The organism is Kitasatospora sp. NPDC058162 (assembly GCF_042884005.1).
GTDB lineage: Bacteria > Actinomycetota > Actinomycetes > Streptomycetales > Streptomycetaceae > Kitasatospora.
In genome coordinates, this window is record NZ_JBHVUS010000029.1 from 1 (window position 1) to 112,797 (window position 112,797).

Genomic DNA, 112,797 nt, shown 5'->3' on the forward strand with positions numbered 1-112,797 from the left:
GTGGGTGGGTGGGTGGGTGGGTGGGTGGGTGGGTGGGTGGGTGGGTTTTGGCGGCGGCCTCCTCATCGGAGGAGGCCGCCGCACTTGTTTTCAGTAGCTGGTTTTGTTTTTTTGCTGCCCACCTCGCCACCTAGGCGAGGCGGGCGATCGATTCCCCAAGACCCCCCTCTGCTGATATCGGGCTATTTGATCGGGCTTTTCTTGCGGTGCCCCTCGGTCTGCCGAGGGGCACCGCAATCAATTCAAGGAAACCCTCAACGATCCAGCGGTAGCCCGAAGACGACTTTCCCCCATTTCGGCAGCTGGGCGCAAGTGGATACCTTCTTCATCCGGTCCCGTGACCGGGTTTCCGTGGTGTGGCCCATCGGCTCGCCGAGGGGCCACACCGCAATCCCCTCTTCTCCAATTTTCTATAATTATTTCTATTGAAGTCCGAGAAGAGAGTCCTGCTCCCGCCGAGGTGGGGTGGGGGCTCCGGTGGGGCCGGTAACGCTTCGGCATCCGGGGGTGCGGGGGGCATTGACACTGTGCTGACGGGGACCGTACGGTCCTGTGCCAAGCAACTGGAAAGTTTCCTAACAGTTCACGTGGGGCGGGCGGAAGGGGAGGATCCCGGCATGACCAAGAGCACCGCCAAGGCTCCTCTCGCCGGTACGCCGAGCCTGTTGCGCGCCATCAACGACCGTGCCGCGCTGGAACTGCTGCTGGAGAACGGGCCGTTGTCCCGCACCCAGATCGGCGCGCTGACCGGGCTGTCGAAGCCGACCGCCTCGCAGTTGCTGTCCCGGCTGGAGGCGGCCGGGCTGGTGGTGCCGGTCGGGACGACGGAGGGTGGGCCGGGGCCCAACGCGCAGCTGTACCAGGTGAATCCGTCCGCCGGGTACGTCGCCGGGCTGGACGTCACCAACAGCGGGATCCGGGTCGCCGTCGCCGACATCACCGGCAACACGCTGAGCGAGCACCACGTAACGACCAAGGGCGTCCCGGCCGCCGAGACGGTGCCGCGGGTGGCCGCGGCCGTCGCCGAGGCGGTGCGCGCCGCCGGGGTGCCGGCGGGGGGACTGCGGACGGTCGCGATCGGGGTCGGCGGCGCGCCCGACCCGGGCACCGGCAAGCTGCGCTACGCCTCCCACCTGCCGGGCTGGCACTCGCCCCGGCTGGTGGAGGAGCTGACCGCGGCGATCGGCGCGCCGGTGTCGATCGAGAACGACGTGAACCTGGCCGCGGTCGCCGAGCAGGTCTCGGGCGCGGCGGCCGGCTTCGAGGACATCGTCCTGCTCTGGGCCGGGGCGGGTGTCGGCGCCGCGGTCGTGATCGCCGGACGGCTGCACCGCGGCTTCACCGGCGGCGCCGGGGAGGTCGGCTACATGCCGGTGCCCGGCTCACCGGTCCAGTGGGACTCCCGCCGCCGCAAGTTCGGCGGCTTCCAGGACCAGGTCGGCGCACCCGCCGTCCGAACCCTGGCCCGGGAGCACGGGCTCGGTGCGCCCACCGCGGAGGAGTCGATCGCCAAGGCCCTGGAGACCCCGGGCGCCGGTGACGCCTTCCTCACCGAACTGGCCGGGCGGCTCGCCGTCGGGCTGTCCGTGATCGTCGCCGTGGTCGACCCCCAGCTGGTGGTCCTCTCCGGCGCGGTGCCGAGCGCCGGCGGCGAACGCCTGCGCGCGCTCGTCGAGGACGAACTGGCCCGGGTCTGCCTCGCCCGGCCGGAGATCCGCAGCAGTGCCCTGCCCGGTTCGCCCGTCCTGCTCGGCGCCCTGCAGCGCGCCCTCACGGACGCCCGCGAGGCGGTCTTCTCCACCCACTGACGCCACCCACTGACGCCACCCACCAGCGCTCCCCCGCTCCCCAAGACGCCCTGCACCCACCTCTCCCCCAACCCCTACGCGGGCCCCGTGGCAATGACGCCTGCCCGCGCACCCCCAGGAGGACCTCGAAGTGCACGCCACCACCTCCCGCAGAGACCGCCGCACGATCGCCGCCGTCGCCGGCAGCGCCGTCCTGGCCCTGCTCGCCTCCGCCTGCACCGGTTCCAGCGAGTCGGGAAGCACCGACGACTCCGCCAGCGGCAAGGACGTCACCATCACCTTCTGGCACGGCTGGAGCCAGGACAACGAGGTGAAGGCGATCAACGACACCATCGCCGCCTTCGAGAAGGCCCACCCCAACATCCACGTCAAGGCGGTCGGCAACGTCGCGGACGACAAGGTCAACCAGGCGCTGCGGGCCGGCGGCGACGGCGCACCGGACGTGGTGTCCTCCTTCACCACCAACAACGTCGGCATGTTCTGCTCCACCAAGGCGTTCATCGACCTCAAGCCCCAGCTGGAGAAGAGCGGCATCGACGCGGCCAAGACCTTCCCGGCCGCGATGCTCGACTACAGCCGGTTCCAGGGCAACCAGTGCTCGCTGCCGCTGCTCGGCGACGCCTACGGCCTCTACTACAACAAGAAGGCCTTCGCCGCGGCCGGCATCACCGCCCCGCCCAAGACCTTCAGCGAGTTCGCCGCGGACGCCAAGACGCTGACGGTCGCCGACGGCGACTCGTACAAGCAGCTCGGCTTCATGCCGCTGTACCACGGCTACGAGTCCACCACCGAGCACTTCCTCGGCCAGTACGGCCCCACCTACTTCGGCGCCGACGGCAAGTCGAACCTCGCCGCCGACCCGAAGGTCGCCGCGATGCTCGACTGGCAGAAGGGCATGGTCGACCAGCTCGGCGGCTACGCCAAGCTGGAGAAGTACCGGGCCACCTTCGGCGAGGAGTTCAGCGCCAAGAACCCCTTCCACACCGGCCAGGTCGCGATGGCCATCGACGGTGAGTGGCGCACCGCCTCGCTCGCCGAGAACAAGCCCGACTTCGACTGGGCCACCGCGCCGTTCCCGGTGCCGGACGACCAGGCCGCCACGTACGGCCGCGGCTACCAGACCGGCACCATCGTCGGCATCGCGAGCACCAGCAAGAAGCAGACCGCGGCCTGGGAGTTCGTCAAGTTCCTGACCACCGACACCGACGCGGTGGTGAACTTCGCCAACGCGATCCACAACGTGCCCAGCACCTTCGCCGCGCTCGACTCGCCGAAGCTGGTCAGCGACCCCAACTTCAAGACCTTCCTGGACGTCGCCAAGAACCCGAACTCGGGCACCACCCCGGCCAGCGTCAACGGCGGCGGCTACATCGTCTCGCTGCAGAACCTCGGCTACGACTACGAGTCCGGCAAGCAGACCGACCTCAAGGCCGGCCTCGCCGCCACCGCCAAGCAGATCGACACCGACATCGCCCAGGCGAAGTAGCGGGAACGGTCCACGGAGCTCCCCATGTCACTCGCGTTCGGCACCCGCAAGAGCGCCGGGACGACCGATCCGGCGGCGCCCTCCACGCAGCACCTGCTGCGCCGGAAGCGCCGCCGGGAGGCGGCCCGCACCCTCGCCTTCCTCTCCCCCTGGCTGATCGGCTTCAGCCTCTTCTTCGTCTACCCGCTGGTCTCCACCGCCTACTTCTCCTTCACCAAGTACAACGGCATCGGCGCGGCGACCTTCAACGGCCTCAAGAACTGGGACTACGTCCTCAACCAGCTGCCGACCTTCTGGCAGGGCCTGCGCAACACCCTGTGGCTGGTGCTGGTCATGGTGACCCTGCGGGTCGCCTTCGGCCTCGGCATCGGGCTGCTGATCACCAAGGTCAAGAACGGGGCGGGCTTCTTCCGCACCGTCTTCTACCTGCCGTACCTGGCCCCGCCGGTGGCCGCCACCGTGGCCTTCGCCTTCCTGCTCAACCCCGGTACCGGCCCGCTCAACCACCTGCTCGGCGAGCTCGGCCTGCCGCAGCCCGGCTGGTTCTCCGACCCGGACTGGTCGAAGCCCGCGCTCACCCTGCTCGCCATGTGGGGCATCGGCGACCTGATGGTCATCTTCATGGCCTCGCTGCTGGACGTCCCCAAGGAGCAGTACGAGGCGGCCGAACTGGACGGCGCCGGACCGTTCCAGAGGTTCCGGTACGTCACGCTGCCGAACATCTCCCCGATCATCATGTTCGCGGTGGTCACCGGGGTCATCCAGACCATGCAGTACTACACCCAGGCGATCGTGGCCGGGAAGGTCGCCAGCGGCATCGCCGGCAACTCCGGCCAGCAGTTCGAGCCCGGCTACCCGCAGGGCTCCACCTGGACCCTGCCGCAGATGGTCTACAACCTCGGCTTCCAGCACTTCAACTACGGCGCGGCCTGCGTCGTCGCCCTGGTGCTGTTCGCCATCTCGATGGCCGTCACCTCGATCCTGCTCCGCCGCAAGTCCGGCTTCATGGCGAGCGACGACTAGCGGACGGATGAGGACTCCGACATGACTCTCAGCCCCACCCTGACCAAGCCGCCCACCCGCACCGGCACCGCCGCCGCCCGGGCCGCCCGGCGCCGCGCCCTGCTCAACTGGGTGGCCGTGCACTCGCTGGCGATCGCCGCCGCGCTGTTCTTCCTGCTGCCCTTCGTCTTCGTCTTCCTCACCTCGGTGATGAACGACCAGCAGGCGCTCACCACCGACTACTGGCCCACCTCCTGGAACTGGGGCAACTACGCCCAGGTCTGGGACACCCCGGGCTTCCTCACCTGGTGGCGCAACACCCTGGTGTACGCCGGCCTCGGCACCCTGCTGACCGTCGTCTCCAGCCTGCCGGTCGCCTACGCACTCGCCAAGTTCCGCTTCCGCGGCCGCAACCTGGCACTGATGGCGGTCATCGCGATGATGATGCTGCCGCCGCAGGTCACCGTCATCCCGATGTACCTGTTCTGGACCAAGCAGATGGGCCTCGGCGGCTCGCTCTGGCCGCTGATCATCCCGATGGCCTTCGGTGACGCGTTCTCGATCTTCCTGCTGCGCCAGTTCCTGCTGACCATCCCCAAGGAGTACATCGAGGCCGCCCGGATCGACGGCTGCGGCGACCTGCGCACCCTGCTGCGGGTCGTCCTGCCGATGGCCAAGCCGGCCATCGCCGCCGTCGCCCTGTTCCAGTTCTTCTACTGCTGGAACGACTACTTCGGCCCGCAGATCTACGCCAGCGACAACCACGAGTCCTGGACGCTCAGTTACGGCCTGGAGTCGTTCAAGGCCGCCCATCACACCAATTGGAACCTCACCATGGCCGCCACCCTGCTGGTGATGGCACCGGTGATCGTCCTCTTCTTCTTCGCCCAGAAGGCCTTCATCGAAGGCGTGACACTGACAGGGGTCAAGGGCTGATGTCCTCCGTTACCAGTCTCAAGCTGGCCATCGTCGGCGGCGGGTCGACGTACACCCCGGAGCTGATCGACGGCTTCGCCCGGCTGCGCGACACCCTGCCGATCGGCGAACTGGTGCTGATCGACCCGGCCGCCGAGCGGCTGGAGCTGATCGGCGGCCTGGCCCGGCGGATCTTCGCCAAGCAGGGGCACCCCGCGGCGGTCACCGTGACCACCGACCTGGCCGCGGGCGTCGCCGACGCCGACGCCGTCCTGCTCCAACTGCGGGTCGGCGGCCAGGCCGCGCGCAACCGGGACGAGACCTGGCCGCTGGAGTGCGGCTGCGTCGGCCAGGAGACCACCGGCGCGGGCGGGCTCGCCAAGGCGCTGCGCACCGTCCCGGTCGTCCTCGACATCGCCGAGCAGGTCCGCCGCACCAACCCGGACGCCTGGATCGTCGACTTCACCAACCCGGTCGGCATCGTCACCCGGGCGCTGCAGAGCGCCGGCCACAAGGCCGTCGGGCTGTGCAACGTCGCCATCGGCTTCCAGCGCAAGTTCGCCGCCCACCTGGGGGTGGACCCGGAGCTGGTCCGACTGGACCACGTCGGGCTCAACCACCTCACCTGGGAACGCGGGGTCACCCTGCTGGACGGGCCCGGCGCCGCCGGCGGCCGCGAGGTGCTCCCGGAACTGCTGCGGGACTTCGGCAAGGAGATCGCCGAGGACCTCCACCTGCCGCAGGCCTTCGTGCAGCGGCTCGGCGTGGTGCCCTCCTACTACCTGCGGTACTTCTACCAGCACGACGCGGTGGTCGAGGAGCTCAAGGCGCAGGGCTCGCGGGCCGCGCAGGTCGCCGAGATCGAACGGCAGCTGCTGGAGCTGTACGCCGACCCCACCCTCGACACCAAGCCGGAGCTGCTCGGCAAGCGCGGCGGGGCCTTCTACTCGGAGGCCGCCGTCCAGCTGATCTCCGCGCTGCTCGGCACCGGCGGCGGCACGTCCGTCCAGGTCGTCAACACCCGCAACGACGGGGTACTGCCGTTCCTGCCGGACGACGCCGTCATCGAGGTGCCCGCCGAGGTGGACGCCCGCGGCGTACGGCCGCTGCCGCAGCGGCCCGTCGAGCCGCTGTTCGCCGGCCTCGTCGCCGCCGTCACCTCGTACGAGCACCTCGCGCTCGACGCCGCCCTGCGGGGCGGACGCGACCGGGTCTTCGACGCCCTGCTCGCCCACCCGCTGGTCGGCCAGATCGAACTCGCCGACCGACTCACGGATCGGCTGCTCGCCCACAACCGCGAGCACCTCCCCTGGGCCTGAGCGCCCTCGCCGGGCCCTCCGGGAGGGCCCGGCGGTGAGGAGAACCCCCGGCCGGGGCTTGCGGCCGGGCCACGTACGAGCCGCGGGGACCTGATGACCCACCAGCCCGAACCACTCCTGCCCGGCGTCCTCGCCATCGACGCCGGCAACTCGAAGACCGACGTCGCCCTGATCGGCGCCGACGGCACCGTCCGCGGCACCGCCCGCGGCGGCGGCTTCGCCCCGCAGAAGATCGGCGGCGCCGCGGCGGTGGCCGGCCTCGCCCCGCTGGTCGAGGAGGCCGCCGCGGCGGCCGGATTCCCCTCCTTCGGCGGCGTGCTGACCAGCCACGTCAGCGCCTGCCTGGCCAACGCCGACCTGCCGGTGGAGGAGGAGGCGCTGCGCGCCGCCCTCGAATCGCACCCGTGGGGCCTCAGCAACACCGTCGTCAACGACACCTTCGGCCTGCTCCGGGCGGGCACCGAGGGGCCGCGCGGGGTCGCGGTGGTCTGCGGCGCCGGGATCAACTGCGTCGGCCTGCTGCCGGACGGACGCACCGCCCGCTTCCCCGCGCTCGGCGAACTCACCGGCGACTGGGGCGGCGGCTCCGGGCTGGCCATCAGCAGCATGTGGCACGCGGTCCGTGCGGAGGACGGGCGCGGCGGGCCCACCGGGCTGGCCCGGGCGATCGCCGAGCACTTCGGCCTGCCCAGCGCCGGGGCCGTCGCCGAGGCCGTCCACCTCGGGCACCTGCCGGGCACCCGGCTGCACGAGATCGTCCGGGTGCTGTTCGCGGTCGCGGGCGACGGGGACGCCGTCGCCCTGGAACTGATCGACCGGCAGGCCGACGAGATCGTCCGGCTGGCCGTCGTCGCCCTCCGCCGGCTGGACCTGCTGGACTCCCCCGCCCCGGTGGTGCTCGGCGGCGGGGTGCTCGCCTCCCGGCAGCCGCTGCTGCTCGACAACCTCACCCGGCGGCTGTCCCGGGCCGCGCCGCTGGCCGAGCCGCGGGTGGTCGTCGCGCCGCCGGTGCTGGGCGCGGCGCTGCTCGGGCTCGACCACCTGGGTGTGGACCCGGCGGCGCAGGCCCGGGTGCGCGGGGTGTACGAGGCGCAGCGGGCGGTGGCGGTCTGACGACGCCCCCGCTTCCCTGATACCTCCCGCCCCCGCCGGATCCGCACATCCGGCGGGGGCGGGAACCGTGCGGCGCGCGCCGCTCGTGTACCCGGGTACCGACCACCAGCGACGCCCGGGGAGACTTGTGCCATGGCCGTGCCCCGCATCCTCCTCGCCGCCGCCGCCCTGACCGCAGCCGCCCTCGCCGGGCTCACCGGCTGCACCCCCGCGGACTCCCGCCCGACGGTGGCCGCCGCCTCCTCGGCCGCGGCCCTCGCCGACGAGGGCCTGGACGACCCGCTGCTGGACGACGATGACGACGTCACCGACGACGGCGGCTACCCCACCGCCGGCACCATCGCCGCCCCCGAGGCCCCCGCCGCCCCCGCCCCGGAGTGCACAGCTCCGGTACCGGCCCCCGGCCACCAGGTCATGGTCGTGGTCGCCGCCGGCCCCGCCGAACTCACCGCCCAGCCCGCCCGGTTCGCCTGCACCCCGGCCCGCTACGAAGCCACCGGCTCGCCCGTCCACTACGGCTTCGCCGCGTCCGGCGTCACGGCCACCCTGGTCGACCGCGCGCACGAGGAGACGGCGAAGCCCGTCCAGCTGGACGAACTGGTCACCCACCTCAACGACTGCCTCGCCGAACGCGACCCGGCCGACCCGTACGGCTGTTTCGGCAACGCCTACGACGTCGTCCTGGACTCGCACGGCCGGATCATGCGCATCGCCGAGGTCGAGGCCGCGGAGGAGTGAGCCGGGACTGAACCAGAGCTGAGTCGGCTCCGGGGCCGGGTCGTGGTCCGGTGGGTGGGCGGCTCTGCCGAACCCACGGTTCATCTGATGAGCTGCCCGGCATGGATGCTGAGCAGGGGGACCCGCGGCGGTGGGTGGCACTGGCCGTCGGGATGGTCGCGATGGTGTCGGGGTGTGCGTTCCAGTTCGGACTGCCGTACCTGATACCGGCGTTGCGGGCCGAGGGGTTGTCGCTGTCGCAGGCCGGCGTGGTGGCGGCGTGTCCCACGGCGGGGCTGGTGCTGACGCTGGTGCTCTGGGGGGCGGCGGCCGACCGGTGGGGCGAGCGGTGGGTGATGGCCGCCGGACTGGGCACGGCCGGGCTGGTGTTGTGGGGGGCCACCACCGTGCACGGCACGCTCGGGCTGGCGGGGTGCTTCCTGCTGGCGGGCGCCGCCGGGGCGTCGGTGCACGCGTCGAGCGGGCGGCTGATCATGGGGTGGTTCCCGGCCCGGCAGCGGGGCGTCGCGATGGGACTGCGGCAGACCGCGCTGCCCCTGGGGATGGCGCTGGCGGCGCTGATGCTCCCGCCGCTGGCCGGGCGGGGGCGACCGCTGGCGCTGGCGGTGCTGGGCACCCTGAGCGTGGCCTCGGCGGTGCTGGTGGCGGTGCTGGTCCGTGATCCGGCGCGGCCCGCGCGGGCGGCGGGCGGGCGGAGCGCGAACCCGTACCGGACCGCGGTGCTGTGGCGGCTGCACGGGGCGGCGACGCTGCTGGTGGTGCCGCAGTTCACGGTGTCGGTGTTCGCGCTGGTCTTCCTGGTGGACGAGCGCGGCTGGTCACCCTCGGCGGCGGGCCCGCTGCTGGCCTGCGTGCAGGTGGCCGGGGCGGGGGCGCGGCTGGCGGCGGGGCGCTGGTCGGACCTGGCGGGCAGTCGGACCGGGCCGATGCGGCGGCTCGCGTTCACCGCCGCCGCGGTGGTGGCGGCGCTGGCGGTCGGGGCCTTCGCGCACTCGGCCGCGGCGACGGTGGCGCTGATGGCGGCGGGGGTGGTGACGGTCTCCACCAACGGGCTGTCGTTCACGGCGGTCGCCGAGTACGCGGGCGGGGCCTGGGCGGGGCGGGCGCTGGGGGTGCACACCACGGTGCAGAACGCGATCGCGGCCGGGGTCGCCCCGGTGGCGGGGGCCCTGATCGGGGTGGCGGGGTTCGGGTGGGCGTACGCGGTGGCGGCGCTGTTCCCGCTGGTGGCGGTGGCCGTGGTGCCGACACCGTAGGGCAGGGGGCGGGGAGGGGGGAAGGGGGGCGGGGTGGGCGGTTCGTGTGGGTCGTGGGGAGGGGCAATACGGTGTAGAAGCTCCCCTCAACTGTTGAGATTCGCTGTCGCTACGCGCATCAACGAGCCGCCAGCTGGGAGCTTTTGACGTTCTATACGTTTCTCGGGGCCGCGCTTGGGGTTCGTCTTACTCTTGCCGTCGTTGACCCGGTTTCGGCGGCGGTGCTTTGCTTCGGGCCTCGACGGTGAACCGGTCCCCCATCCCCGCTTCGCTGACTGTTCATGACGAACGGTCGGTGACACCCGGCGTGCCGTCGTCGCTCCTCCCCATTTGTCCCCCACGGTGTCGCCGCGCCCTACCGGTGTGCGGTCGGCATGAGAGAGGAACCCTCACGATGGGCATGTCCCCCACCTCCCGCCGGGCGCGAGTCCGGGCCCTGACCGGGCTCAGCGCGCTGGCGCTGGCCGCCACCGGTTTCGCCGCCGCCCCGGCCGCCCAGGCGGACCAGCCGGGCAGCGAGTTCGCCGGGCAGTCCCACCCGTACCGGCACGGCGCCGTCCCCACCAAGGAGGCCGCCGCGCACGCCAACGCCGCCTCCGCGGCCGCGAGCCGCACCTCGAACCTGCGCTACGGCGGCGCGGTCGACGGCATCGGCGTCACCACCGGCGCGCCGAAGGTGTACGTCGTCATCTGGGGCTCCCAGTGGGGCACCCAGGGCACCGACGCCAACGGGTACACCACGATGTCCGGCGACCCGTCCGGCGAGGCCGTCCGCGCGCAGCAGCTGTACAAGGGCCTGGGCACCAACAGCGAGCTGTGGTCCGGCGTGCTGACCCAGTACTGCGAGGGCGTCGCCAAGGGCGCCACCACCTGCGGGTCCACCGCCGCGCACGTCGGCTACCCGACCGGCGGCGCGCTGGCCGGCGTCTGGGTGGACGAGTCCGCCGCCGCCCCGGGCCAGGCCACCGGCAACCAGATCGCGGCCGAGGCCGTGAAGGCCGCCGGGCACTTCGGGAACACCACCGCGGCCTCCAACCGCAACGCGCAGTACGTGGTGCTCTCGCCGACCGGGACCCACCCGGACGGCTTCAACACCTCCACCGGCAGCTTCTGCGCCTGGCACGACTGGAACGGCGACACCACGCTGAGCGGCGGCGCGGCCCCCTCGCCGTACGGTGACATCGCGTTCAGCAACGACCCGTACGTGACGGACATGGGCAGCTCCTGCGGCCAGAACTACGTCAACAGCGGCAGCGCCGGCACCCTGGACGGCGTGACCATCGTGTACGGACACGAGTACGCGGAGACCGTCACCGACCAGAACCCGGCCGGTGGTTGGACCGACTCCACCGGCGCCGAGAACGGCGACAAGTGCGCCTGGAAGGGCACCGGCGGCACCGGCGGTGCGCAGAACGTGGCCTTCTCGACCGGCTCGTTCGCGATGCAGTCGACCTGGTCGAACGTGAACAGCTCCTGCCAGATCTCGCACGCGATCGTCCCCTGAGGACGGTCGCCCGAGCGCGGTCGTTCGAGCGCGGTCGTTCGAGCTCCGTCTCCTGAGCGGCGTGGGGCAGCTCCGGAACTGACGGGACCGACGGATCGGACGGACCGGAGGGGTCTTGTGTCCTGACGATCCGGCATGTGGGAAACAGGCGCCGGAGCGGGCTGTGCGGGCCCGCTCCGGCGCTTCGCGCTGTCCCGGGGCCGGACTACGAGGTCGTGACCAGGCCGAACTCGTAGGCGTGGATGACCAGGTGGACCCGGTCGCGGGCGTCCAGCTTGGTGAACAGCCGGGCGACGTGCGCCTTGGCGGTGGCCACGCTGATGGTGAGCTCCTCGGCGATCTCCGTGTTGGACAGGCCGCGGCCGACCAGGGTGAGCACCTCGCGCTCGCGCCCGGTGATGCCCTCGGCGGACTTCCGGGGCCGGGCGGCGGCGTCCGGGCGGGCGGCGAACTCGCCGATCAGGCGGCGGGTGATGCCCGGGGCGATCAGGGCGTCCCCGGCGGCGACGACCCGGACGCCGTCCAGGATGGTCTCCAGGGCGAGGTCCTTGACCAGGAAGCCGCTCGCCCCGGCGCGCAGCGCGCCGTACACGTAGTCGTCGTCGTCGAAGGTGGTGAGGACGAGCACGTGGGTGGGCAGGTCCGGGTCGGCGAGGATCCGGCGGGTGGCCTCGATGCCGTCCATGCCGGGCATCCGGATGTCCATCACGGCGACGTCCGGGCGCAGCCGGGCGACCAGTTCGACGGCCTCGGCGCCGTTGCCGGCCTCGCCGACCACCTCCAGGTCGGGGGCGTCGGCGATCAGTACGCGCAGGCCGGTGCGGATGAGCGGCTGGTCGTCGACCAGGACGACGCGGATCACGGTCCCACCTCCAGGGGGGTCGGTTCGGGGTTCTCCGCGGGTGCCGCGGGTGCTTCGGGCGTCGCAGGTGCCTCGAGCGGCGCGGGGATCGGCAGCAGGGCGGCGACGCGGAAGCCGCCCTCCCGGCGCGGGCCGGCGCTGAACTCGCCGTCCAGCAGGGCGACCCGCTCGCGCATGCCGGCCAGGCCGTAGCCGGTGCCGGGGGTGGACGTGGGCGTACCGGCGCCCAGGTCGACGACGGTGACGGCGAGCGTCTCGGGCCCGTACTCGACGGTGACGTGGCAGTCCCGGGTGCCGGAGTGCTTCACCACGTTGGTGACGGACTCCTGGACGATCCGGAAGGCGGCGAGGTCCACCTCCGGCGGCAGCGCCCGGGCTTCGCCGCCGCGGGAGAGCGCGACCCGCACCCCGGCGCCCGCCGCCTTCTCCACCAGCCGGTCCAACTCGCCCAGCCCGGGCGCCACTTCCATCGGCGCCGACTCCCCCTCGCCCTGCCGCAGCGCGCCCAGCATCCGGCGCAGCCCGGCCAGGGTCTCCCGGCTGGTCTCCTCGATGGCGTTCAGCGCGTTGCGGGTCTCGGCGGGCTGGGTGTCCATGACCCGGCTGCCCATGCCCGCCTGGATCGCGATGATGCCGATGTTGTGGGCCACCATGTCGTGCAACTCGCGGGCGATCCGCAGCCGTTCGGCGGTGACGGCCTGCTCGGCGGCACGGCCGCGCAGCGCCTCGGTGTGGGCGCGGCCCTGGCGGACGGTGTTGCCGATCAGCCAGGCGATCAGGACGGTCGAGGCGAGGCCCAGGTAGGCGTACGGGTTCACGACTTGGCCGTTGAAGGTACCCCAGGCGTACAGCGTGGCGAGCACGGCCAGCGGCATCGACACCGCGGTCGTCGAGAGCAGGCGGGAACGGGTGGCCACGCAGTAGCCGACCACCACCTCGGCAATCAGGAACTGCACCGGCGCGGTCGCCGTGACCGTCCACATCCCGAGCGAGAAGACGCCGCCCGCCAGCGCGGCCGCGACGGCCGCCAGCGGCAGCCGGACCAGCAGGAAGGCGACCAGGGTGGTGACCACGGCGGTGACCACCAGGGGCATGTCCTCGGGATTGCCGTTGTAGTCGAAGAGGTGGCTCAACTCGTTGTCCCGGGTGAAGAACCGGAACACCACGATGGCCGTCCACAACGCCCCCACCCACACGCCCGCGGGCAGGCGCCTGAGCAGGGGCGGGCGGGGTTCGGTGATCATGACGCGATGGTAGCGGCGGGCGGTGGCGCGGCGCATTGGCCCGCGGGCGTAATCCCGGGGGCGGGGACGGCCGCCCCCGGTTGTGGCCCGCCGCCCGATGCCCGATGACGCCCCCGACCGGCAACGTTGTCCCCGTGATCGAGATCGAGCGACTGACCAAGCGGTACGGCGCCACCACGGCCGTCGACCAGTTGACCTTCACCGTCCAGCCGGGCACCGTCACCGGCTTCCTCGGCCCCAACGGCGCGGGCAAGTCCACCACGCTGCGGATGATCCTGGGCCTCAACACCCCCACCGGGGGCACCGTCACCGTCGACGGCGTGCCCTTCGCCGGCCGGCCGCGCGGCCTGCGGCACGTCGGCGCCCTGCTGGACGCGAGCGACGTGCACGGCGGGCGCAGCGCCCGGGCCCACCTCTCGGCGCTCGCCCGCAGCAACCGGATCCCGCTCGGGCGGGTCGACGAGGTGCTCGCCGAGGTCGGCCTCGGCAAGGCCGCCGGGCGCCGGATCGGCGGCTACTCGCTGGGCATGAAGCAGCGGCTGGGCATCGCCGGAGCGCTGCTCGGCGACCCGCCCGTGCTGCTCTTCGACGAGCCGCTGAACGGGCTCGACCCGGAGGGCGTGCTCTGGGTGCGCGGACTGTTCCGCCGCCTCGCGGACCAGGGCCGGACGGTCTTCGTCTCCAGCCACATGATGGCCGAGATGGAGCACACCGCCGACCGGCTGGTGGTGATCGGCCGCGGCCGGCTGATCGCCGACGAGAGCCTGGCCGAGTTCTCGGCCCGCTACGCGGAGTCCAGCGTGGCCGTGCGGGCGCCCGAACTCCCGAAGCTGGCCGACGCCTTGCGCACCGAGGGCGCCGAAGTCGCGGTGGTCGAGCCGCAGTTGGGCATCGTCACCGGGATGACCGCGGAGCGGATCGGTGAACTCGCGGTGCGCCACGGCGTGGTGGTGCACGAGCTGGCCACCCGGACGTCGTCCCTGGAGTCGGCGTTCATGTCCCTGACCGCCGACAGCGTCGAGTACCTGGCAGGAGAGCCCCGATGAGCACCATGACCACCATGACCGCGATCCGCGCCGAGAGCACCCGCCCGGCGGAGCCCGCACCCCGGTTCACCGACCTGCTCGCCGCCGAGTGGATCAAACTGCGCTCGCTGCGGTCGACGTACTGGGTGCTGGCCCTGGCCTCGCTGGTGGCGATCGGGATCAACCTGAACGCGGTGCACAGCGACCTGACGTACATCGACCACCCGCCGCGGCCGATCCCCGGCTTCCCGCCGTTCCGGTACGACGCGCTGTACCACAGCCTCAGCAGCATCGCCTGCTACCTGATGGCGATCGCGGCCGGCAGCCTCGGGGCGATCACCGTCTTCGGCGAGTACACCACCGGCATGATCCGCACCACCTTCGCCGCCGTGCCCGACCGGCGCGGGGTGATCGCCGCCAAGGTGCTGCTGATCGGCGGGATCACCGGGCTGGCCGGGGCGGTGGTGTCCACGGCGTCCTTCTTCGGCGGCAACGCCATGCTGGCCTCCCGGCACGTCGGGCTCTCCATCACCCAAGGGGTCAGCCTCCAGGCCGTCATCGCCTACGCGGCGATCGTGCCGGTCTGCGCGCTGATCGGGATGGCCCTGGGCGCGCTGCTACGGCACGCCACCGCGTCGATCGTCTCCCTGGTGCTGCTGTTCTTCATCCTGCCGATGATGTTCGGCGGGGACCGCTACCGCTGGCTGCACGAGATCGGCGCCCACCTGCCGATGGACACCGTCAACCTGCTCACCTACAACCCCGACTCCTCGACCACGATCAGCAAGTGGGCACCGAGCGTGCTGGACTCGTGGATCACCATGGGCGTGTGGGCGGTCGCCTCGGTGGTGGTGACGATGGTCGTGGTGCGGCGGCGGGACGTGTGACGTCCCGGCCGGTCGGGGGAGGCCGCCGGGGCGGGACTACGGGATGAGCTGGGCGCCGATGATGCCGCGGCCGGCCGCCGCGGTGGCACGCCACATGGGGACGACGGCGTCGAACAGTCCGGAGACGTCGTCGGTGCCCCGCAGGACCTCCAGGGCCCGTGCCCGCGCCGCCGCGCGTTCGGTGTCGTCCAGGGCGAACACCGCCTCCACGGCGGGCAGCGCCGCCCGCACCTCGGCGGGGGTGAGGACCATGTCCCCGAACCAGCCGGGCAGTCCGGCGAGCCGCTCGGGGCCGAGCGCGTGGGCCAGGCCGAGCACCGGGTAGCGGTTGCGGGCGGAGACGCAGACGTACGGGCCGATGTCCGTACCGCAGTCGTTCCAGGCGTCGTACAGCCCGTTCACGTCCTCCCCCAACGGGCCGGACGCCAGGGCCTCCAGCTCGTCCACGCCCAGTTCCTCGCCCCGCTCCCAACGGCCGCGCAGGCCGACGGCGCCCGGATCCGCGGCGTGCTCGGCGAGCAGCGCCCGCAGCCTCGGGCCGTGCCGCTCGACGGCCTCGGCGGGCGCGGGGACGAGGAACCACATGCCGGAGTAGCTCATGGCGCCTCAGGCTAGGGCCGAGGAAGACTCACTGCCAGAACAGCTCGTACACCACGATCTGCGGCTCGGTCTCCCGCCGGATGAAGTTGAACTCGAACCAGCCCCGGCCGTCATCGAAGTGCGCCGAGTGGTCGCCCTTCGGGTCGCTCGACCGCAGCGGCTCGGAGAACTCGTTGACGTACGGATTGCGGGCCGTCAGGACCTCCACCAGCACGTCCAGGCACAACGCCCGGACGTGCGGCGGCAGCGCATCCCGGTCCCGGGCGGCCCGCTCCGTCCACTCGACCGCCCACGGCGGGCCCATGAACGGCTCACCGCTCACTCCCCCGGCTCCAGGTCGCGGAGCGAGTACTTGATCTCCGAGGCCTGTTCCATCAGGGCCATCGCCTCCGCCTGCGACTCGGCACCGGCCGCACGCTCCAACAGGTCCCGGACGTGCGCGCTCAACTCGGGGTCACGCGCGAGCGCGAACCGCTCCCACCAGCGCGTCACGAAGGCGGGCACCGCGGCGACGTTGTAGGTGTCGGCGACGAACCGCTTCCACTCGTCCTCGAACCCCGGCAGCAACTCGGGCGTGTGCGTGGCGATCGCCTCGCGCAGCCCGCGCGGCGTGCGGCCCGGCATCGGTGGCGGGGTCCGCCGGATGGGCGCGGCGCTCATGCTGCGACTCCCTCCTGTTCGGCCGCGCGAACGCGTCGGCGCAGGGTGTCCCGGTTCATGCCGGTGATCCGCGTCGCCGTCTGCTGCGAGCCGTGCGGCCCGTTCCGGAGCAGGTCCAGAAGCGCGGCGTCGAACTCGGTCTCAGCGTTGACGAGGCGCTTCATGGCGCGCTCCAGTCGCTTGACGCGGGGGTCGCTGTCGGTGGCCACGGGGACAGGATGCCGAAGGATCCGCCCGAGGGCAAAGCGCGACCTCCGGTCGAACGGGATGCCGAATGCTTCGGCATGGTTCGTGGCCTCGGGAACGACGACGGCGCAGTTCGGTCAGGGTGCCGGGGCCACGGTCGCCGCCGCCTTGGCGCGGAAGGCGCCGAGGGTCGCGGCCGGGACGCCGCAGGCGGGGAGGAAGGCCTCGGCGCCGCCGTGGCGGGTGCGGACGTGGCCGAGGAAGACGGACATCGCCTCGGCCGGGGCCTGGAGCAGTGGGGCGGGGATGGTGAGGGCGCGGCCCTCGGAGTCGGTGACGCGGGTGGCGCCCTGGTCGTTGAGGGCGGTGCGGTGGCGCTCGGCGAGGTTGGCGAAGATCTGCGGGAGGGCGTCGGCGGTGCGGGCGTAGTCCTCGACGATCCGCTCGGCGGGGACGCCGAGGAGGTCGAGCAGCAGGGCGGTGAGCAGGCCGGTGCGGTCCTTGCCGGCGGCGCAGTGCAGCAGGACGGCGCCGGGGCGGGTGGCGGCCTCGACGGCGGCGGCGACGGCCTCGGGGGCGGATTCGGCGAGCAGCAGGTAGAACTCGCCGAGGTCGGCGGCGGTGGCCATGGTCGCCATGTGGGCGGTGAGGGCGTCGGTGGCGGGGTTCACCGGGGCGGCGACCACGGTGATCCCGGCGGCCTCGGCGGCGGCCCAGTCGGCGGGCCGGGTCTCCCGCGGGTCGCGCAGGTCGACGACGGTGCGGATGTCGCAGGCGCGCAGCTGGGCGACGACGGCCTCGTCGGCGGCCGGGAAGGGCTGGGCGGAGCGGTACAGCACACCGGGGCGGATCCGCAGGCCCTCGGGGTCGCTGAGGACGGCGGGGTCGCGGAAGTTGACCAGGGACATGCGGGAGGCCTTTCGGGTGAAGCCGCACACGGGAGGGGCTGAACGTCCAGTAGGACATCTAGACGTCTAGATGTCCAATCCCTCAGCTGTCCGAATTCCCTCACCGCCTGCGGGGCACCTCTCCATCCCACCGCCGTCGGCCCGCCACGGCGACCCGGGGCGGCGCCGTCGGCTTCGTAGGATCGGGTCCGTGGCGACGAACCCCCCGAGCAACCCCCCGAGCACCCCTTCCAACACTCCCCCGGGCACCCCCTCGAACACCCCGAACACCCCGAACACCCCGGTGTACCGCCGGCTGGCCCGCCGGCTCCAGGAGCGGATCGACGCCGGCGGCTACCCGGCGGGCGTCCGGCTGCCGAGCGAGCCGGAGCTGAGCGCCGAGTTCGGCGTGAACCGGCTGACCGTACGGCAGGCCGTCGCGGAGCTGGAGCGGGCGGCCGTGGTGGAGATCCGCCGCGGCGTGGGCACCTTCGTCCGCCCGCCCGCCGTCCGGGTCTCGATCGCGGTGGACCCGCGCAGCCAGCGCTTCGACCTGGGCAGCGTGCACGAGGCCGTGCCGGAGGGGGACCACGGCGACGGCGAGTTCGTCGTCGCCGCCCCGCCGGCGACCGGCTCGGCCGAGGACGAGGAGGCGGCCCGCCAGCTGGGCCGGGCGCCGGGCGAGCTGCACCGGCTGGACTCGGTGATCCGCCTCGGCGGCCGGGCCCGGGCGGCGTGCAGCTACTGGGTGCCGTTCGGGCCGCTGCCCACCGAGCTGGTGCGGCCCGGCCACACCGGGAACCTGGTGCTGGACCTGGCCCGCGCGGCCGGGGTGGAGCTGGAGTACGACTGGCGGGCCTTCGGCGCGATCGGCGCGGACCTCGCGGACGCCGAGCTGCTGGGCGTCCCGGCGGGCACCCCGCTGCTGGTCCGCGAGGGGGTCAGCTGCACCCCGGACGGCGCCCCGACGCTGTACGTCCGGCGCCGGATCGACGGCACCAGCGCGCGCTTCGTGCTGCACTTCCGGGAGCGGTAGCGCGCGCTCCGTACCGCACTTCCCCGAGCGGTGCCGCGGACCGTTCCCCGGCGTATGGATCCTGATAACGTTCAGCGCCGAAAACGCAGGCCACACGGGGGTTGGCGGTAGACGGTGAACGAGACGGACGAGTGCGACATACCCACCGAGCTGGCCGAGGTGTACCTCGCCCTGCTCGCCGACGCCTCCCGCACCGGGCGCCTGTTGCGCCGGGACGAGCTGGAGGGGCTGCGCCGGCTCGGTGAGCAGTGCGCCGAGGCCGGTTACGGGCTGCGCGAGGTGGTCTCGCACTGCCTGGCGGCGGCCCGGCGGGCCTGGCAGACGCTGCCGGGGACGACCGCAGCCACCGGCGTCGGCGAGCTGCGCCGGATCGGTGACGCGGTGCTGGCCGCGACCGAGGCCGCGCTGGCCGCACTGGGCGAGGGGCACGAGCGGTCCCAGCGGCTGGCGGTCCGTCAGGAGGAGGCCGCCAGGCGGGAGTTCATCGACGACCTGCTGCACGGCCGCAGCGACCTCGGGCTGCTCGCCGAGCGCGCGGAGCGGTTCGGGCTGCGGCTGGCGGGCGCGTACACGGTGGCGGTGGCGGTGGGCGACGAGCGCTTCGTGGACGTCCATCCGATGCTGCACCGGGTCGAGCGGGAGCTGGCCGGGCGGTTCGGCGAGCGGGACGTCCTGCTGGCCAGCAAGGACGGCCGGCTGGTGTGCATCGCCCCGGACTCCGAGCGGGCCGTGCTGGAGGCCTTCGCGGAGCTGACGCTGCGCCCCGGGCCCGGCTACCGGCCGGTGCTGCGGGTGGCGACCGGCCGCCGGCACTCGGGGGCGAGCGGGGTGCTGCGCAGCTACGACGAGGCCCTGGACGCGCTGGACTACGCGCAGCGACTGGGCCTGCCGGCCTGCCAGTTGAAGGCCGAGGAGCTGCTGGTCTTCCCGGTGCTGATGCGCGACCGGGCGGCGATGGCCGACCTGGTGCGCAGCGTGCTCGGGCCGCTGACCGAGGCGCGCGGCGGCGCCCGTCCGCTGCTGGACACCATCGCGGTGCAGGCGGAGGCGGCGTACGTGAACGCGGAGGCGGCGCGCCGGCTGGGGCTGAGCGTGCGCACCCTCGGCTACCGGCTGGAGCGGATCAAGGCGCTCACGGGGTACGACCCGGCGGACGCGCTGCAGCGCTTCACCCTGGAGACGGCGGCCATGGGCGCGCGGCTGCTGAACTGGCCGGAGCAGCCGCTGTAAGGCGCGCGCCGAGGGCCGCCGAAACCCCGGGTGACCTGCTCGGAGCCGTTCTGTTGCCCGATTGTCGAAGTGTCACCGGGAGCGCGCGTACCAGGGTGTCAAAGGGCCGTAAAGATTGCCGGATCCTGGCAATGTGCGGGCACCTCCCCCGCTGCCATGATCTCCCACGGCGCCGATGCTCGGTGCCGGGGGAAGGGCGGGGGGAATGGCCGGGACGGGGGAGTTCTTCGCGGCCGCGCTGGCCTTTCCGACGGCGCTGTTCAGTTTCGCGCTGGTGGTGGTCGTCGGGTACTGGCTGCTGATGCTGATCGGCGGCCTGGGGTTCGACGCCTTGCACGGGGGGCATGGCGTCGGGCACCAGCTGGGTGCCGGGCACGCCGGGCATGTGGGCCCGGTGGGTCACGTCGGACACGGTGCCGGGGGGCACGGTGTCGGGGGGAGCGTGGCCCACGGGGCGTCCGGCGGGCACGGTGCCGGCGGGGGGACCGCCCACGGCGGCCACGGCGCGGACGGTGCCCACGGGGGGCACCGCACCGGCCACCACGGGGGCGTGCTGGACGCGCTGGGGCTGGGCGGGGTGCCCGCGACGGTGGCGGTGTCGCTGCTGGTCGCGCTCGCCTGGTTCGTCAGCCTGGCCGGCACCGTCCTCACGACGGGGGCACCGGCGCGCGGCGGCGTGTTCGCCGTCGCGCTGGTCGCCTCCTGGGCGGGCACCCGGGTGCTCGTCCGGCCGCTGCGGCGGCTGTTCCCGGAGGACCGTCCGGTCACCCGGGGGGACTTCGTCGGCCGGGTCTGCGTGATCCGCACCGGCCGGGTGACGGCCGACTTCGGGCAGGCCGAGGTGACGGCCGGGGACGGCTCCACCGCGACCGTGCAGGTCCGCGCCACGGAGGCCGATCCGGACCTCACCGCCGGGCGCACGGCGCTCATCTACGACTACGCCGCGGACGGCGAGCACTTCCTCGTTGCGCCGTTCGACCCACCCCCATCGAGTCTCTGACGTCACGTCAGTTCCGTTCTCCCGTCAACCACTTCGCTCCACCCTTCTCGTCAAAGGACTCCGTGATGGACACCATCGCCGTGGGTTTCGGCGTACTCATCGCCGTCGTACTGCTCATCCTGCTCGCCGCGCTGCTCTTCGTGGGCCGCCTGTTCCAGAAGGTCGAGCAGGGCAAGGCGCTGATCGTCTCCCGGACCAAGAGCGTGGACGTCACGTTCACCGGGGCGATCGTCCTGCCGGTCCTGCACAAGGCCGAGCTGATGGACATCACGGCGAAGACGGTGGAGATCCACCGGGCCGGCCGGGACGGTCTGATCTGCCGGGACAACATCCGGGCGGACATCCGGATCTCCTTCTTCGTCCGGGTGAACAAGACCGTCGAGGACGTCGTCAAGGTGGCGCAGTCGATCGGCACCGCCCGGGCCAGCGACCCGCAGGCGATCCAGGACTTCTTCGCCGCGAAGTTCGCCGAGGCGCTCAAGACCGTCGGCAAGCAACTGGACTTCACCGACCTGTACACCCACCGGCACGAGTTCCGGGACCAGATCATCGCGGTCATCGGCACCGACCTCAACGGCTACACCCTCGAGGACGCGGCCATCGACCACCTCGAGCAGACCCCGATGAGCCAGCTGGACGGCGACAACATCCTGGACGCCCAGGGCATCCGCAAGATCACCGAGCTGACCGCGATCGAGCACGTGCGCACCAACGAGTACCAGCGCAACGAGGAGAAGGAGATCACCCGGCAGAACGTGGACGCCCGGGAGACCGTCCTGGAGCTGGAGCGCCGCCAGGCCGACGCCGAGATCCGCCAGCGCCGCGAGATCGAGACCCTGCGGGCCAAGGAGGACGCGGTGATCGCCCGGGTGCAGGAGGAGGAGCGGCTCACCGCCCAGACCGCCTTCCTGCGCACCGAGGAGGTGCTCGGGGTGCAGCGCGAGAACCAGGCCCGCGAGGTCGCGGTGGCGCAGAAGAACCGCGAGCGGGTCATCGCGGTGGAGAACGAGCGGATCGAGAAGGACCGCCTGCTGGAGGTCGTCGGCCGCGAGCGGGAGACCGAACTCGCCGTGATGGCCAAGCAGAAGGAGGTCGAGTCCCGCCGCCGGGAGGTCGCCGACGTGGTCCGCGAGCGGGTCGCGGTCGAGCGCACCGTCGCCGAGCAGGAGGAGGCCGTCAAGACCCTGCGGGCCGTCGAGGAGGCCGAGCGGGTGCGCAAGGCCGTCATCATCCAGGCCGAGGCGGAGGCGCAGGAGAAGCTCGTCAAGGACATCAAGGCCGCCGAGGCCGCCGAGCAGGCCGCCTCGCACAAGGCCCGCGAGTCGCTGGTGCTGGCCGAGGCGCGGCAGCAGGCGGCCGAGCTGGACGCGGCCGCCAAGGTCAAGCTGGCCGAGGGCGTCCGGGCGGAGGCCGCCGCCGAGGGGCTGGCCCGGGTGCAGGTGCGGGAGCAGGAGGCCGCGGCGGTGGAGAAGGTCGGCCGCGCCGAGGCCGTCGTGCAGACCGAGAAGGCCAAGGCGACCGCACTGGAGGTCGGCGCAAAGCTCAAGGCGGAGGCCGAGGGCCTGACCGAGAAGGCCGCGGCGATGGCCAAGCTGGACGAGGCCTCGCGCGGACACGAGGAGTACCGGCTGCGGCTGGCCGCCGAGAAGGACGTCCGGCTCGCCGGGCTGGAGACCCAGCGGCAGATCGCCGAGGCGCAGGCCGCGCTGGTCGCGGCCGGGCTGGAGAAGGCCAAGATCGACATCGTCGGCGGGGACTCGGTGTTCTTCGACCGGCTGGTGCAGTCGGTGACGGCCGGCAAGAGCGTGGACGCCTTCGTCGGCCACTCGCAGACCGCCCAGGCCCTGGCCGGTCCCTGGCTGGACGGGCGGGCCGACTTCACCCAGGACCTCACCCGGGTGCTGTCCTCGGTGTCCACCGCGGACGTGCAGAACCTGACGGTGTCCGCGCTGCTGCTCAAGCTGATCGGCGGCGGCGGCGAGCAGGCCGGTCAGCTGCGCCAACTGCTCGACTCGGCGAAGAAGCTGGGGATCGCGGAGACCCCGATCGGGGCGCTGACCGGCGCCGCCGTCAACGGCTCCAAGTGACCACCCCGCCGACCACCTGAGGAATGACCGTGGAAGCCCTCGACGACGCCCGGCCCGACGCCGGCACCTACGAGGTCCTGCGCGACCGGCTCGCCCGGGCCGCCGCCGAACTCGCCGACCGCGCGCGGGTGTTGAACACCCGCCGGGTCGAGGAGTTCGGCGGCGGGGAACTGCGGCTGACCGGCACCGGGCGGCTCACCACCGCCCGGACCTGCCTGCCGCAGGACCTCACCGCCGTCGGCGGGCTGCTGCTGCTCGGCACCCGCCCGGTCGAGACGGTGGCGGGCGCCGAGGACTTCACCGACCTCCTCGCCCTCTACCGGCCCGAGGACCTCTCCCCCACCGGGGGCGCCCTGCTGGCCGATCCCCGGCTGCGCCAGGACCTCACCGACCTGCGCCGCTACTTCCGAGACGCCCGGCTGGAGCGGCTGCGCCCGGTCGGCGGCCGGCTGCTCGCCGTCTTCCGCACCGGCCCGGCCGCCACCGACGTCCGGGTGCTGCGCTGGCACCTCGACGACGACCGGGTGAGCTACCAGGACGGCCGCGGCGAACGCGACCACACCCCCGCCGACGGCCAGCAGCTCGACTGGACGCCGCTCACCCGCGACGACCAACTGCCCGCCGTCCCCGGCACCGCGCCGCGCGCCGACCTCGCCGGGGAACTCCACCTCGGCGTGGACGGCGGCCGGCTCACCCTCACCACCCCCGACGGCCGCGACCTGCACCACGAGCCGCTCGCCGAGGCCCTGCAGACCCTCGCCGACGCCCAGATCGCCCACGCCCGGCTCGCCACCCTGCTGCTGGTGCGGGTGCGCCCCTACCAGGAGGAGACCGTCCGGCACCTGGTGGTCCACCTGCCCACCGGCCGGGTCACCCGGATCGACGCACTCGGCCAGGCCTGCCTGCGGCTGCCCGCCGACCAGGGCGTGGCCTTCCCCGGCGGCTGCCACCTCGCCGACGGCACCGTGCGCGTCTTCGACCAGCCGGTCGACGGACTGGCGTACGAGCGCACCGTCCTCTCCCCCAACGGCGAGGACGTGCTGTACGAGTTCCGCTCCGCCACCGACGGCCGGGCGCTGCTCCAGCCGTACAACTCCGTCCGCCAGGAGGCCGCCGCCCCGCTCGCCTGCCAGGGCTACGCGCTGCTCGACGACGGCACCCTCATCGCCCTGCGCCCGGCCGAGGACGGCCCCACCCGGCTGCACCCCGTCCAGCTCTGGCAGAGCCCCTTCACCAGCGAGCGCCACGCCGCCGAACAGCCGCCCGGCACCGGCCCGTTGGCCCGGATCGGCAACGCCGACCTGGTCCGCGGCCTGGCCGACTGCCTCGCCCTCGCCCGGCTGGCCGCGGCCGGCGCCGACACCCCGGCCGGGCACCACGCCGTGCTCGCCGCCTGCACCCGCACCGCCGACCGGCACCACTGGCTCGGCCAGAGCGGCCTCGGCGACCTCGCCGCGCCGCTCGCCGGGATCCGTGACACCGCCCGGCAGGTGATCGCCGAGTACGAGGCGGTCGCCCAGCTCACCGCGCACGCCGCGGCCCGCACCGAGGAGACCGCCGAACACGTCGAGGGCCTGCTGCGCACCGCGCGCGGCGAGACCCTCGCCGACGCCGCCGAGTGGGTCGACCGGCTGGCCGCGCTGCGCCGCGCCCAGGGCCGGGTCGAGGCGCTGCGCGACCTGCCGCGCGCCCGCCCGGAGCGGATCGACGCGCTCGCCGAGCATCTCGCCGAGGGGCTGGCCGAGGCCGCCGACCGAGCAGTGATTCAGCTCGCCGAACCCACCGCCTTCGAGCCGCACCGGCGCCGGGCGGGCGAGCTGGCCGAGCGCTGCGCCACGCTGGCGACGGCCGCCGAGGCCGAACCGCTGGGCCTCGAACTCACCGCGCAGAGCGAGGCGTTGCAGACCGTCTCGGAGCTGGTCGGCACCCTCGACCTGGCCGACGCCACCACCCGCACCGCGATCCTGGACCGGCTCGCCGACGTGCTCGGGCTGCTCAACCGGGCCCGCAGCACGCTGACCGTCCGCCGCCGGGAGCTGCGCACCCGCGAGGCCGCCGCCGAGTTCGCCGCCGAGACGGCACTGCTCGCCCAGGCCGTCACCGCGGCGCTGGCCGCCGCCGACACCCCGGAGGCCTGCGACGACCGGCTCGGCCGGCTGCTGCTGCGGATCGAGCAGCTGGAGACCCGCTTCGCCGACGCCGACCCGGCGCTCGGCGAACAGCTCGCCGACCGGCGCACCGAGATCCACGACGCGCTCACCGCCCGCCGCCAGCACCTGCTGGAGGAGCGGGCCGGCCGGGCCGACCGGCTGGCCGCCTCCGCCGAGCGGATCCTCGACACCCTGCACCGGCGGCTGGCCGCCCTGGGCACCGCCGCCGAGATCGACGCCGCCCTGGCCGCCGACCCGACGGCCGTCAAACTCCGCGACCTCGCCGGGCAGTTGACCGCGCTCGGCGACCGGGTCCGGGCCGAGGAGCTGACCGGACGGCTGCGCGCCGCCCGCGGCCGCGCCCACCGGGCGCTGCGCGACCGCGCCGAGCTCGCCGGGGACGGCCCCGGCACCCTGCGGCTGGGCCGCCACCTGTTCGCGGTCACCACCCAGCGCCCCGAACTCACCCTGCTGCCCTGGCGGGGCCGCCCCGCCTTCACCCTCACCGGCACCGACTACCGCGCCCCGGTCACCGACCCGGCCTTCGCCGCCACCGAGCGGTACTGGTCCCGGCCGCTGCCCTCCGAGACGCCCGCGCTGTACCGCGCCGAGTACCTGGCCGCGAGCCTGCTGCTGGCCGCCGAACCGGACTCGCTGCCCGACGGCGACCTGCTGGCGTATGTCCGGCGGGCCGCCGAGGGGCGCCCGGACGAGGGCTACCAGCGCGGGGTGCACGACCACGACGCCGCCCTGGTGCTCCGCGCCCTGCTCGAACTCCGCTCCGAGGCAGGCCTGTTGCGGCACCCGGCGGCGGCCCGGGCGGCCGCCCAGCTGTACTGGGCGCACGGCACGGACGAGCGGCAGCGGCTGGTCTGGCACACCCGGGCCCGCTCGCTCGGCCTCGCCCGGCAGGCGTACGGCGGCACCGCCCCGGCACTCGTCGACCTGGCCGCCGAACTGTCCGCCGCCGTGGCCGGGTTCGTCCCCGACGCGACCGGCACCGGGGACTACCTGGTCGCCGAACTCGCCGCCGCCGCACCGACCTTCGCCCACTCGGCCGGGGCCCACACGCTGCTGGAGAAGTTCCACGCCACCCCCGAGTCGGCCGGGCTGACCGAGGCCCTGGCCGCGCTGCCCGAGGACCCCGCACTGCTGCCCGCCCGGCGCCAACTGGCCACCGCCTGGCTGGAGTCGGCCGCCGCCGACGCCGACCCGGGTGACCGCGCCGAGGCCGCCGCCGTACTGCTCTGCCCGACCCTGCCGCGCCGCCCCGCCGAGGGTGCCGTCGCCACCCGGCTGACCGGACTGCTCGGCGACCACCCCCGACTGAAGGGCGGCGCACTGGACCTGCGACTGGACGAACTGCTGTCCCGGGTACGGGAGTTCGAGGAGGTCGACGCCCCCGGCCAGCGCGCCTACCAGCGGCTGCGCGGCGAGCTGCTGGCCGCCGAGCACGCCCGGCTGCGGCTCGACCAGTACCGGCCCGCGCCGCTCAACGGCTTCGTCCGCAACCGGCTGATCGACCAGGTGTACCTGCCGCTGATCGGCGACAACCTCGCCAAGCAGCTCGGCACCGCGGGCCCCGGCGGGCCGGTGGACCGCAGCGGCCTGCTGCTGCTCGTCTCCCCGCCCGGCTACGGCAAGACCACCCTGGTCGAGTACCTGGCCGAGCGGCTCGGCCTGCTGCTGGTCTCGGTCAGCGGCCCGGCGCTCGGCCACAAGGTCACCTCGCTGGACCCGGCCGAGGCCCCCGACGCCGCCGCCCGGCGCGAGCTGGAGAAGCTCAACTTCGCGCTGCACGCGGGCGACAACGTGCTGCTCCACCTCGACGACGTCCAGCACACCTCGCCCGAGTTCCTGCAACGCTTCATCCCGCTGTGCGACGCCCAGCGCCGGATCGACGGCGTCGCGGACGGCGAGGCCCGCGAGTGGGACCTGCGCGGCAAGCGCTTCGCCGTCGTGATGGCCGCCAACCCGTACACCGAGTCCGGGCGGCTGTTCCGGCTGCCTGACATGCTCGCCAACCGGGCCGACGTCTGGAACCTCGGCGACACCGTCGCCGGCCGCGAGGACCTCTTCGCGCTCAGCTTCGTCGAGAACGCCCTGCCCGCCAGCCCCCACCTGGCCCCGCTGGCCACCGCCGAACGGGCCGACCTGGACACCCTGCTCGCCCGCGCCGCCGGCACCCCGGGCGGCACCCTGGCCGGCGCCTGGCCGGCCGCCGAGGTCGAGCGGATGACCGCCGTCCTGGCCGGGCTGCTCCACCTGCGCGGCACCGTCCTGGCCGTCAACCGCGCCTACCTCGCCTCCGCCGCCCAGGACGACCGCGCCCGCACCGAGCCGCCGTTCCTGCTCCAGGGCTCCTACCGCAACATGGCCAAGCTCGCCCAGCGCCTCGACCCGGCCCTCACCCGCCCCGAACTCGACGCCCTGCTCACCGACCACTACCGCGCCGAGGCCCAGCCGCTCGGCGCCGACGCCGAGGCCCAGCTCCTCAAGCTCGCCGAACTGCGCGGCACCCTGACCCCGGAGCAGGCCGGGCGCTGGGAGCAGCTGAAGCGCCGGTGGTGCGAGGGGGCGTAGCCGAAGGGGTGGCCGGTGGGGGGTGTAGCTGGCTACACCCCCGGAAGTGAACCCCTGGTCATTGAGCCACCCCCGCCCCGGACGGTGGGATGGGGATCATGAACGCCACCGACCTCGCCGTCGAACTCCGCTCCGTCCGCCGGACCTACCGGCGCGGGCCCGAACCCGTCGTCGGGCTCGACGACGTGACCGTCGGGTTCCCCTTCGGCACCTTCACCGCCGTCATGGGACCCTCCGGGTCCGGCAAGTCGACGCTGCTGCGCGCCGCCGCCGGGCTGGAGGCCGTCGACGGGGGCGAGGTGCGGGTGGACGGCACCGTCCTGGGCGGGCTGCGGGACAAGGAGTTGACGATCCTGCGCCGGGAGCGGATCGGCTTCGTCTTCCAGTCCTTCAACCTGCTGCCCGCCCTGACTTCGGCGCAGAACGTGGCGCTCCCGGCCAAGCTGTCGGGCCGCCGCCCCGCGCCGGCCGAGGTGGCCGCGGCGCTGGCCGCCGTCGGCCTCGCCGACCGGGCCGGGCACCGGCCGGGCGAGCTGTCCGGCGGCCAGCAGCAGCGGGTCGCCATCGCCCGGGCGCTGATCACCCGCCCGGCGGTGCTGCTCGCCGACGAGCCGACCGGCGCCCTGGACACCCGCAGCGGCCGCGAGGTGCTCACCCTGCTGCGCGGGATGGCCGACGACCCCGGCCGGGCGGTGGTCATGGTCACCCACGACCCGGTCGCCGCCGGGTACGCGGACCGGGTGCTCTTCCTCCGGGACGGCCGGCTGGCCGGCTCGCTGGAGCGGCCCACGGCCGAGCAGGTCGCCGCCCGGATGACCGCGCTGGAGGCCGACTCGCTGGAGGCCCGTACCCCGGAGGCCGTCGCATGCTGAGCCTCGCCCTCGCCTCCGTCCGGCTCCGCTGGGCCTCCTTCGTCGGCAGCTTCATCGCGCTGGCCTGCGGCGTCGCCCTGCTGGCCACCTCGATCCTGGTCATCGCCGCCACCGTCGGCGTCCCCGACCAGGGGCGCCAGCGCTTTTCCGAGGCCCCGGTGCTGCTGGTCGCCGACCGGAACGTGGACTTCACCCCCGCGGGCGGCGGCGACGTCCAGCCGACCCAGGTCCCCGCCCAACCCGGGCTGCCCGCCGGGCTGTTGGCCGCCGTCGCCGCGACCGGCCGCACGGTCGAGGACCACACCTTCTACGCCCAGCTGGCGGACGGCCCGCGCGGTCAGGTCGGCCGCGCCTGGTCGAGCGCCGCCCTGGGCGGCTACCGGCTCACCGCCGGGACCGCCCCCGCCTCCGACGACCAGGTCGTCATCGGCGGCGGCCGCCCGGAGCAGGTCGGCCGGCCGGTCCGGTTCGTCACCGCCGACGGCCCGCACACCGCGACGGTCTCCGGCGTCACCGAGGCGGAGTCCTTCGAGCACGCCGTCTTCTTCACCGACGCCCGGGCCGCCCGGTTCAGCCCCGCCGTCGGCGCGCTGGCCGCCTTCGGCCCCGCCGACGCGGTGCGCCGCGCCGTGGACGCCAACGGCGGGGCGGGCGTGGCCCGGGTGCTGACCGGCGCCGAGCGCAGCCAGGCCGACCCGCACCACGCCGAGGTCGCCGCCCGGCTGGACGGCGTGCAGACCCCGCTCGGCCTGTCCGCCGCGGTCTCCGGCGGCACCGCGGTGTTCGTGGTGGGCGGCACCTTCGCACTGTCGATCGCCCAGCGCCGCCGCGAACTCGCCCTGCTGCGGCTGATCGGCGCCACCCGCCGCCAACTGCGGGCCCTGGTCAACCGGGAGGCGCTGGTGGTCGGCGTGCTGGCCTCCGCCGCCGGGTGCGCGCTGGGCGCGGCCGGGGCGGCTCCGGCCGCCCGCTGGCTGGTCGACCGCGACCTGGTGCCGGCCGAGTTCACCGTCCCGGTCACCTGGTGGGGGCTGCTGGCGGCGGGCGCGATCGGGCTGCTGACCGCGGCCACCGGCGTGGTGTTCTCCTCCGTCAAGGCCGGGCTGATCAGCCCGGGCGAGGCGCTCGCCGAGGCGGACGCCGAGCGGACCTCGCGCGCCGTGCTGGCGTTCCGCTGGGTCAGCGGGCTGCTGGTGCTCGGCGGAGCCGTCGCGGCCCTCGCCCTGACCGCCCGCAGCTGGCCGGACGCGGCGGCGAGCGTCGCCGACTCGCTCGCCCTGCTGCTGCCGGTCGTGGCCGGCTGCGTACTGCTGGCGGCCGTACTGGCCGGTCCGGCGATCCGGCTGCTGACGGCGCTGCCCGCGCTGGCGGCCCGGCTGCGCGGCCGGGCCGCCGAGGACGGCGGCGGCATCGTCTGGGCGACCGCCCGGCAGAGCGCGCTGTCCGCCTTCCGGCGCACCGCCGCGACCACCACCCCGGTGGTGCTGATCATCGCCTTCGCCGGTTGCCTGGTCGGCAGCATCGACACCATCAACCGCGCCCAGGTCACCGAGGCCCGCGCCCAGCTGTCCGCCGCCGACCTGGTGGTCAGCCCGGCCGGCACCCCCGGGCTGAGCCGGGCCGTGGCGGACCGCGTCCGGGCGGTGCCCGGGGTCGAGGCCGCGGTGATCACCCCGACCTCCCTGATGGCCCCGGTCTCCGACGGCCAGGCCCTGGTGCCGTTCCGGGCCGCGGTGGCGGACCCCGCCGCGCTGGCCGCGGTCGACCGGCTCCCGGTGGTCGCGGGCTCGCTCGCCGACCTGGGCCCGGGCTCGGTCGCGCTCAGCCGCACCTGGCCGGGCTCGCCCGCGGTCGGCAGCCAGGTGTCCGTCCGGCTGGCCGACGGCACCCCGCGGGAGCTGCGGGTCGCCGCCGTGCTGGGCACCGGCGCCGAGGCCGTCCAGGCCTGGGTGACCGGCCCCGACGCCGTCACCGACGGGGTCGGCGGCCCGGCCCTGGCCGACCGGATCGACGTACGGCTGCTGCCCGGCACCGACCGCGCCCGGGCCACCGCCGCGCTGCGGACGGCCGTGGACGGGCTGGGCGCCCGGCTCGCCACGCCGGAGCAGGTCTGGTCGGCCGCCACCGACAGCACCGCGGAGCAGTCCTGGAACGCCCTGCTGATGATCCTCGGCCTGGCCATCGGCTACGCGGCGATCACCCTGGCCAACTCGCTGGTGATGACGGTCAGCGACCGCCGCCGGGAGCTGTCCCTGCTGCGGCTGGCCGGCGCCACCCGGGGCCAGGTGCTGCGCGCCGTCGCCGTCGAGACGCTGCTGTGCGTGGCGGCCGGCACCCTGCTGGGCGGGCTCGGCACGGCGATCAGCCTCGGCGGCTCCTGGGCGGCGCTGACCGCCCTGGTCGGCCCGACGCCCGTCCTGGTGCCCTGGACGATCCTGGGCGTCCTCGCGGCCTGCTGCGCGGCCATCGCCCTGACCGCGGCCGTCCTCCCGGCCGCCCTGGCCCTGCGCGGCCGGGACGGCCAGGGCATCCTCCGCGGCGCGGCGGGCGCGGCCTGAGCCCGTCGCCACGCGAGCGGCCGGTGACTCCCGGGGAGTCACCGGCCGCTCGCAGGTGCGCGCAGCTCCGACGGCGCGCTGGTCAGCCGATCATCCCGTCCGACGAGCGTACGAACCCTCCTGGCGGCGCAACCGCCCGTGGCGCCGCCGGGAGGGGGCGCCGGGGCGCGGCTAGCGTGGCGGCATGGTCGCCCAGGAGCTGGATCTCGCCGCGCTGCGCCGGGTGTACGGACGCCCCGGGAGCCGGTGGTTCTACGCCCGGGTGGCGCGCAACGCCCGGCACTGGGGGTGGACCGAGCCCGGGCAGTCGAAGTGGCGGCTGTGGCGGGCGCAGCGGCAGTTGCAGGACGTGCTCGGGCGCAAGCTGGCCCTGCCCGCCGGGTCGAGGGTGCTGGACGCGGGCTGCGGGGCCGGGGTGGTGGCCCGGGCGATGGCGACCCGGTTCGGGCTGCTGGTCACCGGGGTCGACGTACTGGACTTCCACCTCGCCGAGGCCCGGCGGCTCAGCGCCCGCGCCGCACTGGCCGACCGGACCGACTTCCGCTGGGGCGACTTCCACGAACTCCCCTTCCCGGACGAGGAGTTCGACGGCGCCTACTCGATGGAGACGCTCGTCCACTCCTACCACCCGGCCCGCGCCATGGCCGAGTTCCACCGGGTGCTGCGCCCGGGCGGGCGGCTGGTGCTGCTCGGCCCGATGAGCACCCGCCCGGTGGACGAACTCCCGCCGCCCGCCCGGGCGTTGCTCGAACCGTTCCTGGCCGCGATGGCGATGACCGGCGCCCGGCTCTACCACGCCGGCAACCTGCCGGAGCTGCTCGCCGGGGCCGGCTTCGAGGTCGAGGAGTCCCTGGACGCGACGCCGCGCTACCTGCCGACCACCGAGGCGGTGCACGCGTACTTCCGACTGCCGTGGGAGCTGGTGCGCCGCTTCGGCGACCCGGCGCGCTGGCTCAATCTCCGCTCCACGGTGGAGATGTACGCGGTGCGCGAGCACGTCGCCTGGTACGTTCACACCGCCGTCAAGCCACCGAGGTGACCGCCATGGACGAGCACTCCGCCCCGCTGCCGTACCCGAGCGGCTGGTTCTGCGTGGGCCGCGCGCGTGATCTGCCGCCCGGCCGGGTGCGGACGGCCCGGCTGATGGGCGAGGACGTGGTGCTGTACCGGACGGCCCGGGGCGCGGTGCGCGCGATCGGGCCGCACTGTCCGCACCTGGGCGCCCACTTCGGCGCGGGCGGGCGGGTCCGGGGCGAGGAGCTGGTCTGCCCGTTCCACGGCTTCGCCTTCGGCCCGGACGGCTCCTGTACGGGCTCTCCGGACGGCACCCGGTTCCGCGGTGAGCTGACGCGACGCCGACTGGTCGAGCGGGACGGCGCGCTGTTCGTCTGGCGGGGCGGGCCGGAGGGCGCCGCGCCCGCCTGGGAGCTGCCGCCCGCGGTCGGGGTGCGGCCGCTGGCCTGGTGGAGCGGGGAGGTGCTGTCCCATCCGCAGGAGGTGCTGGAGAACAGCGTGGACTTCCGGCACGCGGCCGTGCTGCACGGTCTGGACATGCGGGAGACCGCCCCGCCGGAGGTGGACGGCCCGCTGTTCACCGTCCACCAGCGGACCGTCACCCGGTTCCCGGGCCTGGGCACGGTGCAGTTGGAGCAGCCGGTGACGCTGGCCGGCCTGGGGATGATCCGGATGGTCGCCGAACTACCGGAACTGGGAAGCAAGTTGCAGGTGTGGGTGCTGCCGACTCCGTTGGCGCCGTGGCGCACCCTGGTGCGCTTCGCGGTGACCGTCACCGTGCCGGTGCCGGGGGTCGGGGCGGCGCGGACGGTGGACCGGGCGGCGTCCTGGCTGGCCTTGCAGGCCTCGGTGCGGATCATCAAGCAGGACCGGCCGGTGCTGGCCCACAAGCGGTACCTGGCGCAGCCGCGGCTGGTGCCCGGGGAGCGTTCGATCGGGCTGTTCCGGCGCTGGGCCCGGCAGTTCTACCCGGAGGGCGCCGCAGTCCCGGAGGGGTCCGGAGTTCCGGAGAGTTCCGGGGTCGACGACGCGGTGGAGGCGGAGGGCCCGGGCATCCACCCCGCGCGGGCCCTCCCTTCCGAACGCCCTACGTCCTGACGTCCTGACGTCCTGACGCCCTACCGCCGCCGCCCCGCCGCCAGCAGCTCCGCCACCGTCGCCAGCTTCACCCGCGGCCGCCCCTGCGCCGCCCCCCGCTCGCGCTCCGCCCGGTCCACCGCGCGCAGCTCCCGCAGCCCCACCGCGTCCGGCCGGCGCCGCCGCACCAGCCGCTCGAACTCCGCCCGCCCCGCCGAGGGCTCCGGCAGCACCCGGGCCACCGCGTCGTCCAGCAGCGCGTCCACCGTCTCCCGCGCACAGGCCCGGTTGGCGCCGATCCCGCCGGACGGCCCGCGCTTGGCCCAGCCGACCAGGTACGCGCCCGGCAGCGCCCGCCCGGTGGCCGGGTCGACGACCCGGCCGCCCTGCCGGGCGACCGTCCCGGTCCGCTCGTCGAAGGGCAGCCCCGGCACCGGCACGCCGCGGTGCCCGATGGAGCGCACCACCAGCCCGGCCCGCAGGGTCTCGCGCTCGCCCGTCGGGCCGCCGGGCTCGCCGTCCGCGGTCAGCACCGTCCGTTCGACGGTCAGCCCGGAGACCCGGCCGTCCGCCCCGGTCAGCTCCACCGGGGCGGACAGGAAGCGCAGCACGATCCGCCGGCCCGGCCCCGACTCCGACTCTGGCCCCGGCTCCACACCCTCGCCCGTGGGCACCAGCGGCAGGCCGGCCAGCAGCGCGGCCCGCGAGTCCGGCGCGGCCGACTCGATCGCCGCCCGCACCTGCGGGTGGTCCTCGACCACCAGCTCGACGCCGGGCAGCCGGCGCAGCGCCAGGAACTCCGGGGTGGTCCAGGCGGCCTGCTCGGGCCCGCGCCGGGCCAGCAGCACGACCTCCCGGACCCGGCTGCGGCGCAGCGCGGCCAGGGCGTGGTCGGCGATGTCGGTGACGGCGAGCCGGTCGGGGTCGGTGAGCAGGATCCGGGCGATGTCCACCGCGACGTTGCCGTTGCCGACCACCACGACCCGCTCGGCGGACAGCTCGACCGTGTCGGCCGGCACCGTCGGGTCGGCGTTGTACCAGCCGACGAAGGAGGTCGCGGGCAGGCTGCCCGGCAGGTCCTCGCCGGGCACGCCGAGCCGCCGGTCGGCGGCCGCGCCGACCGCGTACACCACCGCGTGGTGGTGCGCGGCCAGTTCCTCGTGGGTGACGTCGGTGCCGACCTCCAGGTTGAGGTGCATCCGCAGCCGGGGGTCGTGGAAGACGCTCGCGAAGCTCTCCGCGATCCGCTTGGTGGACTGGTGGTCGGGGGCGACGCCGTGCCGCAGCAGGCCGCCGGTGACCGGCAGCCGGTCGATCATGGTGAGCTCGGCGCTGGTGCAGCGCAGCAGTTCCTGGGCGGTGTACCCGGCGGACGGTCCGGTGCCGACCACGGCGATCCGCAGGGTGCCGAGTTCGCCCGGCAGGCTGCGCGGGAAGCTGGGCGCGCCCCAGGAGTGGTCGTTGGGGTGGTCGCGGTACCAGTCGCGGTTGAGGTCGCCGTAGACGACGTCCGGCCCGCGCAGCCGGTCGACCGGGAAGACCGCGTCGACCGGGCAGGCGTCGGCGCAGGCGCCGCAGTCGATGCACGCCTGCGGGTCGATGTACAGCAGGTCGGTGGTGCCGAACTCCGGTTCGTCCGGGGTCGGGTGGATGCAGTTGACCGGGCAGACGGACACGCACGAGGCGTCGTTGCAGCAGGTCCGGGTGATCGCGTAGGCCATGGCCGGGGTGGGTCCTCGCTGTGGGGTGAGGTGACGGATCGTCAGAGCATGTGCACACGGCGGTAGATGGCCGCCGACCGGCTGGTGATCAGCCCGGTCTCGGCGAGGAAGGCCATCAGGTGCCGGGAGCTGTTGCGCATCATCGCCTTGCGGTGCTCGTTGCCCTTCACCTCGTCGAGGGCCCGCCCGACGTCCAGCCCGACGGCCTTGTACACGCCCGGGTGGACCATGCTGCTGACGATGACGTACGCGCCGATCGCGATGCCGGTGGCCGAGGCGCGGCGGCGGGCCGGGCCGGCGTGGCGCACCCGCTCGCGGATCTCCTGCCGGGCGAACTTCATGTGCCGCGACTCCTCGACCACGTGGATCCGGGAGGAGCCGCGGACGATCTCCAGGACGTTCTCGCCGCGCATCCAGTCGCGCTGCATGACGTCGAGCACCTCCTCGGCCACCAGGATGCCGCCGTAGGCGAGTTCGCCCTTGGCGAGCGCCTTGAAGGCGCGCCCGGCCTGGGCGATCACCTTGTTGGGGCGGTAGGCGGGGACGCCCATCTTCTGGCAGGCGCGGGCGAACATGATCGAGTGCCGGCACTCGTCGGCGATCTCGGTGAGCGCGAACTGGAACTCGGCGTTGGCGGGGTTCTTGAGGTACTGGTCGCGCAGCACCATCTGCTGGAGGATCATCTCGAACCAGATGCCGGTGTTCATGATCGAGCAGACCTCGTGCCGGGTGAGCGCGACCCGCTGCGGCTCGGTCATCTCGTCCCACAGCCGGGTGCCGTAGAGGGTGCTCCACTCGGGGTTGAGGCCGTAGTGCTCCTCGGGGAGGGGGGCGTCCCAGTCGATCTCGGTCATGGGGTCGTAGGAGAGGGTCGCGGCCGACTCCAGCAGTCGCTTCGAGACGTCGTCGTCGGCGGCGGTGTGGCCGTGGTCCGCCGCTGCCTGCCCGGTGAGAGCCATGGATGCCTCCAGGGTGCCTGCGGGTTCCCGCTCACCCGCCTTATTAGACGGACAGTACAATAAGAGCCGGGTCCCGAGAACCCCCTGCGCAGCGGCGAACCCCGTACACGGCAGGAAGGGCGGGACCCCGAGGATGGGGTCCCGCCCTTTGTGCCTGCCTCGCGTGCCTCGCGCGCCTCGCGCGCCTCGCGCGCCTCGCGCGCCTCGCGCGCCTCGCGCGCCGAACGCCCGTCGTCGCTCAGGCGCCGACCGCCTTCCGCAACGCCTCCGCCGCCTCCGCCGTCGCCTCCGCGAAGCGGTGGCCGACACCGATGTAGTTGGCGTAGCCGTGGATGAGGTCCGACTGCCGGCTCAGGTACACGTCCACCCCCGCCTCCCGCAGCGCCTGCGCGTACGCCTCGCCCTCGTCCCGCAGCGGGTCGAAGCCCGCGGTGCTGAGGTAGGTGGGCGGCAGCCCGGCCAGGTCCTCGGCGAGCAGCGGGGAGATCCGCGGGTCGGTGCGGTCGAGCGGCTCGGGCGCGTACCGGTCGGCGAACCAGTCCATGTTGTCGCTGGTCAGGAAGTAGGTCTCGGCGAAGTGCCGGTGCGAGTCGCGCTTGGTCGACAGGTCGGTCACCGGGTACAGCAGCAGCTGGAACACCGGCACCGGGCCGCCCCGCCGCACCGCCTGCTGGACCGTGACGGCCGCCAGGTTGCCGCCCGCGCTGTCCCCGCCGATCGCGATCCGCTCCGGGTCGGCGCCCAGGTCGACCGCCTTGGCGAAGGCGTAGTCCAGCGCGGCCTGGACGTCCTCCAGCCCCGCCGGGAACGCGTGCTCGGGCGCCAGCCGGTACCCGACCGACAGCACCCGCACCCGGCCCCGCTCCGCCAGGAACCGCGCGACGTGGTCGTGGCTCTCCAGGCTGCCGACCACCCAGCCGCCGCCGTGCACGTACACCAGCAGCCCGGAGCCCTTCCCCACCCCGCCCGGCGTGTACAGCCGGGCCGCCAACTCGCCCTGCTCCTGCGGGATCCCGACGTCCCGCACGGCCACCGAGGCGATCGTCCGGCCGCCCACCAGGTGCCGCGCGTACTCCATCTCGTCCCGTGACGGGCCCACTCCGCCCGGCATCACCATGGTCGCCTTGGACATCCGCTGGAACTTGAGGATGACCTGCGCGTCCAGCGCGAGCGTCTGCCCGTCCCGTACCTCGGCCTTCCCGGCGAAGGCCCGCCGCAGGCCCTGGGGCAGGGCGTACGCGGCCCGGACGACGGCGGCCTGGATCCGGACGGGGAATGGAATCGACATTCTGCTGCCTCCTGGGGCCTCTGTCTGAGCCCCTCGGCTGGGGCCCCGGACCGGGAGCCCATGATGGGCTCCCCCCAAGGGAGTTGGAAGCTTCCTCGATGCCGTCTGGAGCCGCCCTCGACCCGTTCCGTCCGGTGCGTGCACCGACCCGTACGCCAGTCTGTGCACGGCTCAGCGCGCCGCCTGCCCCGCCCCGCCCCGCCCCCGATCAGGACTGGCGCCGGTCCTGGGCGTCGAAGAGCACCAGGGCGTGGGCGGCGGGTTCGAGGGCGTGGCGCAGGGCCGTGAGCGTCGGGCGCTCCAAGCCGCCGAGGGCTTCGGCGAGTTCGTCGGAGACGTCCTGGGCGATCTCCACCGCGACGGCCTCCGGGGCCGTGCGCGGGCCGAGTTTGCTGACGGCCGCCGCCGCGCGGGTGGGGGTGAGGAGGGCCGAGGCCTGGACGAGCAGCCAGGCGGGGGCGCCGGCGGCGCCCTCGGGCGGGGGGAGGTACGGGCGGGCGCCGTCGTAGCGTTCGTCCTCGGCGAAGGCCTTCTGCTTGACCTTGAGCACGGGGCGGCCCGCCTCGGACTCGCGCCACTCCCCCGCGGGTTTGAGGACGTAGCCCTCGGCGAGGTTGTCGGCGAGTTCGGGCAGTCCGAACAGGGCGGGCACCCGGCTGGGGAACGCGGCGGGCAGGTCCTGGAGGCTGTTCAGCGGGCCGCGGGCGAGCAGCGGCACGCAGCTGAGGCCGGCGTCGCCGGCGGCGGCCCGGAGGTCCCGGTCGGCGAGCCAGACCCGGCCGTCGGCGGTCTCCACCGTGGCGTCGAAGGGCAGCCAGCGCAGCCCGGGGGCGTACCAGACACCGGTCTGCACGGGGTCGACGCCGGGGGCGGCGGGGACGGCGGGGTGGGGGTAGCGGCCGCCGGCCAGCTCCCCGTACACCGTGACGACGGCGTCGCCGCCCCGGCCCGCCCGGACCGCCGCCGCGAACCGGCCTGCGGCGACGAGCAGTTGGGGCCAGATCCGACTGACCCCGAAGAACGCGTCGAGGTCCTCGTCCCCGAGCAGGTCGCGCCGCTTGGCGGCCCGCACGGTGTCGCCCTCGCAGACCACGGCGAAGTGCGCGCCGTGGACCTTCTCCGCGGCGGTCCACTCACGACTGCCGGGCGCGCCGGGGCGCCCCTTCGCGGGGATCTTCGGATAGGGCTTCAGTTCGGACCCGGATTCGGACACGAACAGGATCCTCGCCGCAAAGCCCGCCCCTGGCAACGGAAATGTCTACGTCCGGGCCGTGCCCCACAACCCGGCGAGGTGGGCGTGCAGCAGGTCCGCGGCCTCCGCCGCCGTCCGGTGGCCGATCAGCACGTGCCCGGTGAGCCCGTCGGCGAGGGCGAGCAGCGTACGGGCTTCGCGCCGGGCGTCGAGGGCGGGCGAGGCCTCGGCGACGAGCCGGGCGAGCAGCCCCTCCAGGTCGGCGTAGCTGGTGCGCAGTCCGGCGGCCAGGGCGGGGTCGACGGCGGCCGCGGCGAGGAAGGCGAGCCAGATCCGGGCCTCGGCGCGGTGTTCGTCGCCCAGCAGCGCCACTTCGCCGACGACATGGCCGACCATGCTGGCCGCCGATTGGGCGGGGCTGGCCACGACCCGCCCGTGGGCCCGCTCGGTGACGCGTCGGCCGATGTGGCCGAGGGCGAACCGGAGCATCTCCTCCTTGGTGCGGAAGCAGCGCTGGACGGCCCCCATCGACACCTCGGCCCGGGTGGCGACGTCCCGCAGGTTGACGCCCTCCAGCCCCTGCTCGTCGATCAGCGCGCACACCGCCTCGGCGATCCGCCGCCGCCGCTCCTCATGGTCCACCTGCCTGGGCATCCGCCACCCGCCTTCCACCCCTGGGCCACCCCGTTCCGATACGACCGTATCGCTCCGGCCACCCGACCGACAGCCCGACCCGGGCACACAAGGGCAGGGCGACTACTCTTCGCGCCGGATCACATGCTCTGCGTGAGAGGATCACGCGACGGCACCGCGCCCCGACCCGAGGAGTAGGCATGGCCGAGCGCCAGAACGGCACCGTGAAGTGGTTCAACGACGAGAAGGGCTACGGGTTCATCAGCCCGGAGTCCGGCGCCGACCTGTTCGTGCATTTCCGGTCGATCGAGTCGACCGGCTTCAAGTCCCTGGTGGAGGGCCAGAAGGTCTCCTTCGAGGCCGTCCAGGGGCAGAAGGGCATGCAGGCCGACAAGGTGCGGGTCGAGGAGTAGCGGCCGGCCCCGGCTGATCCGTTCGCGCGCCCGGCCGACAGCGGCCGACCGGGCGCGCGTTCGGCTTTTCAGGGGCGGATGGCACGTCGAGCCGAGCCCGGCATAGCGTTAACTCTCAGTTCATTGCAACAGATCCTCTCGGACCCATTGCGTTACCCTCCAGCGCATTGCAATGATTTCCCGTCATTCACCTGCACTGATGCCGATTCTGCACACCAATCCCGTTGCCAGCATGCTGAATGCAACGTAGCGTTTCCCTCGTCAGAAACGACGGGCCGCAAGGGCCCGCAGCACTGGACGAGGAGCTCACCATGCAGAAGTTCGACACCCCCGCCGCCATCACCGCGCTCATCGAGGTCCCGGCCGGGCGCATCCGGTTCGCCGCCTCCGACCGCACCGACACGGTGGTCGAGGTCCGCCCGGCCGACGCCTCGAAGAAGCGCGACGTGGAGACCGCCGAGCAGGCCGTCGTCAGCTACGCCGACGGCGTGCTGCAGGTCCGCACCGCGCCGCCCGTCAACTCGCTGCTCGGCCCCGGCGCCCTGGACGTCACCGTCCAGCTGCCCGCCGGCTCCCGGGTCGAGGCGAAGACCGAGGCCACCGAGCTCCAGAGCGTGGGCCGCCTCGGCGACGTCGCCTACCGGGGCGCGTACCGGGAGATCCGGATCGAGGAGGCCGCCGCCCTGCGCCTGACCGCCGTCGACGGGGACGTCGAGGTCGGCCGGATCAACGGCACCGCGGACATCAGCACCTCGCGGGGCGACATCCGGATCGCCGAGGCCGGCCCCGGCACGGTGGCGCTGACCACCCAGTCCGGCAGCATCACCATCGCCGCCGCCGCGGGCGTCTCGGCCACCCTGGACGCCGGCACCGGCCACGGCCGCATCCACAACGCCCTCGCCAACGACGGCAGCGCGGAACTGCAGATCCGCGCCACCACCCCGTACGGCGACATCACCGCCCGCAGCCTCTGACCGGCCGCGGGACGGGGCCGGGCCGACCGCGGGACGGGGCCGGGCCGGCCGCGGGACGGGACCGGCCGGACGGCCCGCTACTGGGAACGCAGGTCGGCCAGCGCCCCCTGCACCTTCTGGACGACGGCCGGGGGCAGGGTGCCGTACTTGAGCGCGTCCCCCTTGGCCTGGCCCGGGCCGCTGACCGCGTACGAGGTCAAGCCCGCCAGCAGGGCGGAACCCCCGCCGCGCTCGCAGAAGGTGACGTAGCCGAAGCCGACCATGGGGTACGCGTTCGGCACCGGCTTCTGGTAGTCGAGCTTGACCGACACCCTGCGGCCCGAGGCGTCCACCGTGGCGGTCGCGGCCATCGCGTTGGCACTCGGGACGCTCGGGGCCACGTCTGAGTCACCGTTCCGCAGCCGGACCGTGTGGAGGTTCCCGACGTCCCGCAGCGGCACGAAGCCGATCGACCCGGTGGTGCCGGCGATGAGGTTCGGGAAGGTCGCTTCGGTCGCACCGGACGGGGGCTTCACGCCGGGATCCCAGGTCGCGCCCACGTCGCTCGTCCCGTAGTCGGGCACGGCCGTGCTGAGGTACTGGCCGAAGACGTACGCCGACCACGACAGGCCGACCGGGCCCCGTACGTCGATCGGGGAAGCGGGCAGCACCGCAGCCGGGTTGAGCGCCCTGATCGCCTGGTCGTTCCAGTTCTCGATCTGGTGCCGGAAGATCTTGGCGAGCGTCGGGGCGTCCAGCACCAGGTCGGTCAGCCCGGGCACGTTGAAGACGACCGCGACGGGAACCACGGTGACCGGGAGTTGGACCAGCACCCCGGTGGAGCAGTGCTTCCCGTAGGTGGACGCCTGTAGGTCGGTCGTCGCGACGTCGAAGGTGGCACCGTCGACCTCGCCGTTGGAGAACTCGCTGGCACGGGCGTTCTTGAACGCCTCCTCGTAGTTGCTGCCGGGCGCGGGGGCCCGGTAGCTGAGCTGAGTGCCCGGGCAGGCCTTGCCGAAGTCCGCCGCCCACTGCTCGACGAGGGGCCCCTCCATCCCGTCCGCACCGACGGTGGCCTTGCCCGCCGGGGCGCAGCTGACGCCGGAGGGGAGGGCGGCCGGACCGGTGCCCGGCTGCTGGTCGTGCCAGGTGAGGTAGCCGAGCGTGCCCGCGGCGGCGACCACGACGGCGGCCACGGCGGAGCCGATCAGCAGGGCCTTGCGCGGTCGGGGTCGGCCGGCGGGGGCGGGGCTCGGCAGGTACGGCGGTACGGTCGGCGGCGCCGGTGGCTGCACCGGCACCGGGGCGACCTGGCTGGGGGCCGTCTGGCTCGGCGTCGGACCAGGAACAGGGGCCGGAGTCGGAGCCGGAACAGGAACAGCAGCCGGCGTCACCGGCCCCGTCCGCAGCTGCAGCTGCACGGTCCGCTCCCGCGCCCCGTCCGCGATCAGCCGCAACAGCCCCTCCACCGTGGGCCGTTGCTCCGACTCCTTGGCCAGGCACCCGACGATCAACGGATACAGCTCGGGCGCCAGCCCGGTCAGATCCGGCTCCTCGTACACCACCCGGAAACCCACCGCGTGCGAGGAGTCCGCACCGAACGGCCCGCGCCCGGTCGCCGCGAAGGCCAGCACCGAACCGAGCGCGAACACATCCGTGGCCGCTGTCGCCGTACCGCTGCGGAACTGCTCGGGAGCCATGAACGGCGGCGTCCCCACGGCGACACCGGTACTGGTCAACTGGGTCTCACCGGCACTGCGCGCGATGCCGAAGTCGATCACCCGCGGACCGTCCTCGGCGAGCAGCACATTGCCGGGCTTGAGGTCCCGGTGGACCAGCCCGACCCGGTGGATCTCCCGCAGCGCCTCGGCCAGCCCGGCGGCCAACCTGCGCACCTCCGGCGGCGCCAACGGGCCCTGCCCGGCCACCCGTTCGCCCAGGGACGGGCCGGGGATGAAGAGCGTCGCCAGCCAGGGCGACGGCGCGTCGGCGTCCGCGTCCAGCACCGGCGCGGTGAACGCGCCACTGACCTTGCGGGCGGCCGTGACCTCCAGCCGGAAGCGGGCCCGGAACTCGGCGTCCGCGGCCAGCTCGGGCCGGATCACCTTCACCGCCACCTGCCGCCCGGACACCGACCGGGCCCGGTAGACGACCCCCATCCCGCCCGCGCCGAGCCTGCCCTCCAGGAGGTACCCGCCGATCTCCCGCGGATCGTGTTCCGACAAGGTCACGTGCCGATTCCTCCCCCAGGCCCGTCTGGCCGACCGGCCCACCCTAGTGGGGGCCCGGACCGGCGGGAGAGGCAGGCTCAGCCCGCGAAGCCCGGCACCACCAGGCCCGACTCGTACGCGATCACCACCGCGTGGGTCCGGTTCTGCGCCCCGAGCTTGGTGAGCACGTTCCCGACGTGCGTTTTGACGGTCTCCAGGCTGACCGTCAGCGTCCCGGCGATCTCCGGGTTGGACTGCCCGGTGGCCATCAGCCGCAGCACCTCCTCCTCCCGTCCGGTCAGCGCCGCCTGCGGCAGGGCCTCGGCGGAGTCCAGGGGCCGGGCGGCGACCATCCGGCGCAGCGCCGCCGGGAAGAGGATCGCCTCGCCCGCCGCCACCACCCTTACCGCTTCCGCGATCTGCCGGACCGGGAGCCGCTTGAGGACGAAGCCGCTGGCCCCCGCGCTGAGCGCGGCGGTGACGTAGCCGTCGTTCTCGAAGGTGGTGATCACCACGACCTTCGGCGGCTCGGCGGACTCCGCCAGCAGCTGCCGGGTCGCCTCGATCCCGTTGCGGCGCGGCATCCGCACGTCCATCAGGACGACGTCGGGCCGCAGCCGCCCCGCCTGCTCGACCGCCTCGACCCCGTCGGCGGCCTCGCCGACCACCTCGATCCCGGGCTGGGCGGCGAGCAGGGTGCGCAGGCCGCTGCGGGTGATGTCGTCGTCGTCCGCGATCAGCAGGGTGACGGGGGCGCTGGGCGCGGTGCTCACGCCGACACCCGGACCGACAGCCGGACGGCCAGGCGCCAGTGCCCGTCCCCGTCCGGTCCGGACTCGAACTCGCCGTGCAGCAGCCGCACCCGCTCGGCCAACCCGGGCAGGCCGTGCCCGGACGTCGGGAAGGCACCCGCACCGGCCCCCGCACCGCCCCCCGTCCGGTTGACCACCCCCAGCTCCAGCGCGTCCGGCGCCGCCGCCACCCGGACGGCGATCGGCCCGCCCGCCCCGTGCCGCAGCGCGTTCGTCAGCCCCTCCTGGAGGATCCGGTACGCCGCCCGGGAGGCCGTCCCCGGCACCTGCGCCAGGTCGCCGGTCAGCTCCGGCTCCACCACCGCGCCCGCGTGCCGCAGCCGGTCCAGGAGTTCGGGCAGGTCGGCCAGGGTCCGGGTGGGCGCCGTGCCCGCCTCCTCCTCGCGGAGCACGCCCAGGACGTAGTCCAGGTCCTCCAGGGCGGCCCGGGTGGACTCCTCGATGCTGCGCATGGCGGCCCGCGCCGCCACCGGGTCGGCGGCGAGCACCTCGCCCGCGACGGCGGCCTGGATGGTGGCGGCCGTCAGGGTGTGCCCGATCGAGTCGTGCAACTCGTGGGCCAGCCGGTTGCGTTCGGCGAGCCGCAGCTCGCGTTCGGCGGCCTGGGCGAGCCGCTCGGCCGGGGACGGCCCCAGCAGGCGCGGCGCCAGCCACCGCAGGGCCGCCGACACCGCCGCGCACCCGGCCACCGCGAGCAGCACGCACACGACCGCCGCCACCCAGCTCCACCCGCCGCCGTCGACCCGCACCGACCAGCCGGACAGGCTCAGCTCCGCCTGACCGTCGAGCCAGCCCCCCGGCAGCGACAAGCCGATGAGGAGCAGCACGCCGCTCGCCAGCGCCCCCGTCCACCCCAGGGCCACGTGCAGCAGCAGCCACAGCGGCGTCCGCCAGCGGTCGGCGCCGGACGTCGCCGGATCCGGCAGTGGCACCCCCAGCAGCCTGCGGGCGGACGCGACCAGTACCCGGCGCGTGGTGCGGGCCAGCCCGAGCACGCCGATCAGCACCGCCCAGGCCAGCAGGGTCAGCACGGCCTGCACCACGTACGGAGCGGAGCGCCACGCCACCGCGGGCAGAATGCCGAAAGGCAGCAGCGGCAGGCTCGCCAGCGCGCCGCAGTAGGCGAACAGCGCACCCGTGTACGTGGAGCCGCGCAGCAGCGGCCGGATTCCCCTGATCATGCCCGCAAGTATGTCCGGGCAGGTCAGCGGCCACCTCCCCCGATCGGGGGAGGGCCTTTTCCCGCTTTCCCGCGATGTGCGCACGGGGGTCCTGAACCCACGATCGTGTCCTGCCAGTTGACGAGAGGACGGCCGATGCGCACCCGAGAAGACGAGACCCGGACGGTTGTCCGCCCCCTGGACCTCCAGGCCGCACGCAGGAACGGCCCGGCCGTGGCCGCGCTGGTGCTGGGCGTCCTCGGCCTGCTCACCTCGGTCGTCGTCATCGGCGGCCTGCTCGGCGTCCTCGGTCTGGTCCTGGGCGTCATCGCCCTGCGGACCGCCCGGCGGACGGGGAGCGGCCGGGGCATGGCCGACGCCGCCGTGGTGACGTCGCTCATCGCGATCGCGGTGTCCGTCCTGGCCGCCGTCCTCCTGGCCTGGTACGCCGACCGGACGCAGCCGTGCTACCGGCCCGACAGCCTCCGCGAGTACCGGCAGTGCGTCCAGCAGCAGTTCAGCGACCACCACTGATTTCCCCACGATTCCACAGGAGTTGACTCATGCGACGAGCCGTATCAACCGCACTGGCGGTGGCCATCGGCATCATGACGGCGGGCGCGCTGGTGCCGCCCGCCGCCTCCGCCGCCGTATCCGCCGCCGGCAAGCCGGACACCGTCCAGCAGGGCCTGAACGCCCTCGTGCAGGCCGACCACCTGCCCGCCGCCCTCGCGAGCGTCAAGGACCGCAAGGGCCGCACCCAGGCCTACACGGCGGGCGTCGGCGACCTGGCCACCGGTGCGAAGGTGCCCAAGGACGGCCAGGTGCGGATCGGCAGCAACACCAAGGCCTTCACCGCCGTCGTGGCGCTGCAACTGGTCGGCGAGGGGAAGGTCCGCCTCGACGAACCGATCGAGACCTACCTGCCGGGCCTCGTCCGCGGGGACGGCATCGACGGGAACCGCATCACCGTGCGCGAGCTGCTCCAGCACACCAGCGGCCTGCCCGACTACGAGGGCGACATCGAGGAATCCACCATCCAGCAGCGGTACTTCGAGCCGCGCGAGCTGCTGGACCTGGCCTTCCGGCACAAGGCCGACTCCGCGCCCGGGGAGAAGTTCGGCTACAGCAGCACCAACTACGTGCTGGTCGGCCTGCTCGTCCAGAAGATCACCGGCCGCCCCCTCGCCGAGGAGATCGACCGGCGGATCATCCAGCGGATCGGGCTGCGCCACACGTACTTCCCCGCCACCGGCGACCGGAGCATCCGGGAGGCCCACCCCCAGGGCTACCGCCAGGAGAAGCCCGGCGGCCCGATGATCGACACCACCGAGCTGGACCCCTCCGCGGGCTGGGCGGCGGGACAGATGATCTCCACCAACGCCGACCTCAACCAGTTCTTCACCGCGCTGCTCGGCGGGCGCCTCCTACCGGCGGCCCAGCTCGCCGAGATGCGCACCACCGTGCCGATCGGCACCACCGGCGCCGGGTACGGGCTGGGGCTCATCAGCCGGCCGCTGTCCTGCGGCGGGGTCTACTGGGGTCACGGCGGGGACATCCCGGGCTTCGAGACCCGGGGCGGGGCCACCGACGACGGCCGGGCGGCCAACATCGCGGTGACCCAGATCCCGGCGGACGGGGCCGTCACCCGGCACCTGGAGAAGGTCGTGGACGCGGCACTCTGCCGCTGATCCGCCGCCCGTCGGGCGTCAGCCGTCGAAGTTGGACCAGAAGATCCCGACGCCCGCACCGCTCCCGTCCCGGCCGACCAGGATGCTGTTCGCCGTGAAGTCGCAGGTGGGGAAGACCAGGGCGTTCGCGCCGCTCGCCGGGTCGACGACGACATCGAGCACGGGGGTCCGGGAGCCGGCCTGCTGCTGGGCGTCGAACCCGGCCACGACCTGGGCCACGGGGTCCTCCGCCGCCGCGAAGTCGGCGGTCCGGTGGAGGGCCCCGCCGATGACCAGGTTGTCGGGGGTGCTGGAGTAGATCGCCGAGGCGTCCTCGCTCAGCACGTTGACGTCGTCCGACGCCTCCTCCCAGTCCGCTTCCACCAGCGCCTCGGGGGCGGTGCCGGCGGCGACCAGCGCGACGGCGGAGACGGTGGCACCCCGCTCGTCGTCCCAGTCGTACGCCAGGTACACCTCGTGCAGGCCGTCGGCGACATCGGTGAACGTGTAGAAGTCCCCGCCGTCGAGACCGCACACCGCGATCTCCCCGCGGCTCGCCAGCCGCCCCGCCAGCGTGAACTCGCCCAGGAAGCCGGGCTCGTCCTCCGAGTTGTTCGCCTTCAGGACGGCTTCTATCGCCTCGATCATCTTCATGGCGGGGAGTGTGCCAGCCCACTCCGACAGTCCGGCCCCCGGGCCCTCACATCCGCGATGCGGGGGCGGCGGGGGCGGCGGAGGAGATTCGACGATGCTTCGTGGCCATGCCGAGACGACAAAACGGCCGGTTGATCCGAAGATCAACCGGCCGTTCGCTGTGCGCGAGGGGGGAGTTGAACCCCCACGCCCTTTCGGGCACTGGAACCTGAATCCAGCGCGTCTGCCTATTCCGCCACCCGCGCATCTGGGTGATGGGTTAACTATAGACCATCTCGAGGGGTGCCCCTGACCACCTCAGGTCGACGAGGGGAAGTCCCCGGATCGGACGGACGAGAGGAAGGCGTCCCAGGCCGGCGCGGGGAAGACCAGGATCGGGCCATGGGGGTCCTTGGAGTCACGCACGGGGACGAGGCCGGGGAATCCGGGGGCTACCTCGATGCAGTCGCCCCCGTTGCCGCCGCTGTAGCTGCTCTTGCGCCAGACCAACATCGCCAGCCCCTCCGAGGCTCTACGCCGGAAGGTCGCCCTCACGGACGGCCGCTACGAAGGCTGCCCAAGCGGAGGCCGAGAAAACGAGGGCCGGACCGTTCGGGTCCTTGGAGTCACGCACCGGGACGGCGCCGGGGAGGGATTCGAGGGCCACCTCGATGCAGTCGCCCCCGTTGCTGCCGCTGTAGCTGCTCTTGCGCCAGACCGTCGAATCGAGCTTGTTCCTCGTCATTTCTGAACCCCTCCAGCGCATCGGCGATCAGCGCGAGCGAGTCGGCCACAGACAGTGCCGCCTCGTGGAGCAGATCATAGCTCCAGCGATGCCGCGCAACGATCGCCGGATCATCGCTGGAGTGCCCGCGATCGAGACTCTCGGAGTAGACGCAGGTGCGCCCATCTGGCATCTCCAGCATCACCATGGACTTGTCGGCATTGGCGGGTCGACGCGTGAACGGCACGACCCGAATGATCACGTTCGGCAGTCTCGAAACGGTCAACAGGTGCTGCATCTGGCGCCTCATCACCCTGGGCCCGCCAACGACAGTTCGGATGGCACTCTCATCCAGAATCACTAGCAGAGTCGGCCCGTCCGGCTCTAGGAACCGCCGCTGCCTCGCCAATCGCGCAGCCGCTCGCTCTTCGATCACTTTGGGCTTTCCAGCCGCATCACTGACCGCCAGGACGGACTCGGCGTATTCGCGGCACTGCAAGAGGCCATGCACGACGGCCAACTGGAAGATCCTTGCGGCCACCGCCTCGGCTTCCATGTCTACATGGGTCTGAAACCAGTCCGGATGTTCAATCCCAGCATTCCAGTCCACCCTCCCCCATAGCCGCTTGAGCGCACCGCCCGTGTTGAGCAGCTCATCGGCCTTCTCCACCAGTTCCGGCGGCATGCGGCGCTGACCGGTCTCATAGCGAGTGATGTTCGTCCGGCTGCAGTGCAGCAGCTTGCCCAGCTCCTCCTGCGTGAAGCCGGCCAGCTCCCGGTAGAACCGCAGCTCCTCGCCGAACAGCTCCGCCGAACTAGCCGTCAACTCCCGCTTGAACCGCCGATGTGCCACAGCCGGCCCCCTCACACACCACGTGCCCGTGGCACCTGATTTCGGCCATCACCGTACCTCTGGAGCCCCGATGATTGACACCAGAACGCAATCATTTGCATGCATAGCGTGATTGCGCACTACTCCCGCACTCCCCCATCCGCCCCCCGAGGAACTCCCCCATGCCCATCTCCCGCCGCCCCCGCGCGTTCGCCGCCCGCCTCGACTCCTGCGTCGAATCCACCCCCCTGGCCCGGTACTTGCTCCGCGCCTACCTCGCCGCCCTCCCCACCGGCGACCGCTACCGCGACATCGCCGAACTCCTCCTCGGCGAACTCTTCGCCAACGCCGTCCAGCACACCGACGCCCCCGACGACCGCCTCATCGAAATCCGCTTCGCCCTCACCAACAACCGCCTCCGAGTCGAGGTCCACGACGCCGGGGCCGGCCGCCCCTCCCTCCGCACCCCCACCCCCACCGACGAGCACGGACGCGGCCTCTTCCTCGTCAACGAACTCGCCGAACGCTGGGGCTGCTGCCCCCGCGCCGGCGGCATCGGCAAGTTCGTCTGGGCCCTCATCGCCCCCACCCCCACCACCCTCCTCGCCGCCTGAAAGACCGCGCCCCCGATGCAGCCTCCCCTCCCCACCCTCGCCCGGCACGCCCTCGACCACGGCCACACCCCTGCCGAGACCTACACGATCCTCGCCCGCCGCACCGGCGAACCGCTCCCCGCCGCCCGCGCCGTCTGCCTCGCCCTCGACATCCCCCTCGCCGAGATCACCATCCGCCTCAACGACTGCTACGACGCCCTCCTCGCCAACCCCCGTCCCGGAACCGAAGCCGACACCGGCGAACTCCTCGAAGCCCTCGGCGTCTTCGACATCCCCAAGACCCTCACCCCCACCGAACTCGCCATCGTCGACCACTTCCTCACCGCCATCGACGCCCTCGGCGGCATCCGCGCCGGCCACCAGCACGGCCTGGCCCGCTGGTTCACCACCGGCAACCTCACCGCCGCCTACCTCTCCCTCACCGCCGCCTGCCCCCTCCCCACCACCGGCAACCCCACCCACTACTGGACCACCCTCATCGCCGCAGGCGAACTCCTCACCACCACCCCCACCCCCGACCCCCGCATCAAACCCGCCCTCGCTCACTGCCGCAGCCGTGCAGCCCGGGCCAGTTCGGCGTCGTACTGATCGGCGTCGAAGTGGAAGTCCGGTAGCCGCGCGGCCTCGTAGGGCACCTCCCAGTCGGACCACTCCACGACGCCCCCGCTCCGCCGCACCACCACCGAGACGAACCCGCAGCACCCGCCCGTGCACTCGGGCTCCCCCAGCACCACCCGCCGGGCCTCACCGGACGCGTGCAGCAGACCGTCGCGCACCTCGTCCACGAACGGGCCCCGTCCGCCCTCCCCGACGGCCTCCGCCACCACCTCCGCACCGTCGATCCACACCCGCACCAGCGGCACCCACCGCCGCCGCTGCGGCGCCACCCCGAGCTCGATCCGGTTGAACACCCCAACACCCCCCGCCCGCACCGGAAGTCGGCCCCTCCGACTTCCTGTGCACCACACCGTCAGCCCCGCCCCCGACCCCGGGCAACCCGATTTCCCCCAGCCCCGCACGACACCGCGCCATCCCCACCCGCACAGGAAGTCGGCTCCACCGACTTCCTGCGCAGCGGGGTCGCCTTCGGCTACAGCACAGCGACGCACGCGCTCAAGTCGGCTGCCAGGACGACCAGATGGGTGTCTCCCACACGCCGAAGGGCCGACTGGGCGGCGCCGTCAGTTCGGCCCACGCCTGGAAGGGAAACCCGGCTCGCAGGGCCAGCACGGCCCGGCCGGCGCCATCGGTCTCGTGCCGTTCAAGGGCGGCGATCATGTCTTCGCATTCCACGCCGTGCAGTATGCGGCCCCGCAGCCAGGACTCATCGGTCGTCTCCCCCGCGTGCTCGCGGGCGGCGATCTCGGCGATCTCCTTCACTGACATCGCGTACTGCCGGTGCGTACCGAGCTTCCGCTCGTCCCACCGCGTGGCCATGACGCGCCGGTTCTTGGTCCCGCAGAGGAACACGGGAAGTCGACCCAGTCGACTTCCCGTGCAACCGATACAGCTGTGGACCACGGAGGTATGACCTCACGCAGCGAGGGCCGTGCTCGTCGCACGGCCCTCGCTGTGGGTGTGGGGTTGCCCCGTTCCCGCCCTCGTCGTCCCGGATCTGCACAATGGTGGTGAGTTGTGTGACGTGCCCTGTCACTTGTGCGCGGTGCTGAGCTGCACTGTTGGTGAGGAATTGAACCCCTGCGTTGCTCTTCACGCGCCGAGGGTCGGATAAACCGCCGACCCGCGGTGTGTGCACGCCTCCGTGGCGACTACCTGCTTCTCCCACACCCCGCTCGTGGGGGTCAGTCCTCGATCAGGTCGATCTCCCAGTTGGTGCGCTGGATCTGGGAGTCCACCTCGCGGATCTCCTTGGCCAGGGAGTCCGCCTGGGCACGGAGTTCCGCGACCGGCAGGGCGGACAGGATCCGGAGTTCGGACCGCAACTGCCGTACGGCTCCGCGCTGGTCGCGTCCGGAGGCGGCGTCGGCAGCCGCGGTGATCACCGAGTGGCGCAGCCGCAGGACGTCCCGGCGGGCGAGGGCGTCGGTGAGGGTGCCGCCGCCCTCGACGAGCGCGGTGGAGTTGGTCCGGTTGATCTGACGGATCAGCCGCTCCAGCTCGTCCAGAGTCTCTCCGGCCTGGGCCAGGACCTCGGCCGCGTTCTCGGCCGGCTCCTCGCCCTCCTGGTAGCGGGCGCTGCCGACGGCGCGCGTCCGCAGCTGCTCCACCCGCCGCACCGCAGCCGCGCGCTGCGCGAGCGCTTCAGCCAGTTTCACCGCGTCATCACCTCTACGTCCTGCTGATCGTCCGGCAAGTATGCACATCAGCGCACGACGGTGCGGTGGCCAGGGGTGCCGCACGGGACGCAGGACCCCCATCCCCCGCACGGGGGACCAGAGTTGGGCCTCGGGCACGATCCGGGCGGAGCGGGCCGCGCGCCAGCATGGAGGCCATGGACACCTACGCGAACCCGACAACCACCACCATCCCCGAGCACCGGGCCCCGGCCCGTTGGGTGGTGCGGGTCGCGCACCTCGCGGCGCTCACGGCCGTACCGTCCGGCCTCTGGCGGATCGCGATGGGGGTCGGCATACCGGTGGGGTTCGACACCACCGGACACGACATCCCCGGCTGGTTCAGCGCCATGTGCATCGCGATGAGCCTGGGCACCGAAGGGCTCACCCTGCTCACCCTCGGGCTGGTGAAGCCCTGGGGCGAGGTGGTGCCGGGCTGGATCCCGCTGATCGGGGCCCGGCGGGTCGCGCCGCTGGCGGCGGCGGTTCCGGCGCTGCTCGGCGCGGCCGTCGTGATGCTGCTGACGATCCCCCGGGCGGGCGGCTTCGGCGGGATCCCGGGCGCCCCGACCGGGCCGGCCCTGCTCCTGATGGACGCCTGCTACGCACCGCTGCTGCTCTGGGGTCCCCTGCTCGTGATCGTCACCGTCGCCTACTACCGGCGGCGCCGAACCTGAACAGGAAGTCGGCCCAACCGACTTCCTGTGCGCCCACGGCGAGTCGCCGCCCGACCGCCGCGCCGCACGACATACTCCCGGCGGATTACTCCGGTTACATCGCGGGGGCTACGAACGGCACCGGAATGCTTACATCCGCGGGCCGATTCGATACGGAGCCGCGGAATCTAGCGTCATTCCCATGAAAAGCAATCGCCGTATCAGCACCATCGCAGCGCTGGCGCTCGCCGCCCTCGTCACCGGAACCGGCACCGGGTCCGCCGCCACGACCACGGCCACCGCCACCGCCACTGCCACCGCCGCGGCCACCGCGCCCACGCGGTCCTTCCAAGGCGCGCTCCCCGCGCCGACCGGCCCCTACGCCGCCGGCGAGGACGTCATCCACCTCACCGACGAGAGCCGTCCCGACCCGTGGGTGCCGTCATCCGGCCCCCGCCAACTGACCATCACGATGCTCTACCCGGCCGTCCCCGGGACCGGGACTCCGGCCCCGTACATGACCCTCGCCGAGGCAGCCGGACACATCCAGCAGTCGAGGATTCCGGCGAGCTCCGGCATCACCCCGCAGAACGTCGCCGCCGTCACCACGCACGCCTTCGACGGCGCTCGGCCGCAACACGGCAAGTATCCGCTGGTGCTCCTCTCGCCCGGGTTCGGGGACCCGCGCATGGTGCTCACCTCGCTCGCGACCGACCTGGCCAGTCACGGCTACGTCGTCGCGCTCGTCGGCGACACCAACGGGGACAGCGGCGAGACGCTGGCGAACGGCCAGACGCCGCCGTGCGCGATCTGCCCTGACGCGGTGCATCTCGACATGAACACGGTCACCGCCAACCGCGCGCTGGACGAGTCCTTCGTGATCGACCAGTTGACGCACGGCACTACCGCGTGGCACCTGGCACACCACATCGACAAGCATGAGATCGGCTCGGCCGGACACTCCATCGGCGGAGCGACAGCCGCCGCCACGATGATCTCCGACCCGCGGGTACGGGCCGGAGTGAACATGGACGGCAAGTTCTACCCGGTCCCGATGCCCGGCCAGATCAACCGGCCGTTCCTCATGCTGGGCGAGACCGACACCCACGTGGCCAACGGATCCGACACCACGTGGGGGCCGGCCTGGGCCGCCCTCGGCGGCTACAAGAAGTGGCTGACGGTCACCGGCGCCAACCACCCCAGCTTCACCGACGTGAACCTGCTCGAGGAGCAGGCCGGGTTCCCGACGCCGCCCCTCGCCCCCGAACGTGGAATCGAGATCACGCGTGAGTACGTGACGGCGTTCTTCGACCAGGCGCTGAAGGGGATCGACAGTCCGCTGCTGGACGGCCCCTCGCCGGACAATCCGGAAGTACTCTTCCAGGACTAGTGTTCATGCGGCTTTGCGGGCGCGCCTGTACAGGAAGTCGGCCCCGCCGACTTCCCGTACAGCGCCATCAGCCCTCCCCCGCCCCGCGATCCCCCGGCCTGGGACGATGGGTCCCGTCGACCGATCCACCAGGGGGACCGCATGGAGCTACGGCAGCTGCGCTGCTTCGTCGCCGTCGCCGAGGAGCTGCACTTCGGCCGGGCGGCCGAGCGGCTGCTGCTCGGGCAGCCGGCGGTGAGTCAGCAGGTCCGGCGGCTGGAGCGGGAGTTGAAGGTCGAGCTGTTCGACCGCTCGCCCCGGTACGTGCGGCTGACCCCGGCCGGGGAGCGGTTCCTGCCCGCCGCCCGGAACGTCCTCGCGGCCGAGGACGCCGCCCGGGCGCTCGCCGCCGACCTGGCCGCGCCCGCCGTGCTGCGGCTCGGCACCGTCACCGGGCTCGCCGAGCGGCTGGACCTGATCCTGGACACCTACCAGCAACGGGCCCCGGGAGTGCGCGTCGAACTGCACTCCGCTCCGGTACGGGAGCGGCTGGCCCGGGTGTCGGACGGTCGACTGGACGCCGCCTTCGTCCGCGGTGCGATCGCCGAGACCAACCCCGACCTCCGCTTCCTGCCGGTCTGGGAGGACGAGTTGGTGCTCGCGCTGCCCGCCCGGCACCCCCTGGCCGACCGGCCCGAGCTGGATCTCGCCGACCTCGCCGACCTGCCGCTGCGGCTGACCGAGCGCGCCAACCACCCGGCGCTGGTGGACCTGGTGACGGAGGCCTGCGACCGGGCGGGCTTCCGGCCCGTCCTCGGCCCGGCGCACGGCGCCCTCCAGGACACCCTGGCCTCGATCGGCACCGGCGCCCCGATGTGGACGGTGGTGTACGCCGCCAACGCCCGGATGGTGAACGCCCACCGGGTCGCCTTCCGCCGCTGCCGCACCCCGCTGGCCCTGCCGACCTCGATCGCCGTACGACGCTCCGCCCCGCTGCCCCGACTACTCCTGGAGACCTGCCGCACAACGCCCCCGACCTGGGACGATCAGGGCTCGTGATCGCTGCGAGAGCGATTCGGGTCTGGGTGCGGACGGCCCGATCGGGTGGACTGTTCTCAGCCGGAGAACCCGGCGGCAGAGCCCGGCGGAAGAGCCGGGCAGCGACCCGGTCAGGAGCCGAAGATGCCGATCGTCACCATCCAGCAGGGCCCGCGCAGCGTCGAGCAGAAGCGTGAGCTGGTCGAGAAGGTCACCAAGGCGTTCGAGGAGGCCCTGGAGGTCCCCGCCGAGAGCGTGTTCGTCTTCGTCCAGGAGTTCCAGCCGGAGAGCTGGGGCGTCGCGGGCAAGCTCATCGCGGACCGGTAACCTCCCGGATCCGCCCGACGCAGTACCGCAGGCCCGCCGGAGGAACACCCGGCGGGCCCGCCCGCGTGTCGGGCCCGAATCGCTCCAGGAGCCCCGCCCCGAAGCCCCGCCCGACAGAAGCCCCGACTACTGGCCGCCCTGGCCGGCGCTGCCCATCGGGCCGATCTTCACCGGGGTGCCGGAGCCGTCCGTGACGGGCAGCGAACCGGCGCCCGGCCAGGGCAGGCTGACGGACTTGGTCTCGTCCGGCGGGGTCACCACCAGCCCGGTGATGCGGACGCCGGTGCCGCCCGTGGTGTTGGCCGGGTAGCTGATGCCGAAGAACGTCGACTTGCCGTTCTTGATCACGCCCGCGACGACCGGCTCGCCGGAGCGCTGGGCGGACAGCGAGCCCGCGTTGGTCTTCAGGTCGACGCCCGCGTAGCCGGAGAGCGAGCAGTCGTGGCCGCTGTGGTTCTTCAACTCGACCACGACGGTGCGGGTCGCGTCGCCGTCGATGGTGCGGTCCGCAGCCGTGATCGTCAGGTCGTCCGTGCGGCACTTGCCGCCCGCCTTGCCGCCGTCGGTGGCGCCCGTGCCGCCCGTCCCGCCGGCCGTGGCCTTTCCGCTCGGGGCCGTCCCACCGGTTCCGGCGGAGCCGCCCGAGGTCGTACCGGCCGAGCCGCCCGAACCGCCGCCCGTGGCGGCCTTGGTGGGCGCGGTGGTGACGGTCGCCCCGGCCGTCGGCTTGGCCTGGTCGGTGCCGGTGTCGTCGTTGGGGCCGCAGGCCGTGAGCGACAGGCCGGCGGCGACGACCAGGGCGGCGGCGAAGGTGGCCTTGTGAACGCGCATCGTGACTTCCTCGATATCGGGTGGCGGTGGCGGCTGCTCGGCACGGATCGGTACGAGCGGCGGTTCTGGTGAGCAGGACCACCCGGCCCGGTGAACCGTTCCGTCCGACCATCCGTCAGGACAGTGCTGTTACACGACCGACCGACCACGAAGCGCCGGATCGGACTCCCCGCCCAGCCGGAACAGCGGTTCCCGCCGCCACCGCACCCCCGCACCCGGCCGCCGCCCGCTGGGACAGACCCGTGACCCGACGAATCTTGACCACGACCGCCGACTGCCCTCCTCGCCCCGCCCGGCGGGGGCGCGGTCCGGCCAAGTCGGCCACAGCGGCCGGCCCTCCCCTCCCGCCACGCCATACTGACTCAACCAGCTTTTTCGCCAAGCGAGTTGAGGGACCGATGTTCCGCAGCGACCGACCGCGCCAGTTCCACCTCCCCACCCCGCGCGAGACCGCCGAGGAGTGGGGCGGGCGGATCGCCGCCGTCCGCGACGCCCCGCCCGACTGGTTCTTCCTGGTGGGGCGGCAGTCCACCGACCACTACCTCTGCCACATCGACATCAACTACCACCGGGGCCGCGATTTCCTCGCCAGCGTCCAGACCTCGCGCCCGCTCCCGCCCGAGCACCGGATCCGCTCCTTCACAACCCCGGAGTCCGAACTCGCGAATTTCCTGGCCAACTCCGACCGCTTCGACTTCGACCCGCGCACCGGGCGCCGCCCGGCCGTCGAGCGGACCAGCGCGGGCGAGCTGCGCCTCGACGGCACGCCCGTCCCGGTGGAGATCCACCACAGCCTGGGCTGCCGCAGCGCGCTGGTCCCCGAGCTGCCCGGCCAGCCCGGATACCTCATCCTCACCGCACCCGACGAGCACTGGGAGGCCGTCACCGACCTGGTCCTTCGTCCACCGACGACATTCTGAGCGAGCATGGCCAAATCTCGCCGGTGCATGGCGGGGCGTGGGGTTAGCCTGGCGACATGGTTGCAAACTACAAGGAAGAAGTGGCCATGAGTGACCCGGAGTTCGTCAGCGGACCCGCTCTCATCCTCCGGGCACTCACCTCGAACCCCGGCCGGCCGGCCATCATCACCGCCGACGGAGCCGAGATCACCGCCGGCGACTTCGCCGCCACCACCTACCGCCTGGCCCACGAGCTGCTGGCCCGCGGCGTCACCCGGGGCACGACCGTCACCCTGCTCACCGGCAACACCGCCGAGGCGCTCGCCGCCCGCTACGCCGCGGGCCTGGCCGGCGCGCGGGTGGTCAACCTGTACGACGGGATGAGCGCCCCGGTGCTGGCCGAGATCGTGGCCAGCGTGGACACCACCGCGCTGCTCGTGGACGCCGAACGGTTCGCGGACGCCCCCGAGTTGGTGCCGCTGATCGACGTCCCGGCCGTCCTCACCCTGGGCCCCGACGGCGCGACCGGCATCGGTGAGGACGTGATCGCCGCCTCCGCCGCCCGCCCCGCCGAGGAACCCGACGTCCGGATCGGCCCCGACGACGACATCGGCATCCGCCACACCGGCGGCACCACCGGCATCCCCAAGGGCATCCTCAGCCTGCACGGCCCCTACCGCGACATGTTCGACGTCGCCTTCGCGGGCAGCCCCGACGAGGAGCCGCCCCGACTGCTCGCCGCCACCTCGCTCGCCCACCTGGCCGGCGTGCTCTCCGACGTGACGCTCCACCGCGGCGGCACGGTCGTCCTCCAGCGCGGCTTCGAGCCCGGCGCGGTGCTCGCCGCGATCGAGCGCGAGCGCATCACCGACATCTGGACGCTGCCCCCGCTGATCTACCAGTTGCTCGACCACCCGGCCCTCGGCCGCACCGACCTGTCCAGCCTGCGCCGGCTCGACTACGGCGGCTGCGCCGCCTCCCCGACCCGGATCCGCGAGGCCGTCAAGGCGTTCGGGCCCGTCCTGGTCAGCCTCTACGGCATGTCGGAGGCCCAGAAGATCGCCTACCTCACCCCCGCGGAGCACACCCGGTTCGTCGACGACGGCCCGCTCCCGGTCGGCCGGCCCTTCCCCGACGTGGAGGTGGAGATCCGCGCCGCCGACGGCACCGTCCTGCCCGTCGGCGAGCAGGGCGAGGTGCACGTCCGCTCGGCCACGCTGATGGCCGGCTACTGGAAGCAGCCCGAGCTCACCGCCAAGGTGCTGCGCGAGGGCTGGCTGGACACCGGCGACATCGGCTACTTCGACGCCGACGGCTACCTCTACCTCGCCGACCGCCTCAAGGACCTGATCATCGTGGTCGGCGGCCACGTCTACCCCACCGAGGTCGAGGACCTGCTGCTCACCCACCCCGCCATCACCCAGTGCGCCGTCTACGGCGTGCGCGACGACCAGCAGGCCGAACACGTCCACGCCGCCGTCGTCCCCGCCCCCGGACACGAGCCGCAGCTCGACGACGTCCGCGCCTTCGTCACCGCCAACAAGGGCCGCATCTACGCCCCCGAGGCCCTCCACCTGGTCGACGCCATCCCGCTGACCTCCGTCGGCAAGCCCGACAAGAAGCGCCTGCGCGAGGCCCTCGCGCACTGACCCCGCCCGGGGCGTTCCCCGCGTTCACCGGACCTCGCGCCGGGGAACGCCCCAGCGCGAGGTCCGGAACCCGCCGGTGCGGGTCGGGCCCTCGCCGCCAGGATGGGCCGCATGACCAGTGCCGCCCTCGACGGACTCCTCGACCGGTTCCTGCTCGCCGGCGGCGAGTTCGAACGGACCCTGCGGTCCGTCCGCCCCGGGCAGTGGACCCTGCCCACCCCCTGCACCGACTGGAACGTACGGCAGTTGGTCAACCACATGGCCCGGGGCAACCTCAACCACCACCTCCTGCTGACCGGCGGCGGCCGCGCCGAATTCCTCCGCCTCCGCGACGCCGACGCCCTCGGCGACTCCCCCGTGGCCGCCTACACCGCCTCCGTCCGGCGACTGGCCGACGCCTACGGGCAGTCCGACGCCCTGTGCCGCATCCTCGACCACCCCCTCGGCCCGCTCACCGGCCGACAGGCACTCGCCGTACGGACCGCCGACAGCACGGTGCACACCTGGGACCTCGCCACCGCCCTCGGCCTGGACGACACCCTCCACCCCGCCCTGGTCGACTGGCTCCACGAGCACCTCGACGCCGTCTACGCGGGCCTGCCCGAGACCCCCGTCGACCCCGGCAGCACCCACCGCTACTTCGCCGCCCCGCCCGGCGAACCCGCCGAGGCCCCCTCCCGGCAGGCCCGGCTCCTCCGCACGATGGGACGCTCACCGAAACCCCACCGAACCCCGCCCGGATCCCCACCCGCTTTCACCCCAAGGCGGGGTTTGGCTCAATGAACCACCACCCCGCTGCCGAGAAGCCAACGGGGGGTGGCGGCGCTGAGGGCTGCCACCCCTCCCCGGCCCCCGGCCCTCACTCCTGGGTGAGGTCCTCTTCCGTCACCCCCGCCGCCTCCCGGCAGCAGTGCACGAAGTCCCGCACCACCGGGTCGCCGTCGTCCGCCGCCGCCCACGCCACCGCGATCCGGCTCGGGCTCACCCCGCTCACCGGCCGGTAGACGATCCCCGGCCGGGCGTAGAAGCGAGCGGTGGACGCGGGCGCGAGCGCGACCCCGTAGCCGTTGGCGATGGCGCTCAGCCAGTCGTCCGGGTGCTCCACCACCGCGCCGAAGCGGACCGGGCGCCCCTCCCGCTCGTCGGCGGCGACCCAGTAGTCCCGCCAGCGGCCGGTCTCGGCCGGGGCCGCGACGAAGGGCTCGTCCCACAACTCCCGGAACGGGACCACCTCCAGCGCCGCCAGCCGGTGCGCCGAGGGCAGCGCGACCCAGCGCGGCTCGGCGAACAGCTCGGCCACCCGCCACCGCTCCTGCCCGGGGAACGGCAGCCGCAGCAGCGCCGCATCGGCCTCCCCGGCGGCCAGCCCGGCCGTCGGGTCCGACCAGGCCGTGTGCCGCATCTCGACCCGCCAGCCCGGACGGCACCCGGTGAACCGGGCGACGATGCCCGGGGTGGCCTCGTTGGCGGCGCTGGCCAGGAAACCGACCCGCAGCACCCGCTCCGCCCGGGCGGCCGCGCCCCTGGTCTCGCGCAGCGTCGCGTCCCAGTCCGCCAGCAGCCCCGGCACCCGCGCGGCGAGGCTCCGGCCGGCCACGGTGAGCGCCATCCCGGCCCGGGAGCGGACGAACAGCGGCACCCCGAGCAGCGCCTCCAACTGCCGGATCTGCTTGGTCAGCGCGGGCTGGGAGACGTACAGCCGCTCCGCCGCGCGGGTCAGGCTGCCGTCCTCGGCGACGGCGGCGAAGGTGCGCAGCAGCCGGGTGTCCACATCCATTCCACCAGGTTATGGAAGCAGGTATTGGACGCAAGCGCGGGCCCGCGAAGAGGCTGGAGCCATGTCCTTCGCCCAACTGATCGTCACCGCCGTCACCGTCCTCGCCATCGTCGCGAACGCCGGAATCGCCGCCGCCGACTTCGCCAAAGCCCCGTTCGTGCTGGCCAATTCGGCCGAGGTGCGACTCCAACCCGAGTGGATCCCCTGGCTGGCCTCGCTCAAGGCGGCCGGCGCCACCGGACTGCTGATCGGCCTGGTCGGCTACCCGCCGCTGGGCGTCGCGGCGGCGCTCGGACTGGTGCTGTTCTACGTCGGCGCCGTCGCGGCCCACGTCCGGACCAGGGTCCTGCACAACCTCCACTTCCCGGTCGGCTACCTGGCCCTGGCCGTCGCCACCCTGGTCCTGACCGTCACCCGCTGAGGCCCTACACGACCAGGGCGCACACCTTGGCGCTGCCGTCCAGGACCGGCCACTCGGCGGTGTACCGGCCCTTGTACGACGGGCAGGTGTCCCGGACGGTGAGGACGGCCGTGATCGCCATGATCACGTTGGCGCTCTTCGGCACCCGCCCGGAACGGCAGTCCCACACCACGCTCAGCCAGCCGTTGTAGCTCCGGTAGTCGCTGGTCGCGGCCACGAAGCACTGGCCGTTCCGGAACTGCCGTTCCAGGCAGAGCACCGTCACCGAGTTGTCGCGGTTGGTGTGGCCGTACGCGTCGCGGCCCATGCCCGTCGGACAGCTCGCCGCGGCGGTGGCGACCGCGGCGACCCGGTTGAAGGCGCTGCCGCCCCGGCAGTCCACCGCGACCGGCGAGGTGCGGCTCCACTCCCCCAGCCCGGTGTTGTAGACGTCCAGGCAATCACCGCTGCGGATGGCGGCGAAGGCCACGTCCACCGGGTCGGGCGGGGGCGGCGGCGGGGTGTACCGCGGCGTGGGCGAGGGGGTCGGCGTCACCGGCGGCACCGGCGGGTCCGGCACCCGGCTGCGGGTCGTCGGCGGGGGCAGCGGGGGCAGCGGGTCGACGTGCTTCGGCGGGGTCCAGGGCACGACCGGGGACGCCGAGGCCGACGGGCTGTCATCCGCCAGCCCGGCCGTCACGTGCTGCAGCGGCTTCCACAGCGCCAACACCAGCAGGCCCAGCACCAGCGCCGCCCCGACCAGCGGGAAGGTGATGTGGAAGTGCTGGTCCCGGCCCGCCTGGTTGACCCGCCCCTGGCCGCTCGCGGTGGCGTTGAGGTTGACGTTGTGCGGGCCGTTCCCCGGCCGGTTCGGGCCCGACGCGGGCGGCCCTTGGGGGCTCACCCGCCATCACCGCTCGGTGATGTGGATGTCCCCGGCGGCCTGGTTGATCCGGGCCCGACCGGAGGCCCGGGCGTTCATGGTGACCGACTGCTGGGGCGCGGCGGGCGCCGGGGCACCGGTCAACTCCTCAACCAGTGCGCGCAGTTGCACCGCCGCCCCGGGGTCGGCGGCGAGCAGCCGGCGCAGCCGGGCCCCCCACAGGTCGACCACCTCCTGCTCGGCCTGATCGTCCCCCGCGCGGCGCGCCTCGGCCACGTCCTCGCGCGCCTCGCCCAGCTCGGCGAGCACCGTCTCGGCCCGCTCGGGGTGCCGGCGCCGCCACAACTCCCCGACGGCGGACCGGATCCGCTCCCAGGCGCTGCTGGTCAACTGCTGGACGACGGCGGCCGCCGCGACGCCCGCGAGTGAGGTCAGTTCCGGGTCCATGTGGTCTCCCCCGACGAATATGGACGCTCTGCCTGTCAGGCAGCGTTATACCCCGCCCGGACGCCGGGCACCACGCGGACCGACCCGTTCCGCACCCGTCAAGCCGCGCCTGTCAGGCCGCGACCGTCAGGCCGCGCCGAAGTGCCGCTTGGTGTCCGCGACCAGCGTCCGCAGGAAGCGCGCGTTCGGCAGGTCCGTCAGCGCGGCCGGGCGGGCCAGCAGCGGGTTGGGCTCGTAGGCGAAGGTCCAGGTGAAGCGGGTGCCGGTCGGGGTGGGCTCGACCAGGTAGTCCTCACCGAAGCGCCGGAACAGCGGCAGGCTCGCCGAGGTGACGCAGAACGAGTGCCGGGTGCCCTCCTCCCAGCGCATGAACTCCTCCCGCAGCCGCAGCAGCCGCAGCGCGGTGATCTCCCGGGTGGTGCCGACGCCGTGCGGCGGCCGCGAGGTGTAGCGGCCGCCGGCCAGGCCCCGGCACCAGGACAGCGGCGCGTCACCGGCGAGCCCGCGCCACACCGCCGCCGGCGCCACCGGCAGGTCCAGCACGTACGCCCGGCGGTGCGGCGCGGTGTCGAAGAAGGACGGGTCGAAGCGGTCGAGCGTGAACCAGGGCATCAAAGCTCCACTTCTCGAAGGGGGGTCGCCCGGTGCGTTCAGGCGGACGGCCGGACCGTCCCGCCCACCGCCCGCAGGGCGAAGGGCAGCAGCCGGTCGGCGGTCTCCCGGGCGGTGGCCTCGTCGACGTCCTCGGGCAGCTGCGGGGTGAGCAGGAAGTGGGTCATCACCGGGCCCACCACCACCTCGCCGAGCAGCTCCGCGCCGTCGACCGGCGGGATCTCGCCCCGCTCGACGGCCCGCCGGACGACCTCCGCGACCCGCCCGTACACCGGCCGCAGGAAGGCCGTCACCAGCGCCCGGGCCAGGGCGGTGTTGTGGGCGGCCTCGCCGATCAGGGCGCGGATCAGCCGACCGGGCTCGCCGGTCATGCTGGCCGCCTTGTCGCGCAGGACGACCCGCAGGTCCCCCTCCAGCCCGCCGGTGTCCGGCTGTTCGTACGAGCTCTCGCCGTGCAGCGCGGCGGCGGCGATCACCAGGTCCTCCTTGGAGGACCAGCGGCGGTAGAGGGTCGCCGTCGACACCCCGGCCCGGGCGGCCACGGCGGCGGTGGTCAGCCCGCCGTAGCCGCTCTCCGCGAGGACGGCCAGCGTGGCGTCCAGCAGGGCGCGGTCCCGGGCGGCGTCGCGGGGGCGGCCCCGGCGCGGCGGGGCGGCGTCGGCCGGGTGGGCGGGGGTGGTGCTGGGGGTCATGCCGGAAGTCTATCGAAAACTGGAAACGAAATCGTTTCGTTTCGTTTATGCTCGGCCGCATGAGCCTCTCCGCCGAAGCCACGCCCGCAACCGCGCCCGCCTCCGCCGAAGCCCTCACCGCCTCCGGCCCCGCCGCGACCGTCGCCCGCCTGCACGCCGCCTTCGCCACCGGCCGCACCAAGCCCCTCGCCTGGCGCAAGGCCCAACTCCGCGCCCTGCGCCGCCTGTTGGTCGACCAGGAGGCCGTCTTCACCGCCGCCCTCCAGGCCGACCTCGGCAAGAGCGCCGCCGAGGCGTACACCACCGAGATCGGCTTCACGGTCAACGAGATCGACCACACCCTGCGCCACCTCGACCGCTGGCTGCGCCCGCGCCGCATCCCCGTCCCGCTCGCCCTGCAGCCCGCCCGGGCCCGTACCGTCCGCGAGCCGCTGGGCACCGTGCTGATCATCAGCCCGTGGAACTACCCGCTGCAGCTCGCCCTGGCCCCGCTGGTCGGCGCGCTCGCCGCGGGCAACTGCGCGGTGGTCAAGCCCAGCGAACTCACCCCCGCCACCTCCGCCGCCATCGCCCACTGGCTGCCCCGCACCCTCGACCAGCAGGCCGTCGCCGTCGTCGAGGGCGGCGTGCCGGAGACCACCGCCCTGCTGGAGCAGCGCTTCGACCACGTCTTCTACACCGGCAACGGCACCGTCGCCCGGGTCGTCATGACCGCCGCCGCCCGCCATCTCACCCCGGTCACCCTGGAGTTGGGCGGCAAGAGCCCCGTCGTCGTCGAACCCGGCACCGACCTCGCCACCGCCGCCCGCCGGATCGCCTGGGGCAAGTTCATGAACGCCGGCCAGACCTGCGTCGCCCCCGACTACGTCCTCGCCATCGGCGACACCGCGGCCACCCTGGAAGCCGAACTGACCGCCGCGATCCGCGAGATGTACGGCACCGACCCGGCGCGGAGCCCCGACTACGGCCGCATCGTCAACGAACGCCACTTCGACCGGCTGACCGCCCTGCTCGCCGACGGCCGCCTCGTCACCGGCGGCGACCACCACCGCGCCGACCGCTACCTCGCCCCCACCGTCCTCGCCGACGTCGACCCGGACGCCCCGGTGATGCGCGAGGAGATCTTCGGCCCGGTCCTGCCGATCATCCGCGTCCCCGACCTGGACGCCGCCATCGCCTTCATCACCGCCCGCGACAAGCCCCTCGCCCTCTACGCCTTCACCGCCTCCGACACCACCAAGCGCCGCCTCACCACCGAGACCTCCTCCGGCGCCCTCGCCTTCGGCGTCCCCAACGCCCACATCGCCGTCCCCGGCCTCCCCTTCGGCGGCGTCGGCGAGAGCGGCCTCGGCCGGTACCACGGCACCCACTCCATCGACACCTTCAGCCACACCAAGTCCGTCCTCGACAAGCCCCTCCTCGCCGACCCCCTCCGCCCCGCCTACCCGCCCTTCACCCCCCTCAAGTCCCGCCTCCTCCGCCGCCTCCTCTGAGCACGCCACCCCGGAAGCACCTCCCGGAAACACCTCAAGGACGACCGCGGATCGACTCAGCCCGCCTGAGTACCCGTACGGATGCGGAGCGCCCGGGCCGCCCATAGCGTTCTGCGAGCCAGAGCGCACGCATCCGACATGGGGGAGAACCACGACATGGGCGTCATCACGATCCGACCGGCCGACCGGCACCCTTCCGCGGTCAACACGGGCAACTCGGGCGACGACCCCGACACCGGCTGGTCCAAGCGACGCGGCCGCCGCCCCTGACCGCACCACGTCCGCACCGGCTACCCTGCTGACCGATCGTCAATTCAGCACGGGGAGAAGCATGGTCAACCGGATCAGCGGCAACGTCACCATCGCCGGCCAGGTCATCCAGTCGACGGGCGTCGTCCAGGTCGGCGGCGACCCGGCCGGCGCCGCCCGCGACACGGCCGAACTGGCCCGGGCGGTCGCGGAGGACCTCGACGGGGCGGGCGCGCCGGTGCGGCTCAGCCGCGGCGAGTACCGCGCCGTGCTGCGCCTGCTCGCCCACCTCCACGACGCCGACGCCCCGGAGGGTGCGGTCGCGCTCGAACTGGCCGACCTCCTCCGGGGCCGCTGAGGCGCGGTCAGGCCCGGAAGAGGGGCCGGTAGGCGTTGCCCTCCACGGCGTTGAGCAGGACGTAGGCCGGGCCGAGGCCGAAGGCGGCCTCGCGCAGGCGGGCCAGGGCCTCGGCCGGGGTGGGGACTTCGAGGCCGATCGCGGCGGCGGCCGCGTCCCGGTCGGCGAGCAGGTCGGGCTCGTCGGCCAGGTAGGCCTCGGCCGCCTCCGCGCTCTCCTCCTCGGTCAGCCGCACGAAGTCGTGCCACCACGGCACCGCCAGCAGCAGCCGGACCAGCTCCTCCAGGTCGGCGGCCAGCAGAGCCGCGCCGCCCTCCGAGTCGGCGTAGAGGACGGGTCGTTCGTCGCCGCCCTCGCCGCAGAGGAAGAACGTGCCGCCGGCAGCGCACTTGCCGACCTCCTCCAGCGCCTCGCCGGAGGCCAACACGACCTCCTCCACGTGCGAGTACGCGTCGAGGGAGAAGTCCCCCGGCCAGAGCAGGTAGTCGACGGTGGCAGGGGTGGCCCGGAGGCGATCGAGGAACGACATGGCGGTCACCCTACGGCCCGCCAAGGACAGTTCAGCCCGCCAGCCGCTCCGCCAGGAACTCCTCCCAGGTGCGCCGCCCGTGCTCGGCCCCGGCCAGGGCGAGGTTCGCCCCCGCCCGGTAGGCGCGCCCGACCTTGCCCGGCACCCGTACGGGCAGCTGCCGGCGGCTGCGGCCCCGCGCCACCAGGTACGCACGGGTCAGCTCGCCCATCTCGTACACCGTCGGCCCGGCCAGGTCCGGCACCAGGCCGGCGGGCTCCTCGAGCGCCAACTCGACCAGCCGGGCGGCGACTTCGCGCACGTCGACGGGCTGCCAGCGGACCCCGCCGGGGGCCGGGAGGACGGGCAGCTTCGCCATCTTCTCGACCACGGTGAACGCCAGGTCGTGGAACTGGGCGGCCCGCAGCACGGTGTACGGCAGGCCCGAGCCGGCCACCGCCTCCTCGGCCGCGTGCTTGGCCCGGAAGTAGCCGAGCGGCACCTTGTCCGCACCGATCACCGAGATGTACACCAGGTGCCGCACCCCGGCCCGCACGGCGGCCGCGACCAGCCGCCGGGTGGCCTCGTCGTCGCCCTTGGGGCCGCCCGCGAGGTGCAGGACGGTGCCGACGCCCGCGAGCGCCTCGTCCAGCCGGGCCGCCGCCTCGGCCTGGTCCCCGAGCAGGTCGCCGCGCACGTACGTCACGCCGTCGGCGCCCGCCTCCCGTTCCTGCCGGCTGAGCACCCGCACCGTCCGCCCGGCCGCGCGCAGCAGCGGTACGACCCGCCGCCCCAGGGTGCCGGTGCCGCCGGTTACCAGTACCAGGTCATTCGTCACGATCGTCTCCGTTTCGTCCCTGGCCGGGAGTTGATCTCCCCGCCGCCCCCGTTGTTGGGTGGCTCCTGCTGCCCTGACCCGAGGCGACGAAGGAATGTGACACGGTGGACGGAAGAGACGAGAAATCTGCCCGGACCGCGCTCTTCGAGGAGCACCGACCGCACCTGCGCGCGGTCGCGTACCGGATGCTCGGCTCGATCAGCGAGGCCGACGACGCGCTCCAGGAGGCCTGGCTGCGGTACGACCGCACCGACACCGCCGAGGTGGCCAACCTCGGCGGCTGGCTGACCACGGTGGTGTCCCGGGTCTGCCTGAACCTGCTGCGCGACCGCGCCGCCCGGCGGGAGGAGCCGTTGCAGCCGACCGGGCCGGGCGGGGAGAGCGGCCCCGAGCGGCTGCCGGACCCGCTGCTGCGCCGGGAGGGGGTGGTCGACCCGGAGCAGGAGGTGATGCTCGCGGACTCGGTCGGCCTGGCGCTGATGGTGGTGATGGAGTCGCTGTCACCCGCCGAGCGGGTCGCCTTCGTGCTGCACGACATGTTCGCGGTGCCGTTCGAGGAGATCGCCCCGCTGATCGAGAAGACCTCGGCCGCGACCCGCCAACTGGCCAGCCGGGCCCGCCGCAAGGTGCAGGAGCGGCCCGCGCCCGACCGGGACCTGAGCCGCCAGCGGCTGGCCGTGGACGCCTTCTTCGCCGCCTCCCGCACCGGCGACCTGGAGGCGCTGGTCGCCGTGCTGGACCCGGACGTGGTGCTGCGCTCGGACGGCGGGGCCGCGCTGGCCCGTCACACCCTGGTGCTCACCGGCGCCGCGACGGTGGCCGGGCAGGCCGCGATGTGGGGCAAGCTCTCGCCGTTCGCCCGCCCCGCGCTGGTCAACGGCACCGCGGGCGCGGTGGTCATCGCCGACAACGGCCGGGCGATGTCGATCATGGCGTTCACCGTGGTGGACGGCGCGATCACCGAGATCGACGTGATCGCCGACCCGGAGCGGCTGGCGGCCTTCGACCTCTCGGCCTTCCGCGACCGACCCGCGGACGACCGACCCGCACGCCCCTGACCGCACCAACCTGACAGCACCCGTGTGTGGGCGGCCGGAACCCCCGGCCGCCCCACGCACGGGTTCAACGACGGGCCGTCACCAGCCCTGCTCGCGCACCCAGTCCGCGAGGTGCCGGGCGCAGCCGTCGACCGACTCCCGCCAGCTGTGGGCCGCGCCGTCCCCGGCCTCGTCGCTGACGTACTTGACCAGCCGCACCGGCAGCCCGGCCCGGTGGGCGACGGTGGCCACGGCGTAGCCCTCCATGTCGACCAGGTCGGCGTGCTCGGCGAGCCGCTCCTTGGCCTCCGGGGAGTCGACGAACAGGTCGCCGGTGGCCAGCACCGGGCCGTCGCCCTTGCCGACCACCAGCGGGGCGCCGTAGGTGCGGCCGGTGAGCTGCTCCAGGGCCGCGCTGTTCAGGTCGTGCTGGATCACCTGGACGACGTGGTGCATGCCCTCCCAACCGGGGCGCAGCGCGCCGGCCGTGCCGAGGTTGATCACCTCGGAGGGCCGCTCGCCCTGCGCCAGCACGGTGGCCAGGGCGGCGGCGGCGTTGACCTTCCCCATGCCGGTGAGCAACACCGGCAGCCGGTCGTCGAGGTGGGCGGCCTCCTCGCGGACCGCGACGACGAGCAGCGGGCGGTCGGGCGAGATCGTTCCAAGCAGTCGCATGGGGCCCATGGTACGGAGCGCGGAGGTGCCGGGCCCGGTGACCGCGCGGCCGGTGACCGCGCGGCGCGGAACCGCGGGGGCGCCGGCGGGCGTCGCAGCGGTCGCCACCTCTCCGTCCGGCCGGTACGACCGGTACGACCGCTGTGACCGGCACGACCGGTACAAGCCGTACGAGAGCGTGCGGAAACCGTGCACGACATGCTCAAGATCGGCGCAAGTCAGGTGTGGCCGGGGAGAGTCACGGCCATACTGCTGCCATCGGTCGGGCCCGGGGAGACGGGCCGGCCCCAGGGGAGGATGAGGCGGGTGGCAACACCAGTAGGCAACGGCGCACCGGGCGCCGCGGTCCCGGCACGGCCGAGCACGCCACCGGCCGCGCCGGGGACGGCGGCGTTCGGCGCTCCGACGGCGGCCCCGGCCGCCCCAGGAACCCCGGGCGCCCAGGGGGCACCGCCCCACGGCCTGCCCGTTCCCGGGCCGGGCGCCGCACCGCCCGCGAAGCGGTCCCGCGCGGGTGCGCCGGAGCGCGGCGTGCGCGCCCGGCTGGCACAGGCCACCCGCACGCCCCCCGGGCGGATGCGGATGGCCGGGGTGGTGCTCGCGGTGCTCACGGTGGCCTTCGGCGGGCTCACCGCCTGGCAGTTGGAGACCAGGGCGCAGGCCGCCGACCGGGTGGTCTCGTACAGCCAGCCGCTCAGCCGGGACGCCGCCGAGATCCACCGCTCGCTGGCCGACGCCGCCACCACCGCGGCCTCCGGCTTCCTGCTGGCCGGCGCCGAGCCCAAGGACGTCCGGGCCCGCTACGAGCAGGACCTCGCCCAGGCCGCCAAGCTGATCTCCCAGGCCGCCGCCCGGACCACCTCGACCTCCCCCGCCCAGGACTCACTCTCCCGACTGAACCAGCAACTCCCGGTGTACGCCGGTCTGGTGGAATCCGCGCGGGCCGACAACCGGCAGGGCATCCCGCTCGGCGGCGCCTACCTGCGGTACGCCTCCGAGCAGATGCAGACCGTGCTGCTGCCGGCCGCCGCCGAGCTGAACACCATCGAGAACCACGAGTTGGTGGTCGACTACGCCGCGGCGCAGTCGACGCCCTGGGGCGCGTACGTCCTGGCGGTGCTCACCCTGGCCGCGCTGGGCTGGGTGCAGCTGACCCTGTTCCGCCGCACCAACCGGGTGTTCAACATCGGCCTGCTGGGCGCCACCGCCGCCGTGCTGGCCGGCACGCTCTGGCTCGCCGTGGCCGGGCTGACCACCGGTGCGGCGCTGAAGAAGAGCGACCTCGAAGGGGCGTTCCCGCTGCAGGCCCTCAACACGGCCCGGGTGGACGTGCTGACCGCCCGGCTGGCGGAGAACCTGAACCTGGTCGCGCGCGGCTCCACCGCCACCTACGCCAACCAGTACGCGGACGTCACCAAGCGCCTGGCCGGGACGGCCGGCAAGGACACCCCGATGCGCGACCGGGCCGGCACGCTCTCCAACGCGCTGATCCTCGCCCCCGCCGCCGCGAGCCAGCCCCTGGCCACGGCCGCGGACCAGTACGACGTCTGGCAGGACCGGTACCTCAACGCGAAGAAGGCCGAGGTCGACAACGCCGACTACCAGGGCGCCCTGAACGCGACGGTGTCCGCCACCGACAGCACCAGCACCGCCGACGCCGCCTTCAACGCCACCGACCGGGCGCTCGCCCAGGCCGCCGACGCCGAGCAGGCCCGGTTCACCGCCGCCGCGGACGGCACCGCCGGGGACCTCCGGCTGGCCGCCGGCGCCGCCGCGGTGCTCGGCCTGGTGGCCGCGGCCGCCGCGCTGCGCGGCCTGGGCCGACGACTCGCCGAGTACCGGTAGAGGGGAACGGAACGATGCGCACCACGACCGTACCGACCAGGAGTGCCGCGGCCCTGGCCGTGCTGGCCGCCTGCGCGGCCGTGCTCGGCGGGGGCGGGCCCTCCGGCGCCGCACCGGCCGCCGCGACCGCCGCACCGGCCGCCGCGCCGCTGGCCGTCCAGCAGTCCCAGGAGCAGTCCGACTCCTGCGACATCTACAGCAGCGTGCCGCCGAGTTCGGCGGACGGCCCGGCGGTGAAGGCCATCAAGGCCAAGCGCAGCCTGGTGATCGGCGTCGACCAGAACAGCTACCGCTGGGGCGCCCGCAACCCGAACACCGGCCAGATCGAGGGCTTCGACATCGACCTGGCCCGGGCGCTCGGCGCCGCCATCATGGGCGACCCGGACAAGGTGGTGCTCAAGCCGGTGGCCACCGCCGACCGGGTCGACGCGGTGCAGAAGGGCCGGGTCGACCTGATCGTCCGCACGATGACCGTCAACTGCACGCGGATGGAGCAAGTCGCCTTCTCCAAGCCGTACTTCAGCATCTCCCAGCGGGTGATCGTCCCGAAGACCTCCCCGGCGAAGAACATGGACGAGGCGATCGGCGGCAAGAACGTCTGCGTGGCCAAGGGCTCGACGGCCGCTGACGTCTTCGATCCCCAGAAGAACGGCGTCAAGAAGGACTCCAAGGCCCGGCTGACGGTGGTGGAGAACCAACTCGACTGCCTGGTCCTGATGCAGCTCGGCAAGGTCGACGCCACCATGACCGACGACGGCCTGGCGGCCGGTCAGGCGGCCCAGGACCAGACCGTGCGGATCGTGGACGGCGACGTGCAGCCGGAGGTGATCGGCGTCGCCATGCTCAAGACCAGCCCGGACCTCACCGCGCGGGTCAACCAGGTGCTGGCCGACTACCACGGGAACGGCGACTGGGGGCGCAGCTACGACCGCTGGCTGAAGCCGTACATGCTCAACGACGCCGAGCACTACTGGCCCGTGCCGCACTGACGGCCGCGCCGAGGACCGTATCGCGCACGGAGCACCACGGACGCGGGGCGTTGACGCCGTCTTGACGCCCCGCGCCCGCACCGCCCGAACGGCCACCGGCTAGGGTTCGGGACGATCACCACGGGGAGACCGGTGGTGGACACGGGGGTTGTCGTGGGATCGCACGTCGTACGCGACGGCATCGCACGCGAGGAAGGAAGGACACCGCGGTGGCGGCATCGGCTGGCCCGGTACTGAGCCGGGAGGAGGTGGACCGCGCGCTCGCGCGCCTCGGCGCGGAGCGGGACGCGGTCGAGTCGGCGCTGCTCGCCCTGCAGGACCACCCGGGCCTGCGGCTGCTGGACGGCGCCGAGCTGTCCGGCCGCACCCTGGAGCGCTGGTCCGTCGCCGGCAAGGGCCTGCCCCTGCTCTGGGCGCTGTTCGACCGCTACTCCGAGGCGCTCGCCTCGGCGCGCGCCGTCCGGGCCCGCAAGGCCAAGCCCGGCGGCCCCGAACTCGCCGAGCTGAGCGAGCTGCTGACCGGCGACGCGGTGACCGTCCCGGGCGGCGCCGTGCCGGACGGGCCGCAACTGCTGGGCGCGCCCGCCAAGCTGGTCGAGCGGATCAGCCTGGACGCGCTGATGGCCCGGATGAACTCCTGGTACGCCACCGTGCTGGAGGTGGTCAGCGCCGCCGACGCGGTCTGGTCCGCGCTGCCGGCCCGGATCGACCTGCTGCTGGCCGAACTGCAGCGGGTGCGGACCCTGGCCGCCTCGCTCGGCGTGCGCACCGGAAGCCACCCGCTGGGCGACGACCTGGTCGGGCTGGAACAGGACCTCACCGAGCTGCGCACCGAGGTCCGCGAGGACCCGCTGGCCCTGTGGCGCCCGGCCCGGGTGCCCGCCCAGCGCGGCACCGTCCCGGACGGTGAGGCCTTCGCCTCCCCCGCCGGGGTGGTGGACACCGAGCGCTTCGACCGGGCCGGGCGGGCGCTGGACGGCGTCCGGCTGGAGCTGGAGAACCTGCTGCGGCTGCGCGACGAGGCCGAGGAGCGCCTCCAGGGCGTCGGCGAGCTGCTCCAGCGGGCCGACGCCACCCTGGCCGAGGCCCGCCGGGCCCGCGGCGAGGTGCTGGCGAAGATAGCCTCCAGCGACGTGCCCGCGGTGCCCGGCCCGGCCTCGGCGCTGCGCGAACGGATCGTCACCGCCCTGGACCTGCGCCAGGCCGGGCAGTGGGGCCGGCTGGCTCCGCTGCTGGACGCGCTGGAGGACGCCGCCGCCAAGGAGCTGGCCCGGGCGCGGCACTCGCTCACCGAGGTCACCCAGCCGCTGGCCGTCCGGGCCGAACTGCGCGGCCGGCTGGACGCCTACAAGGCGATGGCGGCCCGGATGCGGGTCGCCGAGGACCCGGAAGTGATCGAACGGTACGAGAAGGCGCGCTGGCTGCTGTGGAGCGCGCCCTGCGACCTGCGGGCGGCGGCCGCCGCGGTGGCCCGCTTCCAGCAGTCGCTGCGCCCGGCCCAGGCCGAGGCCTCCGGGGCCTCCGAGGGCGCACAGGCACACGGGTCGGCCGGCCAGACGCCGGTCGACGGACAGGTACAGGGGGGCTGAGGTTGATGGGCGAGACGTGCGTACGGCCGGAGTGCTCCGGCAACGGCACCATCGATGCGGACGGCTACTGCGACGAGTGCGGGCTGACCCCGGTGGGGACCACGACGGTCTCCTCCGCGGTGTCCCCGACGCCCGCCGGGGCCGCGCCGCCGACCGCCGCCGGGCCCGGCTCGCCGTGCCCGCGGGACTGCTCGGGGACCATCGACCCGGACGGCTACTGCGACGAGTGCGGCCTGACGGCGCCCGACGGCGCCACCGGCGTCACCCAGCCGTACGTCCCGTCCGCCCGGGTCACCCCGGACTCCGCCCGCAGCGGCTCGATCCGCTCGCTGTCGGCCCGCACCGGCTCCGCCCGGTCGATGTCCGGCCGCTCCCGCTCGCACCGTTCGACCCGTACCGGCAGCAGCCGCTCGGTCTCGGTGCGCTCCACCCGCGGCAGCGTCAGCGCGGGCACCCGCAACCGGCTGGGCGCCGGGCTGGTCACGGTGCCGACGGTGGAGTCGGCCGACCCGTCGCTGGCGGTGCTGGCCAACCCCGAGGTGCCCGAGCGCAAGCGGTACTGCTCCAAGTGCGAGGCCCCGGTGGGCCGGGAGAAGAACGGCCTCCCGGGCCGCCCGGACGGCTTCTGCACCAAGTGCGGCACGCCGTACTCCTTCACGCCCAAGCTGCGCCGCGGCGACCTGGTCGGCGGCCAGTACGAGGTGGTCGGCTGCCTGGCGCACGGCGGGCTCGGCTGGATCTACCTGGCGGTGGACCGGCGGGTCAGCGACAAGTGGGTGGTGCTCAAGGGCCTGCTGGACACCGGGGACGAGGACGCGCTGGCCGCGGCCGTCGCCGAGCGGCGCTTCCTGGCCGAGGTGGACCACCCGAACATCGTCCGGATCATCAACTTCGCCGAGCACCCGGACCTGCGCACCGGCTCCACCGACGGCTACATCGTGATGGAGTTCGTCGGCGGCAAGTCGCTCAAGGACATCGCCAACGACCGCCGCACCGCGGACGGCCGGCGCGAGCCGCTGCCGGTCGAGCAGGCGATCGCGTACGCGCTGGAGGCGCTGCCGGCGCTGGGCTACCTGCACAGCCGGGGCCTGATCTACTGCGACTTCAAGATCGACAACGTGATCCAGAGCGGCGACACGCTCAAGATCATCGACATGGGCGCGGTCCGCCGCTTCGACGACGACAGCGCGATCTACGGCACCATCGGCTACCAGGCCCCGGAGATCGCCACCGACGGCCCCTCCCCCGCCTCCGACCTCTACACCGTGGCCCGCACCCTCGCGGTGCTCACCTTCGACTTCCAGGGCTACAGCAGCACCTACCGCGACTCGCTGCCCGGGCCCGAGGACGTCGAGGTCTTCGCCAGGTACGAGTCGTACTACCGCTTCCTGGTCCGCGCCACCGACCCGGACCCGGCCCGCCGGTTCTCCTCCGCCGAGGAGATGGCCGACCAGCTCACCGGTGTGCTGCGGGAGATCCTGGCCCTCCAGGACGAACGGCCCCGGCCCGCCCCCTCCACCCTCTTCGGCCCCGAACTGCGCGTCGTGGACAACGAGTTGGTGCTGCCCACCGTCCAGCCCGGACAGCTCCGGGTGGCCGGCCTCGACCCGGCCGCCGCCGCCCTCGCCCTGCCCGTCCCCCGGGTCGACCCGAGCGACCCCAACGCCGGCTTCCTCGCCACCCTGCTCGCCGCCGACCCCGAGGAGGCGCTCGCCGCCCTGGTCGGCGCCCCCGCCGTCTCGGTCGAGAGCCGGCTGCGCGAACTGCGCGCCCTGCTCGAACTCGACCGCCACGGCCGGGCCGTGCAGGCGCTCGCCGCGCTGGAGCAGGACCACCCGGACGACTGGCGGGTGGTCTGGTACCGCGGCCTGGTCGCCCTGGTCGGCGCGACCGACGGGGGCGAGAGCGAACTCCGGGCAGCGGCGGAGGCCTTCGACGCGGTCTACGACGCCTTCCCCGGCGAGCCCGCACCCAAGCTCGCCCTGGCCATCTGCGCCGAACTGCTCGGCGACGGCGGCGACGCGGCCGAGTTCTACCGGCTCGTCTGGACCACCGACCACGGCTACCTCAGCGCCGCCTTCGGCCTGGCCCGGGTCCGCCTGGACGAGGGCGACCGGCCCGGCGCGGTGCGGGTGCTGGAATCCGTCCCGGCCACCTCCAGCCAGTACACCGCCGCCCGGATCGCCGCCGTCCGCGCCCGGCTGCGCGAACGGGCCGCCACCGACCCGCTCGCCGTCGACCTCGCGGCCGGCTCCGACCAGCTGACCGCGCTGCGGCTGGACGACCGCCGCCGCGAGGAGCTCTCGGTCGAGGTGCTCGGCACGGCCCTCGACTGGGTCGGCGCCGGTTCGGCGGGCGGCGCGCAGGGCGCCGGCCTGGTCGTCCTGGGACGTCCCGCCGCGGAGCGGGAACTGCGCTTCGCCCTGGAACAGTCCTACCGGGTACTCGCCCGGTTGGCCGACCGGGCCGAGACCAGGATCGAGATGGTGGAACGGGCCAACCGGGCCCGCCCCAGGACGTGGGTGTAGCCGATGCCGCAGCAGACCGAGTGCCCGAGCTGTTCCGAGCCGATGGACCTTGACGACGCCTTCTGCGGGCGTTGCGGGGCCGGCCGGGACGGTCGGGCGGCCCCGGGCGCGATGCCCGCCAGCTGGGCCGCCGCCCGCGGTGAGGCCGTCCCGCCGCAGCGCGGGCCGGTCTGCGTGAACTGCGGGCAGGCGCAGGTCACCGAGGACGGCTACTGCGAGGGCTGCGGCAGCGCCCAGCCGCGCCCGCGCGACCACATGGAGAAGGCGCTCGCGGGCGTCGCCGGGGTCAGCGACCGCGGCGTGCGCCACCACCGCAACGAGGACTCCTTCACCGTCGCCGCCACCTCGCTGCCCGGCGGGGAGCCGGTCGTGGTCGCCGTGGTCTGCGACGGCGTCTCCTCCTCCGACCGCCCGGACGAGGCCTCGGAGACCGCCGTCGACGCCGCCTCCGAGTCCCTGCTGACCTCCCTGGAGGCCGGCCGGGACCCGGACGGGGCGATGCGCGCGGCGATCGCCGACGCCGCCAAGGCCGTCGCCGACCTCGCCACCGACGGCGCCGGCCCGACCCGCCCCGACCTCAACGCCCCCGCCTGCACCTACGTCAGCGCCATAGCGGCGGCCGGCCGGGTCACCATCGGCTGGGTGGGCGACACCCGGGCGTACTGGATCCCGGACGACCGGGCCGGCGCCGAACCCTTCCGGCTCACCCAGGACGATTCCTGGGCGGCCCGGATGGTCGAGGCCGGCCTGATGGGCGAGGCCGAGGCCTACGCCGACCCGCGCGCCCACGCGATCACCGGCTGGCTCGGCGCCGACGCCGAGGAGGTCGTGCCGCACACCCTCGCCTTCACCCCGCACGTCCCCGGAGTGCTGCTGATCTGCACCGACGGGCTGTGGAACTACGCCGAGGCGGCCACCGACCTGGCGTACTTCGTCCGGCCGGACGCCCGCACCGAACCGCTGCTGGCGGCCCAGACCCTGGTGAAGTTCGCGGTCGCGGCCGGCGGGCACGACAACATCACCGTCGCGGTGCTGCCGATCGAACCGTCCGCCGCCGCACTGGCGGAGATCGAGGAGACGCCCACCGCGCTGGACCTCAAGGTCATCAGGCCGGCGGCCGCCGGCACGAGCGGCGACGACTACGAGGACTACGAGCCGACCCTGCCGGACCTCCCGGTGATCGGCTCCGCCGCCGCCCCGCTGCCCCCGGTACCGGTCCCGGCCGTCCCGGCGGCCCCGCCCGCGCCGCCGCTGGCCCCGCCGCCGGCCGCACCGCCCGCGCCGCCCGTCGCACCGCCCGTCCCGCCGCAGCCGCCGCACCCGCCGACGGCCTGACCGGATCCGCGCGCCCCGCCCGACGGCCCCCGTCCGCCGGACCGCCCCACCGACCTGATCGCATCCACCCCTCACCCCGACGGGAGCCACCGCCCCATGGCAACACTGGCGAAGCCGAACCTGCCCAGGTTCGACGTGGAGATCTTCCAGAACGAGTACCTGGCCGACGGCGCCCGCGAGGTCAACGCCATCGTCACCGTCACCTCCACCGGCGGCGGCACCTCCGGCGGCCGCCCGCTCGGGCTCACCGACGCCGGCCCGCAGGGCGGCGACGCCAACGCGGCCGTGGTGATCCTGGTCGACTGCTCGGGCTCGATGGACTACCCCAAGACCAAGATCAACGGCGCCCGCGAGGCCACCGCCGCCGCCATCGACGCCCTGCGCGACGGCACCGCCTTCGCCGTCGTCGCCGGCACCCACGAGGCCCGCGACATCTACCCCGGCGACGGCACCCTGGCGACCGCCTCGGCGACCACCCGGGAGCAGGCCAAGGAGTCCCTGCGCCGCCTCACCGCGGCCGGCGGCACCGCGATGGGCACCTGGCTGGCCAAGGCCGACAAGCTCTTCCTCAGCCGCCGCGACATCGCCATCCGGCACGCCATCCTGCTCACCGACGGCAACAACGAGCACGAGTCCGCCGAGGACCTGGCCCGCACCATCGAGCGGGTCACCGGCCACTTCACCGCCGACTGCCGCGGCGTCGGCACCGACTGGCGGATCGACGAGCTGCGCAAGATCTCCTCCGCGCTGCTCGGCACCACCGACATCGTCGCCGAACCCTCCGGCCTCGCCGAGGACTTCCGCTCGATGATGACCGGCGCGATGGGCAAGCAGGTCGCCGACGTCGCCCTGCGGATCTGGACCCCGGCCAACGCCACCGTGAAGTTCGTCAAGCAGGTCGCCCCCGCCGTCGAGGACCTCAGCGACCGCCGCGCCGAGGCCGGCCCCCGGGCCGGCGACTACCCCACCGGCTCCTGGGGCGACGAGAGCCGCGACTACCACGTCTGCGTCGAGGTCCCGGCCGCCTCGGTCGGCAACGAGATGCTCGCCGCCCGGATCAGCCTGGTGCTGCCCCCGCAGGTCGGCGGCGGCACCCCCGAGGTGCTCAGCCAGGGCCTGGTCAAGGCCGTCTGGACGGACGACCTCGCCTCCTCCACCCGGATCAGCCCGCAGGTCGCCCACTACACCGGGCAGGCCGAGCTGGCCTCCTCCATCCAGGAGGGCCTGGAGGCCCACCGCTCCGGGGACGTCGACACCGCCACCGCCAAGCTCGGCGCCGCCGTCCGGATCGCCCACGCGACCGGCAACGAGGGCACCTTCAAGCTGCTGCAGAAGGTGGTGGACGTGGTGGACCCGAAGGAGGGTACGGTTCGGTTCCGTAAGAACGTGAGCGAGGCCGACTCGATGACCCTTGAGACCCGGTCGACCAAGACGGTACGTGTGAAGAAGTGACCGCGAAGTGACCGCTGAAGACGTGACCGGGCCGGCCGCCCGGCGCGGCACCGCACCGCACCGGCCCGAAACGAGGGGGACCTGATGCCGATCTGCCCGAGGGGCCACGAGTCGCAGGCCGAGGACTGGTGCGACTTCTGCGGCTTCCCGATGACCCCGCCGGCCCCGACGCCCGGCGCCCACGGGGGCTACCCGGGCGCGCCCGGCGGCGGCCCGGTGCCCGGCGCGCCCGCCGGACACCCGCAGCACGGCGGCGCGGCCTTCGGCGCGCCGCCGCCACCCCCGCCCGCGCCGCCGGGGGCGTACCCCCCGCCGGGCGCGTACCCGCCGCCCGGGGCCTACCCGCCGCCGGCCCCGGCGCCCCAGGGACTCACCGAGGGCCTGGCCGTCTGCCCGATCTGCCGCAGCCCGCAGACCGGGCGGTTCTGCGAGGAGTGCGGCTACGACTACGAGCTGTCCACACCCTCCAGCCGCCAGGTGCCGGCCGGTGGCCCGCCCGCGCCCGCCCCGGGCCCGGCCCAGCCCCCGCCGCTGAACATCCCGGCGGCCTACGGCGGCCCCGCCCAGGCCCCGCAGGCCCCGCCGCAGCACCACCAGCCGCAGCAGCCGCAGGCCCCGGAGTACCCGCAGCAGCCGGAGTACCCCCACACCTACGGCTACCCGCCGCCGGAGGGCGCCTTCCCCGAGGCCCCGGTCCGCGAGGACTCCGGCCCGGTGTACGCCCAGCCGGCCGGCCCCGGCCCGAACAACCGCGGCGGCGACTTCGGCACGTCCTTCCACCTGGCCCCGCCGCACTCCCAGCCGGGCGCCCAGCCGGAGGCCGTCCCGGCCGAGCCGGTCCGGGCCAACTGGATCGCGGTGGTCTCGGCCGACCGCGACTACTTCACCGACATGATGGCCCGCAGCGGCCCCGAGGCGGCCGGGCTGTTCTTCCCGCCGTACTGCCCCGAGCGCCGCATCCCGCTGACCGGCCGCGGCCAGCTGCGGATCGGCCGGCGCAGCCAGCACCGGGGCACCGTCCCGGAGATCGACCTGTCGGTGCCGCCGGAGGACCCGGGCGCCTCGCACCAGCACGCGCTGCTCGCCGAACAGGCGGACGGCAGCTGGGTGCTGGTCGACCAGGGCTCGACCAACGGAACCACCGTGAACGGGGGCGACGAACCGATCTCCCCGAACACCGCCGTCCCGTTGGGCGACGGCGACCGGATCCACATCGGCGCCTGGACCACGATCACGGTACACCGCGCCTGACCTGCGCTTTGAGCGCCCGTCAGGGGCAACTCCGGCCGGGCCGGGCGGAATTACGGATTTCGCCCGGCCCGGCTTTCTCATGATTTCCTCAGGGATTCCACAAATCCCCGTCCCCGGTGTGCACAAGACGCCTCGAAAGCCCTATTCTCTGGCCTCATGACTGCTGCTATATCCGCTGACGGCATCCGCCAGCGGTACGGGGACGTGCAGGCCGTCGACGGGGTGTCGTTCACTGTCGAGGCCGGCGAATTCTACGGGATCCTGGGCCCCAACGGAGCCGGGAAGACCACCACCATGGAGATCCTGGAAGGGGTCCGGAAGCCCGACGAGGGCCGGGTCGAGCTGCTGGGGATGGCCCCCTGGCCGCGCAACCCGAAGCTGCTGCCGCGCATCGGCGTGCAGTTCCAGGCCTCCGCCTTCTTCCGGAAGCTGACGGCCCGGGAGACCATCCGCACCTTCGCGTCGTTCTACGGGGTCGGCCCCAAGCGGGCCGACGCGATGCTGGAGCGGGTCGGGCTCTCCGACAAGGCCTCGACCCTCACCGACCAGATGTCCGGCGGCCAGGCCCAGCGCCTGTCGATCGCCTGCGCCCTGGTCCACGACCCGGAGCTCGTCTTCCTGGACGAGCCCACCACCGGCCTCGACCCGCAGGCCCGCCGCAACCTCTGGGACCTGCTGCGGGACATCAACGCCGAGGGCCGCACCGTCGTCCTGACCACCCACTACCTGGACGAGGCCGAGGTCCTCTGCGACCGGGTCTCGATCATGGACCACGGCAAGATCCTGCACACCGGCGCCCCGGCGGCGCTGATCCGCGAGATCGACGACACCGTCCGGATCAGCGTGGCCTCCGGCCAGCTGCCGGTCGAGCGGGCCCGCGAGCTGCTGGCCGCGGCCGGCGCCGACATCGCCAACCTGGAGGACGACACCGTCTCGCTCTCCGTCTCCACCCGCCTTCCCGCCCCGGTGCTCAGCGTCCTCGCCGAGCAGAACGCGCTGCGCGGCCTCGAAGTGCGCGGCGCCACCCTGGAGGACGTCTTCCTCCAGCTGACCGGACGGGAGTTCCGCGCATGACCACCACCTCCACCGAGCCGAAGGTCCCCGCCCAGCGCGGCGGTTCGACCGGCTCCGCCGACGGGCGGGAGCGGGTCAGCGCGTTCTGGGGCCTGTCCCGGGCGATGCTGCTCGGGATGAAGCGCGACCGCACCGCGACCTTCTTCATCCTGCTGTTCCCGCTGGTGTTCCTGGTGTTCTTCGGCTCCGTCACCAAGGGCTCCGCCAGTCCGCACGCCAAGGTCGCCCAGGTCGGCGCGGTCAAGCTGTTCGACTCGATGTCGGGCGAGGAGCGGACCGGCCTGGACAAGGTCCTCACCATCACCAGGACCGACGACGAGGCCGGCACCCTGGAGAAGGTCCGCAAGGGCGACTACGACGCGATGATCAGCCAGGGCCCGGACGGCAAGGTGGAGCTCCGCTTCACCGCCGCCGACCAGGTCAAGGCCGGCGCCGTCCAGGGCATCCTCAACTCGGTGGTCCAGAGCGCCAACCAGGCCGCCACCCACCAGCCGGCCGCCTACGTGCTGGAAGCCCAGCAGGTCGAGGACCAGTCGCTCAAGCCGATCCAGTTCCTCACCCCCGGCCTGCTCGGCTGGGCCGTCGCCACCGGCGCAGTCTTCGGCGCCGCGCTGACCCTGGTCAACTGGCGCAAGTCCAAGGTGCTGCGGCGCCTGCGGCTGGCCCCGATCAGCGCCGGTGCGGTGGTCAGCTCCCGGATCGCGGTCTCGCTGGTGACCGCCTTCCTGCAGACCACCGTGTTCCTGGTCGTCGCGACGAGCTTCTTCGGGCTCAAGCTCACCGGCAACTGGTGGCTGATCCTCCCGTTGGTGGCCTGCGCGACGCTCGCCTTCATGTCGATCGGCCTGCTGGCCGGTTCGATCGCCAAGACCGAGGAGGCGGCGAACGGCATCTCGCAGCTCATCGTGCTGCCGATGTCCTTCCTGTCCGGCTCGTTCTTCCCGCTGGACGGCGCCCCGGACTGGCTGAAGACGGTCTCCCAGGTCATGCCGCTCAAGCACCTGGTGTCAGCGGCCCAGTCGGTGCTGACCCGCGGCGGCGGCGTCATGGACGCGCTGCCGTCCATGGGCGGACTGCTGCTCTTCGCGGCCGTGTTCACCGGCCTCGCCTGGAAGCTGTTCAAGTGGGAGGACGCGTAGCCGTCCGCCGGACCGGGCCGATCCCGGCCGAATCCCGCTGAATCCCGCTGAACCCCGACGGGGTCGTACGCCTTTGGTCCCGGTGTACGACCCCGTCGGCGTCTGCGACCATGGTCGGGTGACAGAGATCGGACGAGGCACGTTCAGCGAGGAGACCTTCTTCGAGCAGGTCGGCGGTGAGCCGACCTTCCGGCTCCTGACCCGTCGCTTCTACGAGGGCATCGCCGAGGACGAGTTGCTGCGGCCGATGTACCCCGAGGACCTCGGCCCGGCCGAGGAGCGGATGGCGCTGTTCCTGATGCAGTACTGGGGCGGCCCGCGCACCTACAGCGACCGGCGCGGCCACCCGCGGCTGCGGATGCGGCACGCACCGTTCAAGGTCGACAAGGCCGCCCACGACGCCTGGCTCACCCACATGCGGGCCGCCGTGGCGAGCCTGGAACTGCCCGCCGAGCACGAGCGGCAGCTGCTGGACTACCTGGTCTACGCCGCCGCCTCGATGATCAACACCCCGGGCTGAGCCCCGGGCCCCCGGACCACCTGGACCACCTGGACCACCTGGACCACCTGGACTACCGCAGCGGGCTGAGGCCCAGCCCCGCGCCCGGCGCGGCCGCGGTCCGCACCACCACCGAGCCCACCGGGGAGCTCAGCCGCAGCCAGCCGCCCGCCCGGTGCACCGAGAGCGGCGCCTCGGGGCTCAGGAAGCCGATCCGGTAGGAGGCGTGCACCGCGCGCAGCGGCAGCTCCGGCAGCGCCGAGACCGGGCGGGACCAGACCTCGTCCGCCAGCCGGTCCAGCACCGCGCGGGTCCGGTGGTGCGCCGGGACGGCCTCGCTGCGCTCGCGGAACTCCCCCACCGCCGCCATCAGTTCGCGGCACACCTCGGCCGCCGGCGGGGTACCGACCGGCCGCCAGCCGACCCGCGGCGGCAGCAGCCCGGCCCAGGCCGGACCGGTCACCGGCGCGGGCAGCGCGACCGCGACCGCCTCGGCGTCCACGCCGTCCAGCAACTGGCCCGCGGAGACGGTCAGGTCGACCGGCTCGCCCAGGCCGCTCAGCCGGGCCGTGCGGATCGCCAGCACGCCCGAGTCGCCCAGCGGCAGCCGCCCGAAGACCGCCAGCACGCCGTCCGCCGCGGCCGGGTCGACCGCCTGCAGCCGCACGGCCGCCGCCTTGTCGAAGCGCAGCAGGCGCAGCAGGAAGGCGGCGAGGTCGGCGGCCTCACCGGTGTCGGTCAGGGCGAGGCGGGCGGTCATGGTCAACGCGGCTCAGCTCGAATCGGTTTCGGGGGATCCTGGGACTTTCAGACTGCCGCGCCGACCGGGGCCTCGTCCATGAACCGGGAGAGGAACTCCCGCTCCACCGGAGAGATCCGGCGCGGCCGGCCCTCGGCCAGGTCGTAGGGCACGACCACGGTGGAGGCCCGGACGTACACCGTCTCGGAGCCGTCCTCGTGGACGTCCTTGATGTCGTAGGAGACGGTCAGCGAGGCGCTGCCGATCTTCGTCACCCGGGTCTCGACGGTGACCGGCTCCGGCCGGTGCACCAACGGGCGCTTGTAGTCGATCTCGTGGCGGGCCACCACCGAGCCGCCCGCGAACTCCCCGGCACCGGCCTCGGCGGCCTGGGTGAACATGAAGTCGATCCGGGCCTCCTCCAGGTAGCGCAGGAAGACCACGTTGTTGACGTGCCCGAAGGCGTCCATGTCGGACCAGCGCAGCGGGCAGGCGTAGATGTGGCGAGCCACGGGTGTTCTCCTCGGTGTCCGGTCACCCGCCGCCGTACGTCGGTGACGGGCCGCGGCCCGGCAGGCCGCCCCCAAGGGGAAGTCTGCCGGGCCGTTGTGACAGCTGGGTGTCAGCCTCGGGTCAGCTTCTTGTACGTGGCCCGGTGCGGACGGGCGGCGTCGGCGCCCAGCCGCTCGATCTTGTTCTTCTCGTACGACTCGAAGTTGCCCTCGAACCAGAACCACTTGCTCTCGCCCTCGTAGGCGAGGATGTGGGTGGCCACCCGGTCCAGGAACCAGCGGTCGTGGGAGATGACCACGGCGCAGCCGGGGAACTCGAGCAGGGCGTTCTCCAGCGAGGAGAGCGTCTCGACGTCGAGGTCGTTGGTGGGCTCGTCGAGGAGCAGCAGGTTGCCGCCCTGCTTGAGGGTGAGCGCCAGGTTCAGGCGGTTGCGCTCACCGCCGGAGAGCACGCCGGCCGGCTTCTGCTGGTCCGGGCCCTTGAAGCCGAAGGCCGACACGTAGGCGCGGGACGGCATCTCGACCTGGCCGACGTTGATCCAGTCCAGACCGTCGGAGACGACCTCCCAGAGGGTCTTCTTCGGGTCGATGTTGGCGCGGCTCTGGTCGACGTAGCTGATCTTGACGGTCTCGCCGACCTTGACCTTGCCGGAGTCCGGGGTCTCCAGGTCCTGGAGCATCTTGAACAGGGTGGTCTTGCCGGCGCCGTTCGGGCCGATGATGCCGACGATGCCGTTGCGCGGCAGGGTGAAGCTGAGGTCGTCGATCAGGACCTTCTCGCCGAAGGCCTTGTTGAGGTTCTCGACCTCGATGACGACGCTGCCCAGGCGCGGGCCCGGCGGGATCTGGATCTCCTCGAAGTCCAGCTTCCGCATCTTGTCGGCCTCGGCCGCCATCTCCTCGTAACGGGCGAGGCGGGCCTTGGACTTGGCCTGGCGGCCCTTGGCGTTGGAGCGGACCCACTCCAGCTCTTCCTTGAGCCGCTTGGCGCGCTTGGCGTCCTTCTGGCCCTCGACCTTGAGACGGGACTGCTTGGTCTCGAGGTAGGTGGAGTAGTTGCCCTCGTACGGGTAGGCGCGGCCGCGGTCGAGCTCCAGGATCCACTCGGCGACGTGGTCGAGGAAGTACCGGTCGTGGGTGACGGCCACGACGGTGCCCTTGTACTTGGCCAGGTGCTGCTCCAGCCAGTTCACCGACTCGGCGTCGAGGTGGTTGGTGGGCTCGTCGAGCAGCAGCAGGTCGGGGGCCTCCAGCAGCAGCTTGCAGAGCGCCACGCGGCGCTTCTCGCCACCGGAGAGCTTGGTGACGGCCCAGTCGCCGGGCGGGCAGCCCAGGGCGTCCATGGCCTGCTCCAGCTGGGCGTCCAGGTCCCAGGCCTCGGCGTGGTCCAGCTCCTCCTGGAGCTTGCCCATCTCCTCGAGGAGGGCGTCCGAGTAGTCGGTCGCCATCAGCTCGGCGATCTCGTTGAAGCGGTCGAGCTTCCCCTTGATCTCCTTGACGCCGTCCTGCACGTTCTCCAGGACGGTCTTCGTCTCGTCGAGCGGCGGCTCCTGGAGCAGCATGCCGACGGTGAAGCCGGGCGAGAGGAAGGCGTCGCCGTTGGAGGGGTGCTCCAGGCCGGCCATCATCTTCAGCACGGTGGACTTACCGGCACCGTTGGGGCCCACGACGCCGATCTTCGCCCCGGGGAGGAAGCTGAGCGTCACGTCGTCAAGGATGACCTTGTCTCCGTGCGCCTTGCGCACCTTGCGCATCGTGTAGATGTATTCCGCCACGTGAGATCGCTCCGGCGTCGTCGGGAGTATTCGGCTTGCAGCCTTCCATTGTGCCGCACCCGGCCGGAAGCCCGAACCGCCCGGTGACCCCCACCGGGGTATCCGCGACGGGCCCGGTCCGGGAAGCACGACGGCCCGGCTCCCCGCAGCTGGTGCGGGGAGCCGGGCCGGTTCCGCTGGTTCAGGGCCCCGGGAGGTCAGCGCCTCCCGGCCCGGTGCTCAGACGGTTCAGGCGGTGGTGCGACCGTGACGGCCACGGCGGCGCAGGACGAAGACCGCGGCGCCACCGGCCACGACCAGGGCGCCCGCGACGCCGGCCAGGATCGGGGTGTTGCTGTTGGCACCGGTCTGGGCCAGGCCGCCGGTGCCCGGGGCGGCGCTGGTGGTGGACGGAGCCGGGTGGGCGGCACCGGTGCTCGGGGTGCCCGAGGGGGTGGTGGTGCCGCCGCCGGTGGCCGGGGTGGTCGGGGCGCCGGTCGGGGTCACGCCGACCTTGCAGTCCAGGACGCCGGTGAACTCCTTGGCGTAGCCGTTCGGGCCGGCCACCTTGATGTCGTACTTGGCCTTCTCGGCGACCTTGACGAGCACGCTCTCGGTCTTGCCGGGCTGGACGGCGACCTGCTGCTTGTCGACCGTGACGGTGGCGGCCTCGTCACCGCTGTTGGTGACGGAGACGCGCACGCCGTTGTTGGCGCACTCGACCTTGGCGGTGCTGTTGACCAGCGCGCCCTTGCCCTGCTTCCAGGTGGCCTTGGCGGTGGCGGCGACGCTGAGCTTGTCCGAGCTGGCCAGGATCATGGTCTGGCTGTGGTTGCCGTCCTCGTCCACGTCGGTCATGAAGACCCGGCCGCTGGGCACGGTGGTCGAGGCGTTGGCGCTGAGGGTGACCGCGCCGTCCGGGGTGCCGCCCGGCACGTCCAGGAACAGCTGGGTGTCCTTGGCGACCGGACCGGCCAGGGTGGCACCGACCGGCTTGCCGTCCTTGTCGACCAGCTTGGCCTTGTCGGCGGCGGAGCCGGCGACGGTCAGCTTCACCTCGGCGGCGCTGGAGTTGAGGACGAACGGACCGATCTTGCTGCCGGACTTGCCGGAGACGGAGTCCGGGGTGAGGGTCAGCGAGGGCTTGGGCTCGGCGGCGATGCCCTTGTTCTTGTCGCTGATCAGGTAGTCGCGCAGCGAGGTGGCGTTCGCGTTGTGCAGCGTGACGCTCTTGTCGTCCGAGAACTTCCAGATCGCGGCCTGGGTGCCGGCGGCGGCCTCCTCGGCGGTCAGGCTGTCGACGCCGACGGCCGTGGCGAGCGCCGTCAGGTTGACGTGCGGGTAGGAGTTGTCCAGGATCCAGCGAATCATGGGGGCCTTGGCGTTGGCGCCGAGCGAGCTCGCCCCCCAGTCCGCCTCGTGGTACTCCGCACCGCTGTTGAGGTAGACCGGGTTGTCGGCGTCGATGCAGTAGGTCTGCAGCAGACCGTCCTTCGTCTTCAGGGTGAAGAGACCGGCGTCAACCGTCCCCTTGCCCACGACGTCGACCTTCTCCGACACCATGCCCGGCTGGATCACCGCCGAGGTGACACCCGCGCTCGGGGTGTCGGCCGCGACCGCCGCACCGGCCGCGAACAGGCCTCCGCCCAGCACAACGCTGGTCGTGAGCATGACAGTGGTTATGCGGGACAGACTCCGCCCCTGCCGCTTGAACATCTGGGATCCCTCCGGAGCGGGCCGCACCGAGTGGGCAGCCCGCCGACTTGCCGTGCCGCGCGTGCCCCCTGTGGCACTGCTGCGGGTATGAACCAAACGAATCCTATTGAGCCCCGGAGGCCCCGAAACCCCCATGCGAAATCAGGACGATACCGTATCTGGATCGTTATCAATCCTCCCAGGTTCCACACAAGCTGACGCTTCGACAGATTCTTTGCGCGACTTTCCGTTATCCGGACGAGATTGCGCGTGCGGGCGCAACGACGTTCTCGATCAACATATTTGTCGACAGAGAAGGTCACCGACCGGTCAACTCGGCATCACCCCGCCTCCATCTCCACACTCCCCCTCGGACACCGGACCCTGCTGCTCCGTCACGGCCCCGCGACCCGGCGGCAGCTCGCGCGGGCGGGGCGCCGCGGCCACCGCCGAAGCCCGGCGCGACTCCAGCGCGTTGACGATCCACCCGGGCACCGGTTCGCCCGCGGGCTCCGCGCCGGGCGGCCCCGCCGCGGCCGTCGGCTGCCCGCGCACGCCCGTCGCCCAACGGAACGCCGAGGTACCGCGGCTGAGATCGTGTCCGATCGACCGGGCGTCGATCTCGGCCCGACTGCGCTTCGCCTCCCCCTGCGTCCACTCCCGCACCCGCAGCCGGCCCGTCACCACCACCGGCTCGCCCTTGGCCAGCGAGCCGATCAGGTTCACCGCGAGCGCCCGCCAGGCCGTCACCCTCAGCCACTGCGTCTCGCCGTCCGCCCAACACGCCCGCTCGCGGTCGTACCGCCGCTCGGTGCAGCCGAGGAGGAAGTTCGCCATCGGCACCCCGCCGGCGGTTTCCCCGTAGCTCACCTCGGTCGCGACATTGCCGAGCACCGTCACCTGAACCTCGTTCACAGCGCACTCTCCGTTCTCGCCGATGCACCGTACGGAATCGAGCGGTGCGGGTTCAGAGTGCGTCCCGGAAGAAATCCCGACCACCGGGTTCCGAAATCCTGTGGACAACTAGTAGGCCGATCGGCAGGGTGAAAAACGGCTGTCACTCACAGGGGTGAATTTCGGCCTTCGCACGCCGCGAGAGGGCCTTCTCCTCGCGCTCATGACAACAAACCGGCAGATCGCGGCCGCCCCCGCGGCGCCACGGAACACCCCGGGCGGGTCGTCCGCGCACGTCATCCGACCGGAGCCGAGCCGAATAGGACCCCCCACCCGCACCGGCGGCGGGACATTCTCCGTGTCGAATCCATAACGGGTGGGGAGGCAGCCCCGTAACGACTGCACAACGTCCGGCCCGGAACAGTCCCAGACCGCTGCACACACGGTCTCCACCTGCGATTATCGGACCGCTCCACCGAACCGACACACCAACGACGGTGTCGTCACACCGGCCGAGGAACTGGACACCCTTATCCTGTCCCCGACAGGGCGAGGGCCCACCAACCCCCACCCCCACCCCCAGGTACGGGGCCGGACAACGAGCGTCCCCAGCGCTCGCCGCCCGATCCCGGCCACGGTCACGCCCGCGAGGGCGCCGTCCGTCCCGCCCCCATAGCTCAGCGGATAGAGCACCCGCCTTCTAAGCGGTAGGTCGCAGGTTCGAATCCTGCTGGGGGCACCACCCCGTGAATTCCCGCAGGCCATCGCGCCCGCGAACACTTTCCGTGTCCGCCTTGGACCTCCGGGTAATCCCGTACCCACCGCGCATAACCCGTGACAATGCGTGTCATGACCGCCGCGAAAGCCGCACGGACGAAAAACCGGAATTCCGGGCGAATCCCCCACCCCTGAACGAAACAGCCGCCCGAACGGCCGACCGGAGAAATCCGGCAAAAGCCGGACAGACGCGCCCGAGGGCCGGTGCGGCTAAGCGGTCGGCCAAACCGTCAGCCCCGCCAGATGGGCGTCGAGCAAGGCGATCTGGCGCTCCGCCGGGAACTCCGCCGGGGCGAACAGCGACTGCACCACCAGCCCCAGCACGAAGGCCTGCGCGCCCGCCGCGAGCCCGGCGGGATCGGCGCCGGCCGGGAGTTCGCCGAGCCGCTGGGCGTCCGCCACGAGCGCCGTGAGCGCCACCCGCGACCGGGCGTAGCGCCCCGCGTGCGCGGCCGCCAGCTCCGGGTCCGCCAGGGCGACGTCCCAGGAGCTGACCCAGATCCGGTTGCCGGACTCGGTCGCCTCGTCCAGCGGCAGCACGTCGAGCAGCGCGGCCCGCAGCCGGGCCAGCCCCTCGGGCGGCGGCGGGGTGCCGTCGGCCGGGGCCAGCCGCCGGGGCCGGGCGGCGGAGCGGCGGTCGAGCTCCTCCAGGGCGTGGCTCAGCAGCGCCCGCTTGTTCGGGAAGTAGTGCGTCAGCAGGCCGGTGGAGGCGCCCAGTTCGGCCGCCACCGCCCGCAGGGTCAGCCCCTCGAAGCCCCGGGTGGAGAGCACCCGCCACACCCCCTCGGAGACTTCCGAGCGGCGCGCGTCATGGTCTCCACGGGCTGGCGTCATGGGGGCTATCGTACATACCAAACGTTTGTTATGAATGATCCGGACAGCTCGAAGCCCCACCCTCGAAGCCCCACCCTCGAACGCCCCACCCGCGAAAGGCCCGCCCGTGTTTTCCGTCCCGCTCGCCAAGAACGCCGAACTGCGCCCGCTGGAGCCCTGGCAGGCCCCCGAGTTCCTGGCCCACATCGACCGCGCCCGCGCCCACACCGACCCGTGGATCCCGTGGGCCACCTTCTCCACCGACCTGGACTCGGCCCGCGCCACCCTGCAGCGCTACGCCGACCGCCAGGCCGCCGACTCCGGCCGGATCTACGGCATCTGGCGCGACGGCACCCTGGTCGGCGGCGTGATGTTCGTGCAGTTCGACACCAAGAACGGCAACTGTGAGATCGGCGCCTGGACCGAGCCGGCCGGCGAGGGCGGCGGGCTGATCACCGCCGCCGTCCGGCTGCTGCTCGACTACGCCTTCACCACCCGGGGCCTGCACCGCGCCGAGTGGTGGTGCTCGGCCGTCAACGCCCGCAGCCGGGCCGTGGCCGAGCGGGTCGGGATGCGGCGGGAGGGCGTGCTGCGCGAGTGGTTCCTGCACAACGGGGTCCGCCAGGACAAGGAGATCTGGGCCGTCCTGGCCTCGGAGCACGCCGCCGCGCAGGCCTGACGGGCCGCCGCACCCCTCGGCCGGGGCCGGGCGCGGAAAACCGGAGCGGGGCGCGGTGGAGACCCCCGTGGTCCACTGCGCCCCGCTCCGGCTCTGCCCCCCTGAGACCTCGGGCCTCAGGCCGCCGGCACCGGCGCCTCCGCCGACCCCGCCGACTTCACTGACTCCGCTGACCCCGCCGACTTCACTGACTCCGCCGAGCGCAGCCGCAGCGCCAGCAGCAGCACCAGGACCATCACCCCGCCCGCCGCCAGGAAGACCACGTCCACGGCGTCCGTGAAGCTCCGCAGCGCGTGTTCCCGGGCCGCGCCGGTCAGCGTCCGCACCGCGGAGAGCGACCGCCCGGGCTCGCCGGACTCGAACACCCGGGTCAGCACCGTCCCGAAGAGCGCCGCGCCGAGCGCGTTGCCGAGGGTCTGGAAGAACCGGATGCCGGTGGTGGCGACGCCGAGCTGCTCACGCGGTGCGGTGTCCTGCACCAGGGTGATCAGCTGCCCGATCAGCTGCCCGAACCCGGCGCCCAGCAGGGCGAGTTCGGCGCCCACCGCCCACAGCGGGGTGTCCGGGCCACTGAGTCCGAGCAGGGCCAGGGCGAGCACCGAGATGCCCGAGCCGACGATCAGGAAGGTGCGCGGCCGGTGGCCGCGGGCGATCAACCGGGTGGCGAGCAGGCCGACCCCGGTCATCCCGGCGGCCATCGGCATCAGGTAGAGGCTGGCCGTGGTCGGGGCGACCCCGCGGGCGATCTGCAGGTAGATCATCACGTAGACGATCGCGCCCATCATGCCCATCCCGACCAGGCCCTGGATCGCGAAGCCGATCCGCACCACCGGGATCCGGAACAGCGAGAGCGGCAGCACCGGCTCGGCGGCGGTGGCCTGGCGCCACAGGAAGAGCCCGAGCGCGGCCAGCGTGGCGACGGCCAGCCCGAGGATCACCGGCGAGGTCCAGGCGTAGTCCTTACCGCCCCATTCGGTGACCAGCAGCAGCCCGGTGGCGAAGGCGGCGGCCAGGGTGGCGCCGAGGAAGTCCAGGCCGCGCCGGCCGAGGCTGCGCGGCAGCTTGATCACCAGGGCGACGCCGACCAGGACGAGCAGGCCGAGCGGCAGGTTGACGTAGAAGATCCAGCGCCAGCCGAGGTGGTCGGTGAACAGGGCGCCGACCAGCGGGCCGATCGCCATGCCGAGCCCTGCGACGATCCCGCCGACCGCGCCGCCCTTGCCCTTGCCGCGTTCCTCCGGGTCCTGGAGCTGGGCCATCACCACCATGGTCACGCTCATCAGCCCGCCGCCGCCGATGCCCTGGACGGCCCGGAAGGCGATCAGCTCGCCCATCGACTGCGCGGCGCCGCAGAGTGCCGAGCCGAACAGGAAGGCGCCGACCGCGCCGAGCAGCACCCGCTTGGCGCCGTAGACGTCGCAGAGCTTCCCGTAGAGCGGGAGCAGCGCGGTGGCGGCCAGCGAGAAGGCGCTGACCAGCCAGGGCAGCCGGTCGACGCCGTGGACCGGGTCGAGGTCGCGGACGATCGGGACGGTGGCCGCCGAGACGATGTTGGAGTCGAGGACGGCCAGCACGATCGTCACCAGGCAGAGCAGTTGGGCGACCGTCATCAGGCCGGATCCGGCCCGGTCGGGCGCGTTCCGGGCGGCAGCGGCGGGTGTTCCGCCGACGGATGTTCCGCCCACGGGTGCCTGGGCAGCGGATGTCTGGGCAGCGGGTGCCATCGGGAAGTCCCCCCGGAATCAGTGGAGTCGGCCCCGACCGGTGCGGTCCGGTGGGCTCGTCACCACCATGGCAGGCGTTTTGGACCGGGTCAATTCTTCATCCAGACCAATCTTTCGCCCTGTCCAATCTTTCCGCCCGGTCAACCTTTGATCCTGGTACAGTCTTCACATGGCGATCCACCACGGCTTGGACCTCGGCCCCGACCGCGACCTCGACGCGCTCCCGCTGCGCGAGCGCAAGAAGATCCAGACCGGCAGCCGGATCTTCCGCACGGCCATCGGCCTGTTCACCGAACGGGGCTTCGACCAGGTCTCGGTGGCCGAGATCGCGGCCGCCGCCGAGGTCTCCAAGATGACCGTCTTCAACTACTTCCCGAGCAAGGAGGACCTGGTCCTCGGCCCGATGGAGCAGCACCTCGACGAGCCGGCCCGGGTGGTGCGCGAACGCGCCCCGGACAGCTCGGCGGTGGCGGCGCTGCGCGAGCACTTCCTCGCCGCGCTGGAGCGCCGGGACCCGGCCACCGGCCTGAACGACGACCCGGTGGTGCTGGACGTCATCCGGCTGATCCACGCCACCCCGGCCCTCGCCCTGCGCGCCACCTCCGCCTTCGACCGGCGCGCCCAGAACCTGCTCGCCGACGAGCTGCGCGCCCAGGACCCGGACCACGACGGGCTGACCGCCCGGGTCGCCGCCGGCCAGCTGCTCGCCGTCCGGCTGACCCTGATCGGCGGCAACCACCTCCGGATGCTGGCCGGCGAGCGCGCCGAGGACGCCCTGCCGGACGCCCTCGACGAGGCCCGCCGCGCCTTCGCCGTGGTCGAGCACGGCCTCGGGGCGTACTGCGCCGGACCGGCCTGAGAGAGTGGGCGCACCACGCCCGACGGAGGTGCCCATGGACCAGCCGCTGCTCACGCGGGACCGCTCCACCCTGCCCGCCCAGGCCGAGGGCCTGAACGCCCACGTCGGCGAGGACGGCGTCGCGGTCCTGGAGTTCGCCCGCCCGCACCGCCGCAACGCGGTCACCCTGGCGATCTGGCAGGCGCTGCCGAAGGTCCTGGACCAGCTCGCCGAGCAGGAGGGCGTGCGCGCCCTGCTGCTGACCGGCGCCGGCAACACCTTCAGCGCGGGCGCGGACATCACCGAACTCGCCGAGGTGTACGGCGATCCGCAGCGCGCGGACGCCTACCACGCGGTCAACGTGGCCGCCGAGGAGGCGCTCGCGGCCTTCCCCCACCCGACCCTCGCCGTGGTGCACGGCGCCTGTGTGGGCGGCGGCTGCCAGCTGGCCGTCGCCTGCGACCTGCGCTTCGTCGCCGAGGACGCCCGGCTGGGGATCACCCCGGCCAAGCTCGGCGTGGTCTACCCGGCGGTGCCGACCCTGCGGCTGGCCCGGCTGGTCGGCCCGGCCCGGGCCAAGTACCTGCTGTTCTCCGGCGAGTTGGTGCGCGGCCGGGACGCGCTGCCGCTGGGCCTCGCCGAGCGGGTCCTGCCGGACGCCGAACTGGACGCCGCCGCGCTGGAGTTCGCCCGGCTGCTGACCACCCGCTCGACCCAGACCATCGGCGCGGTCAAGGCCGCACTGGCCGTCCCGGAGGAGCGGGCGGCCGAGGCGCTGGCGCCCTGGGAGCGGCGCTCGCGGGAGGCCTCGGACGTGCACGAGGGGCTGGCCGCGTTCCTGGAGGGCCGCCCGGCGCGGTTCTGACCCCCGTACGACCAGCTCACGGCTCACGTACGATCATCCGACCGGCGCCGAGCCGCCGACCGCCCTTCCCCACCCGGAGCACGCACCCCGATGACCACCGAGGCCACGACCGCCCCCACCAGCCGGACGACCTGGGCCCGCCGGGTCACCGACGGCGTCGAGCCGAAGAACGTGATCATCGCGGTCTGCCTGCTGATCGGCGCCCTGCGCTACGGCTGGCCCGGCCTCGGCTGGGCCGCCTTCGCCGCGCTGTTCGCGGCCGTCATCCCGACCCTGTTCATCCAGCGCGGCATCCGCAAGGGCACCCTGGAGGACCGGCACGTCGGCCACCGGCAGCGCCGGCTGACCGTCATCCCGTTCATCATGGGCTCGGTCGCGGTCAGCTTCGCGGTGATGATCCTGGCGCACGCCCCGCGCGACCTCACCGCGATGGTGGCGGCGATGTTCGCCTCGCTGGTGCCGATCCTGGTGATCACCGTCTGGTGGAAGGTCTCCGTGCACACCGCCGTGGCGGCCGGCGCGGTGGCCTGCCTCGGCATCGCGCTCGGCCCGCTCTGGCTGCTGCTCTACCCGCTGGTCGCGGTGATCGGCTGGTCCCGGGTGGTGCTGCGGGACCACACCACCGCGCAGACCATCGTCGGCGCGGTGGTCGGCTCCCTCACCGCCGGGCTCACCTTCTGGCTCACCCGGTAGTCCTCACCGTCCGGCCTCAGCGGATCGGCATCCCCGAGATCGCCCGGGCGATGACCAGCCGCTGGATCTCGCTGGTCCCCTCGAAGATCGTGTAGATCGCGCTGTCCCGGTGCATCCGCTCCACCGGGTACTCCCGGGTGAAGCCGTTGCCGCCGAGGATCTGCATCGCCTGCGCGGTGACGAACTTGGCCGTCTCCCCCGCGTACAGCTTGGACATCGAGCCCTCGGCCGCGGTGAACGGCTGGTTGTTGGCGGCCATCCAGGACGCCCGCCAGACCAGCAGCCGGGCCGCGTCGATCCGGGTCTTCATGTCGGCGAGCTGGAAGGCCACGCCCTGGTTGTCGATGATCGGGCGGCCGAACTGCTCCCGGGTCTTCGCGTAGTCCAGCGCCACCTCGTACGCGGCCCGGGCGATGCCGATCGCCTGCGCCCCGACGGCCGGGCGGGAGGCCTCGAAGGTGGCCATCGCCGCGTTGCCCCGGCCGCCCGAGCGCTTGACGCCCTCGCGGGCCCGGGCCAGCCGCTCGTCCAGCTTCTCCTTGCCGCCGAGCAGGCAGCTGCCGGGCACCCGGACGCCGTCCAGCACCACCTCGGCGGTGTGCGAGGCGCGGATGCCGTGCTTCTTGAACTTCTGGCCCTGGCTCAGCCCGGGGGTGCCCGGCGGGACGACGAAGGAGGCGTGCCCGCGGGTGCCCAGCTCCGGGTCGACGCTGGCCACCACCACGTGCACGGCGGCGATCCCGCCGTTGGTGGCCCAGGTCTTGGTGCCGTTGAGCACCCACTCGTCCTTGGCCTCGTCGTAGACGGCCCGGGTGCGCAGCGCGCCCACGTCGGAGCCGGCGTCCGGCTCGGAGGAGCAGAAGGCGGCCACCTTGACGTCGTCCGGGGTGCCGAACATCTGCGGGGTCCAGGTCCCGATCTGCTCGTCGGTGCCGTTGGCGAGCACCGCGACGGCGGCCAGCGTGGTGCCGACGATGGACAGCCCGATGCCCGCGTCGCCCCAGAACAGCTCCTCCATGGCGATCGGGATGCCGACGCCGGAGGGGTCGAAGTACTGCTGGGCGTAGAAGTCCAGCGAGTAGATGCCCAGCTTGGCGGCCTCCTGGATGACCGGCCAGGGGGTCTCCTCGCGCTCGTCCCACTCGGCCGCGGCGGGGCGGATCACGTCGGCGGCGAAGCCGTGCAGCCAGTCGCGTACGGCGAGCTGGTCCGCGCCCGGGTCCAGCGAGAACGTGCTGCTCATGGTGGAGCCTCCGCAGAAGGGATGACGACGCAGGGATCACGGCCGCCGGATGCGACCCACCGGGGTGTTACCCCGGGTAACATCGTCGGAGTCTGCTACTGATTGGTAACCGGTGTCAACGCCCAGGCCGCCCAGAATCCCGAGGAGCAGCGCATGTCCCGAGAGCCCCGCCGCGAGCAACTGCTCAACGCCGCCGACCGGGTCATCCAGCGCGAGGGACCGACCGCCAGCATGAACGCCATCGCCGCCGAGGCCGGCATCACCAAGCCGATCCTCTACCGCCACTTCGGCGACCGGAACGGCCTGATCAAGGCCCTGACCGAACGCCACACCAGCGGCCTGCTGGCCGCCGTCCGGGCCGCCCTGGCCGAACCGCTGGAGCGCCGCGACCGGGTCGAGCACGTCCTGGACACCTACCTCGCCGGGATCGAAGCCCGCCCCCAGGTCTACCGGCTGCTCACCCACCCCGAACCCGGCGACCCCAGCGGCGCCGGCAACGCCCTCGCCCCCGCACTCCGGCGGATCGCCGAGGAGATCACCCGCGCCGTGCAGAGCCAGGTCGACCTCGGCGCCGACCGCGACCTGCTCGCCGAGGCCTGGGGCCGGGGCATCACCGGGATGGTGCTGGCCGCCGGGGACTGGTGGCTGGAGACCAGACCCTGCTCGCGCACCCGCATGGTGCAGGCCCTGGCCGACCTGCTCTGGGGCCGCCTGGCCGCCGCCGCGGACCTGCCGACCGCCGTCCCGCCCGTCGCCCCGGCCGACCCGCCCGGCCCGGACGCCGGCTGAACTCCCGGCCCGCACCCGACCCTTGCGCGCACGACCCGTGCCCGCACGACCCTTGTGCCGCCCCCGGGCCCGCGGGCATCATCGGGGCCCCACCCCCGCCGTGCGAGGTCCCCGATGCGCCTGCGCCGCACCGCCGTTGCCCTGCTGCTCGCCGCCACCGCCGCCCTGACCGCCGCCCCGGGCCCGGCCGCGGCCGCCGCCCCGGAGCGGCCCCGGGCCCACTTCCCCACCGGGACGGCCACCGGCCCGGACGGCCGCACCGCCCTCACCGACGACCGGGGCCGCCGGCTCCAACTGCGCGGTTTCAACCTCGACAAGTACGCCGAGGCCACCCCGGCCGACCTCGCCGCCGTCGCCGCCCAGGGCTTCACCCTGGTCCGGCTGCCGGTCTCCTGGACCAGGCTGGAGCCCGCACGCGGCCGCCTCGACCAGGCCGAACTGCACCGGATCCGCCGACTCCTCGACCAGGCCGACCGCTCCGGCCTGCTCGTCCTGATCGACTTCCACCAGGACGTCTACGGGCCGGAGTTCGGCGGCGGCACCAACGGCATCCCGCGCTGGGCCACCCGCGACGACGGACTGCCGTTCACCCCCGACCCGAAGGACTGGTTCGCCGGCTACTTCCAACCCGCCGTCCAGGCCGCCTTCCGCCACCTCTACGACGACCCCGACCTGCGCGCCTGGCAGGCCGACTTCTACACCCGGCTGGCCCGCGAACTGCGCGGCCACCCCTCGCTGTTGGGCTACGACCTGTTCAACGAACCGTTCGGCCCGGTGGACGGCGACCCGACCGACCCGGCCGTGCTCGCCGCCGCCTCCGCCACCCTGGAACAGGGTCGGCTCGCCGACATGTACCGCCGCCTGATCACCGCCGTGCGCCGGTCCGACGACCGCGCCTGGCTGTTCGTCGAACCGACCGTCCTGGTCGGCCAGGGCGTGCCCACCCGGCTCCCCGGCTTCACCGACCCCCGCCCCGGCGCCCCCCGGCTCGGCTACGCCCCGCACTTCTACGACACCGCGGTGGAGAACGGCGCCGACTGGAACCCCGCCGACGGCTTCGTCGAGCAGTACGCCGCCGCGATCACCGACTACCCGGCCGCCCACCACCTGCCGGTCCTGGTCGGCGAGTGGGGCCCGCCCGACTCCCGCACCCCGGGCAACACCCTGCTGGTCCGCCGCCAGGTCGCCGCGATGGACGGCTTCGCCGAGGGCTGGACCATGTGGTACTGGTGCCGGGGCACCGGCGGCTACTGCGCCCTCGACCCCGCCGGGCACCCGGCGCCCGGCGACGAACCCGCCTTCGGCCCGTACCCGGCGGCCGTCGCCGGCACGGACGTCCGCACCACCGGGAGCACCACCGGAAGCACCACCGCGAGCACCGTCCGCTGGGCCGCCGACGGCACCGGCCGCACCAGCGAACTCGTCCTGCCGCCCGCCGCGTTCCCGCACGGCGCCCGGGTCGCCGTCTCCCCGGCCGACGCCCGGGTCGAGGTCGGGCAGCCCGCGGGCGGGCGGGCGGGAACCGTACGGATCCGGCTCCCGCACGCCCGCCCGGGCACCCCGGTGACGGTCACGCTCACCGCCCGGTGATCAGCCGAGACCGCGGCGCTCCAGCAGCGGCGCGGTCTCCGGCGCCCGGCCGACCACCGCGCGGAAGGACTCCAGCGGGTCCCGGCCGAACCCGCGCGCCAGCAGCTCGCGCCGGAACAGCTCGCCGCTGTCCCGCACCGGCTGCCCGTTGGTCTCGAACCAGCGCACGGTGTCCGCGTCCAGCACCTCCGACCAGATGTACGCGTAGTACCCGGCGCTGTAGCCGCTGGAGAAGATGTGCTGGAAGTACGACGTGCGGTAGCGCGGCGGGATCGCCGGCACCGCGATGCCGGCCTCCGCCAGCGCCCGCGCCTCGAACTCCTCGGCGTCCTCGACCCGGTGGCCCTGCGGCAGGGTGTGCCAGGCCCAGTCCAGCAGCGTCGCCGCCAGGTACTCCACCGTCCGGAAGCCCTCCCCGAAGCCCTCGGCCGCGGTCATCCGCTCGACCAGCTCGACCGGCAGCGGCTCCCCGGTGGCGTGGTGGCGGGCGTAGTTGGCCAGCACCTCCGGCCGGACCATCCACATCTCGTTGACCTGCGAGGGGAACTCCACGAAGTCCCGCGGCACCGCGGTGCCCGCGAACAGCGGGTAGCGGACGTCCGAGAACAGGCCGTGCAGCGCGTGCCCGAACTCGTGGAACAGGGTGCGCACCTCGTCCCAGCTCAGCAGGGCCGGCTCGCCCGGCGCCGGGCGCGGGACGTTGAGGTTGTTCAGCACCACCGGCCGCCGCCCGGTCAGCCCGGACTGGCCCACCAGCTCGTCCATCCACGCGCCGCCGCGCTTGGAGGCCCGGGCGTGGAAGTCCCCGATGAACAGGCCCAGCGCGGTGCCGTCCTCCTCGAACACCTCGAAGACCCGGGCGTCCGGGTGGTGCGCCGTCAGGTCCGGGCGCTCGGTGAACTCCAGCCCGTACGCGAGCTTCGCGGCGAAGAACACGCCGTCCCGCAGCACCCGCTCCAGCTCGAAGTACGGGCGCAGCGCCGCCGCGTCCACCTGGTAGGAGGACTGCCGGACCTTCTCCGAGTAGTACGCCCAGTCGTGCGCGGCGAGCTCCTCGATGCCGTCCGCCGCCGCCACCTTCAGCAGCTCGGCGGCCTCCCGGCGGGCGTTCGCCACGGCCGGCTCCACCAGCCGGGCCAGCAGCCCGGACACCGCCTCCACGGTGCCGGCCGTCTCGTCCGCGACGACGTACGCGGCGTGGCTCGGGAAGCCCAGCAGCACGGCCCGCTCGGCGCGCAGCTCGGTCATCCGGATCGCCAGCGGGCCGTTGTCCTCGCCGGCCCGGGCCAGCGAGGCGGCCAGCAGCCGCTCGCGCACCGAGCGGTCGGCCAGCTGGGCCAGCTCGGGCTGGTTGGAGGGGCTCTTCAGGCTGAGCACGTACCGGCCCTCGTGGCCGAGCACCCGGGCGTTCTCCGCCGCGGCGGCGATCGCCCCCTCGGACAGCCCGGCCAGCTCCTCCGCGGTGTCCACGACCAGCGCGGCGGAGCGGGTGGCGGCGTTCACGTTCTGCTGGAACGTGGTGCCCAGCGCGGCGAGTTCGGCGTTCAGCTCGCGCAGCCGGGCCTGCTCGGCGGCGCCCAGCCGGGCCCCGGAGCGGACGAACGCGGTGTACCGGCGCTCCAGCAGGCGCAGCGACTCCGGGTCCAGTCCGAGGGCGGCCCGGTCCCCGTACAGCCCCTCGATCCGGGCGAACAGCCGCTGGTCCAGGTGGATCGCGTCGTGGTGGGCCGCGAGCAGCGGGCTGACCTTCGCCTCCACCTCGTCCAGCAGGTCGGTGGTGTCGGAGGAGGACTGGTTGCGGAACACCGCGTCCACCCGGCGCAGCAGCCCGCCGGAGCGCTCCAGGGCCACCAGGGTGTTCTCGAAGGTCGGCAGGGCGCGGTCGTCGGTGATCGCCGCGATCTCGGCCAGCTGCTCGGCCATCCCGCGCTCGTACGCGGGCAGGTAGTGCTCCTCCCGGATCTCGGCGTAGGGAGGCAGTTCGTAGACCAGGGGGCTGGCCGCGAAGAACGGGTTCTCGGTCATTTCGCCGACCCTACGCGGTGTCACCCCGCGTGCCCATACACCCCTGGTCATCGTTGTCAGACCCACCCGTTAACGTCGACGGCACGGGCCCCGGTCCGCACGCCAGCGCCCCACCCGCACACCCGACCCGCCCCACACCCCCGGACGCCCCGCCGCAACACCCCCAGGAGAGGAGACGCCCGCCGTGGCCCCCAGAACCGCCCTCGCGCCCGACCCGCACGGCCCCGGCGGCCGCCTCCAGCCGCTCGACGACGCCGGCCGGCCGCTCGGCCCGCCGGAGGCCGTCCGCGACCTCGCCGCGGCCGTCGCCGCCCTGGAGTCCACCGCCCACCCGCGCTGGGTCTGGGCCGCCGCCGACTCCGGGTACGCCCCACTGCTGCCCCGGCTGCCCGACCGGCTCGCCCGCTGCCACGACCTCCGGCTGGTCGAGGCGCTGCTGCTGGGCCACGAGGGCCGCTTCGGCGCGCCCCGCTCGCTCGGCGCCGCCTGGGCCCGGCTGCACGGCCTGCCCGTCCCGGACGACCTGCCCGAACCGGGCCTGTCCGACGCGGACGACGGCCAGGACACCCTGTTCGCCCCGGACCGGCTGCAACTGCCGCCCGGCGCCGACCCGCTGGCCGCCGTGGTCGCCGTGCACGCCGAACAGCAGCGGCGGATCGCCGCGATCACCGACCCGGCCGCCCGGCAGCGCTTCCGGCTGCTGGTCGCCGCCGAGTCGGCCGGCGCCCTGGTGGCCGCCGAGATCGCCCACGACGGCCTGCCCTGGCGCTCCGACGTCCACGACCGGCTGCTCACCGACCTGCTCGGCCCCCGCCCCACCGTCCCCGGCACCCAGCCCCGGGTGCTCGCCGACCTCGCCGTCGAACTCCAACAGGCCCTCGGCGCCAAGCCGTTCAACCCCGACTCGCACACCCAGGTGCTGCGCGCCTTCGCCGAGGCCGGCATCCAGTTGACCTCCACCCGCTCCTGGGAGCTCAAGCACATCGACCACCCCGCCGCCCAACTCCTCATCCGTTACAAGGAACTCGCCCGGATCCACGTCGCCCACGGCTGGGCCTGGCAGGACGCCTGGGCCCGCGGCGGCCGCTTCCGGCCCGAGTACGTGGTCGGCGGCGTGGTCTCCGGCCGCTGGGCCAGCCGCGGCGGCGGCGCCCTGCAGATCCCGCGCATCCTGCGCCGCGCCGTGGTCGCCGACCCGGGCTGGCTGCTGGTGGTCGCCGACGCCGCCCAGCTGGAACCGCGGGTGCTCGCCGCGCTCTCCCAGGACTCCGAGCTGGCCCGCACCGCCGCCGGCGGCGACCTCTACGAGGCGCTCGCCGCCCAGGCCTTCCAGGGCGACCGCGACAAGGCCAAGCTCGGCCTGCTCGGCGCCATGTACGGGCAGACCAGCGGCGACATCGGCCCGCTGCTGAACACCCTGCGCCGCCGCTACCCGGCCGCCATGGGCTACGTCGAGGCCGCCGCCCGCACCGGCGAGGACGGCGGCGTGGTCGCCTCCCGGCTCGGCCGGGTCTGCCCGCCGGCCTCCGACGCCTTCCTCGACCTCACCGAGGCCGACGCCGGCAGCGAGACCGGCGGCCGCACCGCCCGCGCCCGCGGCCGGTTCACCCGCAACTTCGTCATCCAGGCCAGCGCCGCCGACTGGGCACTCGCCCTGCTGGCGGCACTGCGCCGACGGCTGGGCGAACTGCCGGTGCCCGTCCCGGCGGACCGCCCCCACCTGGTGTTCTTCCAGCACGACGAGGTGATCGTGCACACCCCGGCCAACCTGGCCGAGCAGGTGGCCACCGCCGTCGCCGAGGCCGCCGACGAAGCCCGAAGACTGGTCTTCGGCGACACCCCGGTGCGGTTCCCCCTCAGCACCGCCGTCGTGGACTGCTACGCCGACGCCAAATAACCCCCACCGAACAACCGCTACAACTTACGGAAGGACCGCGCCTCCTCCGCCGCCGCGACCACCTCGGCCAGCCCCGCCCCGGTCGAGGCCGTGACGGCGGCCGCCACCGCGCCCTCCACGAACGGCGCGTCCACCAGCCTCACCCCCGGCCTCGGCTCGTCCTCCAGCACGGTCACCGCGGTCAGCACCGAGCTGCCGAGGTCCGGCAGCACGACCACGCCCGCCCCGCCGTCCGCCTCCGCGACCGCCCCGGCGATCAGCTCGTAGCTGGTACCGAGCCCGCCGTCCTCCGTCCCGGCCGCGACCACCACCCGCACGCCGTCCGGGGCGAGCTCCCCCAGCAACTCCCGCAGCCCCTCCGCGAGCCGGGCGCTGTGCGAAACCAGAACAATGCCCACCCGTCCACTCATGCGCCCGACCCTAGACCCCACCCCACTGCTCCGGAAGGGTGAGCGGAACCGCGCGTGTCGCACCCCGTGCCCCCACCCCCCGTCTGGCGTAGCGTCGGCCCCAGGCTGTTGCGTCCCCACCGCGGTCACCAGAGGGAGCGAAGAACGTTGAAGAAACTGATCAACACCCCGGAGAGCGTCCTGGAGGACGCCCTGGCCGGAGTCGCCGCCGCCCACCCCGAGCTGACGGTCGACGTCCCCAACCGGGTGATCACCCGGGCCGCCCGCCCGACCGGCCCCAAGGTCGCGCTGATCTCCGGCGGCGGTTCCGGCCACGAACCGCTGCACGGCGGCTTCGTCGGCCCCGGCATGCTCGACGCCGCCTGCCCCGGCGAGGTGTTCACCTCCCCCGTCCCGGACCAGATGCTGGCCGCCGCGAAGGCCGTGGAGAACGGCGCCGGCGTCGTCTTCATCGTCAAGAACTACACCGGCGACGTGATGAACTTCGAGCTCGCCGCCGAACTCGCCGCCGAGGAGGGCCTGGAGGTCCGCACCGTCCTGGTCAACGACGACGTCGCGGTCGAGGACTCCACCTGGACCGCAGGCCGCCGCGGCACCGGCGCGACCGTCCTGGTCGAGAAGACCGCAGGCGCCCTCGCCGAACGCGGCGCACCGCTCGACGACGTCGCCGCCCTCGGCGAGCGCGTCAACGCCGCCTCCCGCTCCTTCGCGATCGCGCTCACCGCCGCCACCGTCCCCGCCGCCGGCAAACCCGGCTTCGACCTGCCCGAGGACGAGATCGAGGTCGGCGTCGGCATCCACGGCGAACCCGGCCGGCGCCGCGAGAAGCTCCGCCCCGCCCGCGAACTGGCCGCCGAGGTGGTCGAGACCATCCTCACCGACCACCACCTGACCCCGGGCGACGAGGTGATCGCCCTGCTCAACGGCCTCGGCGGCACCCCGCTCCTGGAGCTGTACGTGGTCTACGGCGAGGTCGCCGCCCGGCTCGCCGGGCACGGCATCACGGTGGCCCGCAGCCTGGTCGGCAACTACGTCACCAGCCTCGACATGGCGGGCTTCTCCCTCACCCTCACCAAGGCCGACGCCCAGTTGCTGGACCTCTGGGACGCCCCCGTCGACACCCCCGCCCTCAAGCGCGCCTGAAGGGAACCGGCATGGACTTCGACACCGACCTCGCCGAGACCTGGATCCGCACCATCGCCACGGCCGTCGAACAGAACCGAACCCACCTCACCGACCTCGACTCCGCCATCGGCGACGGCGACCACGGCAGCAACCTCCAACGCGGCTTCGCCGCCGTCCTCACCGCCCTCGACGACCTCCGGCCCGACACCCCCGGCGCCGTCCTCACCAAGACCGGCACCACCCTGATCTCCAAGGTCGGCGGCGCCTCCGGCCCCCTCTACGGCAAGGCCTTCCGCGCCATCGGCGCCGCCCTCCCCGGCCCCGCCACCCCGACCACCCTCGCCGAGGCCCTCGCCGCCGGCCTGGACGCGATCCGCACCCTCGGCAAGGCCGACCCCGGCGACAAAACCATCGTCGACGCCTGGACCCCGGCCGTCGCCGCCTTCCACACCGCAGCCACCACCGGAGCCCCCCTCCCCGAGGCCGCCGCAGCCGCCGCCGAAGCCGCCGAACAGGGCGCCCTCGACACCATCCCCCTCCAGGCCCGCAAGGGCCGCGCCTCCTACCTCGGCCCCCGCAGCACCGGCCACCAAGACCCCGGCGCCACCTCCACCGCCCTCATCTTCCGCGCCCTCGCCACCACCACCGCCACCTGACACCCCACCCCCAACCCACACCCACCCACCCCGCACCCCCAACCCGCACCAACCCGCACCAACCCGCACCAACCCACCCACCCCAACCCCCCACCTCCCCCTCCCCCGCCCAAGGCGAGAGGGACGCGCTGCGGGAGGGGGCGGTGGAGGGGGTGGGTGCGGAGAGGGGCGTGACGGGTGATTTTCAGACCGCCAACGGTCTCAACCCCCCTCGATGAGGGTCGGCGGTCCGAAAATCATCCAGCCCCCGGAGCACCCACCCCCGGAACCGCCCCCGGACCCACCCACCCTCCCGAAAGCCACCCACCCCACCCCAGCCCCGCGCAGCGGAACCCCTCAGCCCGTCCAAGCAATCAACAACAACAACGCGTCATCCCTCAACTCCCCACCCGTATGCGCCAGCAGATCCGCATACACCCGCCCCACCGCCGCCTCCAACTCCCCCGCCGAGCGCCCAGCCCCCCGTACCAACGGCCCCACCCGCTCCGCCAACGGATAGAACTCCCCGCTCCTGCGGTCCCGCGCCTCGATCACCCCGTCCGTGCACAGCACCAGGACGTCCTCCGCCCCGAACGGCTGCCCCCAGGTGGTCGGTTCACCGGACGCCAGCCGCCCGAGGCCCAGCGGCACCCAAGGGTCGGGCGCGTCCAGCACGTGCGCGCGCCCCTCCCCGTCCACCCTGATCGGCGCGACGTGCCCGTACTGGAGCAGTTCCATCTCCCCGGGCCGCCGGAACTCCGCGAACAGCGCCGTGGTGAACTCCCCGTCGGGCACGTGCCGCTCGACGCTGGCCTCGATCCGCGCCGCGACGCCCCGCAGCCCGGCCTCGTCGTACGCGGCCTCGCGGAAGGCGCCGAGCACCACCGCCGCGGTCTGGACGGCGGCCAGCCCCTTGCCCCGGACGTCCCCGACCGCGACCCGGGTGCCGTGCGGCGTCTCCAGCACCGAGTACAGGTCCCCGCCGATCCGTGAGGCGTCCGCCGCGGACACGTAGCGCACCGCGAGCCGCAGCGGCCCGACGACCGGCCCGGGGAGCCGCAGCAGGGCCCGCTGGGCGGCCTCGGCGACGGAGCTGACCGCCGCGAAGGCGGCCGCGCGCCGCATCCGGACCCCGGCGACCCAGGCCGAGAACAGCGTCAGGACGAGGTAGCTGACCATCGCACCGTAAAGGAAGCGGGCGTCGTTGATGTTGTCGACCTGGTCGTAGTGGCTGAGTCCGAAGACGGCGATCAGCCCGACCGCGCAGACGGCGAGCAGTTCGCCGGGTTTGAGGGTGAGCGCCGCGACGGCCGGGACGACGGTCATCAGGGGTGCGAGGTACCGGTCCTTGCCGGAGAGGAGGTCCGCGAGTGCGACCAGCAGGACGGCGAGCAGCGCCGGGGTGGCCCGCCGCCAGAGCGGCACGTCCTGGAGGTCGGCGGCCATCAGGGCGCCGCGTCGCCGGGCCGGCGGCAGCCCGGCGGCGGTGGGGGCCGAGGGCGACTGGGCACGGCGGATCGGGAACACATACCGAACATAAGGGACGATCACGCCCCCGAACCACCCGCCCACCTCACCCCCACTCCCCCCACCCCCACTCCCGCCAGTCCCAATTGCCTGATTTGTCATAAAGTTCGACCAAAGCGGCTACTCAGAGGAGGCCCTGCCCGGTGTCCGGCTACCGACCCGCTCCGCGCATCACCACACCCCCCGCCCCGACGGTCACCCTGGCCCACCACTGGGTCAAGTTCTTCCTGACCGGCCTGCTGCTCTGGGCCTGCACCGTCCTGGTCACCTTCTTCACCGACAACACCAACCTGGTCCCGACGATCGTGCTGCTCGGCAGCTTCCTCGTCCCGGCCACGGTGGTGATCTGGGCGTACGAGCGGTACGCGGCCGACCTCGGCCCGGACCGGATCCTCACCTGCTTCGGCATCGGCGGGGTGATCGGCGTCCTGGGCGCCTCGGTGCTGGAGACGTACCTGCTCTCGCCCTCGGTGTGGATGTACGTCGGGGTCGGCCTGATCGAGGAGGCCGTCAAGCTGGCCGCGCTGGTGCTGGTGTGCCGCCGGCTGCGGGGCGGCGGGCTGCGCCACGGGCTGGTGCTGGGCGCCACCGTCGGGGCCGGGTTCGCCGCGTTCGAGAGCGCCGGGTACGCGTTCAACGCGGTGCTGAGCATCCAGGGGCTGTCCCTGGACGACCTGGTGGAGACGGAGATCCTGCGCGGGGTGCTCGCCCCGGTCGGCCACATCCTGTGGACGGCGATCATCGGCGGGGTGCTGTTCCGGGAGCGGCGGGCCGGGCGCTTCCGCTTCACCGTCCCGGTACTGCTCACCTACCTGGGCGTCTCGCTGCTGCACGCGCTCTGGGACAGCATGAGCGGCATCGCCGTCTGGCTGGTCGCCCGGACCACCACGAGCGACTTCCAGCGCGCCCTGTTCGACCTGGGCTACATGCCGAACCCGTCGAGCGAGCAGGTCCACCTGTACACCGTGTACGACACGGCGGGGCTGCTCGTGGTCTCCTTGGGCGGGCTGCTCTGGCTGCGGCTGCTGGTGCGGCGCGAGCCCACCGCGCCGATCCCGGCACAGCACCCCTCCTCACCAGCCTGACCGGGCCCCACCCGGACCCGACCCGACCGGGCCCCACCCGAAAACCGCCCCGGCCGCGGCAGTCGCCTACGATGCGATCCGCGTCACCCCACCCCTCCGGGAAATACCCCGGAGGGGTATGGTGTTCGAAGAGCCGGGAAGCAGCAGAGCCAGCACCCGCACCGACCTCCAGGAGGCCCCGATGTCCAGCACCATCACCTACACCGTGTCCGGCATGAGCTGCGGCCACTGCGAGAAGGCGATCAGCGAGGAGCTGTCCGCGCTGGCCGGTGTCACCGAGGTCGCCGCCGACTCCCAGGCGGGTACCGTGACGGTCTCCTCCACCGTCCCGCTGGCGGAGGACCAGATCCGCGCCGCGATCGACGAGGCCGGCTACGAGCTGGTCGGCCCCGCCGCCTGAGCCGTCCCGGTACGGCGGGGGCCAGCACAGGCCCCCGCCGTGAGCCCCGACCAAGGAGCCTCCGCATGACCATCTCCGCCCCCGGTGTCGAGGCACGGGACCGGGTCGAGCTGTCGATCGGCGGGATGACCTGCGCCTCCTGCGCCGCCCGGATCGAGAAGAAGCTCAACCGGATGGACGGCGTCGAGGCCACGGTCAACTTCGCCACCGAGAAGGCCCGGGTCGACTACGGCCCCGGCGTCACGGTCGCGGAGCTGATCGAAACCGTCGAGCGGACCGGCTACACCGCCGAACTCCCGCCGCCCCCGGCCCCCGCCACCCCCGACCCCACCCCCGAAAACGCCGACCACCCCAGCCCGGACGAGGACCCCGGACAGCCCGCCGCCCCCGGCCGCGACCGCCTGCTGATCAGCGCCGTGCTCAGCGCCCCGGTGGTGCTGCTCTCGATGCTCCCGGCCCTCCAGTTCACCAACTGGCAGTGGCTGGCTTTCGCCCTCACCGGCCCGGTCGTCGTGTACGGCGGCCTGCCCTTCCACCGCGCCGCCTGGACCAACCTCAAGCACGGCGCCGCGACCATGGACACCCTGGTCTCGCTCGGCACCCTGGCCGCCTTCGGCTGGTCCTGCTGGGCCCTGTTCTGGGGCCACGCCGGCCTGCCCGGCATGCACCACGCGTTCTCCTTCGCGATCGGCGACACCGACCCCTCCACCACGCTCTACCTGGAGACCGCCGCCGCCGTCACCGTGCTGATCCTGCTCGGCCGCCACCTGGAGGCCCGCGCCAAGCGCCGGGCCGGCGCGGCCCTGCACGCCCTGCTGGACCTCGGCGCCAAGGACGTGGGCGTCCTCCGGGACGGTCGCGAGGTCCGCCTGCCGGTGGACCGGCTGGCCGTCGGGATGCGCTTCGTGGTGCGCCCCGGCGAGAAGGTCGCCACCGACGGCACCGTGGTCGAGGGCAGCTCCGCGGTGGACGCCTCGATGCTCACCGGCGAGTCCGTCCCGGTCGAGGTCACCGTCGGGGACACCGTCACCGGCGCCACCGTCAACGCGGGCGGCCGGCTGGTGGTCGAGGCGACCCGGGTCGGCGCGGACACCCGGCTGGCCCGGATGGCCAAGCTGGTCGAGGACGCCCAGAACGGCAAGGCCTCCGCCCAGCGGCTGGCCGACCGGATCTCCGCGGTCTTCGTCCCGACGGTCATCCTGATCGCCCTGGCCACCCTGGTCGGCCGGCTGCTGGCCACCGACAGCCCCACCGCCGCGTTCACCGCCGCCGTGGCCGTGCTGATCATCGCCTGCCCGTGCGCCCTCGGCCTGGCCACCCCGACCGCGCTCATGGTCGGCACCGGCCGCGGCGCCCAGCTCGGTATCCTGATCAAGGGCCCCGAACTGCTGGAGACCACCCGCCGGGTGGACACCGTCGTCCTGGACAAGACCGGCACCGTCACCACCGGCCGGATGACCCTGCTCGCCGTGCACACCGTCGAGGGCGTCACCGAGGCCGAGGTGCTGCGCCTGGCCGGCGCCCTGGAGCACGCCTCCGAGCACCCGATCGCCCGGGCGGTCGCCACCGCGGCCGCCGACCGCCTCGGCGGGCTGCCGCCGGTCCAGGGCTTCCGCAGCCTGCCCGGCCGGGGCGTGCGGGGCGTCGTGGACGGCCGCACGGTCACCGCCGGGCGCGCGGTCCTGCCGGCCGGCCGCGCCGAGCAGCTACCGCCCGTCCTGGCCCGCGCCGAGGCCGCCGCCGAGGCGGCCGGCCGCACCGCGATCACGGTCGGCTGGGACGGCGAGGCCCGGGCCGTCCTGGAGGTCGCCGACGCGCTCCGGCCGACCAGCGCCGAGGCCGTCGCCGAGCTGCGGGCCCTGGGCCTGACCCCGGTGCTGCTGACCGGCGACAACCGCACGGTGGCCGGGGCGGTGGCCGCCGAGCTCGGCATCGCGCCGCAGGACGTCATCGCCGAGGTGCTCCCCGAGGACAAGGTGGCGACGGTCCGGCGGCTGCAGGCCGAGGGCCGGGTCGTCGCGATGGTCGGCGACGGCGTCAACGACGCCGCCGCGCTCGCCCAGGCCGACCTCGGCCTGGCGATGGGCACCGGCACCGACGCCGCGATCGAGGCCGGCGACCTCACCCTGGTCCGCGGCGACCTGCGCGCCGCGGCCGACGCCATCCGGCTCTCCCGCCGGACCCTCGCCACCATCCGGGGCAACCTCTGCTGGGCCTTCGGCTACAACGTGGCGGCGATCCCGCTGGCCGCCGCCGGACTGCTGAACCCGATGATCGCCGGGGCCGCGATGGCCTTCTCCTCGGTCTTCGTGGTCACCAACAGCCTCCGGCTGCGCAGCTTCCGCTGACTCCCCGCCCGAGCTCAGGCAGCCCGAGGAGCCCGGACCGCGTTCGGTCCGGGCCCCTCGGCACAGCTCAACGCCCCAGCAGTTCCCCGCCGTTGCAGTGCAGGATCTCGCCGGTGATGAACCCGGCCTCGGGCGAGGCGAGGAAGGTGACCGCCGCCGCCACCTCACCGGTCTCGCCGATCCGGCCGAGCAGCGTACGGCCTGCCCGGCGGGCCACCTCGGCCTCGTCCAGCCGCGGCCCGAAGAACTCGGTGCCGGCCACCGTGCCCGGCGCGACGATGTTGGCGGTGATCCCCGAAGTGCCCAACTGCGCGGCCAGGAAGTGGTTCCAGGCGTGCAGCGAGGCCTTCGCCGCACCGTAGGAGCCGGCCCCGCGCAGGGCGGCGATGGAGCTGATGGTGACGACCCGGCCGGAGCCCGGGGTGAGCCGGTCCCGGATCGACTCGGTGAGCATCACGACGGTCAGCACGTTGCGCTCGAAGTCGCCGCGCCAGCGGGCCAGCAGGGCGTGCGGCCCGGCGCCGGCCACGGTCTCCCGGCTGCCGGCGTTGTTCACCAGCACGTCGACCCGCTCGGGCAGTTCCGCCAGCGCGGCCTCCACCGCGTCCGGGTCGGCGAGGTCGCACACCAGCGGGGTGACGTTCGGCCCGAGGTCGGCCGCGGCCTTCTCCAGGACGGCCCGACGGCGACCGACGATCACCACGTGCTCGCCCGCTTCGGCGAACCGCCGCGCGACTTCGTACCCGATTCCCGTGCCACCGCCGGTGACGACGACGTTCCTGGCCATCTGCGCACTCCCTCCCCAGTTCCGCCGTCGCACGACGAGGGGGCGCGACGGTCCGTACCGGAATGCCACGATTCCTATCACGCTCGGTTGCCGTGACTGCGGGGAGGGTGACGTCGTGCGCGAGGGAAGGTGTGGTATGGGCGCGGTACGAAGCGCCTACGGAGCGTGGCGAGAGGCAGCTCACACCCCCCGGGCGTAACTTCTCGCACCCTGATACGTCTTAGGTTGGTAGTGCGGCAGTTTTTCCGCTGGGCGGGGCACGGTCAACGGCAACGTGCCCCGCGCTTCCAGCGGCTGCCGCCGACGGGGCTCCGGCGGGCCCCGGGAACGGTCGTCGAACTCCTCGACGGCCTTCGCGCACGGCGCCGGGGTTGTGGCGGGCCAGGGACGCTTTGAGCGGCCGTCCCCGGTTGCGGCCGGCCCCGGAGTCGTGCGCCGTACGGTTCCGTCCCCGCGCCACGGGCCCTTCCGGGTCCGCGGCACGGGGACGCGAAGGGGCCCGGCCGCTCAGCAGCGGCCGGGCCCCTTTCGGTGCGGTGCGACGTCAGCGCTGCTCGAGCTCGACGTAGTCGCGGATCGCGGTGCCGGTGTAGATCTGGCGCGGGCGGCCGATCCGGCTGGTCGGGTCGTTGATCATCTCGTGCCAGTGGGCGATCCAGCCCGGCAGCCGGCCGAGGGCGAACAGCACGGTGAACATGCTGGTCGGGAAGCCCATGGCGCGGTAGATCAGGCCGGTGTAGAAGTCCACGTTCGGGTACAGCTTGCGCGAGATGAAGAAGTCGTCCTTGAGGGCGTGCTCCTCCAGCTTGAGCGCGATCTCCAGCAGCTCGTCGCTCTTGCCGAGCTGGCCGAGGACCTCGTGCGCCAGCAGCTTGACCTGCGCGGCGCGCGGGTCGAAGGCCTTGTAGACGCGGTGGCCGAAGCCCATCAGCTTGACGCCGGCTTCCTTGTTCTTCACCTTCGTGATGAACGCGTCGACGTCGCCGCCGTCCTTCTGGATGCTCTCCAGCATCTCCAGGACGGCCTGGTTGGCGCCGCCGTGCAGCGGGCCCCACAGCGCCGAGATGCCCGCCGAGATCGAGGCGAACAGGTTGGCGTGGCTGGAGCCGACCAGGCGCACGGTGGAGGTCGAGCAGTTCTGCTCGTGGTCCGCGTGCAGGATGAGCAGCTTGTCCAGCGCGTTGACGATGACCGGGTTGAGCTCGTAGTCCTCGGCGGGGACGGCGAAGGTCATCCGCAGGAGGTTCTCGACGTAGCTGAGGTCGTTGCGCGGGTAGACGAAGGGCTGGCCCATCGCCTTCTTGTACGCGTACGCGGCGATCGTCGGCAGCTTGGCCAGCAGGCGGACGGTCGACAGGTGGCGCTGGGCCGCGTCGAAGGGGTTGTGGCTCTCCGGGTAGAAGGTGGAGAGCGCGCCGACCACCGAGGACAGCATGGCCATCGGGTGGGCGTCCCGCGGGAAGCCCTGGAAGAAGCGCTTGACGTCCTCGTGCAGCAGCGTGTGCTGGGTGATCTCGCGGTTGAACTGCGCCAGCTGGTCCGCGTTGGGCAGCTCGCCGTTGATCAGGAGGTACGCGGTCTCGATGAAGCCGCCCTGCGAGGCGAGCTGCTCGATCGGGTAGCCGCGGTACCGCAGGATGCCGTTGTCGCCGTCCACGAAGGTGATCGCGGACTTGTACGCGGCGGTGTTACCGAAGCCGTTGTCCAGGGTGACCAGGCCGGTCTGCGGGAGCAGCTTCGAGATGTCGAAGCCGGAGTTGCCCGCAGTGCTCTCGACGACGGGGTACTCGTACTCGCCGTCCTGGTACCGCAGTACTACCGAGTTGTCGCTCACGTCTTCCTCACCGACGAAATGAATCCTCTTCCAAGGTGCCCTGACTGTCTCCACGATCCCCCATCCGGAGGACAGTCGCGCACCCGGGGTGGCCCGGAAGGGCCCGCCCCTACAAAACCTGCTGCCCCTGCCGGTACGAACCGGACAAGATCGGCACCACCCTAGGCTCTGCCGTAAATCTCTTCACGTCAAGAGAACATTAGAGGCAACCATCCTGTTGGATAATCATCCAGAAGCAAGTCGATGATCGAGCGCGGCGTGCCGCCGACCTGCACTGACGGCCCTCACGGCCTGCGCGATCGCCTTCCGTGACCCGACCAGCACGACGAGTTTCCTCGCCCTGGTCACAGCCGTGTAGAGCAGGTTCCGCTGGAGCATCGTCCAAGCGGACATGGTGACCGGAATCACCACCACCGGGTATTCACTTCCCTGCGATCGGTGGATCGTCACCGCGTAGGCGTGGGCCAGCTCGTCCAGCTCGTCGAAGTCGTACGGCACCTCCTCGTCCTCGTCGGTGAGCACCGTCAACCGCTGGTCGTCCACGCTGAGGGCGGTCACCACTCCCACTGTGCCGTTGAAGACCCCGTTCCGCCCCTTGTCGTAGTTGTTGCGGATCTGGGTGACCTTGTCCCCCACCCGGAACGTCCGCCCGCCGAAGCGCCGCTCCGCCAGCCCCTCCCGGGCCGGCGTCACCGCCCCCTGCAACAGGGTGTTCAGGTTCCCCGCCCCGGCCGGGCCCCGGTGCATCGGCGCCAGCACCTGGACGTCCCGGCGCGGGTCGTAGCCGAACTTCTGCGGGATCCGGCGCGCCACCACGTCCACCGTCAGACCGGCCGCCCGCTCCGTGTCCTCCTCCACGAACAGGAAGAAGTCCGCCAGATCCTCCGTCAACGGCGGCTTCCCCTCGTTGATCCGGTGCGCGTTGGTCACCACCCCGGACTGCTGCGCCTGCCGGAAGATCCGGGTCAGCCGCACCGACGGGATCGGCCCGTCCTGCGCCAGCAGGTCCCGCAGCACCTCCCCGGCACCCACCGAGGGCAGCTGGTCCACGTCCCCCACGAACAGCAGGTGCGCACCCGGCGGCACCGCCTTCACCAGCTTGTTCGCCAGGATCAGGTCCAGCATCGAGGCCTCGTCCACCACCACCAGGTCCGCGTCCAACGGCCGGTCCCGGTCGTACGCGGCATCGCCGCCCGGCTTCAACTCCAGCAGCCGGTGCACCGTCGAGGCCTCCGCCCCGGTCAGCTCCGCCAGCCGCTTGGCCGCCCGCCCGGTCGGCGCCGCCAGCACCACCTTCGCCCGCTTGGCCAGCGCCATCGTCACGATCGACTTCACCGTGAACGACTTGCCGCAGCCCGGACCACCCGTCAGCACCGCGACCTTCTCGGTCAGCGCGAGCCGCACCGACTGCTCCTGCTCCGGCGCCAGCGCCGCCCCGGTCCGCCGCGCCAGCCACTCCAGCGCCACCGGCCA

The 112,797-nt window shown here is 73.5% G+C and carries 105 protein-coding genes and 2 tRNA genes (1 of these 107 only partly in view); 61 read left to right on the forward strand and 46 right to left on the reverse strand.

The features are described 5' to 3' along the window. Positions 1-617: 617 nt before the first annotated feature. The 9 genes from ACFVXG_RS34410 (at position 618) to ACFVXG_RS34450 (ending at position 11,141) form a co-directional block, all read left to right on the forward strand. Positions 618-1,808, forward strand: a complete 1,191-nt coding sequence (locus tag ACFVXG_RS34410) for an ROK family protein (RefSeq protein WP_387933320.1) — start codon at positions 618-620, stop codon at positions 1,806-1,808. 130 nt (positions 1,809-1,938) lie between these two features. After that, positions 1,939-3,294, forward strand: a complete 1,356-nt coding sequence (locus tag ACFVXG_RS34415; RefSeq protein ID WP_387933322.1) for an ABC transporter substrate-binding protein — start codon at positions 1,939-1,941, stop codon at positions 3,292-3,294. A gap of 24 nt (positions 3,295-3,318) precedes the next feature. After that, a complete protein-coding gene (locus tag ACFVXG_RS34420) occupies positions 3,319-4,317 on the forward strand; it encodes a carbohydrate ABC transporter permease (RefSeq protein ID WP_387933324.1) in 999 nt (332 codons plus the stop codon). 21 nt (positions 4,318-4,338) lie between these two features. Beyond that, complete coding sequence (locus ACFVXG_RS34425) at positions 4,339-5,232, forward strand: carbohydrate ABC transporter permease (protein WP_387933325.1); 894 nt, start codon at positions 4,339-4,341, stop codon at positions 5,230-5,232. After that, positions 5,232-6,530 (forward strand): 6-phospho-beta-glucosidase, encoded by a 1,299-nt coding sequence (locus ACFVXG_RS34430; RefSeq protein WP_387933327.1) that lies wholly within the window; start codon positions 5,232-5,234, stop codon positions 6,528-6,530. Before ACFVXG_RS34425 ends, ACFVXG_RS34430 begins: the two co-directional genes overlap by 1 nt. Positions 6,531-6,623: 93 nt before the next feature. After that, a complete protein-coding gene (locus tag ACFVXG_RS34435; RefSeq protein WP_387933329.1) occupies positions 6,624-7,643 on the forward strand; it encodes an N-acetylglucosamine kinase in 1,020 nt (339 codons plus the stop codon). Between the two features lie 132 nt (positions 7,644-7,775). After that, positions 7,776-8,381 carry a hypothetical protein gene (locus ACFVXG_RS34440; RefSeq protein WP_387933331.1) on the forward strand — a complete coding sequence of 202 codons (606 nt, stop codon included), beginning with the start codon at positions 7,776-7,778 and terminating at the stop codon, positions 8,379-8,381. 101 nt (positions 8,382-8,482) lie between these two features. Then, the gene (locus ACFVXG_RS34445; RefSeq protein WP_387933333.1) at positions 8,483-9,637 is read left to right on the forward strand and encodes an MFS transporter; all 1,155 of its coding nucleotides are present in this window, start codon (positions 8,483-8,485) and stop codon (positions 9,635-9,637) included. A gap of 394 nt (positions 9,638-10,031) precedes the next feature. Beyond that, on the forward strand, positions 10,032-11,141 hold the full coding sequence (locus ACFVXG_RS34450) for a hypothetical protein (protein WP_387933335.1): 1,110 nt from the start codon (positions 10,032-10,034) through the stop codon (positions 11,139-11,141). Positions 11,142-11,346: 205 nt separating this feature from the next. On the opposite strand, the gene ACFVXG_RS34455 is transcribed toward ACFVXG_RS34450, so the two are convergent. Next, on the reverse strand, positions 11,347-12,003 hold the full coding sequence (locus ACFVXG_RS34455; RefSeq protein WP_387933337.1) for a response regulator: 657 nt from the start codon (positions 12,001-12,003) through the stop codon (positions 11,347-11,349). Next, positions 12,000-13,247: a sensor histidine kinase gene (locus ACFVXG_RS34460; protein ID WP_387933339.1), complete on the reverse strand. Its 1,248-nt coding sequence runs from the start codon at positions 13,245-13,247 to the stop codon at positions 12,000-12,002. The genes ACFVXG_RS34455 and ACFVXG_RS34460 overlap by 4 nt, the downstream gene beginning before the upstream one ends. 134 nt (positions 13,248-13,381) lie before the next feature. On the opposite strand from ACFVXG_RS34460, the gene ACFVXG_RS34465 reads away from it, so the two are divergent. Next, the gene (locus ACFVXG_RS34465; RefSeq protein ID WP_387933340.1) at positions 13,382-14,293 is read left to right on the forward strand and encodes an ABC transporter ATP-binding protein; all 912 of its coding nucleotides are present in this window, start codon (positions 13,382-13,384) and stop codon (positions 14,291-14,293) included. Further along, positions 14,290-15,159, forward strand: coding sequence for an ABC transporter permease (locus ACFVXG_RS34470; RefSeq protein ID WP_387933342.1), 870 nt, complete (start codon positions 14,290-14,292; stop codon positions 15,157-15,159). The genes ACFVXG_RS34465 and ACFVXG_RS34470 overlap by 4 nt, the downstream gene beginning before the upstream one ends. Before the next feature lie 36 nt (positions 15,160-15,195). Here the strand turns inward: ACFVXG_RS34470 and ACFVXG_RS34475 are convergent, their stop codons facing one another. The 5 genes from ACFVXG_RS34475 to ACFVXG_RS34495 form a co-directional block, all read right to left on the reverse strand. After that, the gene (locus ACFVXG_RS34475; RefSeq protein WP_387933344.1) at positions 15,196-15,759 is read right to left on the reverse strand and encodes a hypothetical protein; all 564 of its coding nucleotides are present in this window, start codon (positions 15,757-15,759) and stop codon (positions 15,196-15,198) included. A gap of 28 nt (positions 15,760-15,787) precedes the next feature. Further along, the gene (locus ACFVXG_RS34480) at positions 15,788-16,081 is read right to left on the reverse strand and encodes a hypothetical protein (RefSeq protein ID WP_387933345.1); all 294 of its coding nucleotides are present in this window, start codon (positions 16,079-16,081) and stop codon (positions 15,788-15,790) included. Beyond that, complete coding sequence (locus ACFVXG_RS34485; protein WP_387933347.1) at positions 16,078-16,419, reverse strand: hypothetical protein; 342 nt, start codon at positions 16,417-16,419, stop codon at positions 16,078-16,080. The genes ACFVXG_RS34480 and ACFVXG_RS34485 overlap by 4 nt, the downstream gene beginning before the upstream one ends. Next, positions 16,416-16,628 (reverse strand): hypothetical protein, encoded by a 213-nt coding sequence (locus ACFVXG_RS34490; protein WP_387933348.1) that lies wholly within the window; start codon positions 16,626-16,628, stop codon positions 16,416-16,418. Before ACFVXG_RS34490 ends, ACFVXG_RS34485 begins: the two co-directional genes overlap by 4 nt. 114 nt (positions 16,629-16,742) lie before the next feature. Next, positions 16,743-17,513 (reverse strand): tyrosine-protein phosphatase, encoded by a 771-nt coding sequence (locus ACFVXG_RS34495; RefSeq protein WP_387933349.1) that lies wholly within the window; start codon positions 17,511-17,513, stop codon positions 16,743-16,745. A 190-nt stretch (positions 17,514-17,703) separates the two neighbouring features. Here ACFVXG_RS34495 and ACFVXG_RS34500 point away from each other — a divergent pair, with 190 nt between their 5' ends. The 9 genes from ACFVXG_RS34500 to ACFVXG_RS34540 all read left to right on the forward strand — a co-directional run bounded on the left by ACFVXG_RS34500 (position 17,704) and on the right by ACFVXG_RS34540 (position 33,120). Beyond that, positions 17,704-18,528, forward strand: a complete 825-nt coding sequence (locus ACFVXG_RS34500) for a GntR family transcriptional regulator (protein ID WP_387933350.1) — start codon at positions 17,704-17,706, stop codon at positions 18,526-18,528. 114 nt (positions 18,529-18,642) lie between these two features. Continuing rightward, positions 18,643-19,758 carry a PucR family transcriptional regulator gene (locus ACFVXG_RS34505; RefSeq protein WP_387933351.1) on the forward strand — a complete coding sequence of 372 codons (1,116 nt, stop codon included), beginning with the start codon at positions 18,643-18,645 and terminating at the stop codon, positions 19,756-19,758. Between the two features lie 205 nt (positions 19,759-19,963). Then, positions 19,964-20,758 (forward strand): hypothetical protein, encoded by a 795-nt coding sequence (locus tag ACFVXG_RS34510; RefSeq protein WP_387933353.1) that lies wholly within the window; start codon positions 19,964-19,966, stop codon positions 20,756-20,758. 65 nt (positions 20,759-20,823) lie between these two features. Beyond that, positions 20,824-22,845 (forward strand): flotillin family protein, encoded by a 2,022-nt coding sequence (locus ACFVXG_RS34515; RefSeq protein ID WP_387933355.1) that lies wholly within the window; start codon positions 20,824-20,826, stop codon positions 22,843-22,845. A 23-nt stretch (positions 22,846-22,868) separates the two neighbouring features. Continuing rightward, positions 22,869-27,578 (forward strand): DNA repair ATPase, encoded by a 4,710-nt coding sequence (locus tag ACFVXG_RS34520; RefSeq protein ID WP_387933357.1) that lies wholly within the window; start codon positions 22,869-22,871, stop codon positions 27,576-27,578. A 98-nt stretch (positions 27,579-27,676) separates the two neighbouring features. Further along, complete coding sequence (locus tag ACFVXG_RS34525; RefSeq protein ID WP_387933359.1) at positions 27,677-28,450, forward strand: ABC transporter ATP-binding protein; 774 nt, start codon at positions 27,677-27,679, stop codon at positions 28,448-28,450. Further along, a complete protein-coding gene (locus ACFVXG_RS34530; RefSeq protein WP_387933361.1) occupies positions 28,444-31,008 on the forward strand; it encodes an FtsX-like permease family protein in 2,565 nt (854 codons plus the stop codon). Before ACFVXG_RS34525 ends, ACFVXG_RS34530 begins: the two co-directional genes overlap by 7 nt. Positions 31,009-31,192: 184 nt before the next feature. Further along, positions 31,193-32,047, forward strand: coding sequence for an SAM-dependent methyltransferase (locus tag ACFVXG_RS34535; protein WP_387933362.1), 855 nt, complete (start codon positions 31,193-31,195; stop codon positions 32,045-32,047). Between the two features lie 5 nt (positions 32,048-32,052). Next, positions 32,053-33,120, forward strand: coding sequence for an aromatic ring-hydroxylating dioxygenase subunit alpha (locus ACFVXG_RS34540; protein ID WP_387933364.1), 1,068 nt, complete (start codon positions 32,053-32,055; stop codon positions 33,118-33,120). A gap of 20 nt (positions 33,121-33,140) precedes the next feature. Here the strand turns inward: ACFVXG_RS34540 and ACFVXG_RS34545 are convergent, their stop codons facing one another. The 5 genes from ACFVXG_RS34545 to ACFVXG_RS34565 form a co-directional block, all read right to left on the reverse strand. Further along, positions 33,141-34,820 (reverse strand): 4Fe-4S binding protein, encoded by a 1,680-nt coding sequence (locus ACFVXG_RS34545; protein ID WP_387933366.1) that lies wholly within the window; start codon positions 34,818-34,820, stop codon positions 33,141-33,143. A gap of 41 nt (positions 34,821-34,861) precedes the next feature. Further along, positions 34,862-35,779 (reverse strand): diiron oxygenase, encoded by a 918-nt coding sequence (locus tag ACFVXG_RS34550; protein WP_387933368.1) that lies wholly within the window; start codon positions 35,777-35,779, stop codon positions 34,862-34,864. Positions 35,780-36,017: 238 nt separating this feature from the next. Beyond that, entirely contained in the window at positions 36,018-37,067 is a 1,050-nt protein-coding gene (locus ACFVXG_RS34555; protein WP_387933370.1) for an alpha/beta hydrolase, read from the reverse strand. A gap of 208 nt (positions 37,068-37,275) precedes the next feature. After that, a complete protein-coding gene (locus tag ACFVXG_RS34560) occupies positions 37,276-38,280 on the reverse strand; it encodes an RNA ligase family protein (protein ID WP_387933372.1) in 1,005 nt (334 codons plus the stop codon). A gap of 45 nt (positions 38,281-38,325) precedes the next feature. Then, on the reverse strand, positions 38,326-38,913 hold the full coding sequence (locus tag ACFVXG_RS34565; RefSeq protein WP_387933373.1) for a TetR/AcrR family transcriptional regulator: 588 nt from the start codon (positions 38,911-38,913) through the stop codon (positions 38,326-38,328). Between the two features lie 179 nt (positions 38,914-39,092). Here ACFVXG_RS34565 and ACFVXG_RS34570 point away from each other — a divergent pair, with 179 nt between their 5' ends. Further along, entirely contained in the window at positions 39,093-39,305 is a 213-nt protein-coding gene (locus ACFVXG_RS34570; RefSeq protein ID WP_350507498.1) for a cold-shock protein, read from the forward strand. A gap of 311 nt (positions 39,306-39,616) precedes the next feature. Continuing rightward, positions 39,617-40,279: a DUF4097 family beta strand repeat-containing protein gene (locus ACFVXG_RS34575; protein WP_387933376.1), complete on the forward strand. Its 663-nt coding sequence runs from the start codon at positions 39,617-39,619 to the stop codon at positions 40,277-40,279. Between the two features lie 77 nt (positions 40,280-40,356). On the opposite strand, the gene ACFVXG_RS34580 is transcribed toward ACFVXG_RS34575, so the two are convergent. The 3 genes from ACFVXG_RS34580 to ACFVXG_RS34590 form a co-directional block, all read right to left on the reverse strand. Then, positions 40,357-42,489, reverse strand: a complete 2,133-nt coding sequence (locus ACFVXG_RS34580) for a serine/threonine-protein kinase (protein ID WP_387933378.1) — start codon at positions 42,487-42,489, stop codon at positions 40,357-40,359. 77 nt (positions 42,490-42,566) lie between these two features. Beyond that, on the reverse strand, positions 42,567-43,241 hold the full coding sequence (locus tag ACFVXG_RS34585) for a response regulator (RefSeq protein ID WP_387933380.1): 675 nt from the start codon (positions 43,239-43,241) through the stop codon (positions 42,567-42,569). After that, on the reverse strand, positions 43,238-44,461 hold the full coding sequence (locus ACFVXG_RS34590; protein WP_387933382.1) for a sensor histidine kinase: 1,224 nt from the start codon (positions 44,459-44,461) through the stop codon (positions 43,238-43,240). The genes ACFVXG_RS34585 and ACFVXG_RS34590 overlap by 4 nt, the downstream gene beginning before the upstream one ends. A gap of 135 nt (positions 44,462-44,596) precedes the next feature. On the opposite strand from ACFVXG_RS34590, the gene ACFVXG_RS34595 reads away from it, so the two are divergent. Next, positions 44,597-44,974, forward strand: coding sequence for a DUF4190 domain-containing protein (locus tag ACFVXG_RS34595; protein WP_387933384.1), 378 nt, complete (start codon positions 44,597-44,599; stop codon positions 44,972-44,974). A 29-nt stretch (positions 44,975-45,003) separates the two neighbouring features. Further along, positions 45,004-46,131 carry a serine hydrolase domain-containing protein gene (locus ACFVXG_RS34600; protein WP_387933386.1) on the forward strand — a complete coding sequence of 376 codons (1,128 nt, stop codon included), beginning with the start codon at positions 45,004-45,006 and terminating at the stop codon, positions 46,129-46,131. Positions 46,132-46,149: 18 nt separating this feature from the next. Here ACFVXG_RS34600 and ACFVXG_RS34605 read toward each other — a convergent pair whose 3' ends face one another. From ACFVXG_RS34605 to ACFVXG_RS34625, 5 genes are all read right to left on the reverse strand, one after another. Continuing rightward, positions 46,150-46,764 carry a hypothetical protein gene (locus ACFVXG_RS34605; protein ID WP_387933388.1) on the reverse strand — a complete coding sequence of 205 codons (615 nt, stop codon included), beginning with the start codon at positions 46,762-46,764 and terminating at the stop codon, positions 46,150-46,152. Positions 46,765-46,925: 161 nt separating this feature from the next. Continuing rightward, positions 46,926-47,009, reverse strand: a tRNA-Leu gene (locus ACFVXG_RS34610). Between the two features lie 52 nt (positions 47,010-47,061). Then, the gene (locus tag ACFVXG_RS34615) at positions 47,062-47,256 is read right to left on the reverse strand and encodes a DUF397 domain-containing protein (protein WP_387933390.1); all 195 of its coding nucleotides are present in this window, start codon (positions 47,254-47,256) and stop codon (positions 47,062-47,064) included. A gap of 19 nt (positions 47,257-47,275) precedes the next feature. Further along, positions 47,276-47,410 carry a DUF397 domain-containing protein gene (locus tag ACFVXG_RS34620; RefSeq protein ID WP_387933391.1) on the reverse strand — a complete coding sequence of 45 codons (135 nt, stop codon included), beginning with the start codon at positions 47,408-47,410 and terminating at the stop codon, positions 47,276-47,278. Further along, complete coding sequence (locus ACFVXG_RS34625) at positions 47,370-48,320, reverse strand: helix-turn-helix domain-containing protein (RefSeq protein ID WP_387933393.1); 951 nt, start codon at positions 48,318-48,320, stop codon at positions 47,370-47,372. The genes ACFVXG_RS34620 and ACFVXG_RS34625 overlap by 41 nt, the downstream gene beginning before the upstream one ends. A gap of 161 nt (positions 48,321-48,481) precedes the next feature. Between ACFVXG_RS34625 and ACFVXG_RS34630 the strand changes: the two genes are divergently transcribed. Both ACFVXG_RS34630 and ACFVXG_RS34635 read left to right on the forward strand, forming a co-directional pair. After that, positions 48,482-48,913: an ATP-binding protein gene (locus tag ACFVXG_RS34630; RefSeq protein WP_387933394.1), complete on the forward strand. Its 432-nt coding sequence runs from the start codon at positions 48,482-48,484 to the stop codon at positions 48,911-48,913. Between the two features lie 15 nt (positions 48,914-48,928). Then, on the forward strand, positions 48,929-49,501 hold the full coding sequence (locus ACFVXG_RS34635; protein ID WP_387933395.1) for a hypothetical protein: 573 nt from the start codon (positions 48,929-48,931) through the stop codon (positions 49,499-49,501). Here the strand turns inward: ACFVXG_RS34635 and ACFVXG_RS34640 are convergent. From ACFVXG_RS34640 to ACFVXG_RS34650, 3 genes are all read right to left on the reverse strand, one after another. Then, positions 49,456-49,824, reverse strand: a complete 369-nt coding sequence (locus ACFVXG_RS34640) for a hypothetical protein (protein WP_387933397.1) — start codon at positions 49,822-49,824, stop codon at positions 49,456-49,458. The genes ACFVXG_RS34635 and ACFVXG_RS34640 overlap by 46 nt on opposite strands. Positions 49,825-50,026: 202 nt before the next feature. Next, on the reverse strand, positions 50,027-50,293 hold the full coding sequence (locus ACFVXG_RS34645) for a hypothetical protein (RefSeq protein ID WP_387933399.1): 267 nt from the start codon (positions 50,291-50,293) through the stop codon (positions 50,027-50,029). Between the two features lie 422 nt (positions 50,294-50,715). Continuing rightward, the gene (locus ACFVXG_RS34650; RefSeq protein WP_387933400.1) at positions 50,716-51,189 is read right to left on the reverse strand and encodes a DIP1984 family protein; all 474 of its coding nucleotides are present in this window, start codon (positions 51,187-51,189) and stop codon (positions 50,716-50,718) included. A 176-nt stretch (positions 51,190-51,365) separates the two neighbouring features. Here ACFVXG_RS34650 and ACFVXG_RS34655 point away from each other — a divergent pair, with 176 nt between their 5' ends. From ACFVXG_RS34655 to dmpI, 4 genes are all read left to right on the forward strand, one after another. Next, on the forward strand, positions 51,366-51,884 hold the full coding sequence (locus ACFVXG_RS34655; RefSeq protein WP_387933402.1) for a hypothetical protein: 519 nt from the start codon (positions 51,366-51,368) through the stop codon (positions 51,882-51,884). Positions 51,885-52,065: 181 nt separating this feature from the next. Then, the gene (locus tag ACFVXG_RS34660) at positions 52,066-53,253 is read left to right on the forward strand and encodes an alpha/beta hydrolase family protein (RefSeq protein ID WP_387933404.1); all 1,188 of its coding nucleotides are present in this window, start codon (positions 52,066-52,068) and stop codon (positions 53,251-53,253) included. A gap of 141 nt (positions 53,254-53,394) precedes the next feature. Continuing rightward, positions 53,395-54,291 (forward strand): LysR substrate-binding domain-containing protein, encoded by an 897-nt coding sequence (locus tag ACFVXG_RS34665; RefSeq protein WP_387933406.1) that lies wholly within the window; start codon positions 53,395-53,397, stop codon positions 54,289-54,291. Between the two features lie 123 nt (positions 54,292-54,414). After that, positions 54,415-54,597: a 4-oxalocrotonate tautomerase DmpI gene (gene dmpI / locus ACFVXG_RS34670; RefSeq protein WP_387933408.1), complete on the forward strand. Its 183-nt coding sequence runs from the start codon at positions 54,415-54,417 to the stop codon at positions 54,595-54,597. Positions 54,598-54,723: 126 nt separating this feature from the next. Here dmpI and ACFVXG_RS34675 read toward each other — a convergent pair whose 3' ends face one another. Beyond that, positions 54,724-55,428 (reverse strand): DUF4232 domain-containing protein, encoded by a 705-nt coding sequence (locus ACFVXG_RS34675; protein ID WP_387933410.1) that lies wholly within the window; start codon positions 55,426-55,428, stop codon positions 54,724-54,726. Positions 55,429-55,826: 398 nt separating this feature from the next. On the opposite strand from ACFVXG_RS34675, the gene ACFVXG_RS34680 reads away from it, so the two are divergent. The 3 genes from ACFVXG_RS34680 to ACFVXG_RS34690 all read left to right on the forward strand — a co-directional run bounded on the left by ACFVXG_RS34680 (position 55,827) and on the right by ACFVXG_RS34690 (position 58,759). Then, positions 55,827-56,348, forward strand: coding sequence for a hypothetical protein (locus tag ACFVXG_RS34680; RefSeq protein WP_387933411.1), 522 nt, complete (start codon positions 55,827-55,829; stop codon positions 56,346-56,348). Positions 56,349-56,434: 86 nt separating this feature from the next. Continuing rightward, positions 56,435-57,976, forward strand: coding sequence for an AMP-binding protein (locus ACFVXG_RS34685; RefSeq protein WP_387933413.1), 1,542 nt, complete (start codon positions 56,435-56,437; stop codon positions 57,974-57,976). A gap of 111 nt (positions 57,977-58,087) precedes the next feature. Then, entirely contained in the window at positions 58,088-58,759 is a 672-nt protein-coding gene (locus tag ACFVXG_RS34690) for a TIGR03086 family metal-binding protein (protein WP_387933416.1), read from the forward strand. Between the two features lie 76 nt (positions 58,760-58,835). Here the strand turns inward: ACFVXG_RS34690 and ACFVXG_RS34695 are convergent, their stop codons facing one another. Further along, complete coding sequence (locus ACFVXG_RS34695; protein WP_387933418.1) at positions 58,836-59,753, reverse strand: LysR family transcriptional regulator; 918 nt, start codon at positions 59,751-59,753, stop codon at positions 58,836-58,838. Positions 59,754-59,814: 61 nt separating this feature from the next. Between ACFVXG_RS34695 and ACFVXG_RS34700 the strand changes: the two genes are divergently transcribed. After that, a complete protein-coding gene (locus ACFVXG_RS34700) occupies positions 59,815-60,174 on the forward strand; it encodes a DoxX family protein (protein WP_387933420.1) in 360 nt (119 codons plus the stop codon). A 4-nt stretch (positions 60,175-60,178) separates the two neighbouring features. Here ACFVXG_RS34700 and ACFVXG_RS34705 read toward each other — a convergent pair whose 3' ends face one another. From ACFVXG_RS34705 to ACFVXG_RS34720, 4 genes are all read right to left on the reverse strand, one after another. Next, positions 60,179-61,057, reverse strand: coding sequence for a hypothetical protein (locus tag ACFVXG_RS34705; protein ID WP_387933422.1), 879 nt, complete (start codon positions 61,055-61,057; stop codon positions 60,179-60,181). Between the two features lie 6 nt (positions 61,058-61,063). Next, a complete protein-coding gene (locus ACFVXG_RS34710) occupies positions 61,064-61,483 on the reverse strand; it encodes a hypothetical protein (RefSeq protein WP_387933424.1) in 420 nt (139 codons plus the stop codon). A gap of 126 nt (positions 61,484-61,609) precedes the next feature. After that, positions 61,610-62,095, reverse strand: coding sequence for an SRPBCC family protein (locus ACFVXG_RS34715; protein ID WP_387933426.1), 486 nt, complete (start codon positions 62,093-62,095; stop codon positions 61,610-61,612). 38 nt (positions 62,096-62,133) lie between these two features. Further along, complete coding sequence (locus tag ACFVXG_RS34720; RefSeq protein WP_387933429.1) at positions 62,134-62,787, reverse strand: TetR/AcrR family transcriptional regulator; 654 nt, start codon at positions 62,785-62,787, stop codon at positions 62,134-62,136. Positions 62,788-62,846: 59 nt separating this feature from the next. Between ACFVXG_RS34720 and ACFVXG_RS34725 the strand changes: the two genes are divergently transcribed. The 3 genes from ACFVXG_RS34725 (at position 62,847) to ACFVXG_RS34735 (ending at position 64,887) form a co-directional block, all read left to right on the forward strand. Continuing rightward, on the forward strand, positions 62,847-64,280 hold the full coding sequence (locus ACFVXG_RS34725; RefSeq protein WP_387933430.1) for an aldehyde dehydrogenase family protein: 1,434 nt from the start codon (positions 62,847-62,849) through the stop codon (positions 64,278-64,280). A gap of 138 nt (positions 64,281-64,418) precedes the next feature. After that, positions 64,419-64,550, forward strand: a complete 132-nt coding sequence (locus tag ACFVXG_RS34730; protein WP_387933432.1) for a hypothetical protein — start codon at positions 64,419-64,421, stop codon at positions 64,548-64,550. A gap of 61 nt (positions 64,551-64,611) precedes the next feature. Next, positions 64,612-64,887, forward strand: coding sequence for a hypothetical protein (locus tag ACFVXG_RS34735; protein WP_387933434.1), 276 nt, complete (start codon positions 64,612-64,614; stop codon positions 64,885-64,887). 7 nt (positions 64,888-64,894) lie between these two features. Here ACFVXG_RS34735 and ACFVXG_RS34740 read toward each other — a convergent pair whose 3' ends face one another. Continuing rightward, complete coding sequence (locus tag ACFVXG_RS34740) at positions 64,895-65,416, reverse strand: hypothetical protein (RefSeq protein ID WP_387933436.1); 522 nt, start codon at positions 65,414-65,416, stop codon at positions 64,895-64,897. 31 nt (positions 65,417-65,447) lie between these two features. Then, the gene (locus ACFVXG_RS34745) at positions 65,448-66,233 is read right to left on the reverse strand and encodes an SDR family oxidoreductase (protein WP_387933438.1); all 786 of its coding nucleotides are present in this window, start codon (positions 66,231-66,233) and stop codon (positions 65,448-65,450) included. 104 nt (positions 66,234-66,337) lie between these two features. Between ACFVXG_RS34745 and ACFVXG_RS34750 the strand changes: the two genes are divergently transcribed. Continuing rightward, positions 66,338-67,291, forward strand: coding sequence for a sigma-70 family RNA polymerase sigma factor (locus tag ACFVXG_RS34750; RefSeq protein ID WP_387933440.1), 954 nt, complete (start codon positions 66,338-66,340; stop codon positions 67,289-67,291). Positions 67,292-67,369: 78 nt separating this feature from the next. On the opposite strand, the gene ACFVXG_RS34755 is transcribed toward ACFVXG_RS34750, so the two are convergent. Further along, entirely contained in the window at positions 67,370-67,945 is a 576-nt protein-coding gene (locus tag ACFVXG_RS34755) for a nucleosidase (protein WP_387933442.1), read from the reverse strand. A 306-nt stretch (positions 67,946-68,251) separates the two neighbouring features. Here ACFVXG_RS34755 and ACFVXG_RS34760 point away from each other — a divergent pair, with 306 nt between their 5' ends. The 10 genes from ACFVXG_RS34760 (at position 68,252) to ACFVXG_RS34805 (ending at position 81,667) form a co-directional block, all read left to right on the forward strand. After that, complete coding sequence (locus ACFVXG_RS34760; RefSeq protein ID WP_387933444.1) at positions 68,252-69,790, forward strand: hypothetical protein; 1,539 nt, start codon at positions 68,252-68,254, stop codon at positions 69,788-69,790. Between the two features lie 14 nt (positions 69,791-69,804). Further along, a complete protein-coding gene (locus tag ACFVXG_RS34765) occupies positions 69,805-70,779 on the forward strand; it encodes a glutamate ABC transporter substrate-binding protein (protein WP_387933446.1) in 975 nt (324 codons plus the stop codon). Between the two features lie 209 nt (positions 70,780-70,988). After that, positions 70,989-72,368 (forward strand): hypothetical protein, encoded by a 1,380-nt coding sequence (locus ACFVXG_RS34770; RefSeq protein ID WP_387933448.1) that lies wholly within the window; start codon positions 70,989-70,991, stop codon positions 72,366-72,368. Between the two features lie 5 nt (positions 72,369-72,373). Continuing rightward, positions 72,374-74,896 (forward strand): tetratricopeptide repeat protein, encoded by a 2,523-nt coding sequence (locus tag ACFVXG_RS34775; protein WP_387933450.1) that lies wholly within the window; start codon positions 72,374-72,376, stop codon positions 74,894-74,896. Between the two features lie 3 nt (positions 74,897-74,899). Next, positions 74,900-76,231, forward strand: a complete 1,332-nt coding sequence (locus tag ACFVXG_RS34780) for a protein phosphatase 2C domain-containing protein (RefSeq protein ID WP_387933451.1) — start codon at positions 74,900-74,902, stop codon at positions 76,229-76,231. Between the two features lie 96 nt (positions 76,232-76,327). Further along, entirely contained in the window at positions 76,328-77,683 is a 1,356-nt protein-coding gene (locus ACFVXG_RS34785; protein ID WP_387933453.1) for a VWA domain-containing protein, read from the forward strand. An 84-nt stretch (positions 77,684-77,767) separates the two neighbouring features. After that, on the forward strand, positions 77,768-78,934 hold the full coding sequence (locus ACFVXG_RS34790; RefSeq protein ID WP_387933454.1) for an FHA domain-containing protein: 1,167 nt from the start codon (positions 77,768-77,770) through the stop codon (positions 78,932-78,934). 156 nt (positions 78,935-79,090) lie between these two features. Next, entirely contained in the window at positions 79,091-80,008 is a 918-nt protein-coding gene (locus tag ACFVXG_RS34795; RefSeq protein ID WP_350507466.1) for an ABC transporter ATP-binding protein, read from the forward strand. Next, entirely contained in the window at positions 80,005-81,147 is a 1,143-nt protein-coding gene (locus ACFVXG_RS34800; protein ID WP_387933457.1) for an ABC transporter permease, read from the forward strand. The genes ACFVXG_RS34795 and ACFVXG_RS34800 overlap by 4 nt, the downstream gene beginning before the upstream one ends. Before the next feature lie 118 nt (positions 81,148-81,265). Beyond that, complete coding sequence (locus tag ACFVXG_RS34805; protein ID WP_350507464.1) at positions 81,266-81,667, forward strand: globin; 402 nt, start codon at positions 81,266-81,268, stop codon at positions 81,665-81,667. Between the two features lie 52 nt (positions 81,668-81,719). On the opposite strand, the gene ACFVXG_RS34810 is transcribed toward ACFVXG_RS34805, so the two are convergent. The 5 genes from ACFVXG_RS34810 to ACFVXG_RS34830 form a co-directional block, all read right to left on the reverse strand. After that, entirely contained in the window at positions 81,720-82,406 is a 687-nt protein-coding gene (locus tag ACFVXG_RS34810) for a hypothetical protein (protein ID WP_387933459.1), read from the reverse strand. A gap of 47 nt (positions 82,407-82,453) precedes the next feature. Beyond that, the gene (locus tag ACFVXG_RS34815) at positions 82,454-82,897 is read right to left on the reverse strand and encodes an acyl-CoA thioesterase (protein ID WP_387933461.1); all 444 of its coding nucleotides are present in this window, start codon (positions 82,895-82,897) and stop codon (positions 82,454-82,456) included. A 110-nt stretch (positions 82,898-83,007) separates the two neighbouring features. Continuing rightward, complete coding sequence (gene ettA, locus ACFVXG_RS34820; protein ID WP_375896271.1) at positions 83,008-84,672, reverse strand: energy-dependent translational throttle protein EttA; 1,665 nt, start codon at positions 84,670-84,672, stop codon at positions 83,008-83,010. A gap of 228 nt (positions 84,673-84,900) precedes the next feature. Beyond that, positions 84,901-86,322 carry a Cys-Gln thioester bond-forming surface protein gene (locus ACFVXG_RS34825; protein WP_387933463.1) on the reverse strand — a complete coding sequence of 474 codons (1,422 nt, stop codon included), beginning with the start codon at positions 86,320-86,322 and terminating at the stop codon, positions 84,901-84,903. Between the two features lie 354 nt (positions 86,323-86,676). Continuing rightward, positions 86,677-87,261, reverse strand: a complete 585-nt coding sequence (locus tag ACFVXG_RS34830; RefSeq protein ID WP_387933465.1) for a single-stranded DNA-binding protein — start codon at positions 87,259-87,261, stop codon at positions 86,677-86,679. Positions 87,262-87,906: 645 nt separating this feature from the next. Between ACFVXG_RS34830 and ACFVXG_RS34835 the strand changes: the two genes are divergently transcribed. Next, positions 87,907-87,982: transfer RNA gene (locus tag ACFVXG_RS34835), tRNA-Arg, on the forward strand. Positions 87,983-88,227: 245 nt separating this feature from the next. On the opposite strand, the gene ACFVXG_RS34840 is transcribed toward ACFVXG_RS34835, so the two are convergent. After that, positions 88,228-88,851, reverse strand: coding sequence for a TetR/AcrR family transcriptional regulator (locus ACFVXG_RS34840; RefSeq protein WP_387933467.1), 624 nt, complete (start codon positions 88,849-88,851; stop codon positions 88,228-88,230). Positions 88,852-88,957: 106 nt separating this feature from the next. Between ACFVXG_RS34840 and ACFVXG_RS34845 the strand changes: the two genes are divergently transcribed. Then, entirely contained in the window at positions 88,958-89,509 is a 552-nt protein-coding gene (locus ACFVXG_RS34845; RefSeq protein ID WP_387933469.1) for a GNAT family N-acetyltransferase, read from the forward strand. Positions 89,510-89,625: 116 nt separating this feature from the next. On the opposite strand, the gene ACFVXG_RS34850 is transcribed toward ACFVXG_RS34845, so the two are convergent. After that, positions 89,626-91,119: an MFS transporter gene (locus tag ACFVXG_RS34850; RefSeq protein ID WP_387933504.1), complete on the reverse strand. Its 1,494-nt coding sequence runs from the start codon at positions 91,117-91,119 to the stop codon at positions 89,626-89,628. 283 nt (positions 91,120-91,402) lie between these two features. On the opposite strand from ACFVXG_RS34850, the gene ACFVXG_RS34855 reads away from it, so the two are divergent. The 3 genes from ACFVXG_RS34855 to ACFVXG_RS34865 all read left to right on the forward strand — a co-directional run bounded on the left by ACFVXG_RS34855 (position 91,403) and on the right by ACFVXG_RS34865 (position 93,629). Then, positions 91,403-92,092, forward strand: coding sequence for a TetR family transcriptional regulator (locus tag ACFVXG_RS34855; RefSeq protein WP_387933471.1), 690 nt, complete (start codon positions 91,403-91,405; stop codon positions 92,090-92,092). A 34-nt stretch (positions 92,093-92,126) separates the two neighbouring features. Next, on the forward strand, positions 92,127-92,936 hold the full coding sequence (locus ACFVXG_RS34860; RefSeq protein WP_387933473.1) for an enoyl-CoA hydratase/isomerase family protein: 810 nt from the start codon (positions 92,127-92,129) through the stop codon (positions 92,934-92,936). A 90-nt stretch (positions 92,937-93,026) separates the two neighbouring features. Next, entirely contained in the window at positions 93,027-93,629 is a 603-nt protein-coding gene (locus ACFVXG_RS34865) for a hypothetical protein (protein WP_350507454.1), read from the forward strand. A gap of 16 nt (positions 93,630-93,645) precedes the next feature. On the opposite strand, the gene ACFVXG_RS34870 is transcribed toward ACFVXG_RS34865, so the two are convergent. Continuing rightward, positions 93,646-94,872 (reverse strand): acyl-CoA dehydrogenase family protein, encoded by a 1,227-nt coding sequence (locus ACFVXG_RS34870; RefSeq protein WP_387933475.1) that lies wholly within the window; start codon positions 94,870-94,872, stop codon positions 93,646-93,648. Between the two features lie 153 nt (positions 94,873-95,025). Here ACFVXG_RS34870 and ACFVXG_RS34875 point away from each other — a divergent pair, with 153 nt between their 5' ends. Both ACFVXG_RS34875 and ACFVXG_RS34880 read left to right on the forward strand, forming a co-directional pair. Next, positions 95,026-95,661 (forward strand): TetR family transcriptional regulator, encoded by a 636-nt coding sequence (locus ACFVXG_RS34875; RefSeq protein ID WP_387933477.1) that lies wholly within the window; start codon positions 95,026-95,028, stop codon positions 95,659-95,661. A gap of 114 nt (positions 95,662-95,775) precedes the next feature. After that, positions 95,776-97,251, forward strand: a complete 1,476-nt coding sequence (locus tag ACFVXG_RS34880) for a cellulase family glycosylhydrolase (protein WP_387933479.1) — start codon at positions 95,776-95,778, stop codon at positions 97,249-97,251. Here ACFVXG_RS34880 and ACFVXG_RS34885 read toward each other — a convergent pair whose 3' ends face one another. Further along, a complete protein-coding gene (locus ACFVXG_RS34885) occupies positions 97,252-99,276 on the reverse strand; it encodes a M3 family metallopeptidase (RefSeq protein ID WP_387933481.1) in 2,025 nt (674 codons plus the stop codon). 184 nt (positions 99,277-99,460) lie between these two features. Here ACFVXG_RS34885 and ACFVXG_RS34890 point away from each other — a divergent pair, with 184 nt between their 5' ends. After that, positions 99,461-101,173, forward strand: coding sequence for a bifunctional 3'-5' exonuclease/DNA polymerase (locus tag ACFVXG_RS34890; RefSeq protein WP_387933482.1), 1,713 nt, complete (start codon positions 99,461-99,463; stop codon positions 101,171-101,173). A gap of 17 nt (positions 101,174-101,190) precedes the next feature. Here ACFVXG_RS34890 and dhaM read toward each other — a convergent pair whose 3' ends face one another. Beyond that, positions 101,191-101,583 (reverse strand): dihydroxyacetone kinase phosphoryl donor subunit DhaM, encoded by a 393-nt coding sequence (dhaM, locus tag ACFVXG_RS34895; RefSeq protein WP_387933484.1) that lies wholly within the window; start codon positions 101,581-101,583, stop codon positions 101,191-101,193. A gap of 147 nt (positions 101,584-101,730) precedes the next feature. Here dhaM and dhaK point away from each other — a divergent pair, with 147 nt between their 5' ends. Together dhaK and dhaL are read left to right on the forward strand one after the other, a co-directional pair. Further along, positions 101,731-102,726: a dihydroxyacetone kinase subunit DhaK gene (dhaK, locus tag ACFVXG_RS34900; RefSeq protein ID WP_387933485.1), complete on the forward strand. Its 996-nt coding sequence runs from the start codon at positions 101,731-101,733 to the stop codon at positions 102,724-102,726. Between the two features lie 11 nt (positions 102,727-102,737). Next, complete coding sequence (gene dhaL, locus ACFVXG_RS34905) at positions 102,738-103,364, forward strand: dihydroxyacetone kinase subunit DhaL (protein WP_387933487.1); 627 nt, start codon at positions 102,738-102,740, stop codon at positions 103,362-103,364. Positions 103,365-103,700: 336 nt separating this feature from the next. On the opposite strand, the gene ACFVXG_RS34910 is transcribed toward dhaL, so the two are convergent. Next, the gene (locus tag ACFVXG_RS34910) at positions 103,701-104,870 is read right to left on the reverse strand and encodes a PP2C family protein-serine/threonine phosphatase (RefSeq protein ID WP_387933489.1); all 1,170 of its coding nucleotides are present in this window, start codon (positions 104,868-104,870) and stop codon (positions 103,701-103,703) included. Positions 104,871-105,013: 143 nt separating this feature from the next. On the opposite strand from ACFVXG_RS34910, the gene ACFVXG_RS34915 reads away from it, so the two are divergent. From ACFVXG_RS34915 to ACFVXG_RS34925, 3 genes are all read left to right on the forward strand, one after another. Further along, positions 105,014-105,955: a PrsW family intramembrane metalloprotease gene (locus ACFVXG_RS34915; RefSeq protein WP_387933491.1), complete on the forward strand. Its 942-nt coding sequence runs from the start codon at positions 105,014-105,016 to the stop codon at positions 105,953-105,955. Between the two features lie 181 nt (positions 105,956-106,136). Further along, positions 106,137-106,355: a heavy-metal-associated domain-containing protein gene (locus ACFVXG_RS34920; RefSeq protein ID WP_387933493.1), complete on the forward strand. Its 219-nt coding sequence runs from the start codon at positions 106,137-106,139 to the stop codon at positions 106,353-106,355. A 65-nt stretch (positions 106,356-106,420) separates the two neighbouring features. Then, complete coding sequence (locus ACFVXG_RS34925) at positions 106,421-108,703, forward strand: heavy metal translocating P-type ATPase (protein ID WP_387933495.1); 2,283 nt, start codon at positions 106,421-106,423, stop codon at positions 108,701-108,703. Positions 108,704-108,770: 67 nt separating this feature from the next. Here ACFVXG_RS34925 and ACFVXG_RS34930 read toward each other — a convergent pair whose 3' ends face one another. The 3 genes from ACFVXG_RS34930 to ACFVXG_RS34940 all read right to left on the reverse strand — a co-directional run. Then, a complete protein-coding gene (locus tag ACFVXG_RS34930; protein ID WP_387933497.1) occupies positions 108,771-109,490 on the reverse strand; it encodes an SDR family NAD(P)-dependent oxidoreductase in 720 nt (239 codons plus the stop codon). A 544-nt stretch (positions 109,491-110,034) separates the two neighbouring features. After that, positions 110,035-111,324, reverse strand: a complete 1,290-nt coding sequence (locus ACFVXG_RS34935; RefSeq protein ID WP_350507441.1) for a citrate synthase — start codon at positions 111,322-111,324, stop codon at positions 110,035-110,037. Positions 111,325-111,549: 225 nt separating this feature from the next. Continuing rightward, a protein-coding gene (locus ACFVXG_RS34940) for an ATP-dependent RecD-like DNA helicase (protein WP_387933499.1) crosses the window boundary here: on the reverse strand, positions 111,550-112,797 show its 3' portion. 987 nt of this gene lie beyond the right edge of the window; 1,248 of the gene's 2,235 nt are visible here — the last part of the coding sequence; the start codon falls outside the window, past its right edge — the gene reads right to left on this strand; the stop codon is at positions 111,550-111,552.

Coding starts and splice junctions, on each gene's coding strand:
- ACFVXG_RS34410 (WP_387933320.1), top strand. CDS start 618: ATGACCAAGAGCACCGCCAAGGCTCCTCTCGCCGGTACGCCGAGCCTG.
- ACFVXG_RS34420 (WP_387933324.1), top strand. CDS start 3,319: ATGTCACTCGCGTTCGGCACCCGCAAGAGCGCCGGGACGACCGATCCG.
- ACFVXG_RS34425 (WP_387933325.1), top strand. CDS start 4,339: ATGACTCTCAGCCCCACCCTGACCAAGCCGCCCACCCGCACCGGCACC.
- ACFVXG_RS34430 (WP_387933327.1), top strand. CDS start 5,232: ATGTCCTCCGTTACCAGTCTCAAGCTGGCCATCGTCGGCGGCGGGTCG.
- ACFVXG_RS34435 (WP_387933329.1), top strand. CDS start 6,624: ATGACCCACCAGCCCGAACCACTCCTGCCCGGCGTCCTCGCCATCGAC.
- ACFVXG_RS34440 (WP_387933331.1), top strand. CDS start 7,776: ATGGCCGTGCCCCGCATCCTCCTCGCCGCCGCCGCCCTGACCGCAGCC.
- ACFVXG_RS34445 (WP_387933333.1), top strand. CDS start 8,483: ATGGATGCTGAGCAGGGGGACCCGCGGCGGTGGGTGGCACTGGCCGTC.
- ACFVXG_RS34450 (WP_387933335.1), top strand. CDS start 10,032: ATGGGCATGTCCCCCACCTCCCGCCGGGCGCGAGTCCGGGCCCTGACC.
- ACFVXG_RS34460 (WP_387933339.1), bottom strand. CDS start 13,247: ATGATCACCGAACCCCGCCCGCCCCTGCTCAGGCGCCTGCCCGCGGGC.
- ACFVXG_RS34470 (WP_387933342.1), top strand. CDS start 14,290: ATGAGCACCATGACCACCATGACCGCGATCCGCGCCGAGAGCACCCGC.
- ACFVXG_RS34475 (WP_387933344.1), bottom strand. CDS start 15,759: ATGAGCTACTCCGGCATGTGGTTCCTCGTCCCCGCGCCCGCCGAGGCC.
- ACFVXG_RS34485 (WP_387933347.1), bottom strand. CDS start 16,419: ATGAGCGCCGCGCCCATCCGGCGGACCCCGCCACCGATGCCGGGCCGC.
- ACFVXG_RS34495 (WP_387933349.1), bottom strand. CDS start 17,513: ATGTCCCTGGTCAACTTCCGCGACCCCGCCGTCCTCAGCGACCCCGAG.
- ACFVXG_RS34510 (WP_387933353.1), top strand. CDS start 19,964: ATGGCCGGGACGGGGGAGTTCTTCGCGGCCGCGCTGGCCTTTCCGACG.
- ACFVXG_RS34515 (WP_387933355.1), top strand. CDS start 20,824: ATGGACACCATCGCCGTGGGTTTCGGCGTACTCATCGCCGTCGTACTG.
- ACFVXG_RS34520 (WP_387933357.1), top strand. CDS start 22,869: ATGACCGTGGAAGCCCTCGACGACGCCCGGCCCGACGCCGGCACCTAC.
- ACFVXG_RS34525 (WP_387933359.1), top strand. CDS start 27,677: ATGAACGCCACCGACCTCGCCGTCGAACTCCGCTCCGTCCGCCGGACC.
- ACFVXG_RS34530 (WP_387933361.1), top strand. CDS start 28,444: ATGCTGAGCCTCGCCCTCGCCTCCGTCCGGCTCCGCTGGGCCTCCTTC.
- ACFVXG_RS34535 (WP_387933362.1), top strand. CDS start 31,193: ATGGTCGCCCAGGAGCTGGATCTCGCCGCGCTGCGCCGGGTGTACGGA.
- ACFVXG_RS34540 (WP_387933364.1), top strand. CDS start 32,053: ATGGACGAGCACTCCGCCCCGCTGCCGTACCCGAGCGGCTGGTTCTGC.
- ACFVXG_RS34545 (WP_387933366.1), bottom strand. CDS start 34,820: ATGGCCTACGCGATCACCCGGACCTGCTGCAACGACGCCTCGTGCGTG.
- ACFVXG_RS34550 (WP_387933368.1), bottom strand. CDS start 35,779: ATGGCTCTCACCGGGCAGGCAGCGGCGGACCACGGCCACACCGCCGCC.
- ACFVXG_RS34555 (WP_387933370.1), bottom strand. CDS start 37,067: ATGTCGATTCCATTCCCCGTCCGGATCCAGGCCGCCGTCGTCCGGGCC.
- ACFVXG_RS34565 (WP_387933373.1), bottom strand. CDS start 38,913: ATGCCCAGGCAGGTGGACCATGAGGAGCGGCGGCGGCGGATCGCCGAG.
- ACFVXG_RS34570 (WP_350507498.1), top strand. CDS start 39,093: ATGGCCGAGCGCCAGAACGGCACCGTGAAGTGGTTCAACGACGAGAAG.
- ACFVXG_RS34575 (WP_387933376.1), top strand. CDS start 39,617: ATGCAGAAGTTCGACACCCCCGCCGCCATCACCGCGCTCATCGAGGTC.
- ACFVXG_RS34590 (WP_387933382.1), bottom strand. CDS start 44,461: ATGATCAGGGGAATCCGGCCGCTGCTGCGCGGCTCCACGTACACGGGT.
- ACFVXG_RS34595 (WP_387933384.1), top strand. CDS start 44,597: ATGCGCACCCGAGAAGACGAGACCCGGACGGTTGTCCGCCCCCTGGAC.
- ACFVXG_RS34600 (WP_387933386.1), top strand. CDS start 45,004: ATGCGACGAGCCGTATCAACCGCACTGGCGGTGGCCATCGGCATCATG.
- ACFVXG_RS34605 (WP_387933388.1), bottom strand. CDS start 46,764: ATGAAGATGATCGAGGCGATAGAAGCCGTCCTGAAGGCGAACAACTCG.
- ACFVXG_RS34615 (WP_387933390.1), bottom strand. CDS start 47,256: ATGTTGGTCTGGCGCAAGAGCAGCTACAGCGGCGGCAACGGGGGCGAC.
- ACFVXG_RS34630 (WP_387933394.1), top strand. CDS start 48,482: ATGCCCATCTCCCGCCGCCCCCGCGCGTTCGCCGCCCGCCTCGACTCC.
- ACFVXG_RS34635 (WP_387933395.1), top strand. CDS start 48,929: ATGCAGCCTCCCCTCCCCACCCTCGCCCGGCACGCCCTCGACCACGGC.
- ACFVXG_RS34655 (WP_387933402.1), top strand. CDS start 51,366: ATGGACACCTACGCGAACCCGACAACCACCACCATCCCCGAGCACCGG.
- ACFVXG_RS34660 (WP_387933404.1), top strand. CDS start 52,066: ATGAAAAGCAATCGCCGTATCAGCACCATCGCAGCGCTGGCGCTCGCC.
- ACFVXG_RS34665 (WP_387933406.1), top strand. CDS start 53,395: ATGGAGCTACGGCAGCTGCGCTGCTTCGTCGCCGTCGCCGAGGAGCTG.
- dmpI (WP_387933408.1), top strand. CDS start 54,415: ATGCCGATCGTCACCATCCAGCAGGGCCCGCGCAGCGTCGAGCAGAAG.
- ACFVXG_RS34675 (WP_387933410.1), bottom strand. CDS start 55,428: ATGCGCGTTCACAAGGCCACCTTCGCCGCCGCCCTGGTCGTCGCCGCC.
- ACFVXG_RS34680 (WP_387933411.1), top strand. CDS start 55,827: ATGTTCCGCAGCGACCGACCGCGCCAGTTCCACCTCCCCACCCCGCGC.
- ACFVXG_RS34685 (WP_387933413.1), top strand. CDS start 56,435: ATGAGTGACCCGGAGTTCGTCAGCGGACCCGCTCTCATCCTCCGGGCA.
- ACFVXG_RS34690 (WP_387933416.1), top strand. CDS start 58,088: ATGACCAGTGCCGCCCTCGACGGACTCCTCGACCGGTTCCTGCTCGCC.
- ACFVXG_RS34695 (WP_387933418.1), bottom strand. CDS start 59,753: ATGGATGTGGACACCCGGCTGCTGCGCACCTTCGCCGCCGTCGCCGAG.
- ACFVXG_RS34700 (WP_387933420.1), top strand. CDS start 59,815: ATGTCCTTCGCCCAACTGATCGTCACCGCCGTCACCGTCCTCGCCATC.
- ACFVXG_RS34710 (WP_387933424.1), bottom strand. CDS start 61,483: ATGGACCCGGAACTGACCTCACTCGCGGGCGTCGCGGCGGCCGCCGTC.
- ACFVXG_RS34715 (WP_387933426.1), bottom strand. CDS start 62,095: ATGCCCTGGTTCACGCTCGACCGCTTCGACCCGTCCTTCTTCGACACC.
- ACFVXG_RS34720 (WP_387933429.1), bottom strand. CDS start 62,787: ATGACCCCCAGCACCACCCCCGCCCACCCGGCCGACGCCGCCCCGCCG.
- ACFVXG_RS34725 (WP_387933430.1), top strand. CDS start 62,847: ATGAGCCTCTCCGCCGAAGCCACGCCCGCAACCGCGCCCGCCTCCGCC.
- ACFVXG_RS34730 (WP_387933432.1), top strand. CDS start 64,419: ATGGGGGAGAACCACGACATGGGCGTCATCACGATCCGACCGGCCGAC.
- ACFVXG_RS34735 (WP_387933434.1), top strand. CDS start 64,612: ATGGTCAACCGGATCAGCGGCAACGTCACCATCGCCGGCCAGGTCATC.
- ACFVXG_RS34740 (WP_387933436.1), bottom strand. CDS start 65,416: ATGTCGTTCCTCGATCGCCTCCGGGCCACCCCTGCCACCGTCGACTAC.
- ACFVXG_RS34755 (WP_387933442.1), bottom strand. CDS start 67,945: ATGCGACTGCTTGGAACGATCTCGCCCGACCGCCCGCTGCTCGTCGTC.
- ACFVXG_RS34765 (WP_387933446.1), top strand. CDS start 69,805: ATGCGCACCACGACCGTACCGACCAGGAGTGCCGCGGCCCTGGCCGTG.
- ACFVXG_RS34775 (WP_387933450.1), top strand. CDS start 72,374: ATGGGCGAGACGTGCGTACGGCCGGAGTGCTCCGGCAACGGCACCATC.
- ACFVXG_RS34780 (WP_387933451.1), top strand. CDS start 74,900: ATGCCGCAGCAGACCGAGTGCCCGAGCTGTTCCGAGCCGATGGACCTT.
- ACFVXG_RS34785 (WP_387933453.1), top strand. CDS start 76,328: ATGGCAACACTGGCGAAGCCGAACCTGCCCAGGTTCGACGTGGAGATC.
- ACFVXG_RS34790 (WP_387933454.1), top strand. CDS start 77,768: ATGCCGATCTGCCCGAGGGGCCACGAGTCGCAGGCCGAGGACTGGTGC.
- ACFVXG_RS34795 (WP_350507466.1), top strand. CDS start 79,091: ATGACTGCTGCTATATCCGCTGACGGCATCCGCCAGCGGTACGGGGAC.
- ACFVXG_RS34800 (WP_387933457.1), top strand. CDS start 80,005: ATGACCACCACCTCCACCGAGCCGAAGGTCCCCGCCCAGCGCGGCGGT.
- ACFVXG_RS34810 (WP_387933459.1), bottom strand. CDS start 82,406: ATGACCGCCCGCCTCGCCCTGACCGACACCGGTGAGGCCGCCGACCTC.
- ACFVXG_RS34825 (WP_387933463.1), bottom strand. CDS start 86,322: ATGCTCACGACCAGCGTTGTGCTGGGCGGAGGCCTGTTCGCGGCCGGT.
- ACFVXG_RS34840 (WP_387933467.1), bottom strand. CDS start 88,851: ATGACGCCAGCCCGTGGAGACCATGACGCGCGCCGCTCGGAAGTCTCC.
- ACFVXG_RS34850 (WP_387933504.1), bottom strand. CDS start 91,119: ATGACGGTCGCCCAACTGCTCTGCCTGGTGACGATCGTGCTGGCCGTC.
- ACFVXG_RS34855 (WP_387933471.1), top strand. CDS start 91,403: ATGGCGATCCACCACGGCTTGGACCTCGGCCCCGACCGCGACCTCGAC.
- ACFVXG_RS34860 (WP_387933473.1), top strand. CDS start 92,127: ATGGACCAGCCGCTGCTCACGCGGGACCGCTCCACCCTGCCCGCCCAG.
- ACFVXG_RS34865 (WP_350507454.1), top strand. CDS start 93,027: ATGACCACCGAGGCCACGACCGCCCCCACCAGCCGGACGACCTGGGCC.
- ACFVXG_RS34870 (WP_387933475.1), bottom strand. CDS start 94,872: ATGAGCAGCACGTTCTCGCTGGACCCGGGCGCGGACCAGCTCGCCGTA.
- ACFVXG_RS34875 (WP_387933477.1), top strand. CDS start 95,026: ATGTCCCGAGAGCCCCGCCGCGAGCAACTGCTCAACGCCGCCGACCGG.
- ACFVXG_RS34880 (WP_387933479.1), top strand. CDS start 95,776: ATGCGCCTGCGCCGCACCGCCGTTGCCCTGCTGCTCGCCGCCACCGCC.
- ACFVXG_RS34885 (WP_387933481.1), bottom strand. CDS start 99,276: ATGACCGAGAACCCGTTCTTCGCGGCCAGCCCCCTGGTCTACGAACTG.
- dhaM (WP_387933484.1), bottom strand. CDS start 101,583: ATGAGTGGACGGGTGGGCATTGTTCTGGTTTCGCACAGCGCCCGGCTC.
- dhaL (WP_387933487.1), top strand. CDS start 102,738: ATGGACTTCGACACCGACCTCGCCGAGACCTGGATCCGCACCATCGCC.
- ACFVXG_RS34920 (WP_387933493.1), top strand. CDS start 106,137: ATGTCCAGCACCATCACCTACACCGTGTCCGGCATGAGCTGCGGCCAC.
- ACFVXG_RS34925 (WP_387933495.1), top strand. CDS start 106,421: ATGACCATCTCCGCCCCCGGTGTCGAGGCACGGGACCGGGTCGAGCTG.
- ACFVXG_RS34930 (WP_387933497.1), bottom strand. CDS start 109,490: ATGGCCAGGAACGTCGTCGTCACCGGCGGTGGCACGGGAATCGGGTAC.